Origin of the sequence: Rhodococcus sp. 14-2470-1b (assembly GCF_002259415.1) — a bacterium.
Lineage (GTDB): Bacteria > Actinomycetota > Actinomycetes > Mycobacteriales > Mycobacteriaceae > Rhodococcoides.
The window spans coordinates 1-115,343 of sequence record NZ_NPFY01000026.1 but is presented as its reverse complement, the minus strand read 5'-3'; the positions used below and the strand labels follow the sequence as shown (position 1 = coordinate 115,343).

At 63.9% G+C, this 115,343-nt stretch carries 105 protein-coding genes, 2 tRNA genes, 1 rRNA gene and 1 pseudogene (1 of these 109 running past the window's edge); 55 read left to right on the top strand and 54 right to left on the bottom strand.

Features of this window, described 5'->3' with window-relative positions:
* The 6 genes from CH293_RS19850 to CH293_RS19825 form a co-directional block, all read left to right on the top strand.
* Positions 1–1,525: the 3' portion of a flippase gene (locus tag CH293_RS19850; protein WP_094721262.1), read on the top strand. 26 nt of this gene lie to the left of the window's left edge; 1,525 of the gene's 1,551 nt are visible here — the last part of the coding sequence; its start codon lies off the left edge, out of view; the stop codon is at positions 1,523–1,525.
* Positions 1,522–2,610 (top strand): glycosyltransferase family 4 protein, encoded by a 1,089-nt coding sequence (locus tag CH293_RS19845; protein ID WP_094721261.1) that lies wholly within the window; start codon positions 1,522–1,524, stop codon positions 2,608–2,610. The genes CH293_RS19850 and CH293_RS19845 overlap by 4 nt, the downstream gene beginning before the upstream one ends.
* A 277-nt stretch (positions 2,611–2,887) precedes the next feature.
* Positions 2,888–4,168 (top strand): hypothetical protein, encoded by a 1,281-nt coding sequence (locus tag CH293_RS19840; RefSeq protein WP_255122930.1) that lies wholly within the window; start codon positions 2,888–2,890, stop codon positions 4,166–4,168.
* On the top strand, positions 4,158–5,267 hold the full coding sequence (locus CH293_RS19835; protein WP_094721260.1) for a glycosyltransferase: 1,110 nt from the start codon (positions 4,158–4,160) through the stop codon (positions 5,265–5,267). Before CH293_RS19840 ends, CH293_RS19835 begins: the two co-directional genes overlap by 11 nt.
* A complete protein-coding gene (locus CH293_RS19830; protein WP_255122927.1) occupies positions 5,254–6,531 on the top strand; it encodes a hypothetical protein in 1,278 nt (425 codons plus the stop codon). The genes CH293_RS19835 and CH293_RS19830 overlap by 14 nt, the downstream gene beginning before the upstream one ends.
* Positions 6,532–6,537: 6 nt before the next feature.
* The gene (locus CH293_RS19825; protein WP_037109017.1) at positions 6,538–7,728 is read left to right on the top strand and encodes a lipase family protein; all 1,191 of its coding nucleotides are present in this window, start codon (positions 6,538–6,540) and stop codon (positions 7,726–7,728) included.
* 5 nt (positions 7,729–7,733) lie between these two features.
* On the opposite strand, the gene CH293_RS19820 is transcribed toward CH293_RS19825, so the two are convergent.
* A complete protein-coding gene (locus CH293_RS19820; protein ID WP_094653412.1) occupies positions 7,734–8,918 on the bottom strand; it encodes a PP2C family protein-serine/threonine phosphatase in 1,185 nt (394 codons plus the stop codon).
* Complete coding sequence (locus CH293_RS19815; protein WP_037106996.1) at positions 8,915–9,715, bottom strand: alpha/beta fold hydrolase; 801 nt, start codon at positions 9,713–9,715, stop codon at positions 8,915–8,917. Before CH293_RS19815 ends, CH293_RS19820 begins: the two co-directional genes overlap by 4 nt.
* A gap of 35 nt (positions 9,716–9,750) precedes the next feature.
* Between CH293_RS19815 and CH293_RS19810 the strand changes: the two genes are divergently transcribed.
* From CH293_RS19810 to CH293_RS19795, 4 genes are all read left to right on the top strand, one after another.
* Entirely contained in the window at positions 9,751–10,686 is a 936-nt protein-coding gene (locus CH293_RS19810; protein ID WP_094721258.1) for an aldose 1-epimerase family protein, read from the top strand.
* Between the two features lie 7 nt (positions 10,687–10,693).
* A complete protein-coding gene (locus CH293_RS19805; RefSeq protein WP_037106991.1) occupies positions 10,694–11,713 on the top strand; it encodes an LLM class flavin-dependent oxidoreductase in 1,020 nt (339 codons plus the stop codon).
* Positions 11,714–11,880: 167 nt separating this feature from the next.
* Positions 11,881–12,978 (top strand): ferredoxin reductase, encoded by a 1,098-nt coding sequence (locus tag CH293_RS19800; protein WP_170945297.1) that lies wholly within the window; start codon positions 11,881–11,883, stop codon positions 12,976–12,978.
* 20 nt (positions 12,979–12,998) lie between these two features.
* Positions 12,999–14,438 (top strand): acyl-CoA desaturase, encoded by a 1,440-nt coding sequence (locus CH293_RS19795; RefSeq protein WP_037106986.1) that lies wholly within the window; start codon positions 12,999–13,001, stop codon positions 14,436–14,438.
* Between the two features lie 83 nt (positions 14,439–14,521).
* Here CH293_RS19795 and CH293_RS19790 read toward each other — a convergent pair whose 3' ends face one another.
* Positions 14,522–15,703, bottom strand: coding sequence for a phytanoyl-CoA dioxygenase family protein (locus tag CH293_RS19790; RefSeq protein ID WP_094721257.1), 1,182 nt, complete (start codon positions 15,701–15,703; stop codon positions 14,522–14,524).
* A gap of 140 nt (positions 15,704–15,843) precedes the next feature.
* On the opposite strand from CH293_RS19790, the gene CH293_RS19785 reads away from it, so the two are divergent.
* Positions 15,844–16,770 carry a sugar phosphate isomerase/epimerase gene (locus tag CH293_RS19785; RefSeq protein ID WP_255122926.1) on the top strand — a complete coding sequence of 309 codons (927 nt, stop codon included), beginning with the start codon at positions 15,844–15,846 and terminating at the stop codon, positions 16,768–16,770.
* On the opposite strand, the gene CH293_RS19780 is transcribed toward CH293_RS19785, so the two are convergent.
* Positions 16,771–17,799, bottom strand: a complete 1,029-nt coding sequence (locus CH293_RS19780) for a LacI family DNA-binding transcriptional regulator (protein WP_176460064.1) — start codon at positions 17,797–17,799, stop codon at positions 16,771–16,773.
* A gap of 267 nt (positions 17,800–18,066) precedes the next feature.
* On the opposite strand from CH293_RS19780, the gene CH293_RS19775 reads away from it, so the two are divergent.
* The 6 genes from CH293_RS19775 to CH293_RS19755 all read left to right on the top strand — a co-directional run bounded on the left by CH293_RS19775 (position 18,067) and on the right by CH293_RS19755 (position 20,473).
* The gene (locus tag CH293_RS19775) at positions 18,067–18,237 is read left to right on the top strand and encodes a CsbD family protein (protein ID WP_019664848.1); all 171 of its coding nucleotides are present in this window, start codon (positions 18,067–18,069) and stop codon (positions 18,235–18,237) included.
* Positions 18,238–18,368: 131 nt separating this feature from the next.
* Positions 18,369–18,635, top strand: coding sequence for a lipopolysaccharide assembly protein LapA domain-containing protein (locus tag CH293_RS19770; protein WP_094721255.1), 267 nt, complete (start codon positions 18,369–18,371; stop codon positions 18,633–18,635).
* A 3-nt stretch (positions 18,636–18,638) separates the two neighbouring features.
* On the top strand, positions 18,639–18,845 hold the full coding sequence (locus CH293_RS19765) for a hypothetical protein (protein ID WP_037106975.1): 207 nt from the start codon (positions 18,639–18,641) through the stop codon (positions 18,843–18,845).
* Positions 18,846–18,912: 67 nt separating this feature from the next.
* Positions 18,913–19,599, top strand: a complete 687-nt coding sequence (locus CH293_RS19760) for a DsbA family protein (protein WP_037106972.1) — start codon at positions 18,913–18,915, stop codon at positions 19,597–19,599.
* On the top strand, positions 19,592–19,762 hold the full coding sequence (locus CH293_RS28245) for a hypothetical protein (protein ID WP_176460063.1): 171 nt from the start codon (positions 19,592–19,594) through the stop codon (positions 19,760–19,762). Before CH293_RS19760 ends, CH293_RS28245 begins: the two co-directional genes overlap by 8 nt.
* Before the next feature lie 63 nt (positions 19,763–19,825).
* On the top strand, positions 19,826–20,473 hold the full coding sequence (locus CH293_RS19755) for a TetR/AcrR family transcriptional regulator (protein WP_037106967.1): 648 nt from the start codon (positions 19,826–19,828) through the stop codon (positions 20,471–20,473).
* A gap of 60 nt (positions 20,474–20,533) precedes the next feature.
* Here CH293_RS19755 and CH293_RS19750 read toward each other — a convergent pair whose 3' ends face one another.
* Positions 20,534–21,436 carry an oxygenase MpaB family protein gene (locus tag CH293_RS19750; protein WP_094721254.1) on the bottom strand — a complete coding sequence of 301 codons (903 nt, stop codon included), beginning with the start codon at positions 21,434–21,436 and terminating at the stop codon, positions 20,534–20,536.
* Positions 21,437–21,603: 167 nt separating this feature from the next.
* A complete protein-coding gene (locus tag CH293_RS19745) occupies positions 21,604–22,086 on the bottom strand; it encodes a DUF6764 family protein (protein ID WP_094721253.1) in 483 nt (160 codons plus the stop codon).
* A 208-nt stretch (positions 22,087–22,294) separates the two neighbouring features.
* Between CH293_RS19745 and CH293_RS19740 the strand changes: the two genes are divergently transcribed.
* The gene (locus CH293_RS19740) at positions 22,295–23,284 is read left to right on the top strand and encodes an iron-containing redox enzyme family protein (RefSeq protein ID WP_094721252.1); all 990 of its coding nucleotides are present in this window, start codon (positions 22,295–22,297) and stop codon (positions 23,282–23,284) included.
* 59 nt (positions 23,285–23,343) lie between these two features.
* Here the strand turns inward: CH293_RS19740 and CH293_RS28645 are convergent, their stop codons facing one another.
* Positions 23,344–23,475, bottom strand: coding sequence for a CDGSH iron-sulfur domain-containing protein (locus tag CH293_RS28645; RefSeq protein ID WP_255122929.1), 132 nt, complete (start codon positions 23,473–23,475; stop codon positions 23,344–23,346).
* A 58-nt stretch (positions 23,476–23,533) separates the two neighbouring features.
* Positions 23,534–24,232, bottom strand: a complete 699-nt coding sequence (locus CH293_RS19730) for a HemK2/MTQ2 family protein methyltransferase (RefSeq protein ID WP_094721251.1) — start codon at positions 24,230–24,232, stop codon at positions 23,534–23,536.
* A 287-nt stretch (positions 24,233–24,519) separates the two neighbouring features.
* Here CH293_RS19730 and CH293_RS19725 point away from each other — a divergent pair, with 287 nt between their 5' ends.
* Complete coding sequence (locus tag CH293_RS19725) at positions 24,520–25,200, top strand: CDP-alcohol phosphatidyltransferase family protein (protein ID WP_255122925.1); 681 nt, start codon at positions 24,520–24,522, stop codon at positions 25,198–25,200.
* On the opposite strand, the gene CH293_RS19720 is transcribed toward CH293_RS19725, so the two are convergent.
* Positions 25,118–26,014: a YhjD/YihY/BrkB family envelope integrity protein gene (locus CH293_RS19720; protein WP_094721249.1), complete on the bottom strand. Its 897-nt coding sequence runs from the start codon at positions 26,012–26,014 to the stop codon at positions 25,118–25,120. The genes CH293_RS19725 and CH293_RS19720 overlap by 83 nt on opposite strands.
* 142 nt (positions 26,015–26,156) lie before the next feature.
* Here CH293_RS19720 and CH293_RS19715 point away from each other — a divergent pair, with 142 nt between their 5' ends.
* The 4 genes from CH293_RS19715 (at position 26,157) to CH293_RS19700 (ending at position 29,723) form a co-directional block, all read left to right on the top strand.
* A complete protein-coding gene (locus CH293_RS19715) occupies positions 26,157–27,341 on the top strand; it encodes an NAD(P)/FAD-dependent oxidoreductase (RefSeq protein ID WP_094721248.1) in 1,185 nt (394 codons plus the stop codon).
* Between the two features lie 65 nt (positions 27,342–27,406).
* Positions 27,407–27,799 carry an OsmC family protein gene (locus CH293_RS19710; RefSeq protein ID WP_037106941.1) on the top strand — a complete coding sequence of 131 codons (393 nt, stop codon included), beginning with the start codon at positions 27,407–27,409 and terminating at the stop codon, positions 27,797–27,799.
* A gap of 131 nt (positions 27,800–27,930) precedes the next feature.
* Positions 27,931–28,521 carry a hypothetical protein gene (locus CH293_RS19705; protein ID WP_141217191.1) on the top strand — a complete coding sequence of 197 codons (591 nt, stop codon included), beginning with the start codon at positions 27,931–27,933 and terminating at the stop codon, positions 28,519–28,521.
* Positions 28,518–29,723, top strand: coding sequence for a PrsW family intramembrane metalloprotease (locus tag CH293_RS19700; RefSeq protein ID WP_094721246.1), 1,206 nt, complete (start codon positions 28,518–28,520; stop codon positions 29,721–29,723). Before CH293_RS19705 ends, CH293_RS19700 begins: the two co-directional genes overlap by 4 nt.
* 15 nt (positions 29,724–29,738) lie before the next feature.
* On the opposite strand, the gene CH293_RS19695 is transcribed toward CH293_RS19700, so the two are convergent.
* The gene (locus CH293_RS19695) at positions 29,739–30,767 is read right to left on the bottom strand and encodes an LLM class flavin-dependent oxidoreductase (protein WP_037106936.1); all 1,029 of its coding nucleotides are present in this window, start codon (positions 30,765–30,767) and stop codon (positions 29,739–29,741) included.
* Positions 30,768–30,932: 165 nt separating this feature from the next.
* Between CH293_RS19695 and CH293_RS19690 the strand changes: the two genes are divergently transcribed.
* Positions 30,933–31,763 carry an oxidoreductase gene (locus CH293_RS19690; protein ID WP_094721245.1) on the top strand — a complete coding sequence of 277 codons (831 nt, stop codon included), beginning with the start codon at positions 30,933–30,935 and terminating at the stop codon, positions 31,761–31,763.
* A gap of 12 nt (positions 31,764–31,775) precedes the next feature.
* Here CH293_RS19690 and CH293_RS19685 read toward each other — a convergent pair whose 3' ends face one another.
* Positions 31,776–32,738: a YihY/virulence factor BrkB family protein gene (locus CH293_RS19685; protein WP_037106928.1), complete on the bottom strand. Its 963-nt coding sequence runs from the start codon at positions 32,736–32,738 to the stop codon at positions 31,776–31,778.
* Entirely contained in the window at positions 32,738–33,283 is a 546-nt protein-coding gene (locus tag CH293_RS19680) for a CsbD family protein (RefSeq protein WP_094721275.1), read from the bottom strand. Before CH293_RS19680 ends, CH293_RS19685 begins: the two co-directional genes overlap by 1 nt.
* Before the next feature lie 311 nt (positions 33,284–33,594).
* Here CH293_RS19680 and CH293_RS19675 point away from each other — a divergent pair, with 311 nt between their 5' ends.
* Entirely contained in the window at positions 33,595–34,299 is a 705-nt protein-coding gene (locus CH293_RS19675; protein ID WP_255122924.1) for a GAF and ANTAR domain-containing protein, read from the top strand.
* A 48-nt stretch (positions 34,300–34,347) separates the two neighbouring features.
* On the opposite strand, the gene CH293_RS19670 is transcribed toward CH293_RS19675, so the two are convergent.
* The 8 genes from CH293_RS19670 to CH293_RS19635 all read right to left on the bottom strand — a co-directional run bounded on the left by CH293_RS19670 (position 34,348) and on the right by CH293_RS19635 (position 43,101).
* A complete protein-coding gene (locus CH293_RS19670; RefSeq protein ID WP_094721244.1) occupies positions 34,348–35,544 on the bottom strand; it encodes an alpha/beta fold hydrolase in 1,197 nt (398 codons plus the stop codon).
* Positions 35,545–35,569: 25 nt separating this feature from the next.
* Entirely contained in the window at positions 35,570–36,868 is a 1,299-nt protein-coding gene (locus CH293_RS19665; protein WP_094721243.1) for a dicarboxylate/amino acid:cation symporter, read from the bottom strand.
* Between the two features lie 111 nt (positions 36,869–36,979).
* Positions 36,980–38,125: an NAD(P)/FAD-dependent oxidoreductase gene (locus tag CH293_RS19660; protein WP_094721242.1), complete on the bottom strand. Its 1,146-nt coding sequence runs from the start codon at positions 38,123–38,125 to the stop codon at positions 36,980–36,982.
* Positions 38,122–38,319, bottom strand: a complete 198-nt coding sequence (locus CH293_RS19655) for a ferredoxin (RefSeq protein WP_019664872.1) — start codon at positions 38,317–38,319, stop codon at positions 38,122–38,124. Before CH293_RS19655 ends, CH293_RS19660 begins: the two co-directional genes overlap by 4 nt.
* Positions 38,316–39,518 carry a cytochrome P450 gene (locus CH293_RS19650; protein WP_094721241.1) on the bottom strand — a complete coding sequence of 401 codons (1,203 nt, stop codon included), beginning with the start codon at positions 39,516–39,518 and terminating at the stop codon, positions 38,316–38,318. Before CH293_RS19650 ends, CH293_RS19655 begins: the two co-directional genes overlap by 4 nt.
* Complete coding sequence (locus CH293_RS19645) at positions 39,508–41,052, bottom strand: bifunctional 3-(3-hydroxy-phenyl)propionate/3-hydroxycinnamic acid hydroxylase (RefSeq protein WP_094721240.1); 1,545 nt, start codon at positions 41,050–41,052, stop codon at positions 39,508–39,510. Before CH293_RS19645 ends, CH293_RS19650 begins: the two co-directional genes overlap by 11 nt.
* Positions 41,045–41,980 (bottom strand): fumarylacetoacetate hydrolase family protein, encoded by a 936-nt coding sequence (locus CH293_RS19640; protein ID WP_176460061.1) that lies wholly within the window; start codon positions 41,978–41,980, stop codon positions 41,045–41,047. Before CH293_RS19640 ends, CH293_RS19645 begins: the two co-directional genes overlap by 8 nt.
* Complete coding sequence (locus CH293_RS19635) at positions 41,977–43,101, bottom strand: VOC family protein (RefSeq protein ID WP_094721239.1); 1,125 nt, start codon at positions 43,099–43,101, stop codon at positions 41,977–41,979. Before CH293_RS19635 ends, CH293_RS19640 begins: the two co-directional genes overlap by 4 nt.
* 145 nt (positions 43,102–43,246) lie before the next feature.
* On the opposite strand from CH293_RS19635, the gene CH293_RS19630 reads away from it, so the two are divergent.
* The 7 genes from CH293_RS19630 (at position 43,247) to CH293_RS19595 (ending at position 52,164) form a co-directional block, all read left to right on the top strand.
* Positions 43,247–43,888: a TetR/AcrR family transcriptional regulator gene (locus CH293_RS19630; protein ID WP_037142036.1), complete on the top strand. Its 642-nt coding sequence runs from the start codon at positions 43,247–43,249 to the stop codon at positions 43,886–43,888.
* Between the two features lie 695 nt (positions 43,889–44,583).
* Entirely contained in the window at positions 44,584–45,924 is a 1,341-nt protein-coding gene (locus tag CH293_RS19620; RefSeq protein WP_094721237.1) for an MFS transporter, read from the top strand.
* A 280-nt stretch (positions 45,925–46,204) separates the two neighbouring features.
* Entirely contained in the window at positions 46,205–47,353 is a 1,149-nt protein-coding gene (locus CH293_RS19615) for an amidohydrolase family protein (RefSeq protein ID WP_255122923.1), read from the top strand.
* The gene (locus tag CH293_RS19610; RefSeq protein WP_094721235.1) at positions 47,350–48,222 is read left to right on the top strand and encodes an alpha/beta hydrolase; all 873 of its coding nucleotides are present in this window, start codon (positions 47,350–47,352) and stop codon (positions 48,220–48,222) included. Before CH293_RS19615 ends, CH293_RS19610 begins: the two co-directional genes overlap by 4 nt.
* A 72-nt stretch (positions 48,223–48,294) precedes the next feature.
* Positions 48,295–49,521: a CdaR family transcriptional regulator gene (locus CH293_RS19605; RefSeq protein ID WP_094721234.1), complete on the top strand. Its 1,227-nt coding sequence runs from the start codon at positions 48,295–48,297 to the stop codon at positions 49,519–49,521.
* 154 nt (positions 49,522–49,675) lie between these two features.
* Positions 49,676–50,983 carry an FAD-binding oxidoreductase gene (locus CH293_RS19600; RefSeq protein WP_094721233.1) on the top strand — a complete coding sequence of 436 codons (1,308 nt, stop codon included), beginning with the start codon at positions 49,676–49,678 and terminating at the stop codon, positions 50,981–50,983.
* Between the two features lie 83 nt (positions 50,984–51,066).
* Positions 51,067–52,164 carry a Glu/Leu/Phe/Val dehydrogenase gene (locus CH293_RS19595; RefSeq protein WP_033190389.1) on the top strand — a complete coding sequence of 366 codons (1,098 nt, stop codon included), beginning with the start codon at positions 51,067–51,069 and terminating at the stop codon, positions 52,162–52,164.
* 43 nt (positions 52,165–52,207) lie between these two features.
* Here CH293_RS19595 and CH293_RS19590 read toward each other — a convergent pair whose 3' ends face one another.
* Positions 52,208–52,996 carry a hypothetical protein gene (locus CH293_RS19590; RefSeq protein WP_255122922.1) on the bottom strand — a complete coding sequence of 263 codons (789 nt, stop codon included), beginning with the start codon at positions 52,994–52,996 and terminating at the stop codon, positions 52,208–52,210.
* Positions 52,997–53,199: 203 nt separating this feature from the next.
* Between CH293_RS19590 and CH293_RS19585 the strand changes: the two genes are divergently transcribed.
* A complete protein-coding gene (locus CH293_RS19585; protein WP_094721231.1) occupies positions 53,200–53,826 on the top strand; it encodes a TetR/AcrR family transcriptional regulator in 627 nt (208 codons plus the stop codon).
* Between the two features lie 185 nt (positions 53,827–54,011).
* On the opposite strand, the gene CH293_RS19580 is transcribed toward CH293_RS19585, so the two are convergent.
* The 6 genes and pseudogenes from CH293_RS19580 to CH293_RS19560 all read right to left on the bottom strand — a co-directional run bounded on the left by CH293_RS19580 (position 54,012) and on the right by CH293_RS19560 (position 57,875).
* Complete coding sequence (locus tag CH293_RS19580) at positions 54,012–54,896, bottom strand: LysR family transcriptional regulator (protein ID WP_094721230.1); 885 nt, start codon at positions 54,894–54,896, stop codon at positions 54,012–54,014.
* Between the two features lie 36 nt (positions 54,897–54,932).
* Positions 54,933–55,121, bottom strand: coding sequence for a hypothetical protein (locus tag CH293_RS19575; protein ID WP_019664883.1), 189 nt, complete (start codon positions 55,119–55,121; stop codon positions 54,933–54,935).
* A gap of 54 nt (positions 55,122–55,175) precedes the next feature.
* A complete protein-coding gene (locus CH293_RS19570; RefSeq protein WP_094721229.1) occupies positions 55,176–55,685 on the bottom strand; it encodes an ester cyclase in 510 nt (169 codons plus the stop codon).
* Positions 55,682–56,380, bottom strand: coding sequence for an SDR family oxidoreductase (locus CH293_RS19565; protein WP_369597571.1), 699 nt, complete (start codon positions 56,378–56,380; stop codon positions 55,682–55,684). Before CH293_RS19565 ends, CH293_RS19570 begins: the two co-directional genes overlap by 4 nt.
* Before the next feature lie 360 nt (positions 56,381–56,740).
* Positions 56,741–56,866: pseudogene (locus CH293_RS28640) on the bottom strand (hypothetical protein); the annotation flags it as partial.
* An 826-nt stretch (positions 56,867–57,692) separates the two neighbouring features.
* The gene (locus CH293_RS19560; protein ID WP_094721227.1) at positions 57,693–57,875 is read right to left on the bottom strand and encodes an antitoxin VbhA family protein; all 183 of its coding nucleotides are present in this window, start codon (positions 57,873–57,875) and stop codon (positions 57,693–57,695) included.
* Between the two features lie 496 nt (positions 57,876–58,371).
* On the opposite strand from CH293_RS19560, the gene CH293_RS28240 reads away from it, so the two are divergent.
* On the top strand, positions 58,372–58,509 hold the full coding sequence (locus CH293_RS28240; protein WP_176460060.1) for a hypothetical protein: 138 nt from the start codon (positions 58,372–58,374) through the stop codon (positions 58,507–58,509).
* 15 nt (positions 58,510–58,524) lie between these two features.
* Here the strand turns inward: CH293_RS28240 and CH293_RS19555 are convergent, their stop codons facing one another.
* Complete coding sequence (locus CH293_RS19555; protein WP_094721226.1) at positions 58,525–59,070, bottom strand: pyridoxamine 5'-phosphate oxidase family protein; 546 nt, start codon at positions 59,068–59,070, stop codon at positions 58,525–58,527.
* Between the two features lie 1,170 nt (positions 59,071–60,240).
* Between CH293_RS19555 and CH293_RS19545 the strand changes: the two genes are divergently transcribed.
* Entirely contained in the window at positions 60,241–60,510 is a 270-nt protein-coding gene (locus CH293_RS19545; protein WP_141217190.1) for an MFS transporter, read from the top strand.
* Positions 60,511–60,536: 26 nt separating this feature from the next.
* Positions 60,537–61,460: an MFS transporter gene (locus CH293_RS19540; protein WP_094721223.1), complete on the top strand. Its 924-nt coding sequence runs from the start codon at positions 60,537–60,539 to the stop codon at positions 61,458–61,460.
* Positions 61,461–61,826: 366 nt separating this feature from the next.
* Here the strand turns inward: CH293_RS19540 and CH293_RS19535 are convergent, their stop codons facing one another.
* Entirely contained in the window at positions 61,827–62,384 is a 558-nt protein-coding gene (locus tag CH293_RS19535; protein ID WP_094721222.1) for a hypothetical protein, read from the bottom strand.
* A 99-nt stretch (positions 62,385–62,483) separates the two neighbouring features.
* Between CH293_RS19535 and CH293_RS27940 the strand changes: the two genes are divergently transcribed.
* From CH293_RS27940 to CH293_RS19515, 3 genes are all read left to right on the top strand, one after another.
* Positions 62,484–62,741: a hypothetical protein gene (locus CH293_RS27940; RefSeq protein WP_141217189.1), complete on the top strand. Its 258-nt coding sequence runs from the start codon at positions 62,484–62,486 to the stop codon at positions 62,739–62,741.
* A gap of 244 nt (positions 62,742–62,985) precedes the next feature.
* Positions 62,986–63,912: an SMP-30/gluconolactonase/LRE family protein gene (locus CH293_RS19520; protein WP_255122920.1), complete on the top strand. Its 927-nt coding sequence runs from the start codon at positions 62,986–62,988 to the stop codon at positions 63,910–63,912.
* A gap of 875 nt (positions 63,913–64,787) precedes the next feature.
* The gene (locus CH293_RS19515; protein WP_176460059.1) at positions 64,788–65,981 is read left to right on the top strand and encodes a TnsA endonuclease N-terminal domain-containing protein; all 1,194 of its coding nucleotides are present in this window, start codon (positions 64,788–64,790) and stop codon (positions 65,979–65,981) included.
* A 72-nt stretch (positions 65,982–66,053) separates the two neighbouring features.
* On the opposite strand, the gene CH293_RS28235 is transcribed toward CH293_RS19515, so the two are convergent.
* From CH293_RS28235 to CH293_RS19505, 3 genes are all read right to left on the bottom strand, one after another.
* Positions 66,054–66,209 (bottom strand): hypothetical protein, encoded by a 156-nt coding sequence (locus tag CH293_RS28235; protein ID WP_176460058.1) that lies wholly within the window; start codon positions 66,207–66,209, stop codon positions 66,054–66,056.
* A gap of 171 nt (positions 66,210–66,380) precedes the next feature.
* A complete protein-coding gene (locus tag CH293_RS19510; RefSeq protein ID WP_094721218.1) occupies positions 66,381–68,312 on the bottom strand; it encodes an FtsX-like permease family protein in 1,932 nt (643 codons plus the stop codon).
* Entirely contained in the window at positions 68,309–69,055 is a 747-nt protein-coding gene (locus CH293_RS19505; RefSeq protein ID WP_094721217.1) for an ABC transporter ATP-binding protein, read from the bottom strand. Before CH293_RS19505 ends, CH293_RS19510 begins: the two co-directional genes overlap by 4 nt.
* Positions 69,056–69,258: 203 nt before the next feature.
* Here CH293_RS19505 and CH293_RS19500 point away from each other — a divergent pair, with 203 nt between their 5' ends.
* Positions 69,259–70,428 carry a sensor histidine kinase gene (locus CH293_RS19500; protein ID WP_141217188.1) on the top strand — a complete coding sequence of 390 codons (1,170 nt, stop codon included), beginning with the start codon at positions 69,259–69,261 and terminating at the stop codon, positions 70,426–70,428.
* Positions 70,425–71,111, top strand: a complete 687-nt coding sequence (locus CH293_RS19495; RefSeq protein ID WP_094721215.1) for a response regulator transcription factor — start codon at positions 70,425–70,427, stop codon at positions 71,109–71,111. Before CH293_RS19500 ends, CH293_RS19495 begins: the two co-directional genes overlap by 4 nt.
* Positions 71,112–72,547: 1,436 nt before the next feature.
* Here the strand turns inward: CH293_RS19495 and CH293_RS19485 are convergent.
* Positions 72,548–72,621, bottom strand: a tRNA-Lys gene (locus CH293_RS19485).
* Positions 72,622–72,710: 89 nt separating this feature from the next.
* Positions 72,711–72,932 carry a DUF3618 domain-containing protein gene (locus tag CH293_RS19480; RefSeq protein ID WP_020113319.1) on the bottom strand — a complete coding sequence of 74 codons (222 nt, stop codon included), beginning with the start codon at positions 72,930–72,932 and terminating at the stop codon, positions 72,711–72,713.
* Positions 72,933–73,022: 90 nt separating this feature from the next.
* On the opposite strand from CH293_RS19480, the gene bcp reads away from it, so the two are divergent.
* Positions 73,023–73,496 carry a thioredoxin-dependent thiol peroxidase gene (gene bcp / locus CH293_RS19475; protein ID WP_020113320.1) on the top strand — a complete coding sequence of 158 codons (474 nt, stop codon included), beginning with the start codon at positions 73,023–73,025 and terminating at the stop codon, positions 73,494–73,496.
* Here the strand turns inward: bcp and CH293_RS19470 are convergent.
* The gene (locus CH293_RS19470; protein ID WP_094721213.1) at positions 73,485–74,831 is read right to left on the bottom strand and encodes a dipeptidase; all 1,347 of its coding nucleotides are present in this window, start codon (positions 74,829–74,831) and stop codon (positions 73,485–73,487) included. The genes bcp and CH293_RS19470 overlap by 12 nt on opposite strands.
* Before the next feature lie 60 nt (positions 74,832–74,891).
* Positions 74,892–76,262: a hypothetical protein gene (locus tag CH293_RS19465; protein WP_094721212.1), complete on the bottom strand. Its 1,371-nt coding sequence runs from the start codon at positions 76,260–76,262 to the stop codon at positions 74,892–74,894.
* 307 nt (positions 76,263–76,569) lie between these two features.
* On the opposite strand from CH293_RS19465, the gene CH293_RS19460 reads away from it, so the two are divergent.
* On the top strand, positions 76,570–77,277 hold the full coding sequence (locus tag CH293_RS19460) for a TetR/AcrR family transcriptional regulator (protein WP_026347762.1): 708 nt from the start codon (positions 76,570–76,572) through the stop codon (positions 77,275–77,277).
* Between the two features lie 137 nt (positions 77,278–77,414).
* Here CH293_RS19460 and CH293_RS19455 read toward each other — a convergent pair whose 3' ends face one another.
* The gene (locus CH293_RS19455) at positions 77,415–77,807 is read right to left on the bottom strand and encodes a holo-ACP synthase (RefSeq protein WP_019664957.1); all 393 of its coding nucleotides are present in this window, start codon (positions 77,805–77,807) and stop codon (positions 77,415–77,417) included.
* Between the two features lie 2 nt (positions 77,808–77,809).
* Positions 77,810–87,094 (bottom strand): type I polyketide synthase, encoded by a 9,285-nt coding sequence (locus CH293_RS19450; RefSeq protein ID WP_094721211.1) that lies wholly within the window; start codon positions 87,092–87,094, stop codon positions 77,810–77,812.
* Between the two features lie 420 nt (positions 87,095–87,514).
* Here CH293_RS19450 and CH293_RS19445 point away from each other — a divergent pair, with 420 nt between their 5' ends.
* The gene (locus tag CH293_RS19445; protein ID WP_094721210.1) at positions 87,515–88,264 is read left to right on the top strand and encodes a hypothetical protein; all 750 of its coding nucleotides are present in this window, start codon (positions 87,515–87,517) and stop codon (positions 88,262–88,264) included.
* On the opposite strand, the gene CH293_RS19440 is transcribed toward CH293_RS19445, so the two are convergent.
* Entirely contained in the window at positions 88,261–89,019 is a 759-nt protein-coding gene (locus tag CH293_RS19440) for a TetR/AcrR family transcriptional regulator (RefSeq protein WP_094721209.1), read from the bottom strand. The two genes, CH293_RS19445 and CH293_RS19440, sit on opposite strands and share 4 nt — an antisense overlap.
* Positions 89,020–89,161: 142 nt before the next feature.
* Here CH293_RS19440 and CH293_RS19435 point away from each other — a divergent pair.
* The 3 genes from CH293_RS19435 (at position 89,162) to CH293_RS19425 (ending at position 90,070) form a co-directional block, all read left to right on the top strand.
* Positions 89,162–89,246 (top strand) — tRNA-Leu (locus CH293_RS19435).
* 67 nt (positions 89,247–89,313) lie between these two features.
* Entirely contained in the window at positions 89,314–89,703 is a 390-nt protein-coding gene (locus CH293_RS19430; protein ID WP_037106877.1) for a glucitol operon activator, read from the top strand.
* Positions 89,704–89,722: 19 nt separating this feature from the next.
* Entirely contained in the window at positions 89,723–90,070 is a 348-nt protein-coding gene (locus CH293_RS19425; RefSeq protein ID WP_037106874.1) for a DUF3817 domain-containing protein, read from the top strand.
* A 3-nt stretch (positions 90,071–90,073) separates the two neighbouring features.
* On the opposite strand, the gene CH293_RS19420 is transcribed toward CH293_RS19425, so the two are convergent.
* The 8 genes from CH293_RS19420 to clpS form a co-directional block, all read right to left on the bottom strand.
* On the bottom strand, positions 90,074–90,925 hold the full coding sequence (locus tag CH293_RS19420; protein WP_094721208.1) for a triacylglycerol lipase: 852 nt from the start codon (positions 90,923–90,925) through the stop codon (positions 90,074–90,076).
* 7 nt (positions 90,926–90,932) lie between these two features.
* Complete coding sequence (gene rdgB / locus CH293_RS19415; protein ID WP_094721207.1) at positions 90,933–91,544, bottom strand: RdgB/HAM1 family non-canonical purine NTP pyrophosphatase; 612 nt, start codon at positions 91,542–91,544, stop codon at positions 90,933–90,935.
* Complete coding sequence (gene rph / locus CH293_RS19410) at positions 91,537–92,325, bottom strand: ribonuclease PH (protein WP_019664965.1); 789 nt, start codon at positions 92,323–92,325, stop codon at positions 91,537–91,539. Before rph ends, rdgB begins: the two co-directional genes overlap by 8 nt.
* A 68-nt stretch (positions 92,326–92,393) precedes the next feature.
* Positions 92,394–93,152 (bottom strand): cyclic nucleotide-degrading phosphodiesterase, encoded by a 759-nt coding sequence (locus CH293_RS19405; RefSeq protein ID WP_176458402.1) that lies wholly within the window; start codon positions 93,150–93,152, stop codon positions 92,394–92,396.
* A gap of 95 nt (positions 93,153–93,247) precedes the next feature.
* Complete coding sequence (locus CH293_RS19400) at positions 93,248–93,877, bottom strand: rhomboid family intramembrane serine protease (RefSeq protein ID WP_037106862.1); 630 nt, start codon at positions 93,875–93,877, stop codon at positions 93,248–93,250.
* A gap of 50 nt (positions 93,878–93,927) precedes the next feature.
* On the bottom strand, positions 93,928–94,995 hold the full coding sequence (locus CH293_RS19395) for a P1 family peptidase (protein WP_037106859.1): 1,068 nt from the start codon (positions 94,993–94,995) through the stop codon (positions 93,928–93,930).
* Positions 94,996–95,006: 11 nt separating this feature from the next.
* Entirely contained in the window at positions 95,007–95,570 is a 564-nt protein-coding gene (locus CH293_RS19390; protein WP_019664969.1) for a DUF2017 domain-containing protein, read from the bottom strand.
* Positions 95,571–95,600: 30 nt separating this feature from the next.
* Positions 95,601–95,951, bottom strand: a complete 351-nt coding sequence (gene clpS / locus CH293_RS19385; protein WP_176460057.1) for an ATP-dependent Clp protease adapter ClpS — start codon at positions 95,949–95,951, stop codon at positions 95,601–95,603.
* Between clpS and CH293_RS19380 the strand changes: the two genes are divergently transcribed.
* Together CH293_RS19380 and CH293_RS19375 are read left to right on the top strand one after the other, a co-directional pair.
* Positions 95,917–97,353 (top strand): nicotinate phosphoribosyltransferase, encoded by a 1,437-nt coding sequence (locus tag CH293_RS19380; RefSeq protein WP_094721205.1) that lies wholly within the window; start codon positions 95,917–95,919, stop codon positions 97,351–97,353. The genes clpS and CH293_RS19380 overlap by 35 nt on opposite strands.
* A gap of 54 nt (positions 97,354–97,407) precedes the next feature.
* Complete coding sequence (locus tag CH293_RS19375; RefSeq protein WP_094721204.1) at positions 97,408–99,456, top strand: ATP-dependent DNA helicase; 2,049 nt, start codon at positions 97,408–97,410, stop codon at positions 99,454–99,456.
* Here CH293_RS19375 and glgP read toward each other — a convergent pair.
* Positions 99,453–102,035, bottom strand: a complete 2,583-nt coding sequence (gene glgP / locus CH293_RS19370) for an alpha-glucan family phosphorylase (protein WP_094721203.1) — start codon at positions 102,033–102,035, stop codon at positions 99,453–99,455. The genes CH293_RS19375 and glgP overlap by 4 nt on opposite strands.
* Positions 102,036–102,209: 174 nt before the next feature.
* Here glgP and CH293_RS19365 point away from each other — a divergent pair, with 174 nt between their 5' ends.
* The 3 genes from CH293_RS19365 to CH293_RS19355 are packed head-to-tail and all read left to right on the top strand — an operon-like array spanning position 102,210 to position 107,880.
* On the top strand, positions 102,210–104,219 hold the full coding sequence (locus CH293_RS19365; protein WP_094721202.1) for an alpha-1,4-glucan--maltose-1-phosphate maltosyltransferase: 2,010 nt from the start codon (positions 102,210–102,212) through the stop codon (positions 104,217–104,219).
* A 10-nt stretch (positions 104,220–104,229) separates the two neighbouring features.
* Positions 104,230–106,425 (top strand): 1,4-alpha-glucan branching protein GlgB, encoded by a 2,196-nt coding sequence (gene glgB / locus CH293_RS19360; RefSeq protein WP_094721201.1) that lies wholly within the window; start codon positions 104,230–104,232, stop codon positions 106,423–106,425.
* Complete coding sequence (locus CH293_RS19355) at positions 106,426–107,880, top strand: neutral zinc metallopeptidase (protein WP_094721200.1); 1,455 nt, start codon at positions 106,426–106,428, stop codon at positions 107,878–107,880. It abuts the gene before it with no gap.
* Between the two features lie 31 nt (positions 107,881–107,911).
* Here CH293_RS19355 and CH293_RS19350 read toward each other — a convergent pair whose 3' ends face one another.
* From CH293_RS19350 to CH293_RS19340, 3 genes are all read right to left on the bottom strand, one after another.
* Positions 107,912–108,799, bottom strand: a complete 888-nt coding sequence (locus tag CH293_RS19350; protein WP_176460065.1) for a tetratricopeptide repeat protein — start codon at positions 108,797–108,799, stop codon at positions 107,912–107,914.
* Between the two features lie 146 nt (positions 108,800–108,945).
* A complete protein-coding gene (locus CH293_RS19345; RefSeq protein ID WP_094721198.1) occupies positions 108,946–109,311 on the bottom strand; it encodes a DUF3817 domain-containing protein in 366 nt (121 codons plus the stop codon).
* A 100-nt stretch (positions 109,312–109,411) separates the two neighbouring features.
* Positions 109,412–110,602 carry an acetyl-CoA C-acetyltransferase gene (locus CH293_RS19340; RefSeq protein ID WP_176460056.1) on the bottom strand — a complete coding sequence of 397 codons (1,191 nt, stop codon included), beginning with the start codon at positions 110,600–110,602 and terminating at the stop codon, positions 109,412–109,414.
* Positions 110,603–110,696: 94 nt separating this feature from the next.
* Here CH293_RS19340 and mce point away from each other — a divergent pair, with 94 nt between their 5' ends.
* Positions 110,697–111,176, top strand: coding sequence for a methylmalonyl-CoA epimerase (gene mce / locus CH293_RS19335; RefSeq protein ID WP_037110959.1), 480 nt, complete (start codon positions 110,697–110,699; stop codon positions 111,174–111,176).
* 45 nt (positions 111,177–111,221) lie between these two features.
* Positions 111,222–112,160 carry a hypothetical protein gene (locus CH293_RS19330; RefSeq protein ID WP_037110961.1) on the top strand — a complete coding sequence of 313 codons (939 nt, stop codon included), beginning with the start codon at positions 111,222–111,224 and terminating at the stop codon, positions 112,158–112,160.
* A 19-nt stretch (positions 112,161–112,179) separates the two neighbouring features.
* Here CH293_RS19330 and CH293_RS28635 read toward each other — a convergent pair whose 3' ends face one another.
* Both CH293_RS28635 and nucS read right to left on the bottom strand, forming a co-directional pair.
* Positions 112,180–112,506: an ATP/GTP-binding protein gene (locus tag CH293_RS28635; RefSeq protein ID WP_255122919.1), complete on the bottom strand. Its 327-nt coding sequence runs from the start codon at positions 112,504–112,506 to the stop codon at positions 112,180–112,182.
* 23 nt (positions 112,507–112,529) lie between these two features.
* Entirely contained in the window at positions 112,530–113,201 is a 672-nt protein-coding gene (gene nucS / locus CH293_RS19320; protein ID WP_026347768.1) for an endonuclease NucS, read from the bottom strand.
* 42 nt (positions 113,202–113,243) lie between these two features.
* Between nucS and CH293_RS19315 the strand changes: the two genes are divergently transcribed.
* Positions 113,244–114,794 (top strand): adenylate/guanylate cyclase domain-containing protein, encoded by a 1,551-nt coding sequence (locus CH293_RS19315; protein ID WP_037110963.1) that lies wholly within the window; start codon positions 113,244–113,246, stop codon positions 114,792–114,794.
* A 453-nt stretch (positions 114,795–115,247) separates the two neighbouring features.
* Here the strand turns inward: CH293_RS19315 and rrf are convergent.
* Positions 115,248–115,343, bottom strand: a 5S ribosomal RNA gene (gene rrf, locus CH293_RS19310); the annotation flags it as partial.

The following is a 115,343-nucleotide window of genomic DNA, read 5'->3' as shown; positions in this document are numbered from 1 at the left end:
TACCGAGCAGCCGCCCGATTACCGGGCCATAGCCGCGGACCCGAAAGCAGCAGCAAGAGCCACCGCCGCCGTGTTGGTGAGCCGGGTCATCATCGCTGGACTGGGCTGGGTCGGCAGCGTCATCGTGGCCCGTTCGCTCAGCCCTGAGGGCTGGGGCCAGTTCAGCTTCGTGTTCGCGCTGTTGGGCTTGATGTCTGTCGTCACCGATCTCGGGGTCGGCCGGGTGGTGTTGGCACGCTTGATGGACGGCAGCCCGGAGGAGATTTCGCGAACCGCGTCGTCGTTCCTGGCTCTGCGCACCGCCTTGGGCCTCGTCGGGTACGTACTCGCCGTGGGGTACGTCCTCATCCTCCGATACCCCACCGAGGTGGTGCTGGCGACAGCGGTAGGCGGTCTCGTCGTCGTCTTCGCCACCCCGAGTCACGCACTGTCGGTTCTGTTCCAGAGCCGACACCGACTGCTGATGGTCGCTATCGCCGAGAGTCTCGGCCAGGCAATTCAACTGGCACTGACCATCCTCGCCGCCGTCTTCGCGCCGACTCTGCTCGTGTTCGTGCTACCTGCCGTCATCAACGAGATCTTCAAACTGGTGTCGAAATCGGTCGGAATCAGGCGACCGTCGCTGGGTTTGAAGCCGTCCCGGCACATCGATGTGCACCGGTGGGGTCCGTACCTACGCGAAGCGATACCGCTGGCAATCGGTTTCGCACTGACCATCGCGATGCTGAAGATCGATGTTCTGATGCTCAGCCTGCTCGACACATTCGACGCGGTCGGACTGTATTCGATCGGCTACAAGTTCTCGGACATGATGGACACCATCATTCTGGCTGCAGTTGCGCCCATCAGTACCCTTCTCATTGCCGCGTGGCCCGACGACCTCGCGACATTCCGCAAGCGAACACGGTCGGCAGCAACTCTGTTCGCGCTGTTCGGAGCCGCTGCGGTGGTCGCCTTCTGGCCGTCGGCCGATCATCTCATCGAGCTTCTCTACGGCGAGCGGTTCGTGGCAGGTGCGGATGCCGCACGACTACTGGTACTGGGTGCCGCCCTGATGTCGCTGATCCTCCTGGGAATCTTCCTCCTCGCCTCTGCAGGAATGCAGCGCCACTACCCGCTGGTCGCAGTGCTCGGACTTGCCCTGAACGTGGGGCTCAATCTCGTTCTCATTCCGCGGATGTCCTACGACGGAGCCGCCATTTCCACCGTCGCGACGCTGGGAACGACCGTCGTACTCCTGTGGATCGTCATTGCCCGAACGGTTCCGGTGTCGACGTTGCTACCTCTGGGTCCGATCGCGCTGATCGTGGTCCTTGCGGCTGCGCTGTCCTACGCCGGTTCGCTTGCCGTCTCGGCACTTCCATCCCTGTGGCTCGTGGTGTCCATCGTGTTCGCGCTGCTGCTGGTCGTCATCGTGTTCGGTGCTGCGAAGCTCGGACTCGTCGAATCACCACTGGGCAACGACACCACCCCCGGCGCGGCCACACCGCGGGCCGGGGGCCGACACCGAGCGGAGAAACGATGACCGACACTTCCACCGTTGTGTTCGTCGCCCACACCGGACAGGTGTCCGGAGCGGAGAAGATGCTGCTCGCGCTGGTCGATCAAGCGTCGGAAACGGGACACACCGTCGTGGTGGCCAGCCCGGCCGGCGCATTGGCAGAGGCCCTACCCGACAGCGTTCGTCACGTGCCGATCCCGGAACTGGGACTGGGCGGCCAACGCGGCGCAGCGCGGGTGATGGCGGCCGGCCAGATGCTCGCCCGCTGGTGGTCGGCGGGAAGAACCCTGCGCCCCCTGGTGCGAGGAGCAGGGACTGCGACCGTCGTCAATTCCCTCTTCGCTCTGCCGGCAACGCGCATCGCACGCCCACCTCGTGGTGCGTCGTGGCTTGTTCACGACGTGATGGCAAGCGGGCGACAGCGCGCAGTGACGAGGCTCGGCCGAGGTGTCGTACGCAGAGCAGTGGCGTGTACCGACGCGGCCGCTGCTCCGGTGCGCGCTGCCGGTATCGACGTCGAACTCGTCCCGTACGGCGTGCCCTGGCCCGTCGAGGATTTCGGCCGTAGCACTGTCCACACGCCGCCTGTCGTCGGAATGCTTGCGCTGCTGACCCCGTGGAAGGGACACCGGGTGCTCCTCGACGCGCTGGCGCTCACCCCCGGGGTGGATGTCGAACTCGCCGGCGGCAGTTTTCCCAGCGACGAGAGTTACGTCGCCGAACTGCACGAGCGGGCTAGCGAACCGGATCTGTCCGGCCGAGTCAGGTTTCTCGGCCACACGAAGCTCGACGATGCGCTTCGGCGATGGGACGTCGTGGTGTCCACGAGCGTTCTCCCGGAGGCCGGTCCGCTTGCCGTGTTGGAAGCGATGTCACACGGATTGCCCGTGATCGCAACCGATCACGGTGGGCCGACCGAATTTCTGCGCGACGGTGCAGGTGTTCTGGTTCCACCCGGCGACCCTGCGGCGTTGTCCCACGCGATCCAGGACGTGCTGGCGGACGGAGCGCGTCGCACCGCTCTGGGATCCTCCGCCCGCGCGAAAATCGTCGCCGAACACAACATCTCCATCACGATGCCCGCGTTGCTCGAGGCGCTGATCGGATGAGGCCACGGTCGGACGTCGATCTGCCACGGACTCACGAACCGGAGTCGGTCCGGTTCTCGCCGCTCGAAACCGCGTCACCGACTGCTTCCAGCTGTCCGAAAGAACTTCATTCCTGTTTCAAGGCAGCGATTTTCGCAACACCGGCACTCACGCGCCGTATCGGGCGTACCGAAGCACCGAGAGGCGGTTTGGGTATCATCACACCTGTCCGGTCTTCACGTTCGAGTGAAGGACTCTCTGCCCATGTAGGCGATCAAAGGAGCTTCGGTTGGCATCCGTGAACGATCCAGTGCACCGTAGCGACGTGCCGCCGCCGATCGACCTCGCCGGGCACATGAGAGAACTCGGCCGCGCTTTCCTTCCCGCGCTCGTCATCGGCTTGCTGGTGGGCGCTGCGGTGTTCTTCGCCCGAACCGAGTTGAGCGAGAAGCAGTATTCGGCATCGATCGTCACCGAGATCAAGCCCGCACAGGCATTGGTTCCCGGTGATGCGTTCATCGAGCAGATGCGAGCGCCCTTCATCGGGCTCGCGTCGGACAACGACGTGCTCGAGCAAGTGGTCTCGGAGGTGGACACCGACTGGACCGCGGGCACTCTCGCTTCCAACCTGGCACTCGAGCCCGGCACCTCGCCTGCTCTGCTGGTCTTCACCGTCACGGCGCCGTCGCCGGAGCTCGCCCTCGAGTTGGCCCAGTCGACGGTGTCTACTGTCGCGCAGGCGGCCAACGCCAACAGTGCTCGCGACACCCAGAGCCAGCTCGAACAGCTTCAGGCAGCGGTGGCCGCGGAAGAAGCACGGAACACCGCGCTTCCGGACGGGGATGCCAAGACTGCATCGAACGCCACTCTGAGCGATCTCCGAGGACAATTGGCGCAGGTACAGAGCGGCGGCGGCGATCAGCTCGTCGTATTGTCCACACCCGAACAGAGCGACACCCCGGTCTCCCCCAAGCCGTTCTCGGAGGCATCGGTTGCCGCGCTCGCCGCACTTGTCATCGCCGCAGAGCTGATCGTGTTGCTGCGCAGCAGAATCGGATCGAGGCCGACGCGGGCATGGGCCAGCCGAGTCGCCAAGAAGTACCGTGCCAGTTTCGATCCTCAGGGCGGAGATGCGCTGCCTCCGTCGGTGGTCGGCAGAATCGCTGCGCGTGAGCGCGGGGGGCCCCGCACATCGGGCTCGGCGCGGCATTCCGCGCCCGGACGTGACGGCTACGAGGCCGTCATCCTGATCGGCCAGGACGCCGAGTCCAACGCAGGCAGCACCACCCCGATCGCCGGATACGCCGTCGCCACAGCGGTCCCACCCCAGGACGGACGTGCGTTCATCGAGGGAGGTCTGGCCAGCGAGTGGTGGACGGTCGTCGATGTCGCAGACGTCGAGAGCGCCGTCGTGATCCTCTCGAAGGGCGGCAAGGATCGGAAAGCCGCCGAGCACGCCCTTCGTCGCCTGCACGAGTTCGGCGTACCCACGTATCTCGTGCTGCAACAAGCCAGTAGCACACGACGCAAGAAGTCTGCCGAGCCACAGAATGCGGAGGCCCCGAGCGATGACCACTGACCGGGTTGCAATCGTCCACGAGCGACTGACCGAGATCGCAGGGTCGGAACACGTCATCGAACAGCTTGCGCTGCAGTGGCCCGAGTCCCAGGTGTATGCCGCGGTGGCACGTGCACAGGGCATTCCGAAGGACCTGCCGCGGCCACCGAAGACGACGATCCTCAACACGGGATACAAGGCACTCGGCGAGCGCTCCTACGCCCCACTGCTCCCCCTGATGCCCACGGCGTTTCGGCACTTGAAACTCGGCGACATCGACGCTGCCATCGTCAGCCACCATGCGTTCGCCACGCAGGCGGTGTTCGCTACCGACGCACCCGTCGTTGCGTACGTGCACAGTCCGGCTCGATGGGCGTGGGATCCAGCGCTTCGTGCGGGCGAGGGCGGTGGCAAGGCAGGTGCCGCGATACTCACCGCCTTGTCCGCGGTCGCCCGCAAGTGCGAGATCGCTGCTGCTCCCAAGCTGCGTACGGTGGTGGCCAATTCTTCCGCGGTCGCCGATCGCATCTCCAACTGGTGGGGACGCGACGACGCGGTGGTCGTTCATCCCCCCGTCGACACCGAGGGATTCACCCCCGACGCGTCAGTCGAACGCGAGGATTTCTTTCTGCTGGCAGGGCGACTGGTGCCCTACAAACGGCCGGACATTGCGGTGAAGGCAGCCGCGGCCGCCAACATCAAACTGGTCGTTGCGGGTGACGGTCGAGCCATGAGCGCATGCCGTGAACTCGCTGGACCCAACACGACATTCCTCGGGCGTGTGTCGCACGAAGACCTGCTCGGGCTTCACCGACGCGCTCGTGGCCTGCTGATGCCCGGTGTGGAGGATTTCGGAATCGTGCCGGTGGAGACGATGGCAACCGGAACTCCGGTGATCGCACTCGGAGAAGGCGGCGCGCTCGACACCGTCGTACCCGGGGTGTCCGGCCAACTCGTCGCATCGGGTTCCGACGACGAAGTGGTCGACGGCTTCGCCTCCGCGATGTCGTCGTTCGATCCGTCGGCGTTCGACCGCAACGAGATCCGCGCTTGGGCGGAGGGTTTCTCCCGGGCCAACTTCCGAGCCAGGATGCAGGGGGTTCTCGATGACATCGTCTGACCGCACGACAACGTATCGATCCACCGCGATGGATCGCGTGTTTGCCGAAGCCCGCACCATTGCCGTCGTCGGCCCGTGCGTGAGCTTGGACGAGGACGCCATCCGCAAGGCCCTGACAGTAGCGGAGCAGAGCACGTCGACTCCTCGGCTCGCAGTGGAGCCGGACACTCACAACGTCGAGTGGCGCTACCGTCGGAATTTGGGCGAGCGGACCCCGATCGTTCACCTGCCCGCCGAGGACAGTCGCGACCTCGGCCATCTGATGGGCGTGATCCGGCGTCGCCCCGGCGTGCGGGAGCCGCTGGAGGTGGTCATCGCCGGTGACTACATCGCCGTGGACTATTCGCACGGCGTCGGTGACGGTCAGATGGGTGTGCTGCTGCTCGCCACCCTCGGCGGAAACATCGACTTCGACCGCGCCCCGGCTCTCGCCAAGGGACTGCCGAGCAACACCACGTGGACGGCGCTTCGCCACCATTACTTGTCACGTCCCGCGGCACTGCGCGATTTCTGGCGTTTGCGCAAGCAGAACAAGAAGCCGCCTCGCCTGGTAGCGGGTGCCACCAAGCGCATCGAGGACTGGGAAGCCGGTAAGACGTCGCGAGCCGATTTCATGGCCCCCGATCGTGTTGCGCAGCTGAAGAAGTGGGCGTCCAGTCAACCCGGAAAGGCCACGACCGCGTCGGTCACCATTGCGTTGTGGATTGCCGCGCTGGAGGCAGAGGGCGTCACCGTCGACGAGTCGGTGATGATTCTCTTCAACAGTCGTCGTTACCTGCCACCGAAGCTGCAGGACGGCCACGGCAACTTCGCCGTCGGTATCCCTGTCCGGATTCCCCCGTCGCCGAGCGCCGCCGACATCGCCGCACTGATGCGTCAGGTGATCGAATCGGGTTGGCCCATAGCCATTCTGGGGATGTCGCAGATCAAAGCCGCTCTGAAGCGCTCGGCACCGACAGCTCCCGCGCCGACCGAGTCGTCGATCGAGGTGAACGACCGCGTCCGCCTTGCAGTCAGCGATCTCGGCAAACTGACGATGTTCGACGACGGGCTGTGGATCCGTGACGAGCGGCCCCCGCGCCTGGCCGCGTTCTTGGAGCCGGACGGGCCCGACGGCGCCACACTGCTGGTGTCGGAGATCGACAACGGGCGCACGTTCACTGCGTCGTTCTGCGACAAGATGATCGACCCCGCCGTGATCGAATCCGCTCTGCGCCGGATGTGCGACGACCCCGTCGGGACCCTTCAGGCCGAACCGAAGTGATGACCGATGATCCGTGGAGCGCTCCGAGCACGAGGAATCGCTGCGGCACTCGTCGGCGTCCTTGCACTGGCGGGGTGTTCGAGTTCGTCCGGTGACGCAGCGAACGTCGACGCCGCGGCGACCGACGGGTCACCAGGCCGGCTGCTGGCCGAGCCGGTCGAGTTCCCGGGGTATCCCGCGCTGGCGGACCTCACCGGCACGTCGGTGTCGGTGCGCTATGCCTCGACGTCCGGTATCGACGGCTCCCCCACCGAAGTCACCGGAGTGGTGTTCGCGCCCAAGGGAACTCCGCCCGAGGGAGGGTGGCCGATAGCGTCGATCGGCCACGCGACGACCGGGGTGAACAGTCGATGCGCCCCGTCGACCCGCATCGGCCTGCTGGGCAGCCTCACGACGATCATTCCGTTCTTGTCCAACGGTTATGCCGTCACGATGACCGACTACCAGGGCCTCGGCACCTCGGAGGTGCACCCGTACCTGGAGCCGACGACGGCCGGATACAACATCATCGACGCGGTGCGCGCGGCGCGGGAGGTGCTGCCGGAGAGCTCCACCGACTGGGTGGGGTACGGGGTGTCCCAGGGAGGGCAGGCCGTGTGGTCGGCCAACGAACTGTCCGACGACTACGGCGAGGGCCTCCAATTGCTCGGCACGGTGAGCATGTCCCCCGCCACCGACCTGACCGGGTTGGTCGACGAGATGCAGAACGGCACCTTGACCACCGCCCAGATCGCCGCTCTGCCGTCCATCCTGAGCGGTATCGCGGCCAAACATCCCGAACTCGAGACGAGCGACTACCTGCACGGGGTGCTCGAACGCCGAAGCGACGCATTTCTCACGTGCGTCGGCGAGAATTCTGCCCTGCAGTCCACCCTGGCCGACTCTGTTGTTCCCGCCGACTACGCTCCGGTGTCCCCGCAGTCAGCGGACCGGTTACGAACGTGGCTCGCCGAGTACAGCATTCCGAAAGGACCGGCACCCCAGCCGATGTTCGTCGGTTACGGTGACCAGGATCAGCTCGTGGCACCGCAGTGGACGATCGATGCCGTCCGCCGGGGATGCGCCATGGGCGATGTCATCGACCTGCAGGTTGCAGCCAACCAGGGCCACGGCATCCTGAATCTCGGTGCACTACCGGCGCAATGGCTCGACGGACGCGCTGCAGGCACGCCGCCGCCGAACAACTGCGGCGGTTGATGTCGCTACGCCTGGGGCTGCAACGGCAGCCCGAAGGCCAGTATGGCGGTGTCGTCAGACAGCCCTTCACCGAAGCCCAGCAACAATTCTCGGAGATCGTCGACGAAGTCGACGGGCGATGCGGGCGATCGCGAGGCGGCGAACTCCAGCAGTGCGCCCTCGTCGTCGTACCGTTTCCGCCCTACTCCGGTCCGAGCCTCGGTCAGGCCGTCCGTGTACAGCACGAGCGTGTCCCCCGGTAGCAGCTGCACGTGGACGGACAGGAAACGCGGTGCGGGGAGGATGCCGACCAGCTGGCCGCCGGTGGTGTCGAGATAACTCGCTGTGCCGTCCACTCGCAGCAGCAGAGCCGGCGGGTGCCCGCCGCTGGCCAGTTCGACGTCGAGCCGGCCGTCGCGCACGGTCAGGACGCCGAAGATCACGGTGCAGAATCTCGAATCTTCGTGCCCGAACTCTTGGAGCAGAAGCGAATTGAGGTTGTGCAACACCTCGACCGGGTCCTGTGCGTACACTGCCGCCGTGCGTAGCGAGTACCGCGTCGCGGACGTCACGACGGCCGCGTCGGGCCCCTTCCCACATACGTCTCCGAGGAAGAATCCCCAGCGGTCGCCGGACAGTGGGAACAGATCGTAGAAATCTCCCCCGACGTCGTCCTGCGACGCGAAGTGGTAGTACGCGGCGGAGTCGACGCCTGCGGGTGGCGACAGTGCAGGCGGCAGCAGTGAGCGTTGCAGTGTGCGTGCGAGCACCTCGACGCGCTCGCGCTCGCGCTCGGCACGCCGTCGTTCGGCTACCAGTTCGCGCTCGTATGCTCGCCGCTCCCCGGCGTCGAGAGCGGTGATCCGAACCAGAGCAGGCAGCCCGTCGGGTCCGCGTCCGACGTTCGCCGTCACGAACATCGGGTGGCGCTCGCCGTCCCGGGCAACGAGGTCGAGCGCGACGCTGTCCACCGTTCCTCGGGTGAACAGCAGGGGCACGAAATGCGTCTCGTAGTGAATCCGCCCTCCCGCCGTCAGCAACTCGGTGAAGCGCAGACCGAGCAGTTCCTCGCGCTCGAATCCGAGCCAGTTCGTCAGCGTGGAATTGACCTTGGCAATGCGGCCGTCCGGCCACGTCGAGAGGTAACCGCACGGAGCGTTCTCGTACAGATCCTCCGCGGATTCGACCAGGAGCGGATCGACGTCGCTCACGTGCGGCCGACGAAGGACAGTATCGCGGCGGCCGTCAAGTCGGGATGACTCACGTGCGGACAGTGTCCACTGGCGTTCAACGTGATCAGCTCACTGCCGACGATGTTGTCGTGGACGTAGCGGCCGACCTCTCGCGGCGCCAACGCGTCGTGCTCGCACTCGATGACGAGCGTGGGGGTCACGACGCGACCGAGGTCGGTGCGGTTGTCGGAGAGGAACGTCGCGCGGGCGAACGACCGGGCACAGGATGGATCCGTCCGACAGAACGTGTCGGTGAGTTCGGCCGCCAGTTCGGGACGATCGGGGTTGTCCATGATCATCGGTGCGATCGCTGCCGACCATCCGAGGTAGTTCGCATCGAGCGATTCGAGTAGTTCGTCGATGTCGCCTCGGGTGAAACCGCCCTGGTAGTCCTCGTCGTCGATGTAGCGCGGTGACGGCGTGACCAAGACCAGCTTGTCGAAGAGTTCCGGGCGCTCGGATGCGGCGAGCACCCCGATCATCGACGCGACGGAGTGGCCGACGTAGGTGACGGGCCCGAAATCCAGATCGACGAGAAGATCGACGACGTCCGCTGCGTATGCATCGAGGCCGGAGTAGTCCTCTTCGTTCCAAGCAGCCAGGTCCGATCCGCCCGCACCGACGTGGTCGAACAGCACGATGCGGCAGGTCGACGCCAACAGCGCGGTGACGCCGCGCCACAGATGCTGGTCGCATCCGAATCCATGTGCGAGCACGACGGTCGGGCCGTCGGGAACCCCGGTGACCCTCACGTTGTTCTTCACACGCACATCCATCGGCACAGTCTCTCACCTGCTGCTACGTTCGGACGATGGTACCCACGACACCGGAGTCGCAGCCGCCTTCTTCCTCGGGTCCGCGCGGCGCGATACTGACCGGGGACGGCTGGACCGTGACCGTCGCGTCGGTGGGCGCGGAGTTGGTGTCCGCACGAACACCGTCAGGGCGAGAACTGCTGTGGGACGCAGGTCCGCAGTGGCGTCGGCACGCTCCGATCCTGTTTCCGTGCATCGGCAGATCGCCCGCCGACTCGGTCACCGTGGACGGGGTGGTGTATCCGATGCCGCAGCACGGGTTCGCACGGGACATGGCATTCACGCTGGTCGACACGTCCGACGACACGGCCGAGTTCGAGCTCGTCTCCGACGATCGCACACGCCGGCACTACCCGTTCGATTTCGCGCTGCGGGTTCGCCACCGTGTGCGTGGCAGCGACCTGACGTCCGACTACACCATGGTCAACACTGGTTCGCGGTCCATGCCCGCGTCCTTCGGGCTGCACACGGCGTTTCTGTGGCCGACCGAACCGGGTGCACGCAACTCCAGCACCGTCGTGTTCGCCGAGGATCAGGCCGACCGCGTCCACCGCGTCGTCGACGGTGTCCCGATGCCCGAGTCCCAGCCGTCTCCGCTGGCGGGGCGAACTCTGACACTCACCGACACACTGTTCGACGCAGGTGCCGTGGTCTTCGAGCGGGTCTCGGGGACCGAGGTCCGGTACCGGTCCGAGGCCACGGGATCCCTGACGCTGACATGGGCCGGTTTCGAGCAATTCGCGGTGTGGTCTCCGCCGTCGGGCGCGGGTTTCGTGTGCCTGGAACCGTGGGCGGGTCTGCCCGCTCTGGAGACGACGGACGGAGAGTTGGGTAGCAGACCGGCAAGTCTGGCAATACCGCCCGGGCAGGATCGTGCGTTCTCCTGCACCGTGAAGGTGGACGCGGAACAACCACGCCAGAGGAACGGTTGAAGCGACAATGAAGAAGATAGGGTTTCTTTCCTTCGGCCATTGGACGCCGTCGCCGCAGTCGCAGACACGCTCGGCCTCCGACGTTCTGCTGCAATCCATCGATTTGGCGGTCGCCGCCGAGGAATTGGGAGCTGACGGCGCGTACTACCGCGTCCATCACTTCGCCAACCAACTTTCGTCGCCGTTTCCGCTGCTCGCAGCCATCGGAGCGAAGACGAGCACCATCGAGATCGGTACCGGCGTCATCGATATGCGGTACGAGAACCCCTTCTACATGACGGAGGACGCAGGGTCGGCGGACCTGATCTCCGGAGGGAGACTGCAGCTCGGCATCAGCCGCGGATCGCCCGAGCAGGTCATCGAGGGATACAAGCACTTCGGGTACTCCCCGAAGGATGGATCCGACCACGCCGAGATGGCGCGCGAACACACTCGCGTCTTCCTCGAGCTGCTGGAAGGCAAAGGGTTCGCCCAGCCGAACCCGCGTCCGATGTTCCCGAACCCCCCGGGGCTGCTACGCCTCGAGCCGCATTCGGCAGGGCTACGCGAGCGGATCTGGTGGGGTGCGGGCAACCGCGACACTGCCGAGTGGACGGCACGGCAGGGCATGAACCTGATGAGTTCGACGCTGCTCACCGAGGACACGGGCATTCCGTTCCATCAGCTGCAGGCCGAACAGATCGAACGGTTCCGCAAGACCTGGGCCGACGTCGGTCATTCGCACCAGCCACGAGTTTCCGTCAGCCGCAGCATCTTTCCCATCGTCAGCGATCTCGACCGGGCCTACTTCGGACGTCAGGCGGACGGCCAGGATCAGGTCGGATACATCGACGGCGGCATCGCACGTTTCGGCAAGTCGTACGCAGGCGAGCCCGATCAGCTGATCGAGGAACTGGCGGGCGACGAGGCCATCGCGGCCGCCGACACTGTGTTGATCACCGTCCCGAACCAGCTGGGCGTGGACTACTGCGCACACGTCATGGAGGCTCTGCTCCGCGACGTCGCTCCTGCTCTGGGCTGGCGCTGACCGACGATGTTTGAGCCCCGGCCGGACCGGTTACTCGCGTAATCGGCTGCGGGGGCCCGGGCATTCGTATGCCGCCGAAATGAGCCAATCAATTTGAAATACAATTGATTTCGGCTCATTTCGCGGTTTCCCGACACAGACGCGGGTGTTGGCGTTACGTTTCAGGTGTGGCAGAGCGGGGGGCCAAGCCCCAGGTATCTTTTGTGCGAAGAACAGCGCTTCGCGCGGTTCGAATGCTGTTCAATCCATTGAGACCGGACGACTATCTTGCGTTGATCAACCCGCTGTGGACGACGCGGGAACTGCGTGGGCAGGTCGTTCGGGTCGCGCCGGAGGGCTCGGAGGCGGTATCCGTCTTCATCCGCCCCGGCTTCGAATGGGCTGGTCACATACCCGGACAGTACGTCCGGCTCGGTGTCCTCATCGACGGGCGCTACCACTGGCGGGCGTACTCGTTGACGTCCGACCCGGACCCCGTCGACGGACTGGTCAGCGTCAGTCCCAAGCTCGTACCCGAGGGGACTGTGTCGCCGTACCTCGTCGGCACCATCCGCACGGGCGACATCGTCCGTCTCAGCGAGGTCGAGGGCGAGTTCACCCTTCCCGACCCGCTGCCGGACAAGATGGTCTTCATCAGCGCAGGCAGCGGCATCACACCGATCATCAGCATGCTACGCAGCCTCGACCACCACGACCAGGTCCGAGACATCGTCGTGGTTCACTCGGTTCACACCCGCGAGCAGCTCATGTTCGCGGACACCCTCGACGAGCTGGAGGCCAAGCACGACGGCCTCAGCGTGAAGCTGCGCATCACCAGCGACGAAGGACGCATGAAGGCGACCGAACTGGACGAGCTGGTTCCCGACTGGCGAGAACGTGACGCATTCTGCTCCGGCCCGGGTGAGCATCTGGACGATCTGAAGTCCTACTGGAAAGACCAGGGCGATTACGACAGATTTCACCACGAGAGTTTTCAACCGGTCATCGGGGGGAACGCGGAGGAAGGTGAAGGTGGCGTGGTCGCGTTCACCAACAGCCAGAAGAAGGTCGAATGCGACGGTGGAACGACCATTCTCGCGGCCGGTGAGGACGCCGGTCTCGACCTCACCTTCGGGTGCAGGATCGGCATCTGCCACACCTGCGTGGGAACTCTGAAATCCGGACGGATACGGGACCTTCGAAACGGGGACGTCTCCGAACCGACCGGCCAAGCGGTACGCATCTGCGTGAACACAGCGGAAGGCGACATCGAAATCGAGCTTTGACATCTTCTGGGAGGACATAGATGACGATCGACGACGCAACCAGGACCGACCCGAGCAGGACCGAACCGGTCAATCCTCTGGCGCATCTGAGCGACGAGACCATAGCCGAGCTCGCCAAGGAGTTCGACGCCATTCACGACGAGGTGTACGCGAGCCTCGGCGCCAAGGACCGCAAGTACATCACGTCCGTCATCGCAGCTCAACGGCAGTTGTTGGTTGCCGGCAGAGTTCTGCTTCTGGGCTCGACGAGCAAGCCCGCCTGGGTTGCAGGTACCGCGTGCCTCGGGATCGCGAAGATTCTCGAGAACATGGAAATCGGCCACAACGTCATGCACGGTCAGTGGGACTGGATGAACGATCCGGAGATCCACTCGTCGGTGTGGGACTGGGACACCGCGTCGACGGCGCAGTCGTGGAAGCACTCGCACAACTACGTCCACCACACGTATACGAACATTCGTGGCAAGGACAAGGATCTCGGGTACGAGATCATGCGCATCGACCCCAACCAGAAGTGGCACCCCGTTTATCTGGCTCAGCCGTTCTACAACGTGTTGCTGATGGCGTTCTTCGAATGGGGAGTCGCGCTTCACGATCTGGACATCGAAGCGATCCGCCGGGGCGAAAAGCCCGTGAAGGAACTGGTCCGCGATCTCAAAGGAATCGCAGGTAAAGCGCGTAGGCAGTTCGTCAAGGACTACGTGGGTTGGCCGACCATCAGTGCCGGCGCGTTCGCTCTGGCGCAGCTGGCGAGCGGCGGCCGTCTACGCGAGAGCAAGAAGTCGAGACTCGCCGCGAAACTGCGTGGCTCCAGTCGCTTCGGAAAGTCGAAGAGGACGACCGGTTTCCTCGATTCCCGATTCAGCGGCGTCGAGAGCACATTCCTGGCCACCCTTGCCGCGAACTTCACCGCCAACATCATCAGGAACGTGTGGTCGCACGGCATCATCTTCTGCGGTCACTTCCCGGATCAGGCCTACACCTTCAGCCAGGAGGAAGTGGAGAACGAGACACGGGGCGGTTGGTACGTCCGTCAGCTGGTCGGCGCAGCGAACATCGACGGCGGGCCGCTGTTCCACCTGATGAGCGGCAACTTGAGTTACCAGGTCGAGCACCATCTGTACCCGGACATGCCGAGCACCAGGTACTCCGAGGTGTCGCCCAAGATCAAGGACATCTGCGAGCGGTACCAGCTCCCGTACAACAGTGGTCCGCTCATCCAGCAATGGACCATGGTCCACCGCACCATCGCGCGTCTTGCGCTTCCCGGCGGGAAGGCTCGGCCCAAGCCCGGACCGTACCGCCCGGAGGAGGCATGGCGCCGCAAGTTCGACGACGCCCCCTCCGAAAGCGAGGCCGCGCGGTCACGAAGCCGCGTTCCGGCAGGCCATCCGGACGCAGGTCCGGAGCACTCGTCCGGAGGCGTCGACGTCGAACCGCCGCCCCGCGGCGACGACTGACGGTCTCGGTTCACAGCACACCACGTCGGGCGTTCTCGGTTCATGGAACCGAGGACGCCCGACGATTTTCGTGCTGGGTGTGCTCAGGCCTCGTGGCGTGCGTACAGGGCCCGGGCGGCGGCGTCGAACTCGGCGGCACTCATCCGGCTGTCGACGGCACGCTTGACCAGTTCGGCATGAGTCTCGCCCGCCAACCCCGTCAACGGCTGGTCCAGATCGAGGTTCGACGGGAACGCGTACCCTTCGGCCGACGCAGCGATGACGTTCTCCACGTCACGGGTGCGGCCGCTCTCGGTCCACTCGAGCAACGTCGGGTACAGAGCCGATCCGATGGCTTCACGATCGACGCTGTCCAGTGCGCGGCCGAACGCCGAGGAGACCTGCAGCAGATTCGCCATGCGGTAGATGTCCGTCGACGTGTTGTGACCTGCCGCATGAAACAGCGCCGGGTTGAAGAAGACGGCGTCGCCCTCCTCCAACGGAAGCTGAATGTAGTTCTCCGCGAAGTACTCCCGGAACTCGGGCAAGTTGAACGCGATATACCCGGCCTCGAACTTCTGCGAGTAGGGAAGGTACATCGTCGGGCCGCTCTCGATCGGCATGTCGCAGTGAGCAACTGCACCCTGGAGGGTGAGGGCGGGCGACAGACGATGCACGTGCGCGCGGAACTTCGCGGCGGTGTCCGTCGACATGAAACCGAGATGGTAGTCGCGGTGCGGGTTCTGAGCCGCACCACCGGGATTGACGACGTTGATCGCCGAGGTGACCTGATACATCGGGCCGAGCCATGCCTCGGAGACGAGAGCGAGAATGTCGTTGGAGTAGTAGCGGACGTAGAGCTCCGGCTGGACCAAGGCCAGCTTCTGCAACGCAGACCAGATCCTGTCGTTGGCGCCCGGCTTGGCGAAGTGATCGCCGCCGACGACGCCGGTTGCGTGCTGCTGCTCGATGATTCGCCGGTACTCCGCCGTCGTCTCCGCAAGCGCGTTCTCCGACGTGAACGCCTTCTTGAACACCACGATGCCCGGACCGTTCAGCAAAGCGTCGGCGAGCTCGTCCTGGATGTCCGAGCGGGCGTCCGCATCTGCGGCGTGTGCCGTCAGCGCGGCGGCGTCGTAGATCAGGACGTTCGACGCGACGTCGGCCGCATGGGGGTAGTCCGCCAGTTCGGTGGCCTGCGCGACGAGTTCACGGAATCGGTCGATGTTGCAGTCCGATTCGCTGAGCCTGTCGGTCCGCGGGGTCTGCCGGATGTCATTGGTCATGATGAGGTTCCTCGAAGTTCGGGGGATCGTTCCTGGATGCAAGCTTGCCAAGACAGATGTGGCCGATCAACGAAAAAAACCATCAAGATCCCCTCGAGCAACGGACGCGCTTCTCGAGGGGAATTTGATGGATCGGCCCGTTGATCGAGACCAGCGTTCCCGGGGACGATGAGCAGATGATCTCCGATGAGCCGGTGAAGTCCACGGACAATGCGACCCGAGTCCCCGCCGACATGATCGCCGCGTGCTGGACGTCCGCAGGAAACGTGCGTCCCGACGCCTCCCCCGCGCTGAGCCCGATTCCCATCACCGAACGCATCGCCGCCATCGCGTCCGCGGGTTTCGCCGGGATGGGCATCGTGGCGGCGGATCTGGCCGCGATCGAGGCCGGCGTCGGATTGCGCACTCTCCGAGCGATGTTGGACGATTCGCCGCTGAAGTTCGTCGAGATCGAATTGCTGGAGAAATGGTGGATTCCGCGAGGCGAGGACGGCAACACCTTCGCCGTCCGTGACTTGCTGTTCCGCGCATCCGACGTGCTCGGTCCGACTCACATCAAGATCGGCTCGGAGAACGCAGAACCTCGCGACCTCGCTCCGTACACCGAACCGCTGCTGGAACTCACCCGCCAGGCCGCAGAACACGGAACGCGGATCGCGCTCGAACCGATGCCGTTCTCGATCGTCTCGACCATCCCTGCCGGGGCCGATCTCGCCCGATCCACCGGTCACCCCGATTGCGGGATCATCGTCGACGCGTGGCACGTGTTTCGGGCGGGCACGACGTTGGACGAACTGCGCGACTCGCTGACGTCGGATGTCGTCTTCGGAATCGAACTGGACGACGCCGATGCAGAGGTGGTGGGTACGTTGCTGTCCGACACGATGGACAATCGTCGGCTCTGCGGCGACGGCACGTTCGATCTCACCGGACTGGTCGGGGTCCTGCGCGACATCGGTTACACCGGTACGTGGGGTACGGAGATCCTCTCGACCGAATTTCGTTCCACTGCCCTCGATCTCGCCCTGAAACGAGCGATCGACACCGCACGCGCCTTCGTCGAATAGTCAGAACATGTTGAACGGGGTGAGTACGCGAATCGCCGACGACTTGGCGGACACCGGCGCCAGCGCGCCTTGCGCGTGCATCAGCATTCGGCATGCTCGATTGGCGTCCGCACGGAGGTCGTGATCGAGCACGACGGTGATGCGATGCCGGTACAGCAGTTCACGGTTGTCGGCGTCCAGGTCGTGGGCTACGAACACCGAACAGCCGCGGCCGAGTTTGTCGAACGCACGCACGATCGCGGAGTTGCCGCCGCCGCACGAGTAGACGGCCACGATGTTCGGATTACGTTCCAGCGCATCGAGAACCAAAGTCTCGACGCGTGAATCGAGCCCGTCGTTCTCCGCGATCTCCACCACCGACCGCGGACGGTTGTCCTCGATTCCGGAGATCCGGCGCATGGCGCTTCTGAATCCGATCTCTCGTTCTTCCTCACCGCGGTAGGAGTTGCTGCTCAGGGTGATCAGCACGTCCCCGGGTGTCTCGCCGAGCATTTTGGTGACCAGGTACGCGGCCGTCTCCCCTGCTGCCCGATTGTCGATCCCGACGTAGCCGACCCGTCGGCTCCCTGGCACGTCGGTGACGTGGGTGACGACGGGTATTCCAGCTGCGACGACCCGGTCGATCGCGTCGACGATGTCCGGAACTGCGGGCGCCTTCACGATGACTCCGTGGGACGACCCGGCTGCGATCCGGTCCAGCCGCTCGACGAGCAAGTCGACGGATCCGTGCTCCTGGAGGTGAAATCGAGCTCGGACCGACGCAGGTTCGAGAGCCGGTAGCTCGGCCTCGATCGCGCGCTTGACTGCGCCCGAGAACCGATGGGGCGCGGACATGACCACGTCGAACATGAACTTGCGCCCCGCGACTCGCAGCTGAGCGCGCTGATTGTCGAGATCTGCGATCGCTTTCTCGACCGCATCCTTGGTCGATTCACGAACGCCTGGACGCTTGTTCAACACTCGATCGACGGTGGCTTCGCTGAGTTCGGCCTGCTGGGCTATCTCGCGCACCCGGTATCGGTGGGGCATGGGTGCTCCTGATGGGATTTCGGCATCCGTACGGCGCGAAGGTCCATCACCGTACCCGCAGAGAATATCAGCGGCCGTGAACCGATTTGCCTGAATTCAGCATCTCGCAGGCCCCGCGAACCAGGAGCCTGCCCGGGCGTGCCTCCATACGAAACGATGCCGTCCGCCAGCCATGAATGTGATTCACATCACACCCGCGTTTGCTTTGCCCCTCGGGAACCGACTGAGTATCTGCAATTTTCAATCACACATAGAAGAGGTGCTCGGATGAGCTTCATCGACAAGGCCAAGAACGCAGCAGAAGACGCATTGGGCAAGGCCAAGGAGGTCGTGGGTGACGCGACGAACAACAAGGATCTCGAGGCAGAAGGCAAGAAGGACCAGGGATCCGCAGGCGTGAAGAAGGTCGGCGAGAACATCAAGGACACGTTCAAGTAGACCTGCCCTCGACAATCCAGGCCCCGGCAGGGTCCAAGGCAGCACCTGGACCCTGCGGCGCCCGGATTCCCAGCACGACAAGTCCGCCGAGTTCATTCAGCCCAGCTACATCTCAGCCCCGAGGAATCACCATGACCACCACCGACTCCACCTCCGTACGCCCCGCACCACGCCGCCGCGGAGGTATCACCTCCAAGCTCGCGCTGATAGTCGCCCTGCTCCTGGCCGTCGCGCTCGTCGTCTTCGTGCTGCAGAACACGGTGCACACGCAGATCAACTTCATCGGGTGGAACTTCGACCTCGCTCAGGGCGTGTCACTGTTGGGCGCCGCTGCAGTCGGCGCCGTCATCACCCTCGCGGTGGTTGCGGCACTCCGGCTTCGACGCGCGGTGCGTTGACCGATGCTTCCACTTCTGGCTCGAAAGTACTTGTACCGGTACCTGTTCGTCGCGATCGCACTTCCGATTCTCGCGCGAATCCTGATGCTGGCCGGTCTGGCCATCGAGAAGCGCTCCGGCAAGCCGAACATGATCTCCAAGGTGTTGACTAAAAGCGGGCGGTTCGCCGAGCGCCGAGCGGATAAGGCCTCCGGTAAGCACGCCGCATGACGACGTAGGCAGACACTCGTGTCGACGGCGATCGAAGTCGAACGTCGGGAACAATCGGTGACAGGCGATGGTTCTCTTCCTCATGGCTCCGATCACCGTCGACATCTGGTCCGATATCGCCTGCCCGTGGTGCTACATAGGTAAGCGCCGCTTCGAAGAAGGTCTCGCGGCTTCCGGCCAGGGCGGAAACGTCCACATCGTGTACCACAGCTTCGAGCTTGCACCGGACACCCCGGTGGACTTCGATGGCTCCGAGGTCGACTTCCTGTCGGGACACAAGGGAATCCCCGCCGATCAGGTTCAGCAGATGCTTGCGCACGTCGGAAGCATCGCCGCGTCCGTCGGGCTGGACTACGACTTCGACGCGCTACAGCACACCAAGACGCTGAAAGCGCACGAACTCCTTCATCATGCCAAAGCACACGACAAGCAGCTCGAGCTTGCCGAGCGCCTCTTCCTGGCCTATTTCACCGAGGGCAGGCACGTCGGACGGATATCCGATCTGGCCGACCTCGCCTCCGATATCGGACTCGACAGGGCGGACGCCGAAGCGGCACTGACGGAGGGCAGGTATTCGGATGCTGTCGCATCCGACATCGACCAAGCCCGCACCTTCGGTATCACCGGTGTCCCCTTCTTCGTGATCAACGGCAAGTACGGGGTCTCGGGTGCACAGGAACCCAGCGCGTTCGCTGACGTCCTGCGCACAGTCGCTGCAGAAACTACAGCCGACACCGCCGCGGCCGATGTCTGACCAGACGCCTGGGGACGGTCCGGGCATTCCGTTCCGGATGGTCGGTGAACCCGCCGAGGCATGCGCGGGCGGCGTGTGCGCGTGGCCCCCGGCCGATAAAGAAGCGCTCAACGACGCCCCCGATTCCACCAGCCATTTCGCTCGCGCGGCCGACCCGACGTAGACGAACCGGTGCTGCACCGCGTGGTGACTCGAGCGAGATCCCGTGGTCACTAGACTGACGGCCGTGTCCAGTATCGATCAGCCCCACTCGGATCGACCGTGGGCCGAGCCGTCCAGAACCGGCCGCCGCCAGCAGGACCGCAGCCGGGAGACCCAGGGCAAAATCCTGAGTGCCGCAGTCACCGTGCTGATCGAGCAGGGATATTCGGGGGCGTCGACTCTGCGGATCCAGCAGCAGGCCGGGGTGTCTCGCGGCCGATTGCTGCATCACTTTCCCTCGCGCGAGAAGTTGCTCAGTGCCGCAGTCCACCACTTGGCGCTCGAGCGCATCCGTGGTCTGCACATCAGCTCGGACATTCCACAGGAACCGAAAGCGCGGATCCGGGCAGCCATCGACGCGATGTGGTCGAACTACAGCCAGCCCTACTTCTGGGCATCGAACGAGCTGTGGAATGCCGCGCGCACCAATGACGAGTTGCGAGCCGAACTCCGGCCCGTGGAACAGCGAATGGGTCAGGTCATCCGTGATCGGACCGACGCTCTCTTCGGTTCGGAGTGCACGACCCGACCTGGCTACAAGCAGATGAGGGAACTTCTGCTGACAAGCATGCGCGGCACCGCCATGACCTACACGTTCGATCCGCACGATCCGACGACCGATCGCCACCTCAGCCAGTGGTACTCACACGCGGAAAGCGTTCTACTGCACTAGAAATGCACGTAGGCGAAGCGCCCGAAGCACGCCCGACCATGGATGCCTCTTGCCGCACGCTCACCGGTGAGAGCGTCGGTGCGTCGCACTCGGACCGTGGTCCACCGGGCATCCCGTGGGAAACGTCCCGAGTTCGGAGATCCGGTACCCAGAAGGATAGGAACGGACCGCCTTCTGATCACGGGCGCGGTATGCCGTCGTACGCGGAGGAAGGAGACGGACCACCCGTGCGCGCACCTTCACCATGGCTTCGGCAAGCGACCGTTCGAGCTTCGTCGGCTCCGGGTAATGGAAGGCGTCGAGCAGAGGCTTGTCCATCAGCGCGTATGCCATTCGCCGAAAAACCTTCTTCGGCAAGAATTTGTACGGCGCGAACGTGGACATGAGGTCGAGGGTGGCGTCGGCGACGGCGGTGCTGCCCACGTCGTAGGCGAAGTGCTGCTCCTCGTACTCGTCCATGTAACAGGCGAACTGGTCGTAGGTCTCGGGGATCTCCCTGATTCCCATGTGCCGCCCCAGAGTGCGGTAGTACATGACCATCGCGTCGCGCTCACTCACTCCGACCGGACGCCATCCGAACTTGTCGAGCCAGCGGACCGGCACGACCACGAACGTCGCGAGAACGTACAGAAAATCTTCGTTGGAGATGTCGTACGCACCGTGCATTCGATTCATCCGACGGATCGCCGTGCGGCCGTCGACGCTCCCGAACCCCGACTCGACGACCTGGTCGAGGATCAGATTGGTGTCGTCGTAGCGCTGCTGTACACGTTCGGTGAACTCGCCCGTCGCGGCCAGCAGGCTTCCGACGGTCGGGACTGCGTAGGTGCGGAACAACGCAAAGCTGAGGGCCTGAACCGTGTCCCACGGGAACTCGTAGGAGTAGTGCAGGCGGTATATCTCTTCGTAATCGGTAGTCGGGTCCAGAGACTCGATTCTCGTGGTCCACGGATCGTGAAACATGCGCACTCCGATGCAGTCACAGTGACCTCACTCGCTCACTGGTGAATGTAAGGGTTCACGCTTAATCAGTCAACAGTGACCGTTTATAGGCTCGGTCGACCCTGTGGCGCGCACGACAAAGCCGAGAACCAGGACATCCCCGACCCGGTTCTCGGCACAAAAACCGGCTAGCGCCCGATGCAGCCTTGAAGCGTCGTGAAGCTACCCGCGAGACTGAGACCGGTGCACACTGCACCTGTCGGCGTCAGCGTGACAGTTCCGCCAGGACCTGCCACCGCAATCGACAACCCCGGCCCCACCCCTTCGTTCACGGCCGAACTGCCCGGCCCGAACGAGATCGCTGCCGGGCCCGCACCGGCGGTGGCGTCGGACACCGCGGTGCCGCCGTTCAGACCGAGGGCGAGCGCTGCCGCCTGCTCGAGCGCCGCGGCAGAACCCCAGCCCTCGAATCCGTATCCCGCGGCCGCACTGGATCCGTCGGCGACGCTGTCGCACCTCGACTGGCCTTCCACCGATGCTTCCGGCGCTCCGCCGGGGGCCGTGGTACATCCGACGGGCGCAGCCGAGGCGGCGGCGGGAGCGAGAAAGGACATGCCTGCGGCCAGGCCGAGAGTTGCTGCACCACCGAAGAGCTTCGTGAACGTTCTCATCTTGACGCCTTCCTTGGAACGACTTGGAGATCGATTACCAGCCTCACGCTGCTCTGTGGACAGCACGACCGTCGATCGCGAATATCTCGAATCAGCATCGACCTGATCACGCCAAGGTAACACCGCTCTTCTGCCGGCGAGCCGGGAACGTCGAACACGCAGTGGGTCGGCCACGGTTGATCGGCTACCGCGCGGGTACACGATTCTCATGAGCGCACCAGCGCACGCCGCTGTATCACCCACCTTGCCCACACCGGACGGCGAATTGTCCGCGTCCATCGTCGACTATCTGTCCGGTGCGACCGCGTCGGTTGCCACCGTCCCCGACGTCGATCCCGTGGGCCGCGACGCCCAATTAGCGCTGTCCATCTGCTACGAACTTCACTATCGCGGATTTCATGACGTAGACGACGAATTCGAGTGGGACCCCGAGATTCTGACGTTTCGTAGGTCGATCGAACAGCCGTTCTTGGCGCACGTGCGCGATGCTGTCGAGGACGGCGACGACGCAGTTGCGGAAATGGACGCTCTGTCCGTCGAACCACGGAGCGGCAGCGGTCCGTCCTGGTTTCTGCGGGACGACGGAACCTGGGACCACATGCGCGAGTACTTCACGCACCGGTCCCTCTACCACCTGAAGGAAGCCGATCCGCACGCCTGGGCCATACCTCGGTTGATCGGGCAGGCGAAGGCGTCGTACGTCGCGGTCGAGTTCGACGAATACGGTGGTGGCCGCGGCGATCACGTCCACCAACAAATGTGGAGCGCGTTGATGGACGCAGCCGGGCTCGACTCGTCGTACCTGGGTTATCTGGACCGCGTACCTGCACAGACTTTGGTCTGGGTGAATCTGATGTCCTTGTTCGGCCTGCACCGGAGTCTGCGCGGAGCGACGGTCGGTCACTTGGCGGCAACGGAGATCACGTCGTCACCGGGTTCCCGACGGTTCGTCGACGGTCTGCGCAGACTCGGGGCGCCAGATGCGTGCGTGGCTTTCTACGCCGAACACGTCGAAGCCGACGCGGTTCACGAGCAGGTACTGCGCCACGATGTCGTCGGGGATCTTTTGCGCCGAGAGCCCGAACTGGAACGCGACGTGGTCTTCGGGATGCGCGCTCTGGCCTACGTCGAGGATGCTCTTGCCGATCACATCATGGCTGCGTGGCAGAAGAGCGAGTCGTCACTGATGCAGCGGTGACGTGACTACAGCGGTGACGTGACTACAGCAATGACGCGACTACGGCAGGTGACGCGACGTCATGCGGGCCGTTGCTTGCGTCGATGGCTCGTGTCGCACAGCGGATAGGTCTTGCTGCGCTTGCATGTACAAAGTGCGACCGCGAACCGGTCGGACGTAGTGTGGGTTCCGTCGTCCGTCTCGATGTCCACGGGACCGGACACGATGATCGGTCCGTTGGTGACGATCCGGATCGACGTTCGCCCGCCGTCATTGCTTGTCGGCACGGATGACCACCAATCGTTCCGTACGTTGACCGGTGCGCGCGATGCCCACGTTCTCGAGCCACTCCGCACGCGAGGACATAACCGGCCCGTAGCCGATCGTACGTGAATCGACGATCGCCGCGGACATACCTCTCGCCGTCAACATCGACAACGTGAGCTGTGGATCTGCGAACTCGGATTGGACCGCCAGCAGCGTCCCACCTGGCGACAACATGTCGAATACGTTGTTGCACAAGGTATCGAGTACGAGTCGGCCGGTGGGGCCCGCGTCCCAGGCCCGGGCCGGGCCGAGCTCGACGGGCACGTTGTCCGACGGCACGTACGGCGGATTGCACACCACCACGTCGAACGGCCCCGCGCGTCGGGCATCGTCGAACGATCCCAATCGCACGTTCACATCCAACTCGGCATTGCGCGCGTTCTTCTGGGCACACGACGCGGCGACGGGATCGATGTCGAACGCGTGCACGCGTCGAGCCCCCGACCGTGCGGCATGAACGGCGAGAACCCCCGAACCGGTGCACATGTCCACGACACGAGCACCGACGGCAATTCCCGACGCCGTGAGCGCCTCCGCCAGCAGCCACGAATCCTCCTGCGGTCGATACACACCCGGATCGACCGCCACGTCGAAGAACTTCTGCATATCGTGACCGGCACGGACTGCCGTCGAGTTCGCCATGGAGGTAGGTATGCCGCCTGGCGAAAGACCCAAACCTCGAGGATCCTCGCCACCCGAACCATGCGTCGTTCTCGCTCTCGGCTGACGTTTGAGTTGGCAGGTTCGGGGAATCCGTCCCGAAGCAGCGAGGGTCTTCGGTTGAGCGTGCAGCCGACAACTCTTCATTTTTCAGTCGAAATTTTCGTCCTGTCGATGCCGGTCGTGCCCGGAGCACTTGTATCCGGCCGTGATTCGCCTCCGTCGCGGCATACGCAGGCGTCGGGACGCGAGAACAGGTGATTGCCGTGATGGATCGTGACCGATACCGAGCGGAGTGGTCAACCCTGCACGGGGGTCTCGACGCGTCGTCTTCGCGTCTGATCGACGGCTGGCTCGGGATCATGTACCTCTGCGCTGCCCCCTTCGTGCGACGCCGTGTCTCCCCGACAACCGTGACGATCCTGGCGCTGGTCTGTGCGGCGATCGCGGTGGCGGCGAGTGGATTCGGCCGCTGGGGCGCACTGGCGGCAATGGTGTTGATTCTGATGTCGACCCTGCTGGACGGGGTCGACGGCGCGGTGGCCGTCATGTCCGACCGCGCATCCGCGTGGGGGTCGGTCCTCGATTCCACCGCTGATCGCGTCAGCGATCTGTGTTTCTACGCGTGTGCCGCCGTGGTGGGTGTGCCGCTGCCGCTGATCGCGACGATGGCAGTCTCGACGCTCGTCCACGAATCCGTTCGCGCCCGGGCGGCCGCAGTCGGCATGCCGGAGGCGGGCGTGCTCACCGTGTGGGAACGACCGTCTCGCGCTGTCACCGTGTTGCTGATACTCGGCGCGAACATGCTCTTCCCCGATCAGACGTGGACCTCCACCGCCGGCGGAGCCGTCGGAGCCGGATTGGCGCTCATCGGGCTGGTCCAACTCCTGGTGGTGGTGCATCGTCGGCTCGCGGTCCCTGCGCAACAACCTGCGCGGTCGCCTGGGTAAACGTCCAACCCGTGATGAGCAGGACATGGAGCACCCACATCCACAGACCGATCGCGATCGCGGCTCCCACAGAGGTCAGGCCTCCGAACGGCGCGCCGAGCGACACCGGAATCGCCAGAAACAGAACGAAGCCCTGAACGAAGCCTGCGATGAACGACGCTGTGACCGCGGCACACCACCAGACGACGGCAAACGGAATGTCCTCTGCCGCAACTATCGAATACGCACCCGCGACCAGGACGCCGAGCACGAGCCACACGATGACGAAGCCCAACCACACGCGTAGCACCAGGGCCGCTACTCCCCCGCCCGTCGTAGCATCGGCGAGCCATTCTGCCGACGCCAGTACGCCCAGAAGCAGAAGCGGCGCGACCACCGCCACCGGTACCAGGGCAAGCCGGCCTCGCCAACCGTCTAAGGATGTAGGGCGAGGTCGCCTCCGCGAGGTCAGGGCTCGGCGCAGGCCCTCGCCGTAGAACGTGGCAGGGAAGATCGCCAGTACACAGTGCAGCAGACTCAACTCGGCTCCCGCCGAAACCAGCTGCAGCACAACGCTCCGGGCCCCGAGCGCGTCGGGTAGCAACGATGCGACGTCGTCGCCTCGCGCTTCGACCCACGACGCCGACGTGACCAGAGCACAAGCTCGCAACGACAACAGCAGCAATGGCACCACCGCGATGGCGCCGTAGAACGTCAGCGTGGCGGCCAGAGCGCTCGAGTCTCGTGTAGCCGAGATTTCCTTGTATCGCGCGACCGTCGCCGACGCGCGTCGCCTGACGGATCCGAGGTTCCGAGTGCTGGGCAATATGTTCATGATCTGTTGCCAATTCCCCGCGGACCCGCCGATCAACCCCGACCCGGGTTTTCGCGCGACCTACCTGGGTATGCCTCACACAATGACATTCGACGGTACTCCCGCGCCCACTGCCTTTTCTGCGCCTCGTCATGGGCCGGAGGTGACCGACACCTTCGATGTTCTGATCATCGGAGGCGGCAACGCCGGAGTCAGCACTGCCGCTCGTCTGCTGCGAGAACACGTGACGGACAACGTTGCCATCATCGAGCCACAGCAGGTACACACGTACCGGCCGATGCTGTCCTACGTCGGATCCGGCCAGGCCCGCCTGGCCGACGCGCAGAAGACGCAGCGGTCGGTGACTCCCGATGGATGCAGGTGGATCGAGGACTCGGTGGTCTCGATCGACGCTGAGTCTCGAACGGTGCGCACCAGCTCGGGCCGCGAGTACAAGTACACAGACCTGATCATCGCGGCTGGTCTCGTGCCTGACCTGGACGAGCTTCCCAACGTGTTCGACGCCCTCGAGACTCCCGCTGTCGCCAGCAACTATCTCGATCGTGCGGAGAAGACTGCGACGCTCATCGACTCGATTGCTCTGCCCGGGCGGGCTGTGTTCACGCTCCCACGGCCACCGGTCAGCTGCAGCGGCACAACATTGAAGCCACTGTTCCTCGCCGCGTCGCAGTGGCAACGCGACGGCCGGCTGCCGAGAATCGACATCACACTCGTCGTCGACCGCTCGTATCTGGTCGGTGTTCCTGCCTTGGACGACATTCTGCGCCGTAGGCTCGACGAACTGGGTGTGCGAGTCCTGTTCGACACCAGCATTTCCGGGATCGAGGCGGACCACCAGCGCCTGCACATTCACGGCGGTGGCACCCGGAACCGGATCGACTACGACTTCCTCCACCTCGTCCCGCGGTTTCGCGGGCCCAGCTGGCTGGCGGACCTGGCCGATGACACACCTGCCCATCTCGTCGACATCGATCCGATGACCTTCAGGCACGTCCGCCACGACTCCATCTGGTCGCTCGGTGACATCGCGGCAACCGGCACCGACCCGTCGGGCGGAGCTCTGCGCAAGCAAGCTGCGACGCTCGTCGACAACATCGCGGCGGCCCGGAATTCACAGCCGTTGGCGACTTACGACGGTTACACCGTTGCACCTGTGGCGGTCGATTCGCATACCCTGATCGCCGGGGAGTTCGACCGAGATTTCGTGGTCTCGTCCTCCCTTCCGAGTTTCCTCGATCCGCTCAAACCGCGTAGGTCGGCATTCCTGTTCGACCGCTACGCCCTGCCGCAGGCCTACTGGCGCAGGATTCTCCGCGGACGTCTGTGACCGGTGCCGGCTGATCGTACGAGCCACGCGGTTTGGATGACCTTGTTTGTGGACACCCACACCACATGACCGCTGAGCTCTACACCGCCGTAGTCACCGCGACCGAGGCGGGCGTGACGTCCGACGACGGATTTCTGTCACTCGACGTCCACGAGCCCGAGAAGCTCGGCGGGCCAGGAGAAACCACCAACCCCGAACAGTTGATGGCCGCAGCCTTGGCCAGCTGTCTCGTGCAATCCCTGCGCATCGCCGTCGGAACGGTCGAGGGAAGCATGGACTCCGTCGCCGTCGAAGGCACAGTTGTTCTCACCGACTCCGACAGTTCTGGATACGACGCCAGGTTCTCGTTGAAAGTCCAGCTACCCGACGTCGAGGATCCCGATGCCGTACTTGCACAAGCTGTCTCGATCTGTCCATTTTTGAAGGTCATCGAGTCCGTCGACGTGAGTCTGGGCTGATTCGTTCTCGCCTCTCCCGACACGTCGTCGGGTAGCCCCCCGCCTCCGCGGACTCTGTGGGAAAGTATTCCCACCGACGACCGCGAGGGGAACCCGTGACACAGAACCATTCTGGACTGCACCGTCAACGGGTGCCAGCCGAGCACCGTGTGCTCGGCCTGGACCGAAGAACGCTCCCGCCAGCCCTTTTCGTCATCGCGGTCTTTCTGGTTCTCACCGTCGCTGTACCGCGCGTCGATGCGGCCATCGGCTGGAACGATCCCGTGCGTGCCGGTCAACAACTAGCGCTCACGGACACGATTGCCTTCACGCCGAGGACAGGCTGGGAGGTCGAGACCGGGTTTCGTGTGGGCGAAGAGGACCGGAGATCCGGCGACGCCACCGTATCCGGGGACGGCGTCACGTTTCAGGTGACGGCGGACTCGTTCGACGGGACACCGGACGATTTGGTGGACCAAGTGGAAAAGGTCACCTCGCGCACCACCGACCCGTCGTTCCGCGTCGACGGAGACCGGGCCACTCTGACCACAGCGGCGGGGCGAACCGGTGTCGTGCAGGCCTACAGCAGCGTCCGCGGAGACGGACTGGTCGCAGCGTTCGTTGTCGACGGCACCGGCCTGAAGATCACGGCCTACGGTCCGCCCACTCAGATGACCGCGGCGGCAACCGATATCAAGGACATGATCTCCAGCATCCAGACCGTCGACGGGAGCAACCGATGAGTGACGCCGTGACAGACACCGCGTCGTCCGAGGCCGAGCACCGTCGGCAGGAGGCGCTCGAGGTCTCCGGGTGGGGTGAACGCTTCGAATTCGTGCAACCCCACAACCTGTCGTTCTGGGTGTACATCGCGCTCACTGCAGTCGGAGCGTTTCAGGCTTGGGCGTTCTTCGCACCGGGAGCCGGGTTCTACGCCGAGGGATTCGCCGTGTCCGCGGTGCTGTGCACTCTGTGCGGACTCGCATGGTTCGCGTGGTTCCGTCACATCGACCGGTGGGAACGGCAGCCAGGCCGACTGGTCGCGGCAGCACTGCTGTGGGGCGCAATCCCCGCCACCTTCGCGTTCGCGATGACGGTCAATACTGCGATGCTCAGCATCTACCCGAAGCTGTTCGGCCAAGCGTGGAGCGCGAATTGGGCTGCAGGCGCGACTGCACCGATCACCGAGGAAGCGGCCAAGCTCTGCGGATTCATCCTGCTGATGAGCCTTGCCCCGCGGCTGATCCGAACGGCCAACGACGGTCTCATTCTGGGCGCCTTCATCGGACTCGGATTCGCAATGTTCGAGGACTTCCTCTACGCAGCCAACGCCACTGCCCGGACGTTCGGAACCGACCCGGTCGGAAATGCCGTCCACATGTCGCTCACGCGGATAGCCGTCAGTTTCGTCTCGCACCCTCTCTTCAGTGCGCTGGTGTGCGCAGGCGCGGTGTACCTCATCGGTACGAAAGCACAGGCACGCAAGGTCGGGCGTGGTCTTGCTTTCGTTGCGGCGGGAGTGTTTCTGCACTTCACCTGGGACGACGCCACCGGGCTCGGCGGAGGTAATCCTCTTCTGTTGTTCGGCGTCATGTGCGCCTCCGTCGTCATCGCATTCACGGTGCTGACGATCGCGTTCCGCAGAGCAGCACCACGCGAGTACCAATTCGTCCGCGACATTCTGGCTCCCGAGGTCGATGCAGGATTCCTCACCGACGCCGAGGTGGACGGCGTTCTCGACAGAAAGGCCAGAAAGGCATTCCGCGCGTCGTCGCCCAATCGGCGGGCCCGGAAAGCGCGTAAGCATCTTCGACGCGCGATCCTGGACCTCGCACACGACATCGCGAGCGCCAAGGGCGCGGACACCGAAGCGGTGCGGCACTCGCGTGCCGAGGTCGAACGTCTTCGCGCCGAGGACGGCATCCGGCAGCCACTCGACAGTTAGGTGATCGACGGCGAATTACGCCTTCGCCACGAGCGGTGCCACCTCGGTCCCCAGTAGTTCGATTCCTCGGAGCAGATCTCCGTGTGCCAGGCGAGGATTCGTCATCTGCAACGACAACCGATCGACACCGCCCAGCTGCTCACCGACGCGCAGAATCTTGTCGGCAACGGTCTTCGGATCGCCCATGAAGAATGCTCCGTTCGGACCTGAAGTCGCGTCGAACTGTTCGCGAGTAGGACGCGCGAACCCACGCTCACGCGAGATCTTGGCGAACATCTCGTGCCAGCCGGGATAGATTGTGTCTGCTGCCGCTTGTGTCGATTCGGCGACGAAGCCGAACACGTGCAGTCCGACCTGCAGCTTCTCGGGCGCGTGCCCGGCCTCGGCGCCTGCCCGTCGATAGAGATCCACGAGCGGCGCGAACTGGCGCGGCTCGCCGCCGATGATCGCGATCATCAACGGCAGTCCCAACAATCCGGCACGAACGAAGGACTCGGGGGAACCTCCGACACCGACCCAGATCGGCAGCGGATCCTGTACCGGACGGGGATAGATGCTCTGCTTGTTCAGCGCTGGTCGGTGCTGCCCGGACCACGTGACTTCCACGTTCTCGCGGATGTCGAGGAGCAGCTCGAGCTTCTCGGCGAAAAGCGAGTCGTAATCGCGTAGATCCAGACCGAAGAGTGGGAAGGACTCGGTGAACGATCCGCGGCCGACGACCAGGTCGATCCGGCCCTTCGAGATCAGGTCGAGCGTGGCGAACTCCTGGAACACTCGTACCGGATCGTCCGCGCTGAGCACTTTGACTGCACTGCCGAGCCGGATTCGCTCCGTGCGCGCAGCCGCGGCCGCCAGAATGATCGACGGCGCCGAGTCGTAGTACTCGCTCCGATGGTGTTCACCGATTCCGAACGAATACAACCCGACTTGATCGGCGAGCGCGATCTCCTCCAACAGATGCCCCATCCGCTCGGACGGGCCGATAACCCGTTCGTCGGTCGGGTCCGTCACGGAGGAAACGAAGCTGTCTACGCCCAGGTGCATTGTTCGACCTCTCGATTCGGGGCGGACAGGCCCACCCGTGTCGATTGTAGATTCAACCATCAGGTCCGACGGTCCCTGTCGGCCCCTCACCGGTTCCCCTAACCTTGACGTGATCGTCTCACTGTCCGTGCGCACCCACACGTTCAAGCCGACAAGGGAGAACCCATGACAACGTGGCTCATCACCGGATGCTCGACTGGCCTCGGACGGCATCTGGCCGAGACGGCATTGGCACGTGGTCATCACGTGGTGGTGACCGCGCGCGACGTATCGAAGGTCGCCGACATCGCTGCCCGCTACCCCGACACCTCACTCGCCATTGCCCTGGATGTCGCCGACGACACTCAGGTCTCTGCTGCCGTCGACGCTGCCACCGTCAGGTTCGGCACAGTCGACGTACTCGTCAACAATGCGGGCTACGGATATCGCTCCGCCGTCGAAGAGGGCGAGGACGGTCCGGTCCGCCGATTGTTCGACACCCATGTCTTCGGTACCGTGCGCACGATCAAGGCCGTTCTGCCGGGAATGCGCGGCCGTCGCTCCGGGACGATCGTCAACATCTCGTCGATCGGAGCGCGTCTTTCACCCGCCGGATCCGGGTATTACGCCGCGGTCAAAGCCGCCATCGAGGCGCTCACACTGTCGCTTCGTAGAGAGGTAGCCCCGCTGGGCATCCGCGCCCTCACGGTCGAACCCGGCGCGTTTCGCACGGACTTCGCGGGCAGATCCCTGACCCAGTCCGCCTCCCCCATCGCCGAGTACGCAGCCACGGCCGGTGCGCGCCGGATCGAGAACGACACAGCGCACGGCAACCAGCCAGGCGACCCGGTCAAGGCAGCACAGGCTGTCGTCGACGCAGTCGAATCCGAGGATCCCCCGTTCCTGCTGCTCCTCGGCAACGACGCGGTCGACGGATTCACCGGTGCGCTCGACGCCCTGCGCGCGGACGCCGAGTCATGGGAATCCGTTTCACGAAGCACAGATTTCGACTCCTGAACTGCACGCGATTCAGTCGTTCTGCGGGTTGTCGTCGTAGGTGACGGTGATTTCCTGGAACCCTTTGTTGCGTTGAGCTTCCGCTTGCCCGGTGTACGAGTTCTTGTCGCCCTCGGTGAGTTCGACATTGTCGGTGAACGGGGTCAGCAGCGCGCGCGGGTGAAGGTGATCGACTCGAACTGCGTTGATCTCGATACAGATCACGATCAGAACCGACGCTACGTACAGAAAACCCAACAGCCCCAGCACGATTGCGAACACACCGTTGCTTGTGCTGACGTTGCCGACGACGTAACGGATGTAGATACCGCCGAAGGATTGCAGAGCTTGCCAGATCACCGCGGCGGCTACGGCTCCGGGCAGCACGTCGCGGACACTCAGTGGCCGCGCGGTTCCGATGCGGAACGCGGCAGCGAAGACCGCGCTGTTGAGCGCGACGGCGCCCAGGATCGCCAACACACCACCGGCGAAGCCGAACAGACCGGACGACGCGACCACGTTCAGCACGGTCAAACCGATGATTGCGCTGCCGACGGTGCTGAGCAGCAGCAGCCCGCGCACTCGGGCGCGAATCGGGTCAGGCTGGTTGTTGCGTGGGACGGACCACGCCGTGTTCAACGCGTGTTGCACCGCCAGTGACACCCCGAGACCGCCGTACAACGAGCCGGCCACGCCGATCACGATTGCCGTGACGCCGCCACTGAGACGGTCGGGCTCGCCGAGCTGGTCTCCGATGACCGGGATCTGACTCATCGCCGAGTCGAGGATGCGTTCCTGCAGATCGGGATTGCCCGCCAGCACGATGCCGAGCAGGGTGGTGAACAGCAGCAGCAGCGGGAACAGCGACAGAAACGCGTAGTAGGCGATCAATGCCGCCAGGTATCCGCCGCGGTCGTCGAGGAATTTGTAGACGACCGCGAGCGGGAACCCTGCCGCCGGGTGCTTGCGCTGGAACCCGTCGATGCGAGAGACCATCAGCGGTCGAAGAGGGACTTCGATTCGATGCTCCGCGCCAGTGCCCGCACAGCGCGAGTCGGCGCGGCCTTCAGCTGACGTTGACGACGGTTTCTCCTGGCGATGACGAACGCGATCGTTCCGGCGCCGATCACAGCGGCCACGACGGCCACGGTTCGAGGAGATGTCGCCGTGTCCACGACGCTGTCGACGTCGACCTCGCGGACCGTGGACGCTGCATTGTCGGCCAAGTCAGTGACCGAAGCCTTGGCGTCAGCTGCGGTCGATGCCGCGGAGTCGGCGAGCGAGGAGGCTGCCTTGGTGGCCGAATCGGCCACGTCGGATACGACGTCTGCCGCCTCGTCAGCGACCTCCGACGCCTTGTCGCCCAGTTCCTCGGCGCCGTCGGACACGGTGTCGGCGAGTTGATGAGCATTGCCCTTGGCCTTCTGCGCCGCCCCGCTACCGCGGAGTTCGTCGTCGCCCGTGGCGTTGCCGACGCGCTCCTTCGCATCACCGGCGAGTTCGTCGGCCTTGTGTTGCGCTTTGTCGATGAAGTCGGACATCAGGTTCCTCCAGGTCGTTCGCGACGCGGCACGGCGTGTGCGGCGTTCAGGGTCGATCGGCCGGTCGAAACCGGCAGCATTAAGTCGGTTCGAACGGAGAAAAACAAACGCGGAGATACAAGTGATCTGCGCCACACTACCCAGAAGCGATCTCCTGCGCCGGCGGCCGCGAATTGATTGAAGGAAAAAGGTCCGACCAGTGTGTTTCATCTGCCATGCCACACGCCGACTCGGCGCAGGCCGTGCCAGAATCAGCTCCTCGATTCGACGTTCGATGCCGAATCCGAACAAACGCGGGAAGTAGGTCGTCTGTGGGCGCGAAGTCGATAGTCGAAAACGGGTCCGACATCAGACGGCCGACGAGGGGGTCCGACACCGACCGGACCTGCCAGAACATCGTCGACCTGGCCGTGGCGACCGTGGAATGCACGGGTGCGTCGATCACTGCGATGACCGACCGTGGCCGGCCCGCCATCGTCGCGGCCACCGATCCAGCGGTGATGCGCACAGCTCTGGAAGTCGCGTCGATCACCGGGTACTCGGCGACCGAGGCCGTCATCGACGGTCGGAGAGCCGTCGTGGTCGACGACATGGCCACCGAACCAGACCGGCCCGAGTACTCCCAGGAGATCCTGGCTCGTACCGGGGTGCGCTCGACAGCGAGCTTCCTACTGCTTCTCGACGACATCGAGCTGGGCGTGATGACGTTCTACTCGACGGAACCACGCACGTTCACACACGACGTCCTTGATCGGTGTGCACGTTTCGCGGACCAGTCGGCGCTTCGGTTGGCATACGCGAGCGCACGGGAGCGGGCAGACCAACTGGCCACCGCGTTGATACGTAGCCGTGAAATCGGCATCGCGATCGGCGTCGTCATGGCCACGGCCAAGGTGGATCGCGACGCTGCTTTCGACATGCTTCGTCGGGAGTCGTCGCTCACCAATCGCAAGCTGCACGAGATCGCGTCCGAGACCGCGAGAACAGGTGAAGTGCCGGGACTCCGCGTGCCGTGAATCGGTTGCCTGTCCGTCGGGCGCTGATCGATGTCGCGGAACGACCGACTATCGAGTCGCCCGCGATGTCTGCTCGACACGCGCGTCGATCCATCCGATCACCTCGGGGTAGGCGGCGACGTTCGCGCCGGGATGATCGAACGCGGGCACGAGATCGGTCCCGAAGTCGAACTCGCGGACGGTGATGTCGTGTGCACCAGCCGCGAGCCAACGATCTGCCAGGATTCTGCTCTGCTCGATGCTGACGGAGCGGTCGTTCACGCCCTGCACGATCATCACGGGCACGTCGGGGGCCACGAGCCCGATGGTGTTCGCAGCCGTGAGCGGACCCAGCACGGGCCCCGCCATGAGCTCACCCAACGTTGATCCGTCGGCGGTGAGATCCTCCGAGCGCAACGATCCGTAGGAGAGGGCGTCGACAGTGCAGAAGTTCTGCACCGCATCGAGAGCTGCGCGTCCGCGGTCGTTGAAGAGTCCACGAATTTCGTCGGCTCGGTCGGGGTGAGCGCCCATCGAGCCCACGATCGGATACAGCATCGTCGCGGCGAATGGGCTGCCCTCCAGGCCTTCCACGCGCAGCACGGGATCGGTCGGTGCGGCTCCGACGTACGCCCCGACCACGTCCAGATCCGGAGCGTAGGTGGAGGCGAGTTCCGCGGCGGCAGCCGACGCGGCGCCGCCGGCCGAGTACCCGTACAGCACGACGGGCGCGTCCGTCCCGTCTGCCGCGGCACGCGCCGCGTCCAGCACGGCACGGGCGACGGCGACGCGGCCGATGAATTCGTAGGCGCCCGGGGTTCCGAGCCCCTGGTAGTCCGTCGTGACCACCTGGTACCCGCGCGCCAACAAAGGCAACAGCGCAGGCATCGTCGTTGTCAGTCCCTGCCCGGATGAGCCCGCGCAGCGATCGGCGATCCCGTAACTGCCCGGGGCGTAGGCGATCACGGGCCGAGGCCCGGGACCATCCCACGTACTCCTCGGAGTGATGAGCAGTCCGGAGACCGCCACTGCAGAATCACGGGGATCGGCCGACCGGTACAGGATGCGCTCGGCGTGCGATCCCAGAAGGTCCAAGGCCGGCACCGGTTCTCGGCGCAGGATGGACCCGGGCGCGTATGCCTCGAGGTCGGCAACGGGAGCGGCATAGAAGTCGGCGCCGGTGGGGGCCGCCGCCACGGGCGCGGTGGACACGGCGGCTGCCCCGGTGAGGACGACGAGGGCGACGGCAGCAGAAAGGAGTCTCATGTCGAGAGTAATTATGACCCTGTGCTCAGTCGGCCTGATCCGCGCGTGCCATGACGCCCTGGTAGTCGTCCAGATCTATTTCCTCCGCAGTCACGGTCTTGGTCCCGTTGTAGACGTCGCGGTCGATCTCGTCGTCGGCGTTCGCAACGAGCATCGCCACGAACGTGTCACCGTTGACGTTGAGGAAGGTACGGAAGATTCCGGCGAACCAATCGACTGCGATCAGCAGACCGACGGCTTCGAACGGCAGGCCGAGCGAGGTGGCCAGGAACATCGCGACGACAGGGAATCCGCCCGGAACGGTGATGGTGCCCATGTTGAGGAGGATCGCCAATCCCATACCGAGAGCGATCTGTCCGATGCTCAGGTCGATGTTTCCGGCTTGCGCGAGGAACATCATCACGATCATGTAGTTCAGGACCGCGCCGTAGGAACCCATCGTCAAGCCGATGGACAGCGTGAAGTTGGCGACCTTCTGACTGACTCCTACCTTTTCGACAGTGTTCTTCAGCACCGTCGGGAAGGTGACGGCCGAACTCGTCGTCGTCACCGCGACGATGGTCTGCTCGGTGAGCTTGTTCGGCAGCTTCCACGGGCTGAGACGAGTTCGTGCTGCCACGACAGCGACGAACAGCGCGAACAGGACGATGACGCCGATGAGTGTCGTGCCCAGATACTTGAGCGCGGTCGAGACCACCGAGAAGCCGACATCTCCTGCGAGAGCTGCCAGTAGACAGAACACGCCGATCGGGGCGATCACCATGACGAGGCGAATCATGGTCAGGACGATCTGTTGAATCTGATCGAACAGCCTCAGGACGCCGGTGTCACCGGTCTTGTTCACGTGGATGCGCAGCGCGATTCCGAACAGCAGCGCGAAGACGATGATCGGCACCATCGTCGCGGTGGACATCGCGTCGAACACGTTGGTGGACACGAAGTTCAGCAGCGTGTCCTGCCATCCGAGTGCTTCCCCCGCCGATTCCTCCAGGCTCGGGTCCAACTCTTGCGTGAACACCATTCCCGACCCCGGCCGCACGAGACTGCTGAGCACCCAAGCCAAGACGGCCGCAACGAACGAGAACCCGATCATCCACTTGAACGTTCGGAACGCGATCTTTCCGGTACCGGTGCCCGACATGGATCCGGTGGCGACGATGACCGATGCCATCACCAACGGAACGATGGACATCTGGATCAGACGGATGAACAGGTCTCCGATGAACTTCAGGTTCGCCGCCCACTCACCGACGAGCAGACCGAACACAATGCCGCCGATCGCAGCCAGACCGATCTGTGCAGCGGGATGCCTCAAAGACTTCATGCCTCAAACTAGGACGAGCCCGCTACCAGGCCGTAACCGTCGTATTGCACTCGCATTACGGCCTCGAAGCGCGGCCGACTGCCGACGACGCGCCGGTCACGATTGCTGTCTTCATCCTTGCCCCTGTTCCGCCCGCGCGAGTGCGCGGAGCTTTCCCACCGACATGCGAAGCCCGTATGCCACCAGAGTCTTTTGACCGTCCGGGTGCGCCCAGCGCAGCAGGGCCGACGCGTCGTCCACCGAACCGGTGAGAATTTCCGGTTCACCGACGAGTGGTAGCGGACCTACCGCCTTGATGGACAACCCGAGCACCTCGGTCCAGAAGTAGTCGTCGACCGGAGCGCACCGAGCGGCTGCTCCGAGCGCGGATGCTGCAGCAACCCTGCCCTGAGCCACAGCGTTGGACCAGAACGGTCCGCGTCGGGGATATCTCGACGGCTCCCGGAAGTACGTGACGTCGCCGGCAGCGAACACGTCGGGTACCGACGTCGAGCAGTCCTCTCCTATCCCCACGCCGTCTCGATCCGCAACGCCGGTACCGTCGAGCCAGTCGGAGGCCGGCACCTCCCCCACACAACTGACAACGACATCGGCATGCAGCACAGTGCGATCCGGCAGGACGATCCCGTCCACGGGACTGCCGGACAGCGTCACCGGCCCCGCGGGGCGCAGCATACTTCCGCCGTTTTCCGCCAGGCGCTCTGCGATGGCCGCAGCAAGGAAGCGTCCGAGAACTCGCTCCAGAGGAGGATCCACGTCGACGACGGTTGTCTCGATAGTGCGTCGGACGCACGCCGAGGCGATTTCCATTCCGAGGAAGCCTGCGCCGACGATGATCGCCGACGATGCCGCGTCCAGCCGGGAACGCAGGACCCGTGCGTCGTCATGGGTTCTGACGACCAGTTCCCCCGCTTGGCCGACCCGAGCCAGGCGTCGAGCATCGGCCCCTGTCGCGACGACGAGTGTGCCGTACTCGACATCGGTTCCGTCTGCGAGAGCGACGATCTTGCTATCCGTATTCAATCGTGTTGCAGCAGAGTTAAGTTCGGTGATGCCGAAGTCGGACAGATCCCACCGGGACGACATGCCGTCGTCGGAGTCCAGCACGTGCTTGGAGAGCGGCGGTCGTGAGTACGATCCGTCCGGATCTGCACCGATCATGACGACTTCTTCGTCGTGACCGAGCGCTCGGAGCTCACGGACGGCCGCGCAACCGGCTGTCGACCGACCGACGACGACAATCGGAGCTGCGTTCATTTCTGTTCGCGTAGCGCGGCCACCGGGCAGGCGCCGATCGCGGACCGCACCGCAGCGACCTGCTCCTCGGGGACGTCCTGGTGGTCGTACGCGTAGTGCAGTTCGCCGTCGTCGTCGAGGCTGAACACCTCGTGTGCGGCCTCTTCGCACAGTCCGTGGCCTTCACAGCGATCCCAGTCGACGTCGATCCTCATGCTTGCTCTCCTCTACTCGGTACCAGCTCGAGCGGTAGCCGTTCGAGCCGGTGAATGATGTTGTTGACGGCCCACTTCGGCTCTCCGGTCAATTCGATTCGTTCGACCCGGCGCGCCAGCGCCTGCAGCATCGATCGTGTTTCCAACCGTGCCAAACCCTGGCCGGCGCACCCGTGCACGCCGGACCCGAAGCCGAGCTGCCGAGCGGCATCGCGGGTGATGTCGAACGAGTCGGGTCGATCCCATTCGGCAGCATCACGGTTGGCCGAGGCGTAGATCACCAACAGGCGGCTCCCACGCGGGATCGGAACTCCACCGACGTCGACGTCGCGCGCTGCCTTGCGAGAGAACGCGCGTAGCGGCGACTCGAACCGGACCACCTCGTTGACGGCGCCTGGGATGAGCGTGGGGTCGGCCCGCACCGCCTGCCACTGCTCCGGGTGCTGCGAGAACAGGTACAGCGCACTCGAGATGGCTCCGATGGTGGTGTCCAGAGATGGCGCCATGTAATCCACCATCAACGCAGGGCACGCCTTCGGGTCGATCGTGCCCTCGTCGGCGGCAGCGAGAACGTCGTGGCCCATACTTCCGTCCAGAACCGATCTGTTCTTCACGACGCGATGTGCGAACGTCATCATTTCCGCAACGGCCTTCGCGGCACCGACCGATCGGCAATTGATCGGCCCCATTGCGTCGAATGTCGCTCCGGCCCAGCGCAACAGATCGTCGCGCCCGTCCTCCGGCCATCCGACCAGATCGGGAACGACCGACAACGGAAGGGCCGTCGCCAAGTCCTCGACCCCATCGACGTCCAGCATCGACATCGCTCGAGCGACCACCCCGTCGGCGGCTTCCTCCACCGTCGTGGTCATCTTTCTCAGGGCTTTGGGGGTCATGCGGTGCGCCAGAACGGATCTTTTGGTCGCATGGTCGTCCGCGTCGCTGTTGAGCGTCGTGCCGCGCCCCAGGCGATTCGCGACGGGGTTGAGCGACACTCCGTCGCCGGAGACGAACGACTCGTCGTCGAGCAGCACCGCCTTGCAGTCCGCGTAACGCGATACGGCATAGACGCGTTGGTGCGGCAACCACACCACAGGACCCAATGCGCGCAGCCGCTGGTAGTGGGGATACGGGTCGACGATCGCGTCGACCTCGTAGATGTTCTGTCGGTATCGGGGGACCGACGAGTCAACGGTCACCGGAGCTCCTGACAATTCGATAGGCGCAACTCGGCAACCGAGTGTGCAGTGACGGCACCGACCGGCCTGCGGCCATCACGGTTCTGTCCGGCCGCACGATGGCAGCGTTGGCGCGGCGTCGATGCAGCCACATCCCGAGTTCCGAGGATTGCGGGACCTCCAGTGCGGTTGCGCCTCGGCGGACAACTTCCGTGTTCTGCTCGCGGGTGAGCGGTGTGGTGGAGACGAACAGGAAGCACCCTGGGGCAACGTCGTCGACCCTCATCCCGCGATCGACGACGGCGTTGGGACACAGCGATCCGGCAAGCCCACGCGACAATGCCTTTCGCGTAACGAAATTGGACGGGGACAGGCACGGCGAGGCACTGTCGGTCACCTGCGCTCCGATCAGGGGTAGGTGTCCGAGGACGGGCGCGACGGACTTGCGTACGGCGTCGGTGATCGCTCCCCCACCGGTCATTGCCCTCCCGATTGCCACGGCCAATCGAATCGACGACGTCACGTGAGGTTTGCGCTCCGCTTCGTAGGAGTCGAGGGTGTCGTCGGCGAAGGATCCGTTCATGACGCCCACCAGTTTCCAGACCAGGTTCATCGCGTCGCGCACACCCGCGCCCATGCCCTGCCCGATGAACGGCGGCGTCAGATGCGCTGCGTCGCCGAGCACGAAGATGCGGCGATCGCGCCACCGGTCGACCACTCGGGCACGGAAGGTGTACTCGGTGGATCTGATCAGGTGCAGTGTGTCCCGATCCGCAGTACCGAGCCACGGCGTCAGCAGAGGGCGGATGCTGTCGAGATCACCGAAATCGTCGGCAGTTTCGGTGTCGCGGAGCCGGAATTCCCACCGATGACGGGTGTGGCCGATACGCATGTAGGTTGCGGCGCGTTCGGTGTCGCACACCTGGTGAACACCCTCCCACAAATCGAGCTCGGACTCGGTGGCGATGTCGATCACCAGCCATCGTTGCTCGAAGCCGAGGTCGAGCATTCTCGATCCGATCGATGACCGCACGGTGCTGTTCGCTCCGTCGCATCCGAGTACATAGTCCGCGGTGACGGCACAGCGTTCTCCGGTGCGTGTATCGAGGTATGTCACGACGCAGTGGTCCCGCCTGTTCGCGACGTCGACGACGGTGCAGCCGCCTGCCATGTGGACGCCGGCGAGCGAGGACAGCCGCGACCGCATGAGATGCTCGAGGTCGGGTTGATCGAACATGTTGGCCTGCGGAAAGCCGTGCGGCCTGCGGTCGGGGTCTCGATCGAACACTGCGAGCGTCGTGAGGCGTCGGTCGACCAACTGCAACCCGCGGGCCGGTCTGGAGATCGCCGCGAACTCTTCGGCCAACCCGAGGCCACCGAGTATTCGGCAGACCTCGTCGTCCATGTGCACCGCCCGAGGCTGCGGGTACACACTCTCCCAGCGGTCCATGATGGAACAGCTGATTCCGTACTGCGCCAACAACAGTGCGGCCGTCATCCCGGTGGGACCGGAGCCGATGATCACGACCGGGTGGTGATCGACGGACTCAGGCATACCGCACCCTGGTCCGTTGAACACCGAGATCGAGTGCCCCATCGGGTGTCGACACCGCAAGTTCCACCACATCGCCGTCCTGCAGATACGACGGGTTGGACGACTGTTTCTTGAAGAAGATCTTCCATTTGAGTGCGGGAGGGAGGAGCGAGCCGATGATCTCGATCGGTTTGGCGGGCGCTGTCAGCGCTGTCCCGCCTGGAGTGCCCGTCAGCAAGAGATCACCCGGGTCCATACGCTGAAATCGTGTCAATGTTCGCAACGTGTCCAACGGGTGGTAGATCATGTCCGCGACCGTGCTGTTCTGCCGTACTTCACCGTTCACCCGCAGGGTGAGGCTCAGATCGGTGAAGCGGCTGAAGTCGCCCGCCTCGAGGAGCAGCAACACCGGTCCGACGGGCGTGAACGTGGGGTACGACTTTCCCTCGTAGAACTGAGTTTTGGGCAGTTGTACGTCGCGAGCGGACACATCGTTGGTGATGACGAGAGCTGCAATGTAGTCCGCTATGTTGTTCTCGTCGAGTGCCGTGCCCACGGTCATCGATGCGCCGAAGACGAGCCCGATCTCGATCTCGTAATCGAGCAGTTGCACATGCGCGGGCTTGACGATGTCGTCTGCCGGACCACTGATGGACCCCGATGCCTTGCGGAAGAACGTCAGCGGCACCGTCTCCGGGTTCATCCCCGAATCCTTCACGTGCGTCGCATAATTGGTCATCTGCGCGACGACCCTGCACGGCGCGGTCACCGGTGAGACCAGCGCCAGACCCTCCACCGACGCGGTCGCCGAACCGCGGCGTGCGGCGTCGATCGCCGCCCGGTCGGCAAGGAGCTCGGCCGTCGTCACCGCGTCGGTGTCGACTCGGACGGCGCCGCCCGGCGTGTGCACCCACCAGGCGTCGACGGTACGGAGAATCGAAACAGTCATGAGTTGGCTACTTTCAGCAGGCCCCGCAAGCGCTGGGCGTCGAATTCGTTGTCGTGTCGTAGCGACGAGATGATCGACCGCAGTTCCCCCAACGATTGCCGTCCGGGCGCGATGCCGAGGAAATCTCGTGTTGCCGGCGGTCCCCATTGGGCGAGGCCCGACGCCGTCATCGGGGCCCAACCGGGTTCGAGCGAGCTGTCGAACAGGTCGCCGTCGCTGAAATGCTCGACCAGGAAACCGTCGGGATCGCGCCAGTAGTCGAAGATCTGACTTCCCTGAATGTGTCGGCCGATCCCCCACGAGTGGCGGTAGCCGCGTTCGGTCAGGAACTCGCTTCCCGCGGCGATAGCGTCGAGATCGCACACCTGGTAGGCCGAGTGCACGTATCGATCCGAGGGTCCCAGTGTCATCGCCACGGTGTGGTGGTCGGTCGGGGTGTCGCCGCGATCGCAGCGGATGAAGCTCATCACCGGCCCACGTTCGCGCTGATTCTCGTAGAAGAGAAAGTCACTCACGATGAGCCCGAGGTGTTCCAGGTACCAGTTCAGGTTTTCGAGATATCGAGTGCGCGAGAGGACGACGTGACCGATGCGCTCGACGAGCGCTGGTTCATGGGGAGTTCGCCACGTCGCGTTGACGCGAGTACTGCTCCCGCCGTCGTTGTGGGGGTGGATGCGCTGGCCGGTCAGCGCAGGAAGAGCCCGGGTGCCGGCGACCACGCGTACCGGTTGTCCGCTCGGATCGTGGAGAGTGACCCCGATACCGCCGATGCTCTCGTGCAGGCGATCGACCCGACGTCCGGTTGCCTTGCCCAGCCGAAGTACGTCGGACTCGTCGACGGCCTGGAACGCCGCGCCGACGAAGCGGGTTCGCGTGCCACTCCGGATGACGACGCACGGCGAACCGCCTTGCGTGCCCCGAAGGTGAAGCTCCTGGGACGAACGATGGGTCACGGTGAACCCGAATGCCGACGCGAATGCCTCGGCACGGAGAAGGTTCGGTTTGCAGAACTCCAGCCACGCGATGTCGTGAACTTTGACGATCGGATTCTTTGCCCGCCCCGGGTGCTCCCCTGGCAGCGCGCCCTGGTCGACGTGCATGTCCTTGTGCGCGTCCGCCATCGTCGTTCCCTCCCCTCGTCAACTTTCTGACGATATCGTCACCTATGAGCGAGTCGTCAGTCAAGGGTTCTGACTAAATCGTCAGCTATGAGGGTGGTCTAATGTGGCGACGGACATTCACGCGAAGAGGGGTGCGACCAGCAGAATGACCACTGCAGGAAACCGGCTCGAACGCCGCAAGGCTCGTACCCGCTCCGCACTGATCACGGCGGCGCAGCGGTTCATCGCCGACGGTAAACCCAACGCGCCGATCCTGGAGATAACGCAAGCCGCCGACGTGGGAATGGGCTCGTTCTACAACCACTTCGACAGCAGAGACGAATTGTTCGCTGCCGCAGTCGAGAGCGCACTGGAGTCTCTCGGGGACTACCTGGATTCACTCACCGTCGAACTCAGCGACCCAGCGGAGATATTTGCACAGTCCTTCCGCATCACAGGACGGCTCTTTCGCCTACAACCCGAGCTGAGCCGGGTTCTCGTCAACTCAGGTCCATCCCTCATCACCTCGACGAAGGGTCTGGCTCCGCGGGCTGCACGCGACATCGCCGCAGCTACCGAAGCCGGCAGATTCGTCGCCCCTGATACGGACCTCGCCATGGCATTGGTCGCCGGATCCCTCCTCGGCCTCGGGCAACTACTACTGCAGCAACCCGACCGCGACGACGCAGCGGCCGCCGACGCCATGACGGCTGGAATCCTTGTCTCACTCGGACTTTCACGCGCCGAGGCCGACGAACTGTGCAGCCGGCCCATACCATTGGGCGCTGCCGATCTCGACCAGCCCTGACCGTCGCAGTCTCGGGGGTGCGGGGACGCGACTCAGCCTCCCTGAACGTACGTCTCCACGTGAGCGCCGGTGACCACTCCGACATTCGGCACAAGTGCACCCCACCCCGAGCTGCACGTACCTGACGCCTGACCTGTCGGCCCGAACGAGCTTGTCGACGCGGTGTACGGCCCGACCGCGTAGAACGGAAAGGCATTGGGGATGCCATGAAAACCCCAGCATTCGATGCTGAGGAAATACTCTCTCCGGGGCGGAGCTCCGGTGTCGTGACAGGTTACCGATGCGCTGAAAGAGTCGTGCACGACGGCACAGTCCTGCGGGCCGGCAGACGCCACCCCGGAAGTCGAGATCGAAGCGGTGGCCAGACCGCACATGACGACGCTAACTCGTGCGGCTGCAATAAGTTTGCTTCTCATAGGTAGTAATTCGCCGGCGCGTGACACGCCGTTACGTCCCGAAGCAAGTAGTCAGCCCGCTGCACTTCTCGTCGTTCTCGACAAATGCAGGCAGTTCTCGCCCACATTGTGAACATATGGCAGTGATGCAGCCTACATCGCCGGCCATAGGCTTTCGTCACGCCGAAAAGCGGGGGAAAGTTTCGGACCCCGACGTTCTTTGATCGGCGTTCTCGAAAGAATTCGGCGCCCACGCCGCCGTCGATGAAACGTCTACAGTCCCGCTTCGAGAGGAATCCCATGACCGGTGCAGCCGACGCTCGTATAGAGAGCCTGGAAAGAACTTCAACCGAGCGGGCGCGCACACGTCGAAAGGCGCTGATCGCAGGCGCAACGGGGAACATCGTCGAGTGGTTCGATTTCACAATTTACGGCTTCAGCGCCGCAGTTCTCGCCACAGTGTTCTTCCCTGCCGAGTTCGGCAGCGGCGCTCTGCTCGCCACCTTCGCACTCTACGGTGTCGCGTTCCTCGCCAGGCCCGCAGGCGGCGTGGTTTTCGGCAGGCTGGGCGACCGGTTCGGCCGCCGAGGATCCCTGTCCTTGGCAATTACGCTCATGGGCTGCTCGACAGCGGCTATCGGGCTTCTGCCGACCTACGCCTCCATCGGCGCTGCTGCCCCACTACTCCTGCTGGTCTGCAGATTGGTTCAGGGTTTCTCGGCCGGCGGCGAATACACCGGAGCAGCCACCTTCGTCGTCGAACACGCGCCATACCACCGTCGGGGACTTTACGCCGGAATCATTGCCGGTTCGTCCTTCGTCGGCAGCATTCTCGCGACAATCACGGTACTGACGTTCAATTCGGTTGGCACAGAGTACTTCCTGGACGGTGGGTGGCGTTGGCCGTTCATCATCGGAGGGGTTGTCGCAATTGCCGGCCTGTTCATGAGGCTTGCGGTCGACGAAACACCGGCTTTCACCGAGATGAAAGAAAAAGAAGCTCTTCTCACTCGCCCCCTGGCCGACCTGTTACGCAATCACTGGCGGTCTCTGGTCACTGCGTTCGTCTACTTCGCGTCGCTCGGCGTCGCTACTCATATGCTCATCGGTTACATGCCGACATTCCTGACACACGCTGCAGGAGTGTCGAGCACAGCTGCATTGATGCTGACGTCCGGTGCCCTGGTGCTCGCGGTTCCTCTGTACATCGCCTTCGGCGCAACTGTCGACCGGATAGGCAGGCGCCCCCTGGTCAGAATCGGAATGGTTGCATCGGTTCTTGTCGCGGTTCCCAGCTACGTTCTGATCGGCACGGGAAACATCGTCGCAATCGCAGGTGCGTTGATCGTCTTGGTTATCGTGCAATCCTTGCTTGCCTCAGCTCTTCTCGCGGTCCTCGAGATGATGCCGACGAATGCTCGATTCACGGGTACCGCACTGCCGTACAACCTTGCGTACGCGCTCTTTGCCGGTACCGCGCCTTTGGTATGCGAGACGCTGGTCAACTCCACGGGCAGCAACCTGTCGCCGGCGTTCTATGCGACCGCGGTCGCTTCGCTTGCGCTTCCGGTCCTCTGGCGGGGCATACCGGAATCGAGAATCGCAGGGACGGACCGCCCTTTGCACAGCCGAGAAACCTAACGATGCAGTGGCACCTCCCGAAGCAATCGATCGAACCGGGACTCGACATATGTCGATGGTCCCGTGCCCAAGTCGCAACGCGCGGCCACTGTCCGTTCCGGTGGTCACGCACCATGATGGGACCTGGGCGAAAGCACATGAAAGACATGCGTCATCGTTGCCATTACGGAGGAGACATCCGAAGAGGCGAAGACCGGGAGGTTGTGTGACGGAAACGTGGTACGCAGGAGGTAGAGTCGCGGACGGATCCGGTGTAGAACCATCCGCGGTGGATGTCTGCGTGAGCAACGGGATCATCACCGCCCTCGGCGATGCACCAGCAGGCGCGACAACGGTGGATCTGGATGGCAGGCTGGTCACCCCCGGACTTATCGACGCGCACGTTCACCTCGGTCTGTCCAGTCCCATCAGAGCACAGTTCGGATTCGAACTGTCTGCCGCCGAGATCGCGGCCGATATATTCGCCTCGGCAGGCTTAGCCCTCGATGCCGGCTTCACGACCGTTCGCGACACCGGTGGCATAGACCGCGGTGTCGTCGACGTCATCGCCAAGGGCAAGGTGCGGGGTCCGCACGTCCTGTCCTGTGGCCCTGTCCAATGCCAGGTCGGCGGGCACGGATACTACGGCGCCGATTGGGAACCCACAGAATTGTGGACACAGCATCACATGCCCGGGCTGTGTGCGCTGTCGCTGATGTCCGGCAACGCCGACGAACTCAGGAAGAACGTGCGTGAGTCGTTTCGCCGGGGTGCCACGTTTCTGAAGTTGTGCGTTACCGGTGGAGTCGTGGGCGGGCACGACCGCCTCGCGGACACCCAGTTCACCGTCGAGGAAATCGCGGTCGCTGTGCAGGAAGCCGCAGCACGAGGCACGTACGTCACAGTGCATGCGCACGGTAAGGAAGGGATTCGCAACGCAGTACAGGCGGGGGTGCGCTGCGTAGAACACGGCACCGATATCGACGAGCAGACAGCGGCTCTGATGCTCGAGCACGACGTCGCTATGGTGCCCACCTTCTCCGTGATCGACCAACTGTTGAACGACGGGGTGGCGGATGTCGATCCCGCGACTGTCGAACGAGTAGCAGGAGTTCGAGAGCGGATGGCGGCCGCTCTCGAGGTTGCCCGCGCGTCCAGCCTGCGCATCGGCCTCGGTTCCGACCTCATCGGTCCGAATCAGCAACGGCGCGGCGACGAGTTGCGCGTGCGTTCGGAGTTGGAATCGCCGATGCAGGCCTTGGTGTCCGCAACGAGCGTCAATGCAAACATCCTCGGCGTGGGCGACACCGTGGGCATGGTGCGGGTTGGAATGCGAGCAGACCTGACCGTCTGGCAGGAAGACCCTCTCGAAGACCCCGATGTCTTCGCCGATCCCGAGATGGCCGTTCTCGTAGTCAAGAGCGGCACGACAGCAAAGGACATTCGTTGAGCGCGATATTGCATGGTTGCCTTCAGGACACCGAGTACCTCGAAGTGGAGTCACGCTCAGGCAACCGGTACGGAATCTGGATCACCACACCTCCCGGATACGAAGAATCCAGCGAATCAGTGCCACTGGTCTACGTGTTGGACGGCAACTGGACCGTGGGTTTCACCGCACCACTCATCGTCACGCAACGCGATCCGTATCTGAGCATTGCGCCCTACATTCAAGTCACCGTCGGCTACGCCGGAGACGAGGCATCGGACTGGGCGCGGCTTCGCAACCGTGACCTCGTGCCACCCGGGGAACCTATCGGCGATGACGTAGTGGCTGCATTGGAGTCCGCACGCGAAACCGGGGCGATGAGTCAAGGGGACATCGACGCCTACATCGAGCAACACTCGGACTGCAATGCGGATACGTTTCTGGACTTTCTGACCGACGAACTGCACCCTCGTCTGCACTCTCACCTTCGCGTCAGCGACACCGGTCACGGGCTGTTCGGGTTCTCGTACGGTGGGCTTTTCGCGTTGTACGCGTGGCTTCGCGGCGGAACTCCCTTCTCGACGGTCGGCGCGGGAACACCGGGGATCAGCAGCGCAGACAGCCAACTGTTCGACATGATCGGAAACCTTCCGGAAGCGAGCGACGACGGCCCAGGCGCCGGACGTCTCCACGTCACTCTGAACAAGGTAGAACTCTGGGGCGATGTCCCCGTGTATCGCGGCTTGGCCCGAAATGTCCTCAGAGCGCTCGAGGGACTGCGCGCACAAGGTCGTTCGGAGCTCCTGTCGACTTCGATGCTCGACGAGACGCACGTCACCGGAGTACAGGCATCCTTCTTGAGCTATCTGAAGGAATGTCATGTCCGGTGATCGAGCGAGGTGGTCTCGGACCGCGCTGCACTAGCATCAAGGTGCCTGTCGAGAGTTGCGAGGAGAGTCCACATGTCCATCGACGAACTGCAGCTCCTCGTCGACGACCTGGCCGGGCGACTCCGCCGTTCTGTGGCCATCGACGACCCGTCCATCCGACTCCTTGCGTCCAGTCGACACTTCGGCGACGAAGACTCCCTGCGCGTCGCATCGATTCTGAATCGAGCGGTACCCGAGGAGGTTTCGCGGCCACTTCTCGCTCTCGGCATCGGCACCTGGATCAAACCGGGTAGCGCGCGGCCCGATGTGCCGGGGAGCGAGAAGCGACTCTGTGTACCTGTGCGGTGCAAGAGTCTGCTTCTCGGTTTCCTCTGGCTGATCGACAGTGAAGAGAACCCTCTGACCGAGTCCGACGTCGAAATGGCTGAGGACACTGCCTCGCGCGCGGGCATTGTGCTGTACGAACGACTTCTGCGTCATGAGCGTTCGAATGCTCATCGCGAATCGATTCTCCGCAACCTCGTCAGCTCAACTCCAGAGGTCAGGACGCAGGCCGTCGAGGATGTAGTCACCGACCAGCTGTTCGCCCCGCGACCGATGCTTTATCAGGTCATCGCAGCGCAACGCGACACTGCACACTCGGTAGAAGCATCGGACGACATAGCGGTACAGGTCGCGATGCAGGAAGCGCTGGACACTCTTCCGACCGGCGCCGGTCTGATGGTGGCAGACAAGTCCCGCGCGTGGATCCTTCTTGCATTCGAGAATATTCCGACGCCACAACAATTGAAGCGCGTCACCGAACGCGCGGATTATCGCTTTCGCCAACTGAGTGGTCGGGACAGTCGATTCGTCCTCGGCGTCGGCGACACCGTGAACGAGCTCAGCGCGGTATACCGCGCCTATCGCAGCGCGACGGCCGCAGTTCGCGCTGCACTGCTCGTCCCCTCGCTCGGCGACGTGGCGAGATGGGGCCACCTGGGTCCCTACGACGTCCTACTGCGACTGTCCCGTGACGAAATCATCGGAGCTACACAGGTTTCACCTGTGAAGGCACTCGAAGCCGCGGACAAGCAACAGGTACTGACGACTACCCTCGGCGCATTCTTCGACAATGCGTGCGATATTCGACGCACCGCGGAACTGCTGCGAATTCACCGTGCGACGCTCTACCAGCGACTCAAACGCATCGAGCAGATCACCGGTTGCAGTTTCGACAACGGCGACGACCGACTCTCTCTGCACCTCGGCTTGAAGATGAAGTCCATAGCCGAAGCACACGACTCGTCGATCGGCTGACTGTTCCGTACGGGCGCCGTACGCGACAAATTCTGTTCGTAGTCAACCGAAGTATCCACAAATGGAGATAGCGTCGCCCTCCGGTCTAGGCAAAACTTGTGGTTGTAGCGGTTCGCTTCGTGTACACCGTCGCAACAACAAATCTGGAGGAACGATGCCCCGATCGACCGATGCGATAGTTGTGGGAGCCGGGGTGATCGGCAACTCCATCGCTTACGAACTTGCTGCTCGTGGTTACGAAGTCCTGGTCCTCGACAAGGAGGGAGGTTCCGGGTTCGGTTCCACCAGCGCCTCCAGCGCGGTCATACGCTACAACTATTCGACGTACGACGGGATGGCTGCAGCATGGGAGGCCGCGCACTGTTGGAAGAGCTGGCGCGAACATCTGGACGACTCCGCCCGCGGACCAATTGCCCAGTTCCACGAATGTGGAATGGTATTCCTCGATGTGGACCTCGCCCCACGTGAACGTACGGTTCGACTCTTCGACAAGATCGGGGTGAGGTACGAGCTGTGGGACTCGAAAACGTTGGGCGATCGGATCCCAGGAATCGATGTCGGGTCTTACTACCCTCCCAAACCTGTTGACAGCGAGGAATTCTATGCCGACACCCACACCTCGCTCGGAGCGGTGTTCACACCTGAAGCCGGCTTCGTCGACGACCCCCAGCTTGCGGCGGCCAACTTGGGCGCTGCCGCGGCAGCGAAAGGCGCGATCCATTCGTTCCGCACAACAGTGATCGGCATCGAACAAACTGCCTCGCGGCAGTGGGCCCTTCGACTGGACAACGGCGACACCGTCGAAACCTCGGTCGTGGTCAACGCTGCTGGGCCGTGGTCGAATGCGCTGAACGCAATGGCAGGAGTGGGATCGGATTTCACCGTCACCGTTCGCCCCCTCAGGCAGGAGGTTCATCATGTCTCGGCGCCGAAAGGCTACAACCACCATGCGCGACTCGGGCCGATGATCGCCGATCTCGATCTGGGAACCTATATGCGACCAGAACACGGCGGTGGCTTTCTGATAGGTGGTACCGAGCCCGAGTGCGATCCATTGGAATGGATCGACGACCCCGACACCGCAAACCCGAACCGCACTGCCGCTCGTTTTCAGGCGCAGGTCCTCAGAGCAGCTCGGCGTCTTCCACATTTGCCGGTACCGTCCCAGCCCAAAGGAATTGCCGGCGTGTACGACGCTGCCTCGGACTGGACCCCGATCTATGACAAGACCGATCGACCGGGCTACTACGTAGCGATGGGCACCAGCGGTAATCAATTCAAGAACGCACCTGTCGTCGGCCGAATGCTGGCTACTCTGATCGAGAAAGTCGAGGCGGGGCACGACCACGATCTCGATCCAGTTGTCTACACGGGTCCGCACACCGGTGTGCAGATACATCTCGGATCCTTCTCCAGGCGCAGGGAATTCAATACCGAGTCCACCGGAACTGTCCTGGGTTAGGCAATGCATCTGGACCACATCGGTCGACCACCGCACCAACACCTGAACTCATGCACGATGATTCTTCGGAAGGGCTTTCGAACATGACACTCAGCACGCAATCCGTCGCGGGCGCCGCAGACACAACAGTCTTCGACCGGACCGATGCACTCGAGGGATTGCCACACGAGCAGGTCGTCTTCTGCGAGGATCACGCCACGGGCCTGCAGTCGATAATCGCGATCCATTCGACCACCCTGGGTCCCGCCCTGGGTGGCACCCGGTTCTACCCCTACTCGGACCAGGGGGCCGCTTTGACGGACGTACTCCGCTTGTCACGTGGGATGACCTACAAAGCGGCAATCGCAGGCGTTCCACTCGGTGGCGGCAAAGCCGTGATCATCGGCGATCCGCGGGACATCAAGACCCGGGCTTTGCTCCGGTCGTACGGACGCTTCATCGACACTCTCGGCGGCCGATACATCTCGGCGGGCGACGTCGGCACCGGCGCAGACGATCTCGACGTCATCGGAGAACGGACTGCCCACGTGGTCGGACGGTCGGCGGCCGCGGGCGGTTCCGGCAACAGCGGTCCGATGACTGCTCTCGGCGTCTACCAATCCTTGCGTGCCGCGGCCACCTCGACCTGGGGCACGCCCGATCTCACGAATCGTGTGATCGGGGTCGAAGGCGTGGGAAAGGTCGGCTCCGAGCTGATCGCCTTGCTGGTGCGAGCAGGGGCGAACGTCATCGCGACGGACGTCGACGTCGAGGCAGTGCGCGCTGTTGCAGCCCGCTTCCCTTCGATCGTCGTCTGCGACGATGTTCTCGACGCCGAGTTGGACGTGTATGCCCCCTGCGCGCTGGGTGCGACCGTCACCGTCGCTTCCACCGACAGGATGACCGCATCTATCGTGTGCGGCGCAGCAAACAACCAACTCCGAACTGCGGACGTCGGCCAGTATCTGCACAGCAAGGGTGTGCTGTGGGTGCCCGACTACGTTGCCAACGCCGGCGGACTCATCCAGGTTGCGGGGGAAAAGGACGGTGTCGACGCGCAGTGGGTCCGCCACCGCGTAGAGAGGATCTACGACACGGTGTTGTCGATTCTCGACCGCTCCCGCTCCGACAGTGTTCCCCCAGGCGAGGCTGCCGACCGAATCGCTGGCGCCCGCCTCCGGCTCGAACGGAACGGGGTGTGACCGGTCTCCGCGCTAAAGCACGCCAGTCGAGACCCGGGTTGTCTCAGGTTGCTACAGACCGGTGGGCCGCTTCGATCCAGTTGCTGAATTCGCAGGCGAGATGCCACTGATGTTCTGCGATCAGTCTTGCCGGTGTCGTGCCAGGAAACTGCACCGTCAGCACAGCGTCGAGGTTTCCGTTGACATTGCGAAATTGATGTCGCACACCGCCGATGACCAAACCGTCATCGAGAACAGCCGATCCGGCGACCTGGATGGGATAGTCGTGATCGATCTCGATCGTCAACGACGCCGTTCGGGTGTAGTCGACCAAGAAGCGGCTTGCCGCAGGCGATCCGCCCGTCGTCTCGATGACCTCCTGGCGCCCGTCGGGTAGCCCCCGCAGAAGGTAGTGATCGGGACACGCGTCGAGCATGTCGGTTTCTGCATTGGTGATGGTCAAGTTGTCGAACCACTCCACGGAGCGTTCAGCGTCCACACCTGGGACCTGCAGCCGTGTCACGGCATGTCGGGTGCGGCCGCGACTGGCGGCAACACCGATACGCGTGAGGCGCTCCGATACTGCCATCTCGCGTCGGAGCGCAGCGTAGATCCCGGCATGTCCGAGTTCGTATTTCAATCGCGTCAATGCAGACCGTTGCTCGGCGAGGTTGGTCGACAGGAGCTGTTGGACCGACCGATTCGGCGACAGCTCGCGCATCGCCCGCTCCCCCAGCTTGGCCGCGAATGTGGTGAGCACTTTCGTTGCGCGGGCGGACTCCCACTCGAGCACACGCTGCCGAGACACCGTTCTCGCCCCGATGGTGGCCCGAATGTCCAGCGACTCTTTCATCTTCATTCCCCATCTCAGACGCGTGATCGAGCTACTCCGGTGGTAGGCGACCGAAGATGAGCGACTTAACGCCAGCAATTATTGCGTTAAGGATCCATTACCGCAAGAGGGCAGGAACTCGGGTTCGTCGAACGGTTCCTCTCAACCGCCCCGAACAGGGTGTAAGTGGATCCTGGCAGGCATCTAGCGTAGAAACAGAGCCCATGGACCGGGCCACACACGACATCCCTGAATCCGCGGCGGGTGACGGCGAGGTGCGTAGGAGAACCGGCGGCAGATCGGCACGTGTGCGCGAGGCGGTGCTCACCGCAACGCTGGACCAAGCCCGCGAACACGGCATCGAAGGATTGACCATCGGCGACATCGCCGCACGCGCCGGCGTCGCCGAAACGACCGTCTATCGCCGGTGGGGTACTCGAACCGCGTTGATCGCCGACGCTGTCACGGATCTTGCAGCTACCCATAATCCTGTCCCGGACACGGGAACCCTGCGCGAAGACCTGATGGTGGTTGCCGACCAGATAGCGCAGCTGATCTCGCGGCCAGGCATCACGCGTTTGATCGGCACGACCATCGCCCTGTCCGCCGATCCGGACGTCAGCGCCGCACGAAACCGGTTCTGGACCGAGAGATTCGAACAGAGTTCCCACGTGATCACCCGAGCCCTCGAACGGGGAGAGTTGCCCTCGAACACCGATCCCCGTTCGCTACTCGAAACACTCTGCGCACCGATGTATTTCAGACTGCTCGTCATCGACGAGACCCTGGACCGCGCTTTCATCGAGCAGTGCATCGACCACACCTTGGTCCTGTACGGTGCAACTTCCTGAGCGGTGCCCCCGCTGCGACAACGACAGTCACCGCACCGTCGAGTGGTGTCGACGATGTGAGGGGACGTCGTGATGAGCCGGTAGCCGCACGTCTTTTTCGCCGTCATCCGGTGCCCTGTCTGTGTGCTCGATCGGGGTGTGCAGCGCTTGGGTTCTGCCGGCCGGGGAACCTAGGCGGGCGCCGATCAGCTGCGCCGCGCTCCCATTCCCCGCGCCAGCAGGTCGTCGACGAATCGGCGGGTCAGTGCGTCCGTGCGCGTTCCGACCATCGCGACGACCGCGCGTTGTAGCGGTGGCCGCATCGGGGTGACGATGCCGGCGAACCGCGCGGGGAGTGCGGTGGTCGGAACGAGCGCGATTCCGAGGCCCGCGTGGGCGAGTTGTGCTGCTGTGGTGGCGTTCCGGGAATGGGCGACAGCATCGAGCTCGACGCCGTGGGTTGTCGCGACGGAGTCGAACCACCCGCGTAGACCGTTCGACGGGTGGTAGTGCACGATCGGTCTTCCGGCGAGATCGGTCCACGAGATGGCGGGCTCGTCGGCGAGATCGAGCCCCTCCGGAATCACCGCGACGATGTCTTCCGTCCCGATCACGTGGGTGACGCCGGTGAACTGCGTCGAAGCCGGACCGACTGCGAGGTCGATGTCGCCGTACGAGAGTGCGTCCGCCATCGCATCCGCGCTGGCGAACTCGGTCAGGTCCAGTCCGATGTGCGGATACTTTCTCGTCCATTTTCGTAGCGTGGGCGCGAGGACTGGGACAGTCATGCTTTCGGCGCACCCTAGCCGTAACCGGCCTTCGCGTCCCTCAGCCGACGCTCGTCCGATCCGGACGATTCGGTCGGCAGCTGAGAGTGCGGCCCGCGCATCGTCGAGCAATGCGCGGCCGGTCGGGGTCGTCCGAACCCCGCGCGGGAGCCGTTCCAGCAGCGGGGTGCCGATTTCCGTTTCCAACGACGCCAACTGATGAGACAGCGCAGGCTGGGAGAGATTCAACTTCGCTGCCCCGGCGGTCACAGAACCGGCGTCCACCACGGCGACAAAGCATTCGAGGGCTCGCAGAGTCGGCATCGGTCGAGCGTATTCTACGGCGACAGTCCGACGCCGCTAGCTTGAATCCCTCTTCAGGTAGCGGCTTGTCGTCTGAACGAGCATCGTGCTGAAGAAGATGCCGATCAGCGTGAGGATTACGCCGGACCGAATGTCTCCGTCGATGAAGTTCGTGACGGCGACGACGTAGGAGATCACGGCCATGACGATGCCTGCGGCCATTCTGATCCTCGGGTCGACGTTCATGTGTGTCAGCTCCTGTCGCAAGTAATGGTGTGCGCTGGTGGCGGCTCGGTTCGGTCAGCCGACCGCGACGAGTCCGGCTTGCCGGAGGAAGGTGAGGTTGTCTTCGAGGTGCCAGTCCGAGTCGATGCGAGCATCACCGACATGCTGGATGTCGATCGCACCGAATTCGATCGGTTGTCCGGTGCCGATGCGACCGTCGTACGTGCCGGTGAAATGACCCCGGAAGATCAACCGTGCGGTGAAGGTGTCCGACGCCGCGACGGGTCCCGCTGGGCCTTGCGGGCGTCCTGGCGGCAGTGTGTTGTCGACAAAGCCGGGGTCCACCGCTCGGTGGAGATATTCCGTATCACTGGTGTTCCAGAATGTGTACAGCGTCTGCGCGATACGGACGACCTCGCGGGTTCGGTCCGTAACCGGTGCATCGCCGACGTTCACCGTCCCCGGTGCGACCAGGTCGACCGCAGAATCCACCAGAGGCCGGTCGGTGGTTGTCGCACGGGCGGAACACGCCATCAGTGGCAGCGTCACGGCCACCAGGGCAGCCATTGCCGTGAGGAGTTTCATGCCAACCGCCCTCCCCCGTCGACGTGCAGGGTGACGCCGGTGACGAAGGTGTTCGTCAGCAACGACAGTGCAGCGGCCGCGACGTCGGACGGTCGACCGACTCTGCGGACGGGGTTGGTGCGCGCCGTATCCGCGAACAGTTTGTCCTTCCCCGGTCCCATAGAGTCCCAGGCCCCCGAATCCACGATCCCAGGTGACAGGGCATTGACGCGGACGGGTGCAAGTTCGACTGCGAGCGCATCGGTCAGGAACGCCACCGCCCCGTTCGTCGTCGCCATTACCGACAGGCCGGGCGCAGGTCTCCACGCAGCGACACCGGAGAAGAACAGGAACGAACCCCCCTCTCGCACCTGCGGCGAAAAGTGCTTCGCCAGAAGAATCGGTCCGATCACTTTGGCGTCGAATGCGTTTCGGACTGCGGTGCCGTCAAGATCGGCGATGGGTCCGTTCGCATGCTCGGCGGCGAGGCTGATGACGTGGTCGACCGAGCCCACCGACGAGACTGCTTGCGCGATGGAGGACTCGTCCGCGATATCCATCACCAACGCACTCGCTCCCGGACCCAACAGAGCGACTGCTGCGTCGAGAGACTCACGGCGTCGGCCGGCGAGGACCACCTCACCGCCGCCGTCGAGAACAGACGACGCAATGGACCGGGCGATTCCCGACGCTCCGCCGACCAGAAGTACTCGCATTCGAATGACCCTTTCGTTGTGAATGTGTGCCATTCGAGTGAAGCAAGAGAGCGACCGTCGAACAATCGATACTTTCGCTCATTGCCATCGAACATTTCGATACCGGCTATCCTGGCCGCATCCACGAATCGATCGAACTCATCGCCGCCGACTGATGCGGTGGCCGAAGCAGCGTCGCGCAGTGGTCTGTCGCCGGCCTGAGCCCGGGTGCGCGGTAGCCGCGGCCTCCTCGTACCCGATCACGGGGAACAGTGCGGCGGTGTCGCAGTTCAAATCGTTTCCGTTGAAACAGGATTCGATTGACTTGATACATATGTCGCCGAGAATCGTTGCCGAGCAACGCTGCCCATCGAATCGCTCTCACCCGACACCGTGGGAACCGAATGTCGACCGTAGTCGCTCACCGGCCGGAATCCCGGACGCCACCAGCGCGGCACCGTCGGACCGCATGATGACGTCACGCGGTGCGACCTCGGTGTGACTCGTCGGGTTCGTGGTGGGTCATGCACAAGCACGCGCAGCAACGCTTCCAGGAACTGTTTAGAGAGATGACCGAGCCCGACATGAGGCTGCGCGACGGAGGTGCCAATGGGGTAGGGACCTGTCCGAACTTGGCGCGTGGGGACGCACTCCGACGACGACATCCGTCGGTGTAAGCGTCGTCAGATATCGACGCCGACGGGATTTAGCGGGGGACGCAGGGCGGCGCGTATGCGGAAGGCCGCCCAGAACCTCCACTCTCGTGGCGGTTCGGAGGTCGATTTCCGACTGCTTCCCATCTTGCGCTAAATTCTGCCCAGAGCGCTCCCTGACTTCCTGGCCCTGACCAACTGGGCGTGAAGCTAAACGGACTGAGGCCGACTCTTACAGTCGACACGGCTTAAACCAGGTGTGACCAGCAGCTGCTGTGCTACTCATCACTTCGAGCTCAAAGTGATGAGTAGGGCTGAAGTCTGCAGAAAGCAGAACACCCCGCCTCCAGCTTTACGCTGGTGACGGGGTGTTTCTGGGTGCGCCATCAGGGACTCGAACCCCGGACCCGCTGTACAAGTGGTAACAATTCAAGTGGATGCACTCGCGTCCATCACAGGCCAGCTGAGCTGGGTGTTTGGGAAGTCGAGTGACCACCGGCGTCCGTGTGAATCCATCCGCATTCGCCCCAAAGTGATGAGTAAAAGATGACCAACGGCGAGCTGCTCCCGGTCCACCAGGGTCCCGCGTGGTCCGCTACCGTCTAAACGGACCGCCATGGCCACTCGACTCCACCTCATTTCAAAGTGATGAGCTCCCTCGTGCTCAAACGCGACCCGAATCAGGAGACGCCGTACCGGCTACGCACCCGATGCCCGAGCTCAGCGATATTAATCTCTCCGCGAACATACGCATCCTGGTCCGCGCGGGTCGCCTCGGTACTGCGAGCAGCCTCGAGAGCACTGTTGATACGAGCAGCATCGATAGCCCGTACACGATCCACAGACGGTCGTCCTATCGACAATCGACACCTCCTCAACTCCAACCCAGACTACTGCTCCATAGGCCAGCGGAGGCGCTACCCAAACTCGAAAAAGCGAGCCGACCTCACGAATCTGAGGGGGTGAGCGAACATATCAACTGTCACACTGGACGTGCCGGGCCCCGACATCGTCCATGTGATCGCTGAACAGAACGCCTTCGTCGAATCAACCACTGACCACGTAGTGCGGAAACGGCAGTTTCCGCACCGTCATTAAGTCCTGGAGGCGAGTACCGCGCCACCGAGTAGAGGTGGACTGCCGATAAGACGGATAATGTCAGGTAAAGTGCTGCATATGCTGTGGCGCAGTCACTTTCAGGAATATGCAAAGCCGCAGGGATGGCTACTGACCCAGGCAATTTGTGGCGTTGAACGGCGTCGAAGGTGATGGGTCAGCGCGCATCGATGGTCGCGGGCAATGCTTCTGTCGTGGTGACAGTGGGGTAGCCGCGGGTTGGGCCTCAAGCGGACATCCCTCGTGGTGCTGCTGGTGGTCACGCTGACCGGCATCACGATGACGGTGCTCAGAGACGACCACGGTACCGGCGTCCTGATCGGTCCCGCGTTCGGAATGCTTGCGGAGGTGCACCGTCACCGTTCGACCTCGGAGCGGTAGTCCGGCGCGGTCGGATCACATTGGGAAACCCGGCAGACCGTCGATACTGACTGCGTTACGCTCGGCGCGATATGTCACCATGCCGTCGACGCCCTTCTTCTCGGCATGCCGACGAAAAAGATCGTGCTCGCCGGCCATCTCCATCATCGGCACACCCCACCCACACGAATCGCTGATTCTGGTCACATCGACCGACACAACCGCTCGGGTGCTCGGGTTCGCCGGGTGGCGTGTGACCACGTCGTGGAACATGGCATCGCCGGGTAGCCACACCGACCCCGTTCCGTGGAGCCGCGCTATTCGCGGTCGACTGTCGAACGAGGCGAACATCAAGCAGACTCGGCCGTTGTCTCGAATGTGCGCGATCGTTTCCACTCCACTCCCCGTGTAGTCGACCCACGCAACTCTGCGCTCCCCCAGTACGGAGAACGAATCATGCCCTCTGGGTGAGACATTGACATGTCCGTCACTCTGCAGCGGTGCCGTCCCGACGAACCACATCGGCTGCGCCTGGATCCACGTCTTCAGCGAGTCGTCAATACGCTCGAATACCTTCCCCACAGAAGAACCTTAACCTTGTCGACGCGATAATTTCCACGGAGGACCCGGTCCGGACCGGCGGGAGTTACCTTGACGTTGCCGATAAAAGGTTTGGCCTTCGAGAAGATTCTTGACGATAGTCATCTTCCACGATCCCCCAGCACCGCAATACTCACCTCGACCGGCAGTCCCGAACGTGAGCAACTGGTCGACCAATTGGTTGGGCTTCTGCTCGGCCCTTTCAGAGGGTCGTGTTGGTGAACGCGTTTAGGCAAGTTCTCGCGCGAATGACAGATTCACTCAACGGATTCACGAGGCCACCATTACGGGGCCAGAGGGTGAACGACTGCGCTTCTCTATTGATCGAGATGATGGACTCCGAGGCTCCGGCGGCCGCAGTACCCACGGTCCCACCTCGTGGACCGGACCCATTCATACCCAACTCCCAGACACCCTCGTGCATCGACCCGTCGGTAGTGGAGAACTGCATGGCAATGACGTAATAGTGCTCGTACGCCCTCGCCGCGCCCTGCGGCGCAACCTCTTCAGCTACCGACACGAAGGTTTCAAGTGGGCCAATCGATGGCCGACTCAGAAGCAGCTCGCTCAGACTCGAATCGACCGTCAAACACCCACGGTCCTCGACTTCACCCGGTCTCGTAGCCAGCCCGATGATCAGCGCCAGAGCCGCCACGGCGACGACGGCCACTAACCACCGAAGTCGTACTGTTCGCGCTCTGCCCATGATGTATGACTTCCTAGCGCGTCAGATTGTTGAACGGAGGCCGTGTTAGGCCAAGGCTCACCAGGGACATGCTCCGGCGCGCCCGACTCTATCGGAACAAGTCGCTGGGTGGACCTGGGCCGGCAGGACTCCGACTTCGTGACCGCGACGTCAAGGCGCATGCCATGTGTCTTGACCGCCAGCGAGGTAATGAAGTAATACGACCATTCTCGATATGCAGTGTTACCAGTAGAGCTCCGCATCCGCTGTGCGGCAGTGTGTTTCGCTCACACGCCGCCGACGACTCGTCAGCGATTTCGATGGAGCCTATCCAAGCGACAAGCGCTACAAGGTTGACGCGTATGCAACGACGTGGTGTGCTTTCGGCGTTCACACTGATGCCGCAGCATTCCTGCCCGTCCGGGGATGTAGGCACCTGATACCGACAGGGCGACCGTGAGGCCGTCATGTCGTCTTCTGTTCGTACCCGTCGCTCGACGGTGGCGTTGTGGATCGTATTCTTCGTCAACGGTGCCGTTCTGGCGAGCTGGGCCCCGCGCATCCCGCAGGTCAAGTCCGAACTGTCGCTCACCGACGGACAGATGGGCTGGGCGCTGCTCGGGGTGGCCGCCGGATCGGTCCCGCGCTCACAGGCACCGCCCGCATCCTGCGGTCGGTATCTGCGCGGTCGGTATGCATTACTTCCTCTATCGCCTTCGCCGCCGCACTCCCCCTGATTGGCCTGGCATCGAACGGATGGCTGTTGGGTCTCGCGTTGGCCGTCCTGGGGGCGGCCAGTGGGTGCCTCGACGTCGCGATGAACACAGCGGCAATCAGCTATCAGAACCGCGCTGGGGCGCGGATCCTCTCGCGTCTGCATGGCGGCTACAGTTTGGGTGTCCTTGCTGGCGCATCGTCCGGAGCTCTGGCCTCGAAGTTCGACTTCACAGTGCTCGAACACTTCTCGGCTGTCAGCGTCAGCTTGTTGCTGTTGGCCCTTATAACGTCGGCATCCCTACCGAGAGCGACTCGCCCGCCCGCGTCGAATCCTTTTGCGCCGCTGAAGAGTAGCGCCGGCGTCGAATACCTTCACTCTTCTCCGAACACCCGGTTCGGGCGGGTGCTCGCGATCCCCGCTCCTGTGGGGGCGATGGCTGTTGCGGCGTTACTGGTCGAGGGCATGGTCACCGATTGGTCCGCGCTACTGGTTTCTCGCGACTTCGGTGGCGGCGCAACGGTCGGCGCGACGGCGGTCGTGGTGTTCAGCTGCGCGATGTTTCTCTCCCGCTCGTTCGGCGACCTGATCATCGACCTGCTGGGGCCGCGATGGACGTTGGTATCCGCGGCGGTAGTGGTGGCCTCGGCAACGCTTATGGGATTGCTCCTTATGCACAACCCATGGGGCGTGGTGGTGGCGATGGCGTTCATCGGACTCGCCCTTGGGCCTCTGTTTCCGCTCCTGATCACCGAAGCGGGACATCGCAGTCATGCGGGAGTGGCGGTTGCCACCGCTCGCGTCAGCGCAGTCGGCTACGGCGCATATCTCGCAGGCCCCCCGCTCATGGGCTTCCTTGCCGACCACACGGGCCTGACATGCGCCTTCGCCATGGTGGCCTGTACCTGTGCGATTGCGTTGTCGTATTTTTCGAAGACGCTGCCTGGTAGTGCATCTGACGGCATCACCTAGCAGAACAGTCCGTGGACAGGGTAAGTTCACTCGGGCCGGACGTTGAGGCTCCAAGTGGAGGGCAGTCCCGACCTTGGGTTGAGGCTGACTGCGGCGACTGGCGCTCGTTTTTGGCACCCGAGACGATGGGCGTCCAGTTCTTTTCGTCCAAATTCGTTCCAGGGCGACCTCCTCGAACTGTACGAGTCGTCGTGGTTGTCCAGGCGACGGTTATCAGTCAGTTCGGAAGATCAGCTGTGTGTTGCGAAGCTGCGAAGAGAGTAAAGGATGCAGAAACATTTTCACACAGGGTATTTCGAGCTTTCGTGGCTCGGGCTCGCACGTAGCGCCTCTCAATGCTTCACACGGCTGCGGAGTTGCCTGCGATCATGATGATCCTGTTGCGAGCATGACGCTTCCGTCCGAGAACGCCCGTCGACCTGGGCGCAAAATGTCGACGAGCGCGAGCTCTGCGATCAACGTTTTTCCTTGGTACTGAGCAAATTTGGTGGCCAGTCCGTATTCGGTGCTGTATTCGACGTGTGCTGATTTTCCGGGTTCGCGAGTGTGCAGGAGCGCAATGGTGTAGCCGAAGTTCGTAGAGTCCGCGTGGTCGATTGCCCAGTCGTCATCCATACGGCCCCAGATCGGTAGATCGAGCGGGAAACACAACCGGACGGCGATCGGCGCGATGCTCGACTGCGTGTGACGGGTGCCGTCTGTAGCGATTTGACGGCTTCGTTCCTTGTCATCGATGGAGGTTTCGGTGACGCCGTTGGAGTCGGTGATGACCCAGGACCGATCGCGAGTGTGTGTACTGACGTGCCATTCACTGGTCCGGCCGTCGCTTCGAACACGGCGCGACGTTGCTTCGATGCGGCCGACGTTGTAGACGTCGAGGACGTGAGAAATCGCGTCCAACGTAGTCCTGAGAGCGTCCACCATGATTGCCTCCGATCGTTGTGATTCGGCACCCTGAAGTGCGAATTCTGGCGCGCCACGTCGCAAAGCTGCTGCAACAGCAGTGTGCGGAAGAGCATCTCAGTGCGTGTCGAGTCCGAGCTCCTGGCGAAGCTGGTCACGTTCTTCCTTGAGGTAGGCCTGTTGTTTGCGCGTCATATGACTGACGGACAGCGACATCACGAAATTGCACTGACCGTCATCGAACTGGTGAAGCCGCTTCAACGACCCCTGCAGCTCGTCCCTATCCGCGCATTGCACAGCGAGTTCTTGCAGCTCGACCCGGTGCTCGATCGCCCACAACAGGCACTCGACGCCGGCCAGTCTCGCCCGGGCATTTGATGGCGGCAACAGATGGTCCTCCCTTCTTTTGTCTCAGCTTACGAAGTAAAGATTCCACTGGTCGACGATCTCGACGGGTCGGTCCTCGATGACAAGCGCCGTGACCATGTGGGCGCCCCGGAGGTGTGTGTCTGGTAGGTGCACCTTTTCGTCTGTATAGCTGGACATCTGCGTCAAGGTATCTTGACGACGGCTCTGTTGTATGAACTTCTCAGACCGTACGGTCTGCATTAGGGTTCGCGCTATGTCTCGGATTCCACGTGGGCTTCGACCACGCCTGATCGTCAGTGCACTCGTTGCTTTGACGACGATGTCATCGATACCTGCTCACGCCGGGGCACCCGAGTCTGACGCCTCGCCTATGGCGTGCGCGGGGTGGTCGGTCGAGACTGTGGCGAGTGGCCTCGACGAACCGGAGAACCTGGAACCCGACGGTGCAGGTGGGTTCTACGTATCGGGGGCCTTGAGTATCGTCCACGTGGACGCAGACGGCCGAGTCGAGCCTGTACTCGACGACCTCTCAGCTCCGCGAGGGTTGCAGTTGCACGACGGCATCCTCTACTTCGTTGTCGGTCCAGGGCTTTCCCAATTCGATAGCCGGACCGGCGAGGTCAGCAAGGTGACCGACATGGCGGGCCACGGACTTCTCCGGCTACCGGACGGGGACTTCCTCACCACCGACGTCGGCACCGACATCGGCTCGCCCTCGAGGATACTGACTCGATACGACCCGGATACCGACTCCGCGGAAGTGAATTGGTCACCCGTTCCTCGATCCGAGGGATTGGCGCTCAGTCCCGATCACAGCCGGGTGTACACCGACGATCTGTTCACCGGCCAAGTCATCGAGGTACCACTCGACGCCCCGGACAACTGGTCGGTCGTGGCCACAGTGCCGGGAATCTTCCCCGGTCTCGACGACCTGACCATGTCCGACGCCGGCGTACTGTACGCCGCCGCCCACGCCGAAGGCGCGGTGTACAGCATCGACCCGCTGACGGGCGCGACCTGCGTCATTGCGGCAGGTATGTCGCCCGGATGGACGGGACCCAGCTCGGTGCGCATCGGACCGTCCTCCGACGGGTGGGCGCTGTATGCCACTGTTTTCGATGGAACTCTTCGTCGCCTGACTCCCCCGCCGGGAGTAGATATCGAACCGGTAAGGCCATGACACGGTCGCCGAACACGAGGGGCGGCAGCGCATTCGAGCTGCGGCGCTAGCGCCGAAGCTACTGAAAGCGCCGCTTCTTGCGCGGCACAGACATAGCGTAAGGGCCCCGAAGGGCATTGCAGCTCGAAGGGTATGGATTAATACGGCAAGTCTTGATAGGCAGGGTTGCCAGCAAACCTCTGCTTATATTGTGTCGCAGTATGTTTCGCTCGTACACTGTCGCTCATGCCTGCGGTCGGCAATGCGCGAGGCCGGGCGCGAACGGGTCCAAGTGCGAACGTGAGCGGCGAGACAGCGACTTCGAGGCCGAAGCGCATAGCCGCTGACGAACGTCAGCAACTGGTCGACCCGCGGGACCCAGCGAAGTCCACCAGCGTGTCGCCTGGCTCCTGTCCGGCCATCGACCAGCCTCCGCCCATTGCATGCGAGGTGGGCACACGGCTGCCTTGCGTTTCAGCGGTCTACTCCCTGTCAGACGTGCGCGCTAGTTTATGGCCGTGTCCTCAAAACGCTGCCGAGAGTCCGGTGAGACAGTGCGCTCTATCGCGCGGACCCGCTTTGGTCTGGAGCTGCCCGACAAGCTCCTAGCACGGTTTGAGGAACCAGGTTGGTACTACGACTCAGAGGTAACTGCACGCTGCGTGTGTGGCGAATTTCAGCTGCACTGTCTGCGCCGTCCGTATGTCAGTGCGGGAAAGGAGTATCGATACGTCGGGTGCGTGTGCACATCCTGTTGTCGCGTCCACACCCTTGCCGATCTGGGAATCGGAACGTACGCCGCCCTGCTTGGCGGTGTCGCGTCCGGGCGCGGAAGAGCCGACGTGAGTTCGTCAAATAGGAAAGATCCCAATCTGGGGATCACTACCGCGAAAGAAATGGACACCACGAACGATGCCGCGGATGTCGCGCTCGCTCCGTCACACATGAACGTAGATGCGTTTCAATTCGAATTAATCGAACTTGAGGACGCGGTAAGCGCTGCAATTGCTTCTCTTCCCGATAAGCGTGACCAACAGATCTTGAGTTCTGGCCTGGGCCTTTCAGGTCATGGGACGATGAACATGTCCGAGCTTGGGGTCGTGCTAGAAATCTCGCGCGAACGCGTTCGGCAACTGCGGAACAGGGCCGTGAACCGTCTCAATCGAGCAATCCGATCCAACAACGGTGAAGCATGGCGCACGCAGCTCATGAAGGCTATGTGCTTGTCGACTCCAATCAACTATCTGAAGACCGCCGACAGGCTACAGCCGTGGGTCGAAAACCTCACTCCTGACGCTGCGTACCGGCAGGTGCACACCGTCGCCCGGATCGCAGGTGTGGACGAAGCAGACGCTGATGCGATTGCACAGATCATCAAGACTGACCGGCAGATGGTCTATGCGCGGGCCCGGCGCGAACGCGGGGCTATCCGACGTGCCGATCTTGTGGAGCGCCGTATTGTACGTTGGCTGGATTGCGTGGAGTGGCCGGAGAGACCGGCACTTTCGACTACGCTGGTCGACCACCGACAGCCGACGAGAGACGTCCGGGGTGGGGAGTCGGTGTTTCTTGAGACGTTCAATAAGGAGATTCAATACGAGTCAGGCCTAGAGAGGCTCTTCCTGCAGTACGTCGACGAAAGTCCTCTCGTAATCGACATCGCTTCTCAGCCATGCCGAGTGCCCTACTCAGACCTTCACCAGAGTTCTCGGACCTATCATCCAGACTTTTTGATCCGACTCAGAGACGGCGAGGTGATTCTCGTCGAAATCAAGGGCACGTTGGACTTCGTCGACGCGCAGAATCTCGTTAAGTACTCCGTCGGTCGAGCTTATGCGCACCAGCGAGGTTGGGGCTGGTTGGTTCTATGCCCGCACACCAACATCACGATCCAGCAGTTACGAGCAAGGCCGGTGCCGAACGCCATCAGAACTGCATTTCAGGAACTCCTGGCGGCGGGACCCCTCAGCCTCGCTGACTTCCGGTGTCTGTATGCACAGCAGCCGTTCTCGCAGGCTGACCTTCTGGCGCTGATCCTGACATCCGGTTGGAAGCTCCAGCATGCACCGTTTCGTCTGTCATCGGACTGACGGCAACTGTTGCGAAATGAGTGAGAGGGTGGGTCGTCTCAGGCGGAGAATGGCAACGAGACCAGGCACCGTTCATGCATACCCGAACAGCGCCACGTCAATGACAATTACCGGTAACGTGACGGGTCGGATGGTGACCAATTTTGCCTCGGCCTCCTGCCGCCGCGCATGCGTGGATGACATGGCGGAGAGCTGAGGCGGCAGCAGATGCGGCGTGGTTGTGATCATGCGTCAGGTTGCATAGTACGTCGACCCGAGCAACCTCTGCATATTGTTCTGTTGCAATGCTTTTCGTCCATTGCAACTTGAGGAGGTAGTGCTGCCACTAGTGATGACGCCCGAACCTGAAACAGCTGCGGTCGGTGCCCTCAGCTGATCGAGGACACCGACCGCATAGAGTTATTCAGCGGCTCCAACCGCGCTGACAGCATTTCCACGCAATGTCGAGCGTGTGGCGACGGCCGCAGTCGCTGCAGTCAGTGCCAGTGTTGCTAACGTGATCGCCGCCAGGAGAGCCCAGGGAATTGCAATCACCGGGGTGCCATAGGCGCGGAGCGTTGCGATCCACAGCCCCACCATCGACGTGATCGCGGCGACCGCGCCGAGTACCAGCCCGATGAGCGTGGCGGACAATGTCTCTGCAATCACAGCGCCCTGGACCTGCCGCTTCGTCATTCCGGACAGTCTCAACGTGGCCAACTCTGAGCGCCGCTGCCCGATAGAAATTGCCACGGTGCTCAAGACGCTGATCAACGCATACAGGCTTCCTAGGCCAACAATCGCCCCCATCACCGCGCGATTCTCGCCATCTTTTGTCGATGCATCTTCTCGCACCAGAGTCGACGGCGTGTCGATCCGCGTTGCGCCAAGTCCAGCTAACTGGGATCGCACCTTGTCAACGTCTGCACCGGGCTCGAGCTGCACGAGGACGGACGTGATCCGCTCTGCGAGCATTGAGGCAGGCAGGATCGACCGGTCGATATAGAAGCCATCTGATCCAGCCAGGGTTTCCGGCAGGCGAGCAGCTTGGCGAAGTGGTACTGCTGTCCCATCTAGCTGCAACGAGATGTTGTCGTACTGACCGTTAACGGTCAGACTGTCCAGCCCACTACCGAAAACAATTGTTTGGGAGTTGAAGTCATCGAGATCCCCAGATGCAGGTTTCTGCTGCCTGATCTGTCGGAATCGATCCGGATCGACGGCGACAACCGTTCCCGGTCCATCGAGGGTGATGTTGTCCCGGGTGAGCCAAACTGAGAGCGGTACTACAGTCTCAGGAGCGGCGATTCTGACTCCGCCGATCTGTTCTGCTCGATCTACATCGAAGTCCTGTCCAGAGACGACGAGATCGGCGCGTATAAGGGTCTGCTCCGTTTCTCCTGCTGCAGTCTGGGTGTCGAGGATTCCTTGAAGACCCATCACGATGCTCACCAGCACGATCATCGGTGCAGCGCAGGAAGCGGTGCGACCTACCGAATCACGCAGATTGGCAACGGCTACCGATGGCACTGGCCGTCTCGGCGCAATCATCGCGACCATACGCGCGATCGCTGGCACGAGCAGGGGAGCTAGCCGACTCATCGCCACTGACGCGGTGATGATGATGCCCAGGCCCAATAGCAATGGGATGAGCATGCCTCCGCTCGTAGCGGAGAAGAACACCTGAACTCCTGTGAGCACAAGCGCAATCACCGCGACCACCCATCTGCGCAATCCCATGACTCGCCGTTCGAGCGGGGTGCGGCGAAGTGCGTCTAGCGGCCGGACCCGGGTCGCCCGTCGAGCACTCCCCCATGCTCCCCAAACACTCACCACCACCGCTACAACGAAGTCCAGGATGAGCACGGCAGGCGCTACAGGGGTGTCGATCTCGGAAGGCAGTACACCCAAACCGCTGAGGATTGCGCCCTGGACACTAGTGAGTACGAATCCCAACACAGCCCCGATGAGTGCCCCGACTATCGAGACCAGCAATGCCTCACCAAGCAGCAGCCGACGGATTTGTCCAGCAGTGACGCCCGCGATTCGTAATGTTGCGAGGTCATGGCGACGTTGGTCCGCGGCGAAACCGATCGTTGATGCGACTACGAATACCGTCAGGAATGCACCAAGCATGACTGTCATTCCGGTGAGGGTGTTCGCACCACTGGCTGCTTGACGGAACGCTTCGGCTTCGGCGGGCGTCGCATCGAGCGGCGGCTGTGAGTTTTCAACCCCGAGAATGATAGTCATCCCGGCGTGAACGATTCCCACTCCGAGGGCGACCGCGATAATCGAGCCAACGAACAGAGACCAACGATCGAAGAAGGTGCGGGCCGCCAATGAGATCACGGTGCGAGCTCCAAATCAGCCAGGGCGGAGGCGATCTGCGCTGCGTCGGCACCGTCCAGAGTGCGTACAAGACGACCATCACGAAGGAACGCAACGTGGTCGGCGCGGGAAGCCGCCTGCGGATCGTGCGTGACCATTAGGATGGTCTGCCCACGGTCAACAAGCTCACGAAGGAGTCTCAATACGACCGCTGCCGCGGCGCTGTCGAGAGCACCAGTAGGTTCGTCGGCGAACACTATGCTGGGCTGTGTCGCCAGCGCACGCGCAATCGCTACACGCTGCTGCTGACCACCCGATAGTTCCCGAGGCTTCTGCCCGATGTGTTCGGCCAAGCCCAGTACCCCCAGCGCATCTCGTGCAGTTGAGTCCGCGTTTGAGTCACCGGCCAGTCGGAGCGGGAGGCTGACATTTTGCAATGCTGTCAAGGCCCCGACCAAGTTGAACTGTTGGAATACGAAGCCGATGTCGCTGCGCCGTAGCCGAGTCAGGTTGTCGTCGCTCAATGTGCTGATATCGGAACCGTTCAAGAAGACGCGGCCAGCGTCCGGGCTATCGAGTCCGGCGGCGCAACTCATAAGTGTCGACTTCCCTGAGCCCGACGGACCCATTATTGCTGTCCAAGACCCCCGCCGACAACCAAGGGTGACGCGGTCAAGTGCGACGAAGGCATTTGTTCCAGAGCCGAAAGTGCGTGTGACTTCCTGGAGCTGCAGGATGGTATTAGACGGTTCCGGTGGGATCATTCCTACACTTCACAGCACTGCGACACTCAAGTCAGTCGGCCTGAACAGTGGGTCACGGTAGAGCTGGCTATACCGCGTGATGGAAATCAAGAGTCTAAAATAGACGAGTGAGCCAATTGCCGACAGCCTCTGGGCCGGAAACTCTCGCGCGTTGGCGTGCGGCATCATACGTAACCGCGGTCGCCGCGCGAACGCTTCTTGCTGTGGCCGCAGCAGCGTTGCTTTCTGCGCCGATCCTGATTGCCGCTACTGACCGAACGGTCGATGCAGAACGAACAGGCGCGCTTGCGACCACCGGGCTGGCCTTGCTAGGAGTCGGCTTACCGATTGTTTCATCATTGTTGGCGCAGATCGATTGGGCCAGTGCGACAGCGCTGCGATACGGAGTTATGCCGAGTCGGCCCGAAACTCGGCTGCGCGAGCCGAAGACGCTGGTGCGCCCGCTAGCGTACAGCGTTGTAATGCTGACGCTTGGCGGTGCAATAGCAGTGTCAGGATTGTTGGTTGTAGTCGGATCGATGGTCGCACTATTCAGCCCGTACCTTGCGCTCACCGGGGACACCGCAGTCATCGGGCCGATCACCGTGACGACAGTGGTCCAAAGTCTCGTTGCGGCAATCGTCGGTGCTGTCTTGCTTTCTCTGCTGGTATGGGCGTCGCCTCTGCTTGCCCGCGCTCACGTCCGACTCGTGCAGCAGGTATTGACCCGCCCGGAGCAATGGCTCCGACACGATCTCACCGCGACGGAGCAATCGCGCGCTCGCTTAGTTCGTTCTTTCGATGTCGAGCGCCGCCGGATCGAACGTGACCTCCATGACGCGGTCCAACCGCAGCTACTGTCTGTGAGCATGACGTTGGGCCTCGCGCTCGCCGCAATCCCAGAGGGTGTCCCTGGCCGCGACGATATCGTGCGAGCTCAACAACAAGCTCGGAAGACGCTCGATGACCTTCGGAGGGTGGTGCGAAACATACATCCTCAGGTGCTGATCGACCACGGTCTGGGTTCTGCCGTCCGCGAGATCGGGGACAATTTCTCCATCCCTGTCATGGTGGACGACAGGCTCGTCCCCCGTTTGCCGGCTGATGTAGAGACCAACCTCTACTTCTGTGTATCCGAACTGCTGTCGAATGTCGTTAAGCACAGCGCCGCTACCCGAGCAGATGTCATACTGCACCGTCCCACACCGAATCAAGTTCGGATATGCGTTCACGACAACGGCTGCGGCGGGGCAGGTGCGCGGAGCCGTGAGTATGGGGGGTTGAGCGGAATATCCGACCGGCTCGCATCCCTGGACGGCACGCTCACAGTCGACTCACCATTCGGGGGGCCCACATGTATCACCGTCGCGATTCCGAACACGAGAATGGTATGACAGACACGAGTTCTACTTACACAGTGGCATTAAGAGTCGTGCTCGCAGAGGACAACATTCTGTTGCGCGAAGGGCTTCAGATGTTGTTGGAACGCAACGGTTTCGTCACGGTCGCGGCAGTTGGGTCGGCGCAGGAGCTGCTCACGGCATGCAGACAGCATGACCCCGACCTGGTCATAACGGATGTCCGAATGCCACCCGACTTCAACTCAGAAGGCCTCGCCGCGGCCTCACAACTCAGACGGGAAAATCCGAATCTACCAATTGTGGTCCTCAGTCAGTACATCGAACAGAGCTATGTAGCCGAGTTGCTCGACGGGGCCGCGGGGGCGGGCATCGGATATCTTCTGAAAGATCGAGTCAGCGACGTTCGAGACTTCGCAGATACCCTGCGCCGAGTTCAGTCCGGTAGCACTGCAATCGATCCTGCTGTGATCACCCAGATGATCAGCCGACGGCGCGACCCTCTGCAGCAACTGACACCGCGTGAACACGACGTCCTTGTTGTTGTTGCAGAGGGCCATTCCAATGCTGCCATCGCCCGAATGCTGTTCATCAGCGAGGCCGCCGTCGTCAAGCACATCGGAAACATAATGATGAAGCTTGGAATACCACCCAACAATGACCAAAACCGCAGAGTTGCAGCAGTTCTCAAATTCCTCCGGATGAAGGAACGAGATTAACTAGCGTGTTGTCGCAGGTACCCCATTGACGTAAACCTCAGTGCCAGTTGGCACAACGATCGAGTAGCTGCCCTCGCAGTATCCGATGATCCCCTGATCGCACGGAGTTCCCAGGTGCAGACTGGTGCCTTCGAGCGACCAGGCTGGCGTGTTCGCACTTTTGACCAAAGCCTCGGTCTGGACCGTGACGACCACCTCCCGGCTGTCAGCCTGCTCCGAGGCCGTCACCGGCATGTTCGCGTTCGAGTTCACAACGTCCAGACGAGGTGCACTGAACTCGAAGGATTCCGTCCGTTGTTCCGTATTGGCCGAACATCCGGCCAATAAGAGTGCTCCCACCAATAACGTTCCTGCCGCGCTCGATCGAAAGTAAGTTTTCATAGTTTTATTTCACTAGAACCACGAAAGCAGTGGTATAGGCCAGACCCGCGTATCCGGGGTAGACCCAGCCCCACCATGGCTTTCGCCGAGTTATATCCGCACTGGCAAACGAGCCAAAGCACAGCGGAGCCGTGTCGTCAGACATGGACGCATGCGCACCCATCACCCGCAGCCCTGCGGTGTCACAGATCTCGATCGACATCCGTCGGTCAGGGTCGCACCCTAGGCGCAGGCAAGCGGTCCAACAGACGGTGATCGCCCCGGAAAGGACAACCTGGTCCCTGATTCGACATGCCCGTCCTCGACACAGCTCCTGACGGCAAAGCCACCGATAACGCATCACTCATCGCATTCGCACCGACCCGGGTCGCCCACGGCACATCGCCGCTCGCGAAGTCCCCACCCCGCCGAACGGGAAAATGATGCGCTCCTGCTCGTAGAGCTGAACAACCTCCGCACATCCACCGATGGCGACATCGCCGGGCTGCGGGACTGCTGTCGCACCCGCGACCTAGATCCCCGCTGCGACGACCACCGCCACAACTGCGACATCGGTTCGCATGCCACCTCTACGCAAGGCCGAAAGCATGTGAGAAACGTACCCGCCGCACAGTTGCGCCTTCGACCACAGGCAAACGATCAGCGCGATAGTTGCCTGCGCGATCCGGCGACTAGACGGCACCCAGACACATCTGCACCAAGGCCATTGACTCGAGACAGCTCACGCGACTGCCGCAGAATGCCCACGGAAACTGGCCGCGTGCGATTGTGAGGGCTCAAAAAGATGAGTAAGTGATGACTCAAGCGTCCACAGGCGTCCATCGGCTACCCGGCGGGGCGAATCCGGCACACAAATCGCAGGTCAGCAGCGTGGCAGCTCGAACCTGACTCCCAGTATTTGCAATTGGGAGTCAAATCTCCGAAATGCCCTACGCCGCTTGAAAACCCGCAGGTCAGAAAGTTGCCCATCTTTGCGATGCTAGCCGACGCACAGAATACCCGGACAACAAAAAGTGCCCCTGAACAGCGAATATGCTGTTCAGGGGCACTTGTCGTGCGCCATCAGGGACTCGAACCCCGGACCCGCTGATTAAGAGTCAGCTGCTCTAACCAACTGAGCTAATGGCGCCGATCCGCACCGCGTGTTCTCTGCGGTGCGGGAGAAACATTAACAGGAGAAACTGCCAGTTGTGAAATCGCCTGGTCAGAGGGCCTGTGTCAGCTGAAGATCTTGCGCACGACGAGTACGGCGACTACTGCGCCGACACCGATGAGCGTGAACTTCACCGGCGGCTCGTTCAGCTTGGCAACGATGCTCTGCTTGGTGTTCTCTGCGATTCGCTTGGGGCTGGCCCGCACGCTGAGCTCGTCCAGGGTGCTGGCGAGCTGGTTCCGAGCTGCCTCGATCTCGCGCTCGATTCTGTCGGTGTCCCTGGCCACGTGTCCTCCAACTTGTTGCAAATCCTGGCTGTCACTGTCGAGCCTAAAGCACTGCGTGTCTTGGACCGGCTCGGTGGTTAGTCTCGTCTGGTGACCGACACCAAGAAGCTCGAGGCCGGCGACCCGGCGCCCGCGTTCACTTTGCCCGATGCAGACGGTAACGACGTCTCCCTCGCGGACTACGCGGGCAAGAAAGTCATCGTCTACTTCTACCCCGCTGCCAGTACGCCGGGCTGCACCAAGCAGGCCTGCGACTTCCGTGACAGCCTCACCGAACTCAACGGCGAAGGCCTCGAAGTCATCGGCATCTCCCCGGACAAGCCCGCGAAGCTCGCCAAGTTCCGAGACAAGGAAGGCCTGAACTTCCCGCTACTGTCCGACGAGGAGAAGACGACGCTGAAGGCGTGGGGCGCCTTCGGTGAGAAGAAGAACTACGGCAAGGTCTACGAAGGCGTCATCCGCTCGACGTTCCTGGTCGACGAGGACGGCAAGATCGAGGTTGCTCAGTACAACGTTCGAGCCACCGGCCACGTCGCCAAGCTCCGCCGCGACCTATCGGTCTGACGCACCCAACTTCTGCAGGAACAGAGCCTCGGCCCCCGCGAGATTTTCGATCTCCCGGGGGTCGACGCTTTCGTTCGGCGCGTGGATTCTCGCCAGCGGCTCCTCCACTCCCATCAGAATGATCTCGGCCTTCGGAAACGTTTCTGCGAGAACGTTGCACAGCGGAATGGATCCGCCCTGTCCCGCTGCAGCCACCGGCTGACCGAACGCCTCGGCCAATGCATCGCCCAGCGCTGCATATCCCGGACCGTCGGTCCTCGCCTCGAACGGCGATCCCACTGCCTCGGGTTCGACGGTGATCCGCGCGTTCCAGGGCACGTGAGCTTTCAGATGAGCGGTCAGTGCATCCTGCGCCTGCTGCGCATCGATTCCGGGCGGCACACGCAGATTCAGGCGGGCTGACGCCGTCGGCGAGATTGCCGCCGCCGACCCGACAACCGGCGGGCAATCGATTCCCAACACCGTGAGCGCCGGCCGAGCCCACACCGCGTCGGCGACCGACGACGAGCCCGCCAGCCCCACACCGTCGAGCACCCCGGCGTCGGCGCGGAACCGACCTGCTTCGTAGGCGATGCCGTCCCACGTCTGGTCCGTCGTCAACCCATCGACGACGGTGTTGCCGTGCGCGTCACGCAACGTGGACAAAAGTTGAATGAGGGCGGCCAAGGCGTCGGGCGCCGGTCCCCCGTACATCCCGGAATGGACTTCGCCCTCGAGCGTGTCGATACGCACGACGACGTTCGCGATCCCGCGGAGTGTCGTCGTCACCGTCGGTTGTCCGACGGCGGCGTTGCCGGTGTCCGCCACGACGATGATGTCCGACGCGAACAGCTCGGGCCGTTCGAGGACCAGATGCTCCAGTCCCCCGGTCCCCATTTCCTCGGAACCCTCGGAGACGACGGTGATCCCGACGCCCAGTTCGTCGCCCAACGCCCGTAGCGCGAGCAGATGCATCACGACGTTGCCCTTGCAGTCCGCCGCACCGCGGCCGTACCAGCGGCCGTCACGCTCGGTCAGCTCGAAAGGCGCACTGGACCAGAGCTTGTCGTCACCGGGAGGCTGAACGTCGTAGTGCGAGTACAGCAGAACGGTCGGCGCACCTTCGGGAGCAGCGCGGTGCCCGACGACCGCGAGCGAGCCGTCGACGGTCTCGATCAGCTCCGCGGTCTCGAGCCCGGCGTCGACGAACGCGTCGCGCACCCACTCCGCCGCTCCGACGCATTCTTCGCGAGGAAACTGGCGCTCGTCGGCGACCGACCGAAACTTGACCAGCTCCGCGAGTTCGCGCCACGCGCGCGGCATGTCCGCAGCGATCCGTGCTCGTACATCCGACATCAGGACTCCTGACAGCTCGACCGATTCTCTCCGGTCATTCTGTCACCGCGGCCCGACACGTCAGTTGCCGGTGATCTCCTGCTGCAACCACTCTGCGGTGTGCGCCCAGTGGCGATCCCATGCTTCCTGCTCGAGCTGCTCCTGAGACTTGCCGGGCTCGGGAACGATCGTCGGAACAGCGAACTCCGGCGGCGCGACCGTCGTCTTCGGCACCACTGCCGCTGCGGGCGGAATCGCTGCTGCGGGAATCGGAGTGAGCGCCTCGGCGGGCACTGCTGCGCCCGTCGTCGGATCGATCGTCCACTGCTGAGTCGTCGGATCCACCACGATCGGTTGTTGCGTGACCGGATCGATGACAACCGGGGCCGGAGCCGGCACCGCAGGCGGCGCAGGCGGCGTCACCTCGACGGACTGCGTTGCGCCGACCAAGCTGGTGTCGAGGCCGTCGACCTCGGGAACCGTCGCAGGACTCGCCTCATTGGCGACAGGCGCGTTCGCGGGCAGCGTCGACGCCAGCGCGACACCACCGGACAGCACTCCGGCCAGAAGAGCGGCCGTCAGCACGAACTTCTTTCGCGGAATGGACCCCGTCGACGAGGACGCGGGTTCGATCCGCCGCACCGCGACGTTCGGAGCAACAGCCGACAGCAGCGGAGCCGGGGCAACGGTGGATCGAACGGCGACGCGCTCGGCCTGAACGGCGATATCGGCGGGTGCCTCGGCGGTGGTCTCGGCGACGGACTCAGGGGTCTCCGACGCCTCGGAGTCGACTGCGAGCGAGGCTTCGGGCTCCACGACCACCGGGAGCACCGCGTCGGCGTCGCCCGCGACAGCAAGGCTCGCGCCACACGCGGCGATCTGATCCGAGTCGCCGACGTGCACCACCGGGACTCCGAGGCCCAGGCTCAGGATGTCGACGAGATCCTTGTTCTCGGACCGATCACCGAACAGCGCGACGGCGTCGGGCTTACGGCCCGCCTCGTCGAGCACCTCCCATGCCAGCGGGACGGTGCTGCCGATGCGCTCGGGCGTCAGAGAATCAAGGGTTGCAGTCTTCGGCGTGGACAGGCTGGCGTCGGAGGCATCGGCCAGAGAGATCGACACACCCTTCGCACCGAGGTAGTAGAGGAGCACGCACTGGGCGGCGTCGAACTCCGACGACCGTGCAAGCCAACCGAGAAATGCGGTCGACGCCGACACGAGCTGGATTCCGTCGAGGTCGTTCTCATCGATCGCACGGGCGAACGCGTCACGTTCGTCGGCGGATCCGTAGACCAACCCCACGGCATCGACGTCGATCTGCCGTCGTGCGGCGACAGCCTTCATCGCCTCCACTGCGGTGGGCAGCGAGGTCGATGCACCGCCCTTCAGCGAGGTCACCTGGCTCGCTACAACCGCGTCCGCTTCGATATCGAAGAGGACAGCATTCATCGCACCTGACTCGACTGAAAGACCAATGGTCGCCACGTATGTTCTCCTGTGCCTTTGGGTGAGGCTCCCGACATGAGCGCCCCCGATACGCGATCGGCGACGCACACCCTGCACGAAAACGTAACTATTGGTGTGAACCATACCCAACGATTGTTTTCTTGACCAGAAAACAACCTATTACCTGTCACAAGCCGATTACAAGGGGGCATGTTGCGGTTGACAACCAGATCGCCGACCAACGGTGTCCGTCGATACCTGTTACCGCGCGTTGTGGAGTTCAGGCACGTCAGGCCGCTAGCCTGGGTGGGTGGAGTCCTCTGCTAGCGCCCAAACCGCGAGACGTCTCGACGCTGCGCTCGAATCGAACGCACAGACGCAGGAGCTGATGCCACGTCGTCGCCCCACGCAGGAACGCAGTCAACGCAAGTTCGACGCCCTGCTGGCCGCATCCAGGGATCTCCTCAGCGACGTCGGATTCGAGTCCTTCACCTGCGAGGAAGTAGCGGCCCGGGCCGAACTGCCCATCGGCACGCTCTACCAGTTCTTCGCCAACAAGTACGTCATCGTCTGCGAGCTGAACAGGCAGGACCTCGTCGGCGTACAGCAGGAGCTCGCGGAGTTCAACGGCGAAGTTCCCTCCCTCGACTGGCTCCGATTCCTCAACAAGTTCGTCGACCACATGGCCGGCATGTGGATGTCGGACCCGTCGCGACGCGAAGTCTGGCTGGCCATGCAATCGACACCGTCGACCCGCGCCACCGGCGTCATCCACGAACGCGAATTCGCCGACCAGGTCGCCAAGATGCTCGGACCACTGACCCCGCGCACTCCCCGAGCCAAACGCAACCTCATGGCCCAGGTTCTGGTGCACGTCGTCTACTCGATGCTCAACTTCTCCGTCCAGGACGGCCAGAGCCACGAGGACGCCGTCGCCGAACTCAAACAAATCATGACGGCCTACCTCCTCGTCGCCGAGAAACAATCCCGGCGCTCCGGCGCTGCCGCCGTCGACTGACCCCCTGTTTTCGGGACCGAACGTGACGTTCGGTCACTTGGAGTGACCGAACGGTTCATTCGGTCACCACGAAGGAGGCCCAGACGCCGAAACGCCGGCCCATCGGAGATGGACCGGCGTCGGGCTGAACTACTGACTCATTCCTCCAGAATTGCCACGGCAGCGGCGATGTCGCCGTCGTGGGTCAGGGAGAGGTGGATCTTCACTGTCGGCAGGAATTCGAGCGCCATGCCGTGCAGTTTGATCGAAGGTCGACCCCAGGCGTCGTTGACGACTTCGATCAAGGGGTACGGGTTGTCTCCGATCTGCGGGGGCCGAGCGAAGCGCGAGGTTGCCCAGGCCTTCAGTACGGCTTCCTTGGCGGCCCACCGTGCTGCGTAGTGGCGGGCCGGGTCGGAACTCTTCGTCGCCGCGTGCCGACGCTCACCCGCGGTGAAGCTGTCGCGGATCATCGTCGTGCCTGCCTTCTCCATCTGCTCGGCGAAGTCGGACACGGTCACCAGGTCGAAACCTACTCCCAGGATTGCCATTTCTACTTGCACCCCGGCAGACCCGAGCGGTAGACGTCGTCGTCGCCGAGACGTGCGTCGTCGGTGAGCAGGACGTCGGCTTCGAGCTCGCGGGACTGGGCCGACGGTGTTCCGTCGTGCCCGAGTCTGCGGTCGTCGGGACGCTCGTACAGGGCGTCGCCTCCGACCATCGCGGAGATGAGCCTGCGCTGACCGGCGATACGACGCTCGTTGGATCGAGCGACGTACTCGTCGCGGCGCTCCGCCGGAACGGCCTCGATGAACGCCTGCGGGTGAACCACTGCGATCAGCCCGGACACGTGTCCGAAGCCGAGCGAGGTCAGCAGTCCGGCCTTCAGCGGCACCGAGTCACCGAAGCGAAGCGGTTCACGTGCCCAGACGAGGTGTTCGAACTTCGTCATCTTGTCGTCGACGCAGTCGAGGCTGCGGTTCGGCGGGATGACACCGTTCGCCAGGACCTGGCACAGACCGATCAGCTGGAACGCTGCGGCTCCACCCTTCGAGTGTCCGGTGAGGCTCTTCTGCGAGACGACGAACAGCGGCGCTCCGTCGCTGCGGCCGATGGCCTTGGCGAGGCGGGTGTGCAGCTCCGCCTCGTTCGGGTCGTTGGCCGCCGTCGAGGTGTCGTGCTTGGAGATCACGGCGACCTCGTCGGCAGTGACACCGAGTGCGTTCAGAGACAACGCGAACGTCGAATCCTTGCCGCCGCGACCGGCACTGAGCGCACCGAGCCCCGGAGCCGGGATGGAGGTGTGCACACCGTCGCCGAACGACTGTGCGTACGCGACCACACCGAGAACGGGCAAGCCCATCTCGAGCGCCAGGTCACCGCGAGCCAGCAGGATGGTTCCGCCGCCCTGCGACTCGACGAATCCGCCGCGCCTGCGGTCGTTGGCCCGCGAGAACCGTCGATCGCTGATTCCCTTGGCCGACATCGCTGCCGAGTCCGCGGTGGCCGACATGTCGCCGAAGCCGATGATGCCTTCGGTGCTCAGGTCGTCGAAGCCGCCGGCCACGACGAGCTGCGCCTTGCCCAGCTTGATCTTGTCGACGCCTTCCTCGACGGAGACCGCCGCGGTGGCGCAGGCTGCGACGGGGTGAACCATCGCACCGTAGCTACCGACGTACGACTGAACCACGTGCGCCGCAACGACGTTCGGCAGTGCTTCCTGCAAGATGTCGTTCGCACGAGCGTCGCCGAGCAGCGTGTCGATGTACAGCGAGCGCATCGACTCCATGCCGCCCATACCGGTGCCCTGAGTGTTGGCGACCAGCGTCGGGTGGGTCCACCGCATCAGTTCCGACGGGTTGAAGCCCGAGGAGATGAACGCGTCGACCGTGCAGACGATGTTCCACAGGGCAACTCGATCGATCGAGCTGGCCATGTCGGCCGAGATTCCCCACTTGGTGGGATCGAATCCGGTCGGAATCTGTCCACCCACGGTGCGGGTGAGCTTCATCTTCCGCGGAACGCGAATCTCGGTGCCGGCCTTGCGCGTCACCTGCCAGTCGCTCGAGTCGGCGACGGGCGTGATCAGCGTGTGCTCCGGATCGGCAGCGGCGAACGACCGTGCGTCGAGCTCGGTTCCCACGACGAACGTGAGGTCGTTGTCGAGGAAGATCGACGTCATCAGCGGTGCGGTGTTACCGACCATCGCGCCGTCGTCACCGTAGGTACGGATACCGCACTTCTCGACGACGATGTCGTGGTACTTGTCGGCGATGTCCTCCTCGGGGACGAAATCTCCGGACTCGATGTCGTACCAGCCGGGCTTGGGATCGTTCTCCCACGCGATGAGGCCGGTGTTCCACGCGAGTTCGAGAACGCCTGCCGCGGAAAGCTGCTCGTCGACCTCCATCTCGAAGCGGGTGCGGGCCGAGCCGTACGGTCCGAGCTCACCGGCGCCGACGATGACGACCAGGTCCTTCGGGTCGACGTCGAGCGCGGGCCATGCCGGAGCAGTCGTCGCGGAGAGACGCGGCGGTGCGGGCAGTGCGGCGATGACCGAGCTGTCGGCTTCCTCCGTGACCTTGTCCGACGCAGCGGCTGCCGCCTCACGAGCGAGCTCGACGAGGTTGAGCTTGGTGTTGGCCAACCCACCGGTGAGGTCCGCGAGCAGCGGAGCCTCCGCGGCCCGACGACGTGCCGACGGCTCGCTGAGCTTCAGCAGCTCGGTGGCCATCTCGTCGGTCGACCAGGTACGGACGCCTTCGGCCTCGACGGCTTCGACGATCGGATCGTTTCCGCCCATGAGGCCGGTTCCACGAACCCACCCGATATGAGCGTGGGCGATGGACACGCGCTCGGCCCAGTTCTTCTCCGATCCCCACTTCGCCGCGATGGCGTCGAGCGCGGCCTTCGACTCGCCGTACGCGCCGTCGCCACCGAACATTCCGCGGTTCGGGGAACCGGGCAGCACGACGTGCAGGTGAGTGTCGATGTCGCTGTCGTAGCCGATCTTCGACAGTCCACCGATGAGACGTTCGACCGACCACAGGAGCACACGCATCTCCATCTCGGCGCGGCCGCCGGCGTCGGTGAGTTCCCCGACGACGCGAGGTGCGGCGAACGGGAACAGCAGCGTCGGTGTGATGCCTGCCTTGACCAGGGTCTTCGCTCCACCGGCGTTGTCGACCTGATCGCTGCCGATCCACTCGATGAGCGCGTCGACGTCGGTGTACGACGCGATGTTCGCGGGCACGACCCACAGCGTCGCTCCGGCGCGAGCGTTGTCGCGGTAGAGGGCGCGGTAGAAGCCGAGGCGCTCGTCGTCCAGACGTGAGGTGGTGACGAAGACCGTCGCTCCCCCGCCGAGCAGCTTGGCTGCGACGGATGCCGCGATGGATCCCTTGCTGCCTCCGGTGATCACTGCGACCTCGTCGGACCAGACGCCCTTCTCCTCGGAGTCGAGCGCGATCGTCGCGATGCGGCCGTAGGTCTCGGCGAGAACAGCCTTCGCTTCGTTCTCCGCCTTGGCCTTCCACCACTGTGCCTGTGCAGCAACAGCTTTTCCTGCGCCGGCAAAGGACTCCACGGCAAGCTCACCTGCAGTACCGAGCCACAGACGGGCCAGGTCCTCACGGGCGGTTGCCCAACGGTCGTCAATCAGCACCGCTCGGCGAGCGTCGAACGCCGGTGCGACGAGTCGAGGCCAGTCCGAACCGAGCTCTGCGGCAACCAGATCCACCAGAGCGGCGTCCGGGTTCTCCTCCGCGAGCGCGTTCGGTGCATCGGTGAGACCGAGCTGTTCTAGTACGAGGCGGGCTGCCGAGGCAAGCACACCGTCGCGTCCGGTGATGTGCTCGGTGAACTCGCCCAGTGCTGCTGCGTCGACGGTTCCGCCGCCTCCGCCGCCAGCGGCAGGCAGTGACACCGCGACTCCGCGACGTGCCGCCACCGAAGCGACTGCGGCGTCGATGACCGCGTCGACGGCACCGCCGTCGGCGAGAGGTCCGTCAGCAAGTCCGCCGAGCGCTCCGCCGCGAACCGAAGCGCCGTCACGGGTGCCGAGGGCGACCTCGGCGGTGACGTGGTTGGCCCAGCCGTCGCCCAGTTCCCAGGTCTTCTTGACGCGGTCCGCGATGGACGCGGGGCGTCGTCCCGAGGGACCGAAGACCTTGCGCAGGTGGTCGTTGATCGAGTCGCTCAGCACGGGGCCGAACGGCTTGTAGGTACGGGCCAGCTTGTTGACCGTGCCGGAGAGCGCACCCATGTCGGCATCGGCGGCACCGTCGATGGCACCGAGCGACAGCTCCGAACCGAGGTCGACGAGCAGCTGGTTACGACGCGAGGAGACGCCGTCGCACAGTGCCTCGATGGTGTCGGCGGGGCCGATCTGATCGAGCTGCAGCTTGGTCCACAGACCGATGAGAATCTTGGTGGCATCCGCTGCACTGAAACCGATGTCGTCGGGCCGCGGGCCACCGGACGGCGCCGCAGCGGGTGCGGCGGCCGGAGCTGCGGCTGCCGCAGTCGGAGCAGCAGGCGCTGCCGTCTCGGCAGGTGCCTCCTCTTCCTCCACCGGAGCGGGGTCGGTGTCCGTGCCGTAGACGATTGCAGCTTCGCGCTCGACATTGAGGACCTCGACGGGGAATCCGAAGCGGCCCGGCAACTTCAGCGTCTGCGACGCGAGGTTGGCGACGGTCGGTGTTGCGCTCAGCCCGATCTCGACGAAACGCTCGACGCCCAGTCCGCCGTCGGCCTCGTCGGCGAACAGCAGGTCCTGCGTCTCGATCCAGCGAACGGGGCTGGCGAACTGCCACGCGAGCAGCTCGGTGAGCACCACGCGGCACAGATCGTGCGAACGCTCGGCCCAGGAATCGAAGTCCGCGAGGACGTCGTTCAACGGCTCGGACGGTACGAGGTCTGCGATCTCCTGGATGAACGAGCGTTCGAGGCTGAACGGCCTCGGCACCAGGTTCGGCACGTAGCGGCCGATCAGGATCTCCGGGTCGAGATCCTCGGGCAGCAACGCCTGCAAGCGATTACGGAAGTCGTCGACTCCCCCGCGCAGCACCGTCGAGTGGAACGGCACGTCGATGCCGGGAACCATGATGTAGGCGGCCTTGCCACCGAATTCCTCACGGCGCACGGCGATCTTCTTCTCCAGCGCGTTCAATCCGTCGACCGTGCCGGCGATCGCGTACTGCGAGCCGCGCAGGTTGAGGTTGACGATCTGGAGGAATTCGCCTGTCTCCTCGGCCACACCGGCCACGAACGCCTGAACGTCGTCGTCGGCCAGACCGATCTGCGACGGACGGATGGCGGCCATGCGGTAGTTGCTTCGTCCCGCCGCATCGCGAGGAACGAGTGCATGCATGGCGGAGCCACGCTGGAAGACGACCTCGAGGACGGCTTCGAGCGGGAGAACGCCGGCGACGGCGGCGAGAGCGTTGTACTCACCGACCGAGTGCCCGGCGAGGATCGAGTTCTCCACGAACACACCGGCTTCACGAAGTTCGGCAACCTGTGCAACACCGAGGACCGCCATGGCGACCTGGGTGAACTGCGTCAGGTGCAGGACACCGTCGGGGTGCTTGTGCGTGACGCCGCGGGCCTTGAGAGACGTCGGGTTGTCCCGCACCACAGCGAGAATCGAGAATCCGAGTGCCTGACGGGTGTGCTTGTCGGCACGCTCCCAGACCTCACGTGCGGCCTTGGACCGAGCGCGAGCGTCGAGACCCATGCCCTGACGCTGGATGCCCTGGCCGGGGAACGCGTAGACCGTCTTCGGTGCTGCCGTACGAGCGGTCGCGACCATGACGAGCTCGCCGTCGACGCGGCAGCCGACCTCGATGAGCTCGGCGCCCTGATCGAATCCGGTGCGGTCGACCCGCACGTCGATTTCGGCGCCGGGGCGCACCATTCCGAGGAACCGTGCAGTCCATGCGGTCAAGCGACGCGGCGGGGTCTTGGTGTCTGCGTAGTCGATCGCGGTGACAGCTTGCTGGGCGGCAGCGGAGAGCCACATGCCGTGCACGATCGGGCTGCCGAGGCCGGCGAGAAGTGCCGCCGGATCGGAGGTGTGAATCGGATTGTGATCGCCCGAAACCTGAGCGAACGCAGCCATGTTGCGTGGTGCGACGATCGTGGCCTGACGACGACGGCGACGCGGAGTGTCCTTGGCGTCGGCCGAGACCGAACCGCCGGCACGAGCCGGGTCGGACAGCTCGCCCTTGCCGGTGCGTCCGCGAATCGCGAAGCGCTCCACCAGAGTCGCGACGGCCGGTGCTTCGGTACCTTCGCCGAGCGCAGCGCCGATCTCGACGGTGACCTCGACGACTCGGCCGAGGTCGGTGTCGAGCACCTCTCCGGCTTCGGCCTTGACGACGAGGATCGACGGGTCGGTGGGGAGCGTTCCGACGAGATTGACCGAGTGGTCGAGGTGGACCAGGTCGAGCATTCCCTCGATCACGTCTGTTCCAGACGCGGTGCGCGTGGCACCGAGAACGGCGAATACGGCAGGCCAGCATGCGCCGACGAGCACGTCGGGCACAGCCTTTCCGCTGACGGTCAGCGACTCGGGCAGACCGGAACCGGTGACGCCTGCGTGATCGGCGACCATGTCCGGAATCCAGGCGAGGCTGATGCGAGCGGCACCGCCCTTGACCTTCGGGAGTTCCTGGCCTGCCGCCACTCCGAGGAGCGCGGACATGGCCTTCTGCGCGTCCTCGGCGGTGACGACGGGTGCGCCTCCGTCGATCGTCGATGCGGGAACCGTCAGGCGGATCCGAACCTCTTTACCGGGCGCGAGAGGAACCGTCAGCTCGACGTGCTCCGAGTCCTGCACTGTAAGAGTCGATCCGGTCTGTGGATGGGTTGCGACAGACTCGGAGTCGACGACCCATTCTGTGACGTCACCGAGACGTGCGACGGGGTTCTGCGTGGTCCGCGACGCCCAGTTGACGTCCGGCGCTGCGAGAACGATTCCGAGGAGGCCTGGGGCGACGTCGGAGTTACGACGGCTCGACACTGATTCGGCAGCGATGCCGTCGGCGAGGAGCTCGTCGGCGGTCGCCTTCTCGAAGCGATCGAGAAGTTCTCCGACAGGCTCGTCGACGCGGGTGATGCCGGCAACGGCGACCGTGCCGGGAATGATGCAGACCTGGTCGGCGGAGTACCGAGCATCGTGTGCCTGCCACAGAGAGTCGCTGCGCCACCAGCGTCGAACGTCACCGTCGACGACGGGAACGAAGTTGACCGGCTTGCCGGGCATCCGGCACAGCGCGGTGAAGAACGTGATGTCGGCGGGATGCAGTACCACCTCGGACGCGTCGGGGAACTGCGCGACGAGCGAGCGAAGCGCGGCCCGCGGGCGTTCGAGGGTGTCGACGTCGGCGAACAGCGTCGGGATGGGGCCGCGATCGACCGGGTGCAGACGAGCTTCGGCGCGCTGCAACATCTCGAGGAAGCGAGTACGCCAGGTGACGTCGAGCCACACGGATTCACGTGCCTCGGAGACTGCGTCGGTGAACTCACCGCCGCAATCGAACTCCTTGTGGACGTCCGCGCCGACGGCCAAGTCCAGGTAACGGGTCAGCCACTGCAGGTACGTCATATCCGCGACGTCACCGAAGTACGGCTTCGCGGTGCCGTCGAGGGCGGCGATGATCTCGTCGCGACGCTTCGCAACGGCGTCGGAGTCTCCGGCTACGTCGTCGAGCAGACGGCCGCAGCGCGAGGCCGCGTTGTCGATCTCGTGAATATCGGCACCGAGCTGGCTTCGGCCCGAGGCCATTCCGCCGCCCGCGGTGCCTGCACCGACCCAGTCGGGAGTGCCGGGGGTCTCGGCGAGAAGCCGCTTGACGTCGGCCGACGTCGTGGCTTCGAGTGTCGCCATCGCTGCGGTTCCGACCAGGATGCCGTCGAGCGGCATCTTCGGGTAACCCGCTGCGAGCGACCAACGTCCGGTGAGGTATTCGGCCGCCTTCTCAGGCGTACCGATGCCGCCGCCGACGCAGATGACGAGGTTCGGCCGTGCGCGGAGCTCGGCGTAGGTGGAGAGAAGAAGATCGTCGAGGTCTTCCCACGAGTGGTGGCCACCTGCACGGCCGCCCTCGATGTGGGCGATGACGGGGAACGTCGGGACTTCGCTGGCGATGCGGATGACCGCGCGGATCTGCGCGACGGTTCCCGGCTTGAACGCGACGTAACTGAAGCCGGCCTCGACCAGGTCCTCGATGATCGTGACGGCTTCGTCGAGCTCGGGAATACCTGCGGTGACGACGACACCGTCGAACGCGGCGCCTGCTGCACGCGCACGCGGGACGAGACGCTTGCCACCCACGTGGAGCTTCCACAGGTACGGATCGAGGAACATCGAGTTGAACTGCACGGCGCGGCCCGGTTCGAGCAGCCCACCGAGCCTGTCGACGTGATCGGCGAAGATCTGTTCGGTGACCTGACCGCCGCCGGCGAGCTCGGCCCAGTGGCCTGCGTTGGCGGCAGCGGCGACGATCGCGGGGTCGACCGTCGTCGGCGTCATGCCGGCGAGCAGCATCGGCGAGCGCCCGGTGAGCTTGGTGAACGAGGTCTCGACGACGACGCGGCCGTTCGGCAACGTGACCGGCTTCGGCGCGAACTCGGACCACGACGGCTGCACCTCGGGTGCTGCGCCCGGGGTCAGCAGGTTGCGATGCCCACCGCGAGTGGAGGCGGCGATGATCCCGACGCCCTGGCCGCGCAGAGCGGGCACTGTCATCCGGGTGAGGATGTCGCTCGGTCCGAGGTCGAGGATCCAGTCGGCACCGGCGGCGATGACGCTGTCGATTTCCGCGACCCAGTCGACGGGATCGACGAGGATCCGCTGGGCCAGACTGCGTGCGACGTCGACGTCCAGGCCGGCGCGAGCCGCCCACGACGCGACGAGATCGACTGCATCGGCCAGTGCGGGGTGATGGAACCCGACCTCGACCGACAGGAGTTCGAAGACCGGCGAGAACACAGCGCCGCCGCGCTTCTTCGCGTCGCGCTCCCGCTCTTCCTGCGCGGCGATCTGCTCGGCGCGTTCCTGAACGCGCGCGAGCTGCGCGGGAGGACCTGCCAGGACGACGCGTCGGCGGCCGTTGCGGATGGCCAGCACTGCGGAACGCTCGGGAGCACCGTCGACGGCGAGTTCGTCGACGATCGCCTGGAGACGCTCGGGTTCGACGTTGGACACGGACACCATGGGTGCGCGGTCGGCAGCGCCGAGGATGCCGCGACGACGGCCGACGAGGCCTGCTGCGGCGCCGATGAGCTGCGCGACGGCCAGAAGGCGTGCATCCTCGCGGCCTGCGGACTTGACCGACTCCGCGGCGATGAGGCCCTGTGAGTGACCGACGACGGCCACCGGTGCGGCGTCCTCCGGGTCCAGTCCCTGCAGCTTCAGCGCGCGGAGTGCCGCGACCTGCGTGAGAAAGACACCGGGCAGAGACACTGCAGCGGACGTGAGAGCGGCCTCGGAGGGACCGAAGGAGCCTGCGCTCGAGGGGTCGTCGGCGAGATCCTGCTCGAGCATCCAGCCGATCGGGTCGAACCCTACGGAACGCACGACGAGCAAGTCGTCGGCGACCGGCGCCAGGATGGCCGCTGCTTCGTTGACCAAGTCGGTCAGCTCGGGCTCGAGCGCCGAGTCGCGAGCGAGTTCCTCGAGGGAACTGAGCCATGGCGATCCCTGGCCGCCGAACGCCAGAGCGTAGGGCTCACCGGCCGCAAAACGGTCTGCGAGGGTACGAGAACCGCCACCGCTCTGGGGAGATCTGCCCTTGCCCTGTCCGTGTGATGGTGTGCTCTCGTTGATCGTCAAGTGCTCTGATTCCTCTCGTGAGCAACTCCGGGGGGCCAGGGCTGCTTCGTTCGTTGGCATTCGTCGTCGGTGCCGTAGGAGCGGAATCGAGGAGCGCATCCGTCGTTGGCTTTCGACGTGGCTCTATCCGCGTGAGAACAAGGTTGACACAAAATCATGAGGAAATCCTCACGTTTCGTATGACGTCCTACTGCTACCCGCCAGTAAGCAGCTGAACTGCAGTTTTCATACCGATCGCCCAACTCGCGAGTAACAAACATCGGTGCAGGCAGCGCGCCGATATGCACCGAGAAAACATGAGGAAATCCTCATATCAATCGTTATCATTCCGTTATGTGAGCCTGGGCACACGCCTCGCTGCATCCGAAATTGTCGGAGCCGCCATGTACCTTCCCCGCCACGCAACCAACAGGGGGGTTCATGTATTCACCAGTTACACATATCCATTCACGCGGCACCGCCGACAGCCCTGTCGCGCGGGAAGCACTCGGCGAACACCGAGAAGAAGTCACTGCCCTCGTCGCCGCCATCGGCACGACGATGCACCGGGATGCGTCGCCGTTCTGGTTCCCGGGCTGGGAGGGTGAAATCGAGGCCGCTTTGCTCGACGCCGTGTTCGCAGCCCGGGCGAGTTACGGCGGAGAGGGCAGCGGAGTCCGTCGCGTCATCGCTCGGTGGCGTACGCACCGAGGCGACGGCCCGCTCGACGATCTCTCGTTCCTCGCGTCGTTCGTCGACAGAGTCGACGAACTGGACGAGCTGCTCGGCAACCGGCAGCGCGTGGCCGGAAACTCGACCACCAAGGCGGAGGCTGCCGCGAAGGCCGCCGCAACTCTGATCGGGGTCGGAGTCACCGGTTCGAAGGACCTCGTGGGCGCGGACGACGACGGCCACCGGCACCTGGCCCAGGCCGACGCTTTCACGTCCGTCACCGGCATAGGCTTCAAGACCTGGCGGAGCCTGGTGTACCTCGTCGGCGTTCGAGACTCCGAGGACTCGCTGCTCGTGCAGTTCGTGTCGAATGCCATCGGCGAACAGGTCGACGAGTGCGGAATGCTCGAGTTGACGACATGCGCCGCCGAAGAACTCGGTACGGATTCACAGACACTCCGACACGCCCTCTGGCGTGAACTCCGTCGCGCTTCGTCGTCGAAAAAGACTGCTGTCTAACCATTTTCGATCAGCACGGCCACACCGTCGAGAATTCTCTCGACACCGAAACGGTACTCGTGGACGGGATCGCTCGCAGCCTCGTAATGCGTCGCTGCGGCGGTCCCGACCCGCGACGACACCGCGTATCGGGATGGATCCATCACCGATTCCAGAACCGGAGCAGTCGCAGACCACCACTGTTCGTCCGTCATCCCGGAGTCCTCGCGCACACGGTCGACCTGAGCGAGCGCCCGTGCGCTACCCGCAACATGATCGAGCACCAACGTCAGCACCGAGTCCATCTGCACGTCCGTGAGACCGATACCGTCGAGCACCCGAAGCTCGGCCTCGTACTTGTCACTGACGTTGGGGCCCAATACTGCCCGACCACCCTGAGCATCGAGCATCCACCGATGCCGCCGAATCAGCTTCCAGTTCCGCTCGGCAACGAACCGCAGCCCGGAGCGCCAATCCCCTGATGACGCAGCCTCGTCGAGAGTCGAGTACAGGCCCTTCTGTGCCTGGTCGATCATCAGCTCCACCAGGTCATCTCGACCGGGGACGTGGGTGTACAGCGACATCGTCCCGACACCGAGCCGATCCGCGATCCTCCGCATCGACACCGCGTCGAGGCTCTCGGAATCGGCGATCGAGACCGCTGCGTCGACGATCGAGTCGATCGTCAGGCCTGTCCTGCTCTTCTTTTCGCCCACCCGCCACAGCAGGCCGAGTGTGCGTGCGGGATCGAACCCCGACTCGTTCTTTCCGGCCACCCGTCGAACAGTACGCTGTACGCCCTGGTTTCCCGGCCCTCGATCGCATGAGTGCGCCATCGGAGCGCCCAGACGGCATGAATGGCGCGGTCATGCGCTTGCGGGTACCCCAACCACCGCGTTGTAGACTTGCCGAGCACTCGCGCGAGTGGCGGAATTGGCAGACGCGCTGGATTTAGGTTCCAGTGTCTCAGGACGTGGGGGTTCAAGTCCCCCCTCGCGCACCAACATCTCCCGGTCGATCAGCAGATCCCTAACTACCTCCAGTAGTAGAGCCTCGGGTAACGTCGTGGTGTGGCAAAATCTCGCTCTCACCATCGACCGGCGCTCATAGCGCTGGTCCTCGTGTCAGCGGTCGCGTGCCTGGCCCTCGGATGGTGGCAGTGGGAACGCTTCGAATCCGTCGGTGGTGACGGCCAGAACCTCGGCTATGCGTTCCAGTGGCCCTTGTTCGCAGCGTTCGTGATCTACGCCTACCGCAAGTTCGTCCAGCTCGAAGGCGATGCAGAGGCCGCCGAGGACGAGGACCGCGTGGGACCCACCGAGGACGTCGTTCGCGAGATACCCGCGGACCTACTCCCCCAGCGCCCCACCTACACCGAGGATGACATCGACGACGTCGAGGCTCGGCAACTTCTCGAATACAACACCTATCTCGCCGAGCTGGACCGCTCCCGCGAGTGAAGACAGGAGCACGACGACTGTGAGCCAGGCAGCACCGAAGCCCGTTACCGCCGACAAGAAGAAGATCGCGTCGGCTCTGCTGCGCTACCGCGTACTGGCGTACGTCACCGGCATCTGGTTGCTGGTACTCACCGGAGAAATGGTCGCCAAGTACATCTTCAAGGTCGAGAACGTGCCCAGCTGGATCGCAGTCGTGCACGGCTGGGTGTATCTGATCTACCTGATCCTCACGGTCGACCTGGCCATCAAGGTTCGCTGGCCGGCAGGCCGGACCATCGGCACTCTGCTCGCCGGCACCATCCCGTTCCTGTCCTTCTACGTCGAGCACATCAGGACGAAGCAGGTCAAGACGACTTTCGCCATCTGATTTTCAGCACGTCACTCTTCGCGGATCGGTACCGGCAAGCGCGCCCAGAACCACCTGCTGCGCCACCGGGTCGTACGAGATTCCCGTGTGCTCGACGACGTTGGCCGGACACAGGTCCTGCAGTACCACGTTGCGGGCGCCTTCGCCCTGCAGCAATGACGCCGCATAAGGAACGACCTGGTCGTATCGAGTCACGACGACGGTGTACTCCACTCCCGGCACGGTGTCGCTCGGGGTGTTGATCCGCGCGAGGGCGTCGTCGACCGGTGGGCCGAATGCCGGAATGCCCACCTGACCGGAACCACCGGAGATGTCGTCGTTCCGCGGAGTCGATTCCCGATTGGGCGGGGACAGCGCGACGATCTTCGACGTGCGCTCTGCCCCGCCGAGGAAACGCACGTAGTACCGCGGAACCGTTCCGCCTTTGGAGTGTCCGACGATCGCGACTTTCTGCGCACCGGTGGCGGCCAGGACCTCGTCCACGAACGCGGAGAGTTCCACGGCACTGTCCTGGATCGAGTCGAACCCGCCGATGGGAATGCCCTCTCGCGCACCGTAGTTCAACGCGAACACACAGTATCCGTCCGCGACGAGACGTGGCGCAAGGGACGCCCAGTTGGCGAACGAGTTCTCCAGGAAGCCGTGGACCAGCACCACCGGTTCCGGATGCGACGACGACGGGACGCACGAGAAATCGTTGACCGCGGGCAGCGACGCCTCCGGATGAACCACCGAGAACTGCAACGCCTCGGAGAACGAGTCGGACGGCGCCGCAGACGCGGCGCCGCCCGACGAGGCCACGCACAGCGCAGCAACCGACATCAAGACAGTCACGACCGTGCGCTTCACGGCCATCAGTGTCCTACGAGCCGAGCTGCTGTAGTGCCGGAATCAACAAAGCCAGAGCCCGCCCGCGATGCGATGCCGCATCCTTCTCCTCCGGACTCAGTTCGGCTGCCGAGCGGCCGTCACCCTCCGGCACGAACACGGGATCGTAACCGAAACCGTTCTCCCCCAGCGGACTTCGTGCGATCAGACCACGCCACTCACCCCGGACGACGGACTCGGAACCGCCAGGAACGACAAGAGCGCACGCCGACACGAAGCCCGCTCCCCTGCGTTCGTCGGGAACGTCGGCAAGCTGCGCGAGCAACAACGCGGTGTTGGCGTCGTCCTGACCGTGCACACCCGACCATCGCGCCGACAGAACGCCCGGCATCCCGTTCAACGCATCGACCTCGATACCCGAATCGTCTGCGACACAAGGCAATCCCGTTGCCGCAGCGCCGTCCCGCGCTTTGGCAAGCGCATTCTCCTCGAAGGTTGCGCCGGTCTCGGGTGCCTCCGGAAACTCCGGTACCTCGTCCAGACCGACCAACTCGACCCCCGAGACGCCTGCCGCATCGAGTACCCGACGCAGCTCGCGCAGCTTCTTCGCGTTGCGGCTGGCGACCAGCAGTGTCGACTCAGCCACCGAACTTCTTCTTCGGCGCGTCGGTGACGGCGGGCTCCGGCAGCTCACCCGGGTACGGTTCGGCGAGCGCGGCCTTCTGCACTTCGAACAACTTCTCGATGCCGTCCAACGCCGAATCCAACAACTTGTCCAGCGTCGAACGAGGGAACGTTGCACCCTCGCCCGTCCCCTGAATCTCCACCAACGTCCCCGTATCGGTGGCGACGACGTTCATGTCGACCTCGGCACGCGAATCCTCCTCGTACGGCAGATCGAGCCGAACCCGGCCGTCGACGACGCCGACGCTGACCGCTGCGATCGCACACGAAATGGGCTGCGGATCAGCCAGACGCCCCGCAGCACGCAAGTAGGTGACCGCATCCGACAACGCCACGAACGCGCCCGTGATCGCCGCGGTTCTCGTGCCACCGTCCGCCTGAAGCACATCGCAATCCAAGGCAATGGTGTTCTCGCCGATCGCGGCAAGATCGATGCACGCGCGCAACGACCGACCGACCAGCCGAGAAATCTCCTGGGTCCGACCGCCGACCTTGCCCTTCACGGACTCACGGCCACTGCGAGTGTGCGTCGCAGCCGGAAGCATCGCGTACTCCGCCGTCAACCACCCGAGCCCGGAGCCCTTGCGCCAGCGCGGAACACCTTCCTCGACACTGGCCGTACACATCACCCGCGTGTTACCGAACTCCACCAGCACCGAACCCGCAGGATTGCTCGTGAACCCCCGCGTGATCTTGATGGTACGAAGCTCGTCGTCAGCTCTTCCGTCTTCTCGTCTCGACACACAGCCAGACTAGTTGGGTCATTCCGCAGGCTCCACTCCCGGCATAACCGATCAGCCTGAGAAGCGCGTCAAACGGTGAATACATCTCCCGGTGAGACGGCATGCACGGGCCCGCTGAATTCGGCTTTCGCCTCGGCGATCACGTCTTCGCGAGACGTCCAGGGTGGGATGTGAGTCAACAGCAGTTCGCCGACGCCTGCCTCGCGGGCGAGTTGGCCTGCCTCGGTTCCCGAAAGGTGAACTCCGACCGGACGGTCCGGGCTGTGCGTCCACGATGCCTCCGACAACAGCACATCCGCGCCCTGAGCGATGTCGCGCACTGCCTGACACATTCCGGTGTCTCCGGTGTACGCGAAGATCTTGCCCGCGCCGGTGGTGATGCGCATTCCGTAGGACTCCGGCGGGTGGTAGACCAGCCGGGTCGTCACCGACAGTTGCCCGTGACGAATGGTGCGCCCGTCGGCCCAGCGGCGGAGGTCGAGGGTGTCGGACATGTCGTCGATCTGTCCTCCGCATTCGGCAGAGGCGACCCCCAGACGGAACGCTGTGTCCTTGGGTCCGTAGACGACAGCGCGCCCCTCGGGCGGGTTGGGGTGATAGCGCCTCCACACCAGCAAACCGGGTACGTCGAGGCAGTGGTCGGCATGCAGGTGCGACAGAAACACGCTGACGTCGCCCGGGTCTGCGTACCGCTGCAATGCGCCGAGTACGCCGGGGCCGAAGTCCAGGACGACGGGCGACGTGTCCGGTTCATCGAGGAGGTAACCCGACGCGGGGGAATCGGGTCCGGACACACTGCCCGAACATCCCAGCACGGTAATACGCATGATTGTCATGCTGCCACGTCGGCGCCCGTGGCAGAAACGCATCGGCGGTTTTCACTGACGAGACCGGAAAGGTCGTCGGTCACAGTTGTCGGAGTTCACTGACGGGAAGTGCCGACCGACCTCTGCTTGCGCGCGTTGCGGGCGTCCGCGGACAGAAGCCATGCAGCGACGACTCCGCCGACGGCCCCGAACAGGTGCCCCTGCCAGGACACACCGGGTGTGCTGGGCAGAACACCCCACAGAGCGCTGCCGTACAGAACGAACACGACGACGCCGATCGCGAGCTGACCCAGATTCCGGGTGAAGAATCCGCGAACGAGCAGGTAGGCCAGGAAGCCGAAGACCAGGCTGGATGCCCCGATGTGATTGGAGTTGCTGCCCCCGATCAACCATGTCCCGACGCCGGCGATCACCCAGATCACGCCCGTCGCCGCCAGTCCCCTGCCGATTCCGGACAGCAGAACGAGGAAGCCGAGCACCGCGATCGGAACCGTGTTGGCGATCAGATGCGCCCAGTCGTCGTGCAGCACAGGCGCGAACAGAACTCCCCACAGACCATCGCTGGTGCGCGGGTTGATCCCGGCGGTCTCCACACGACTGCCCGACAGAACGTCGACTACTTCCACCACCCACAGCAACAGTACGAATCCACCGGTGTACATCGCCGCCGACTGCCACAACGGGCGCTTCGGGGTCGGAGCCGGCAGGTACGGGTTCGTGCTCATCGCTGGCGCCTTTCGCGGGAGGTATGTCGCTTTTTCGAGCGTACCGCCGGTCAGGACTCGAATGCCGACGGAAAGATCTGACGGTAGGTGGGAATGCCCGCCACCGACGTGGCGTCGAGCAGCGCACGCACGATCGCCCGCTCGACGACCTCGGCCGCGACCGAGGACACCGCGTCGAGCACCGGCAGATCCCGGTTGAACGCCGTGGGCAGCGACGATTCGGTGACGACTGATCGTGTGCCCGTGGACAGCGCGAAGATCGTGTCGCCGTCGAGAGGCGAATGGGCAGGACGAATCGCCCTCGCCAAACCGTCGTGGCCTGCGACAGCAACCCGCTTGCAGGAGCCGGCGGACAACTCGACGTCGGTCGCGACGACACCGATGGTGGTGTTCAACGCGGTCCCCTTCGGTGCAAGCGCATTCGCGTTCCACAGCTCGTGCACGTCGGGTTTGCGCATACGGAAGGCCTGCTGTCCCAGCGAGCCGACGCCCCACGGCAGCCCGGTGCGTGGGTCGAACACCGATCCGACCGGGTTGGTGACGATCAACGCGGCCACCGTGACTCCGTCGGCAGGCCCTCCCTCGATGACGGTGCTGGCGGTACCGACGCCGCCTTTGAGCACTCCGGCCCGCGCTCCGACGCCTGCACCGACCGACCCCGTCTCGAAGTCGGTTGCCGCGGCTGCGGCCGCTCGGTACCCGAAATCGGCGGTAGGCCTGCTCGACCAGTCACCGACGGGCAGATCGAAGATGACGGCGGCCGGAACGATGGGGACCACCTGATCGGGGGTGCCCATCGAGATTCCGTGGCCGTGTTCTTCCAGCCATCGCATCACTCCGTCCGCTGCGGCGAGACCGTAGGCACTGCCACCGGTCAGGAGCACCGAATTGACTTGTTGGACGGAATGACTCGGGTCCAGGAGATCCGTCTCCCTGGTCCCTGGCCCGCCGCCGCGGACGTCGACCGCGGCGACGGCACCACCGAGGGTTCGGACGACGGTGCAGCCGGTGGCCGCACCCGTTCCGAGAGTGGCGTCGGGATCGAGTTCGTGATGGTGACCGACGAGCAGTCCCGAGACATCGGTGAGAGAGTCACGAGGACCGGGGGAACCAGGCACGCCGAGCGCTCCTACGGGGTGAGGACCTGCACCAGGGAATCCTGCATCCAGGTCAACCAGTGGTAGACGTCGAGGTGTGGAGCTCGTGGATCGCCCTCGTCGAGAACCTCCGGGGTGTCCGCGTCGATACCCAGTGTGGTTCCGAGCGCCAACCTTACGTCGTTGAGGCCCATCAACCACGCATCCGCTTGCTCCGGGGTCAGAAGAATCTTTCCACCCGACGCGGGGAGAGTGTCGAGAATGACGTTGCTCGAGCGCAGCTTCTCGTCGATGATCTCCGGCTCGTGCAGGCCGCGCAGAGCACTGTTGAGATTGGTCGAGCCGGACGGGTCGGTGTCGTCCCGATGGAAGTCCGGGAGCAGACGTGCCAGCGCCGCATCCTCCGGCGGGGTGCTGTGCCCGGTACGCAATCCGGTCAGGGCAGCGAGTTCGTCGGTCGGCGCAGCAGCCGCACGATCACCCAGCAGCCCGACGACAGATCCCACGAGCGACCGCAGAACCGTCGCCTCCCGCGGGTCCATCTCGGAGCGAATCTTGACACCGGAGAGTGTGTTCTTCCTGCTCCACGTACGCACTTGGTCAGAGGTCCTTGTCGTAGAAGCCGGTCACTTGTCCTGCTGCATGGTGGCCCACAACCCGGCGGCGTGCAGCCTGCGGACGTCGGCCTCCATCTTGTCGCGCTCGCCGCTGGACACCACTGCCTTGCCCTCGGAGTGCACCTGCATCATCAGCTCGGTCGCCTTGGCTTTGCTGTAACCGAAGAGCTTCTGGAAGATGAACGTCACGTAGTGCATCAGGTTCACCGGGTCGTCCCACACGATGGTCACCCACGGAACGTCCTGAGCCTCGTCCGTCGACCGGGCTGCAGTTTCGGCGGGCACGGCCTGAGGTGAGGCTGCCAGCGTCGGCACCTCGTCGACAATGCCCACGAATTCTTCAGCCGTCGATGAAGCCATGCCAACAGACTACGACGACGGGGGCAACCTGCACACCGTCGCCCCCGCGCCTCGTAAAGTTGTCCGGGTGCCTACCGCATCGAATCACGGCCCGGACATAACGGACAGCGTCCGCAGCGCCGCACTCTTCACCGACAAGTACGAGTTCACCATGCTGTCGGCCGCGCTCGCCGACGGCACCGCCGACATTCCGTGCAGCTTCGAAGTGTTCGCTCGCCGTCTTCCGGGCGGAAGACGCTACGGCGTCGTCGCCGGTACCGCCCGCTTCCTCGGCGCGCTCACGCGGTTCCGATTCGGCGAGGAGGAGCTGGAGGTGCTCGGCACGTTCCTCGACGCTTCCACATTGGAATGGCTGCGCAACTACCGATTCACCGGCGACGTCGACGGCTACCGCGAGGGCGACCTCTACTTTCCGGGTTCACCGATACTGTCGGTGCGCGGCACCTTCGCCGAATGCGTGATCCTGGAAACTCTGGCTCTGTCGATCCTGAACCACGACAGTGCCATCGCCTCCGCCGCTGCGCGCATGGTCAGTTCCGCGGGATCGCGTCACATGATCGAGATGGGATCACGGCGCACTCACGAGGAGGCAGCGGTGGCGTCGTCGCGCGCCGCGTACATCGCAGGTTTCGCGGCGACGTCGAATCTCGAAGCGGTCCGACGTCACGGCATTCCCGGAGCTGGTACGTCCGCGCACGCGTTCACCTTGCTCTACAACAACGAGAACGGACCGGACGAGAAGGCAGCGTTCGCTGCACAGGTGCGGGCGCTGGGAGTCTCCACCACCCTGCTCGTCGACACCTACGACATCACCCAGGGCGTAGCCAACGCCATCGAGGTCGCCGGACCCGAGTTGGGCGGAGTCCGCATCGACTCCGGTGACCTCGGCGTGCTCGCCCGGCAAGTGCGCCAGCAACTCGACGACCTCGGCGCGAGGAACACCAAGATCGTCGTCTCCGGCGATCTCGACGAATACGCCATCGCCGCCCTGCGTGCAGAACCCGTGGACTCCTACGGCGTCGGAACCTCACTGGTCACCGGATCCGGCGCACCGACTGCAGGCATGGTCTACAAACTCGTGACCGTCGACGGCCGCCCCGTCGCGAAACGCAGCAGCCACAAGGAGTCGCGCGGCGGCGCCAAGTCCGCGGTCCGCACCTCTCGAACCACCGGCACGGCCGTCGAGGAGATCGTGTTCCTGCAGGGCACCACGCCGCCGATCGAGGACGGCCTGGTCGCGACCGAGCTCAGCATTCCGCTGGTGCGCGGCGGCGAGCAGGTGGAGGGACTGGGCAACCTGAACGACGCTCGTGCACTGCTCGCGCAACGACTCGTCAGCCTGCCGTGGGAAGGACTCAAGCTGTCGCAGGGCGAGCCCGCGCTGCCGACGCGTTTCCTCTGACTCACATGGGCGCGGCACGCGGGAGCTGTCGGAGGCAGGCAGTAGTCTTCTTCGGTGCCGAAGACCGAACTCCCCACCGTGCCCGCCCTGTTGAAGGTCGCGGTGCACGCTCTCGGGGGCAAGGAAAGAAGCAACCAGCTCACCATGGCGTCGGCTGTGGCGCATTCCATCGACACCGGTCAGCATCTCGCCGTTCAGGCCGGCACCGGCACCGGTAAGTCGCTCGCGTACCTGGTTCCGAGTATCAGGCACGCTGTCGAGTCGGGCCGCACAGTCGTGGTGTCCACGGCAACCATCGCTCTGCAACGTCAGCTCGTGGATCGAGACCTGCCGCGCCTCGCCGACGCACTGGCCGGTGCTATCGGCCGACGGCCGAAGTTCGCGATTCTCAAGGGCCGCAACAACTACCTGTGCATGAACAAGATCCACTCCGGTGCGTCGGAGGAGGCGCCGGAAGCCGAACTGTTCGACGCTTTCGCCGTGTCCCGGCTCGGCCGCGAGGTCGTGCGTCTGACCAAGTGGTCGTCGGACACCGAGACCGGTGACCGCGACGACGTCGTACCCGGAGTCAGTGATCAGGCGTGGCGGCAGGTCAGTGTCACCGCCCGCGAATGCCTCGGCAAGTCGCGCTGTCCCGTCGGTGAGGACTGTTTTGCCGAACGGGCTCGCGCGGAAGCCGCGCAGGTGGACGTCGTCGTCACCAATCACGCACTCCTTGCGATCGACGCCATCACCGGTATCCAGATCCTCCCCGAGCACGATGTAGTGGTGATCGACGAGGCTCACGAGCTCGTGGACCGCGTCACCGGCGTTGCCACATCGGAGTTGTCGGCGGCGACGGTCACCGCAGCTGCCCGACGCTGCAGCAAGTTGATCGAAGAGGAGATCGTCGACGCACTCGACGGCGCGGCCGAAAACTGGGGTGCGGTGCTGGACGACCTACCTCCTGGCAGGTGGGCGGCACTTCCCGACGACGTGGCCCCGGCGCTGGCGTCGATCAGGGATTCCGCGTGGGCGGTGCGCACGGCAATCGGACCCCAGAAACCCGGGATGGCGGCAACCGATCCAGAGGCGGCAGCTGCACGCAATGCGGCGCTCGTCGCGGTCGACGAGGTTCACGACAGTGCCGTGCGGGTTCTCGAGGCATTCGACGAGCCCGATCCCGCCAAGCGAAAAGACGTCGTCTGGCATGCCGTCGACGACTTCCGGGGGAACGTCAAACGCACGGTCCGGATGGCACCGCTGTCGGTCGGCGGCCTGTTGCGTTCCCGGCTGTTCGCAGAGTCGACCGTCGTCCTCACGTCGGCGACGCTGACGGTCGGCGGATCCTTCGACGGCCTGGCCGTGAACTGGGGTCTGCCCGCCGAGAACGCGGGTCGAAGCGACACCGCCACCGCGTCCGGCATCGAGCCTCCGTCGGATACAGCGTCGTTCCACTGGAATTCGCTCGACGTCGGATCACCGTTCGACCACGCCAGATCAGGCATTCTCTACGTGGCCGAGCATCTTCCGGCGCCGGGACGCGACGGACTGTCTCCGCTGTACCTCGACGAGATCGAGAAGTTGGTCAGTGCAGCGGGAGGCCGGACGCTCGGCCTGTTCTCCTCGATGCGTGCGGCGAAGGCCGCAGCCGAGGCTATGCGTGAACGGCTGGACACTCCGATCCTGTGTCAGGGTGACGACGCGACCGGGGCTCTGGTGGACAAGTTCGCGGCCGACGAGGCCACGTCACTGTTCGGCACTCTGTCTCTGTGGCAGGGCGTCGACGTGCCGGGCCCGTCGCTGAGCTTGGTCATTCTGGATCGAATCCCGTTTCCGCGGCCCGACGATCCCCTTCTCGTCGCGAGGCAACAGGCCGTTCAATCGCGTGGAGGAAACGGGTTCCTCGCGGTTGCGGCCAATCACGCCGCCCTTCTGCTGGCGCAGGGTGTCGGCCGATTGCTCCGCAGCGTCGACGACCGCGGCGTCGTCGCCATGCTCGATTCGCGGCTGGCGACGGCGCGCTACGGCGGCTACCTGCGTGCCTCACTGCCTCCGTTCTGGGAGACGTCGGATCCGGAGGTCGTGCGCAAAGCTCTCACCCGTCTTGCGGGGAAGAGCTAGGACACCGGCATCTTGACGAGGCCGAGCTCGGCGTCGCTCGCGAACAGATCGTGGTGCGGTAGCACTCGAACCGTGTAGCCGACGGCTCCGCTGACCGGTAGCGCGGTGTCGGTCACGAAAACCTCACCGAGCGAGTCGGTTCCGGCATGGCTCATCGCGACGGTTCTGGTGTCGGTCAGGTTCTCGTTCTCGTCGACCCGACCGAGCACCGCTTGAACCGACACGTCACCGGCGGACAGACCGCCCAGCCGAACGTAGGCACGCAACGTGAGCTTGGCGCCGATGACGGGGGTATCCGGCAAGCCTTCGCTGTCGACCTGCACGACTTCCACCGACTGCCACGCTGATTCGACGCGATTCCGGTAGGCCGCGACATCCTTGGCCCCGGCGTACTCCCCCGCGTCGACTGCACGCGCCGCCTCGGCCGCGGGTGCGTACAGACCGAGGGTGTAATCGCGAACCATGCGCGACGCCAGCACCTTCGGACCCAGATGTTCGAGGGTGTGCCGGACCATCTCGATCCACCGCGTCGGGACCCCGTCGGTGCGATCGTAGAACTTCGGCAGCACGGCTTGTTCCAGCAGTTCGTACAGTGCAGCAGCTTCCAGATCGTCACGACGGCTCTCGTCGGCCATCCCGTCCGCCGTCGGGATCGCCCATCCGTTCTCGCCGTCGTACATCTCGTCCCACCATCCGTCTCGGATGGACAGGTTCAGTCCACCGTTGAGGGCGGACTTCATGCCGGACGTACCGCATGCTTCGAGGGGACGCAGTGGATTGTTCAGCCACACATCGCATCCCCAGTACAGGTAGCGCGCCATCGACATGTCGTAGTCGGGGAGGAACACGATGCGATGCCGCACGTCGGCTTCGTCGGCGAATCGGACGATCTGCTGAATCAGTGCCTTGCCGCCGTCGTCGGCGGGATGGGACTTGCCTGCGACCACCAACTGGACGGGACGCTCGGGATCGAGGAGCAGACGCTTGAGACGCTCCGGTTCCCGGAGCATCAACGTCAAGCGCTTGTAGGTCGGTACCCGTCGCGCGAAGCCGACAGTGAGCACATCGGGATCGAACACCGTTGCAGTCCAACCCAGTTCGGCTTCGGTCGATCCACGCTCTAGAGCCGAGCGCCGCACCCGCCGTCGGACCTCGTCGACCAACCGGCCGCGCAGTTCGTTTCTCGTCGACCACAGTCTCGCCGACGGGACGGTGTGCAACTGTTCCCAGCCGCGCGCCTCCTCCAACGCTTCTGCTCCGACGACCTCGTGTGCCAGATCGAGCCACTCGCGCGCCGCCCAGGTCGGGGCGTGCACACCGTTGGTGACCGAACCGATCGGCACTTCGGCGCTGCCGAATCCGCGCCACAGGTCGCTGAACATCTCGCGGCTGACGATGCCGTGCAGTTTCGAGACGCCGTTGGCGCGTTGCCCGAGACGCAGCCCCATGTGGGCCATGTTGAACACGGACCTGTCGTTCTCCGCGCCCAACGCCAGAATGCGCTCCAGCGGAAGACCAGGGAGCAGCGAGGAGTCGGACGAGCCGTCCTGGGCACCGAAGTAGTGGCGGACCAGGTCGGCTGGAAAGCGGTCGATGCCTGCAGGGACCGGGGTGTGGGTGGTGAACACGGTTCCCGAACGCACCGATGCCAACGCGGAATCGAAGTCCAGTCCCTTCGAGGTGACGAGTTCTCGAATGCGCTCGGCGCCGAGGAAGCCGGCGTGCCCCTCATTCATGTGGAACACTTCCGGGTCCGGCAGGCCGTATTCGTGGGTGTACGCGCGGACGGCTCGAACCCCGCCGATTCCAGCAAGAATCTCCTGTTTGATTCGGTGGTCCTGGTCGCCGCCGTAGAGCCTGTCGGTCACGCCGCGAAGCTCAGGATCGTTGTCCGGGATGTCGGAGTCGAGCAGCAACAGCGGCACCCGTCCGACCTGCGCGATCCACACCCGCGCCCGCAACACCCGCGATCCGGGCATCGCGACGTGGATGAGGACGGGAACGCCCGACGCGTCGGCGAGAATGCGAAGCGGAAGCCCCTGCGGATCGAGCGAGGGATACCTCTCTGCCTGCCAACCGTCTGCGGTCAGAGACTGACGAAAGTAGCCGGAGCGGTAGAGCAGACCGACGCCGATCAACGGCAGACCCAGATCCGACGCCGCCTTGAGGTGGTCGCCGGCGAGGATGCCGAGACCGCCGGAGTAGTTGGGAAGGACCTCGCTGACGCCGAACTCCATCGAGAAATACGCAATTCCCGACGGCAGTGACCGTCCAGCCTCCGTGTTCTTCTGATACCAGAGCGGGCGGGCCAGGTATCCGCGAAGATCGGCTGCCAGGTTGTCCAGCTTTCGAGTGAACTCGTCGCTCCCGGCCAGTTCCTCCAGCCGCGACGGCGCGACGGCACCGAGCAACGCGATCGGGTCTCGCTCCGTGCTGGCCCACAGTTGCGGATCGATTTCCTCGAACAGCTCCTGGGTGGGCGCGTGCCACGACCAGCGGAGGTTTGTCGAGAGTTCCTCGAGGGCATGCAGACGCTCGGGAAGGTGGGCTCGGACAGTGAACCGACGCAAAGCTTTCACGAGCGAAACCCTACCCACCGTCGACCGCGTGGTGCACCGACTTGCCGATCTGTCTCCGACACCGGCGCAGCCAGCGCGACTGCACTACGGTTGACACCGAGCACGCCGACAGCGAAGTGACCCGGGCTCTCGCCTCACCGCGAGGAGTCCTCGAAGCGAAGAACGGAGCGTGAAGTGACAGGTCGACTCGGTATCGACAATGTCCTTCCAGACACATCTACCGGGAAGTATCCCGCGAAAGCGGTGGTGGGCGAGGCTTTTCCGGTGTCGGCCGACGTGTGGCGCGAAGGCCATGACGCCGTCGCGGCGACGCTGGCCGTGCGTGGTCCTGGACTGCGTACACCGCTGCGCATCACCATGACGCCCGGGCGCGAACCCGACACGTTCGACGCGATCTTCACTCCTACTGCTCCCGGGTACTGGATCTGCAGGATCGAGGCGTGGAGCGACCCGGTCGCGACCTGGCGCCACGCGGTCGAGGCCAAACTCGGAGTCGGGCAGAGCGCCGCGGAACTCGCGAACGATCTCGAGATCGGCGCCCGGTTGTTCGAACGCGCTGCCGACGGTGTCCCCGCCGAGGATCGCGCTCTGCTGAAGGACGTCGTCGTCGCCCTGCGGGACACCGATCGCCAGTTGCCCGCTCGCGTGTCCCCGGCGTTCGCGTCCGCTGTCTCCGCGTTGCTGCACGAACATCCGCTGCGTGAACTGGTGACTCGGTCCAACGGCATCAACATCTGGGTCGATCGAGCGCGCGCGTTGAACGGCGCCTGGTACGAGTTCTTCCCGCGGTCGACTGGTGGATGGAACGACGACGGCAGTCCGCGTCACGGCACGTTCGCCACATCGACCGAGCAGCTCCCCCGCGTCGCCCGGATGGGCTTCGACGTGGTGTACCTGCCCCCGATCCATCCGATCGGAACGATCAACCGCAAGGGCCCGAACAACACTCTGACCCCGGGGCCGGACGACGTGGGCTCGCCGTGGGCGATCGGCTCGAAGGACGGCGGACACGACGCCATCCATCCGGAGCTGGGCACGGAAGCCGATTTTCGCGCCTTCGTCGACGCCGCCCATGCGCTCGATCTGGAGATAGCACTCGATCTGGCTCTGCAAGCCGCCCCGGATCATCCGTGGGCGCAGAACCACCCGGAGTGGTTCACCGTCCTTCCCGACGGCACCATCGCGTACGCAGAGAATCCCCCGAAGAAGTACCAGGACATCTATCCGGTCAACTTCGACAACGACCGACGAGGAATCTACGACGAGGTCCTTCGGGTCGTTCGATACTGGGTGTCGTTGGGAGTCAAGATCTTCCGGGTCGACAATCCGCACACCAAGCCACCGGACTTCTGGGAATGGCTGATCGCGGAAGTCAAGAAGACGCACCCCGAGGTCCTCTTTCTGGCCGAGGCCTTCACCCGTCCCGCACGCATGTACGGGTTGGCGATGCGCGGGTTCACGCAGTCCTACACGTATTTCACGTGGCGAACAGCCAAGTGGGAGCTCACCGAATTCGCCGAGGAGCATGCTCGTCGGGCCGACGATGCGCGTCCCAACCTGTTCGTCAACACCCCGGACATCCTGCACGAGAGTCTGCAGCACGGCGGTCCCGGAGTGTTCGCGCTTCGCGCGGCTCTGGCCGCGACGATGTCTCCGACGTGGGGCGTGTACTCGGGATACGAACTGTACGAGCATCAGGCGGTACGGCCGGGAAGCGAGGAATACCTCGATTCCGAGAAGTATCAGCTTCGTCCACGCGACTTCGACGGTGCGTTGGCGCGCGGCGAGTCCCTCGAACCGTGGCTCGCCACGCTCAACTCCATCCGACGCGCACATCCCGCTCTGCAGCAGTTGCGCAACATTCACTTCCACAACGTGGACAACGACGCACTCATCGCGTACTCGAAGTTCGATCCGGGCACCGGGGATTCGGTGCTCGTGGTGATCAATCTCGACCCGTTCGGATCGGAGGAGGGCACGATCTGGCTGGACATGCCGCAGATCGGGCTCGACTGGCACGACACGCTGACGGTCACCGACGAGGTGACCGGTCAGCAGTTCCATTGGGGTCAGGCCAATTTCGTGAAGTTGGAGCCGTGGAAGGCAGTCGCGCACGTCCTTGCGCTTCCGCCCATTCCGTATCCGGCGCGTCTCGACTTGGCCTACCGCGGCAACCGGAAGTGAGTCGAACACCTTGAGCGAGAACCAGAGCACCACCGACACGGCAGCACCCAGCGCCAACGACCTGGAGTTGTTGGCGAAGGGCACGCACTACAACCCACACTCGGTGCTCGGAGCGCACCCCGCACCGGGCGGGACCGCGATCCGCGCTCTGAAGCCGAACGCGGATTCCGTCGTCGCGCGGATCGGTGGTACCGACTACCCGCTGACACACGTCGCGCACGGCGTGTTCTCGGGCCTGGTCCCGTTCGAGGATCTGATGGACTACCGGCTGGTCACGACGTGGCCGGGCGGGCATGTCTCGGTGGCCGCCGACGGTTATCGGTTCCTGCCGACCCTGGGCGAACTGGATCTGCATCTGTTCGGCGAGGGACGGCACGAAAGGCTCTGGGACATCCTGGGAGCCCATCGACAGAATTACACCACTCCCGACGGCGACGTCAGTGGTGTGTCGTTTGCGGTGTGGGCCCCTGCCGCGTCCGGGGTCACCGTCATCGGCGACTTCGACGGCTGGAGCGGTCGCAGCTTTCCGATGCGCGCTCTCGGGTCCACCGGCGTCTGGGAACTGTTCGTCCCGGATCTGCAGCCGGGTGCGATCTACAAGTACCGCATCCACGGCTCGGACGGAGTCACCCGGGACAAGGCCGACCCGATGGCGTTCGCCACCGAGATTCCGCCTGCCACCGCGTCGGTCGTCTCGAGCTCGGAGTTCGAGTGGACGGACGACGCCTGGCTCGATACCCGTGCCGGGATCGAGCCCACCGCCGCACCGATGAGTGTCTACGAAGTGCACCTGGCGTCGTGGCGTCAGGGCCTCGGTTATCGCGAAGTCGCGCATCAGCTCGCGGACTACGTCATCGAGACCGGCTTCACGCACGTCGAGCTGCTTCCCGTGGCGGAACATCCGTTCGGTGGGTCGTGGGGTTACCAGGTCACGTCGTACTACGCCCCGACGTCCCGTTTCGGCAGCCCCGACGATTTCCGCTACTTCGTCGATCACCTGCACGAGCGAGGCATCGGCGTCATCGTCGACTGGGTGCCCGCGCATTTCCCCAAGGACGAATGGGCGCTGGCGCGGTTCGACGGGGGTCCGCTGTACGAGCACGGCGACCCCAAGCGCGGTGAGCAGCTCGACTGGGGCACATTGGTTTTCGATTTCGGCCGACGCGAGGTCCGCAACTTCCTCGTCGCGAACGCCTTGTTCTGGCTCGACGAGTTCCACATCGACGGACTCCGCGTCGACGCCGTCGCGTCGATGCTCTACCTGGACTACTCGCGCCCCGAGGGCGGGTGGACCCCCAACATTCACGGTGGCCGCGAGAATCTCGAAGCCGTCTCGTTCCTGCAGGAGATGAACGCGACCGTACACAAGAAGTTCCAGGGGGTCGTGACCGTCGCCGAGGAGTCGACGGCCTGGCCGGGCGTCACTCGTCCGACGAATGTCGGCGGCCTGGGCTTCAACATGAAGTGGAACATGGGGTGGATGCACGACACGCTCGGTTTCCTCGGGCGTGATCCGATCCATCGGACGTACCACCACCACGAGATCACGTTCTCTCTCGTCTATGCGTGGAGCGAGAACTACCTGCTGCCGATCAGCCACGACGAAGTGGTGCACGGCAAAGGCACGTTGTGGACGCGTATGCCCGGCGACGATCACGCGAAGGCGGCCGGTCTGCGCGGAATGCTGGCCTACATGTGGGCGCACCCGGGCAAGCAACTGCTTTTCATGGGTCAGGAGTTCGGCCAGATTCGTGAATGGTCGGAGGAACGTGGACTCGACTGGTTCCACCTCGACGACGACGGTCTCCACCGTGGAGTCCTCAACCTGGTCACCGACCTGAACGCAACGTATCGGCAGCACTCGGCGCTGTGGACCTTGGACACCTCCCCCAGCGGCTACTCCTGGATCGACGCGAACGACACCGAGAACAACGTGTTGAGTTTTCTGCGTTACGGATCCGACGGGTCGGTGGTGGCGTGCATCTTCAACTTCTCAGGAGTCGTACGCGGCGACTATCGTGTCGGACTACCGGAACTGGGACGTTGGAGCGAGATCCTCAACACGGATGCCACCTCGTACGGCGGAAGCGGTGTCGGCAATCTCGGAGAAGTGACGGCAACTTCGCACTCATGGCATGGCCGACCCGCGTCCGCGCAGGTCGCGCTCCCCGCCAATGGAGCGATCTGGATCAAACTGGAGCGATAGATGAGTCGCGGTCGTACCCGACGCACACTGTGGATGACCGCACTGATCGCAGCGTCGGCTCTGCTCGCGTCGTGCGCGCAGAGCGTCGACGGCCGCGCCGTGTCGATCTACGACAACCCGTTCACCGTGGCGGGTCTTCCTGTCACCGACGGTCCCAGTGGTCCGCGCCCCGGCATGACGAACTCGACTCTGCAGGTGACGGGCTCGGAGGGTACCGACTCCGACGTCATCGCGACCAACGCGATCGAGGACATCCAGCGGTACTGGACGCAGACGTACCCCGAGTTGTTCAAGACGCAGTTCACTCCCGTGTCGGAGCTGATCTCGTGGGATGCGAGCGAGGAGGAAGGTCAGGGAGCACGTTTCTGTGGTTTCCGGACCGGCGGTATCCCCAACGCTGCGTATTGCATGAAAGACGACACGATCGGCTGGGACAGAACGATCCTGTTGCCTGCGCTGATCGACGCCTTCGGCCCCATGGCCGTGGTCATGGTCATCGCCCACGAATACGGCCATTCGATTCAGCACCAGTCCGGTCTGGTCGGAGAGGACACTCCGACCATCGTTGCCGAGCAGCAGGCCGACTGTTTCGCGGGTGCATTCATCCGGCATGTCGCCGAGGACGAGTCGCCGCACTTCACCATCAACACCTCCGACGGGCTCAACGGCGTGCTCGCGGCGACGGTCGCAGTGCGCGACGTCGACCCCAACGACCCGGATTCGGTGCACGGTTCGGCGTTCGAGCGAGTCACTGCTGTACAGCTCGGTTTCACCGACGGCGCGTCTGCGTGCGTCGCCATCGACGAGGCGGAGATCGATTCGCGCCGAGCGGATCTGCCACAGAAATTCTCCGACGCCGACGACGACGGTGAACTGCCGGTGACCGAGGAAACGCTGCAAGCTTTCGTGCGGTCCTTCGAAAGCCTTCTTGCACTTTCGAATCCCCCCACGGTGTCCTACGACGGCACCGACACCGGCTGCCCGGAAGGAACGTCGACCGAGCCGGTGTCGTACTGCGCATCGAGCAACACCATCGGCGTGGACGTTCCAGCGCTCGCAGAGCTCGGAACCGCCGAGCGGCCACAGCGCGGTGACGTCATCCCTCTGAACGTCTCCGGCGATTACAGCGCCTATGTGCTCTTCGCTTCCCGCTACACGCTCGCGGTCCAGAACGCGGCAGGCCAGCCGCTCGACAACCCCCAGACCGCGCTGCGCTCGGCATGCCTGTCCGGAGTGATCACCGCCGGGTTGAGTTCGGAGAACCCGGAGGCCACCGACCTCGAAGTGTGGTTGTCCCCCGGCGACCTCGACGAGGCCGTGTCCGGTCTCCTCAGTGACGGATTGACGGCAAGCGACATCAACGGCGTCACCCTCCCGAGCGGCTTCTCGCGTGTCGACGCGTTCCGCTCGGGAGTTCTCTACGGCCAGGACACCTGCAACGCCCGCTACCGCTGAGGCTGAAACAGCCCAGTTCAGGACGATCCGGTCAGTACAGCGCGGACGCAAGCTTCCTGCGCGCGGCGACAACAACGGGGTCGGCGGCGTCGAACAGCTCGAACAGTTCGAGCAACCGGGTCCGCAACTGCGTTCTCTCGTCACCCGCGGTCCGCTTGATGCCGTCGATGAGACGACCGAACGCTGCCTCTGGATTCTGCTGCGACAGTTCGACGTCGGCAGCTTCGATCCGCGCCGCAACATCGGCAGGATCGGCGTCGGCCCTCGCAACAGCATCGGCGTCGACGTTCTGCACCCGCGCCAGGAACTTGACCTGCCGCAGCGCAGCTTTGGCGTCGGCGTTCGCAGGCTCGGCGGCGATGATGTCCTCGTACGCCGCGATGGCCGTGTCGAAATCGCCGTCGTCGAGGGCCTCTTCGGCCGCCACGAGCCTCGGGTCTTCCGGCTCCGGCTCGTCCTCGATCGGCTCTGCTCCAGGAGGCCCCGTGAGCTTTCCTGCCGTGGCCTGTTCGATCGCTTCGATCCACTTCCGAAGCTGATCCTCCGGCTGCGATCCCTGGAAGTCAGCGAGGGGCTGGCCACCCGCGACAGCAACGACGGTGGGGATCGCCTGCACCCCGAATGCCTGCGCGATCTGCGGGTTGGTATCCACGTCGACGCGGGCATGGATCCACCGGCCGCCGGCCTCCAGAGCCAACTGCCCGAGCAGACGCGTGAGCGAAACAGACTGCGGCGACCGCGCAGAACCCAGGTCGACGACGACCGGCACCTGAGACGACCGGCGTAGAACCTCGTCTTCGAAAGTGGCGGTCGTCACGTCGACGATCGGAGGCAAGCCACCTTCGGCGACCTCACCAGCCGCCGCAGGTGGCGGCGCCGGACGGTCTTTCAGGGCGGACAGATCCACTGCACCGGCGATGGATGCCGGAACAGCTGCTGGCGGACGGGCTGACGAGCGAGAACCGGGACGAGTCACGCTCTACAGTTTGTCATCTCATCCGCCCGCCCACTACCGCGAAGGTGCGTCACCCCCGACCAGCCCCGGTCATTCCGCAGGCTCCACTCCTACGCGACGGTCGAGCCCTTACCGAGACCGACGCCCGGTCCACTGAGCTCTGCAAGCTTTCCTGTGCGCGCGGCCCAGATCTCGAAGACGACCGTGCCGAACGGCGGGATGCTGGCCAGGGCAGCCAGGAGGGTCGTGACGACGTTCCACCGCAGCTTCACCGCAGTGACGACCGTGACGACCAGGTAGAGGACGAAAACAGCGCCATGAATCGGTCCGAAGATCTTGACGCCGATCTCGTTGCCGTCGGCCGGGATGTACTTGAACGCCATTCCGATCAGCAGACCGAGCCACGTGAGGGCCTCCAGGACTGCAACGAAACGGAAGCGCTTGGCGGTCGTGCTCAGGTCGAAGAAGTTCACCATGGAAGACCATTGTGCCCGAACTACTACGACACAGCGTAGTGGCTCTGATCTCACCCGTAAGTCTTGACCAGAGCCACCATGCTGTGGGCTTACTTTCTCTTTACTTCTTCGGCACCCGAATGATCAGCGCGTCGCCTTGTCCGCCTCCGCCGCACAGTGCAGCTGCGCCGACACCACCGCCGCGACGCTGCAGTTCCAGAGCGAGGTGCAGAGCGATACGCGCACCGGACATCCCCAGAGGATGCCCGATGGAGATAGCACCACCGTTGACGTTGACCTTGCTCTCGTCGATCCCCAGTTCACGCGTCGAGGCGATACCGACCGCCGCGAACGCCTCGTTGATCTCGATCAGATCCAGATCCTTCGGATCGATCCCTTCCTTCGCGCAGGCTTTGACGATCGCCCGCGCCGGCTGCGACTGCAGCGACGAATCCGGCCCGGCAACCACACCGTGCGCACCGATCTCCGCGATCCACTCCAGCCCCAAGCTCTCGGCCTTGGCCTTGCTCATCACGATCACCGCGGCAGCACCGTCGTTGATCGTCGAGGCATTACCTGCGGTGATGGTGCCGGTCTTCGAGAACGCCGGCCGCAGCTTGGCCAGAGTGTCGGCGGTGGTGTCGGCACGGATGCCCTCGTCCTGGGAGAACACGATCGGATCACCCTTGCGCTGCGGGATCTCCACCGGCACGACCTCGTCGTCGAACACGCCGTTCTTCCACGCCGTCGCCGCACGCTGATGCGACGCCGCCGCGAACGCGTCCTGCTCCTCCCGGGTGGACGCGACCGCACCCTCGTTACGCGATTCGGTGAGCCCGCCCATCGCCTGATCGGTGAAGATGTCGTACAACCCGTCGTAGGCGAGGTGATCCTTCATCGTCACATCGCCGTACTTGAACCCCGCACGCGACTTCTCGAGCATGTGCGGTGCCTGCGTCATCGACTCCTGACCACCGGCGACGACGACCTCGAACTCCCCCGCCCGGATCAGCTGATCGGCCAACGCGATCGCATCGACACCCGACAGGCACACCTTGTTGATCGTCAACGCCGGAACATCCATCGGAATCCCCGCCGCGACCGCAGCCTGCCGAGCCGGGATCTGACCCGCACCGGCCGTGAGAACCTGCCCCATGATGACGTACTCGACAAGCTCGGGAGCGACACCCGACTTCTCCAGCGCACCCTTGATCGCGATCCCGCCGAGATCCGAACCCGAGAAATCCTTCAGTGCTCCGGACAACCGACCAACCGGGGTCCTGGCCCCAGCGACGATGACGGACGTGGTCACGATGTTCCTCCAACCGTATGCGACGAAGTTAGTCGCCATTTACTTTGACAGCCCCGGTGAGCGTTGCCAAGCAACCACCGCTACCGTCGACTCTATGACCACCGACACTCGACCGTCCACGGGACTCCCACTTCCATCAGACCTCGTCACGGCAATCGACCACGTCGGTATCGCCGTCCCCGATCTCGATGCAGCCATCGCCTGGTACGCAGAGCATCTCGGCATGGTCTCGACCCACGAAGAGGTCAACGAAAGCCAGGGAGTTCGCGAAGCGATGTTGTCTTTCCCCGGCGCCTCGGACGGGTCGACGGCGTTGCAGCTCCTCGCGCCGCTCGACGAGAACTCGACGATCGCCAAGTTCATCGATCGCAACGGCCCGGGCTTACAGCAGCTCGCTTACCGCGTCACGGACATCGGCCGGATCTCGACGGAGTTGCGTGCGCGCGGCGTCCGACTGCTCTACGACGAGCCGCGCCGAGGAACTGCGGACTCGAAAATCAACTTCGTTCATCCCAAAGATGCAGGCGGAGTCCTCATCGAACTCGTAGAACCGACCCAAAGTCCGATTCATTGACCCATCGTCTGGCTCTCGACCCTACGCACCGGTAAATTGACCGCCATGGCCACAGAGCAAGAGCGCACCGGTGTGCAACTTCCCTTCTCCCTCGTCCGAAAGGGATTCGACCGCGACGAAGTCACGAACTATTTCGAAAGGTTCGACGCCGAACTGCGGCTGACGACCGCTGATCGTGATGCCGCGGCTGCACAGGCCCGCGACCTGGCCAAGCAACTCGACGACGCCCGAGACGAGATCGACGAACTCCGCAAGGACATCGATCGCCTGTCGGTACCGCCGACCACCGCTGAAGGTATGAGCGACCGCATCTCTCGCATGCTTCGTCTTGCTTCGGACGAGGCCTCGGAGGTCAGGGCCAAGGCACATGCCGAAGCGGAGGAAATGGTCTCGGTCGCCGAACAGGAGAGCGCTCGTCTTCGTGGCCGTCACGAGTCGCTGGTAGCCGAGCTCGAAGAACGTAGGTCCGCACTCGAGACCGAGCACGAACAAACGATGGCTCAGGCTCGAACGGAGGCAGCGCGAGTCGTCGAAGCCGCGCAGGCCGAGCGCGACCAGCTCGCTGCGGAGTCCGAAGCCAAGCGCGCCAAGGTGCAGGAGGACTTCGAGATCACGATGGCGGACCGCCGCACGAAGATCCTCGCCGCACTGGAGGATCTCGAAAGCTCCAGCAAGGCCGATGCTGCGCATCGCATCGAAGAGGCTACGACGGAAGCCACGCGTCGACTCCAGGCCGCCACCGAGCAGAGCGAACGACGCATTGCGCATTCGAAGGAACTCGCCGAGGAACTGCGCGTCCTCCGGAGCCGAGTTCTGGCTCAGCTCTTGGGCATTCGCGGACAACTCGATTCGGTCCCCGCGATGCTCGCGTCCGTCAACCGCGAAAGCGAGCTTCTGGACTCCCCCGAGGCGATCGCACTCGGCAAGGACGACGAGTCGTCCGACAAGTCCGACGACAAGGACAAAGCCGAAGCCTCTTCCTGACGGATGAGTGCGGCGCTGGTTACGACCAGCGCCGCGTCAAGCCGCGAGTCGCCCTCCCCGACCAGCAGCCGGAATGCCAGTGCCGCCGATTGTCCGGGCCGCCGAGCTCGGCAGCCGGCCACGCCACGACGTGTGACACCCCAGGTCTGATCTCGTGATCGCAGCCCGGGCATCGGTAGGTCTTCGTCGCCCGATTTCCGGGGACGGTGCGCGTCGTGAACTCCTCGTCGGACCACCCCGACGGACCACTCTCGATCCGGGCGCCACCCATCAGCGAATCGGGACGCGACTCACGCGAACCGTTGGTTTTACGGTTCGCTTTCCTGTCGTGATTACGCCGAGGCACGGTCTCGATTGTAGAAGAAGCCGTCAGAACAGCCGAAACTCCGTGCTTTCGGTTCCACGGAGAACGTCGTAGTCCAGGGTCAGGCAACGGATTCCGCGATCTGTCGCCAACGTCCGTGCCTGCGGTTTGATGATCTGCGCGGCGAAAACTCCACTGACCGGCGCCAGCACCGGATCACGGTTCAGCAGCTCGAGGTAGCGGGTGAGCTGTTCGACGCCGTCGATTTCACCGCGGCGCTTGATCTCGACCGCAACCGTTCCACCGTCGGCGTTGCGACACAGCAGATCCACTGGGCCGATGGCCGTCATGTACTCGCGGCGAACCAACGTGTAACCCTCACCGAGAGTCTCCACGTGTTCAGCCAACAGTTCCTGAAGATGCGACTCGACGCCATCCTTGACGAGACCGGGATCGACGCCGAGCTCGTGGCTCGAATCGAGTTCGACGTCCTCGATCGTGATGCGCAGTTCCTCGCCGGCCTTGTTCGTCACGACCCACTTGATGGTGTCGTCCTCGGTGGATTCGACAGTCCAGCACGGTGGGCTCATCCAGTTCAACGGCTTGTACGCGCGGTCATCGGCGTGAATACTCACGGACCCGTCGGACTTGACGAGAAGTAGCCTCCTAGCAGGAGGAAGATGAGCGGTAAGACGACCGACGTAGTCCACTTGGCACCGAGCAATTACGAGACGCACTTGCCCACCCTAAGCCAAACCGAACGCTAGTCTGTGACCACCATGCCGCAATTCAGACGATCCGCCGCACCGCTCGGATCACGCCTACTCGGCGACACGTCCGAGTCCCCCAGACGCCGACGCGTCCGCGTCCAGATACTGCTGACGATTTTCCTGCTGGGGTCCAATCTCATCGGTGCCGTCATCGTGGGTGCACTGGTGAGTGTCGTGGTGCCGGGGCCTGATGTTCTGGTTCCGAAGTACTGGTGGGTCAATTACATCGTCATCCCGGTATACGTCGGTTTGGCGTTCATCGTCGGTGTTCTCTGGGGTACTACGCGCGCCGTACGGGCGTTGCGGTGGGCCATCGAGGACCGGAAGCCGACGCGTAAGGAACAGGTCAACACCCTGTCCATGCCGTGGCAGCTCACCCGCGTTCAGATCCTGTTGTGGACAGTTGGGCTCGTCCTGATCACCACGATCGACGGCATCATCGATCCTCAGTCGATTCCCAAGGTGGCGTTCACGATCGGTGCCGGTGGAACCGTAGTCTGTGCGTTCAGTTATCTCCTCAGCGAGTTCGCACTGCGCCCAGCAGCGGCACGCGCGCTCGAGGCCGGCGATCCACGACGCATTCGGATCGCCGGTGTGATGGGACGGTCGATTCTGTCCTGGATCCTGGGGACAGGCGTACCTGTCGCTGGCCTCATGATCATTGCAATCTTCAGCTTCATTCGGCCGTACCAGACGGACGCGGACAGAATGGCTGTCGCGATTCTGGCGCTCGGCGGCATCACCCTGGTCTTCGGTTTCTTCCTGACTCTCTTGGGTGGTTTCGCCACCACCGCACCCATCAGCAATGTGAGATCGGGAATGGCGGAGCTCGAGCGCGGCAACTCGGACGTACACCTTGCCGTGTACGACGGCACCGAGCTCGGCGAACTTCAGAGCGGCTTCAATCGCATGGCCGACGGCATCCGCGAACGAGAGAAAATTCGGGATCTGTTCGGCCGCCACGTCGGACACGAAGTTGCCGAGGCTGCACTGAGCAAGAATCCAGAACTCGGCGGCGAAGAACGAGACATTGCTGTCTTCTTCATCGATCTGGTCGGTTCCACGGAGATCGCGTCGTCGCGTCCGCCCGCCGAAGTCGTCGCTCTACTCAATCGTTTCTTCGCCGTGGTGGTCGACGAGGTCGACGAGCACGGCGGCTTCATCAACAAGTTCGAGGGTGACGCCGCCTTGGCCATCTTCGGAGCTCCCGGCGATATGGAAGACCACTGTGGCGCTGCCCTTGCCGCCGCACGGAAGATCAGTACACGGCTCCGCGACGAGGTACCCGAGTGCAGCGCAGCCGTCGGCGTCGCCTCCGGACGCGCGGTCGCCGGCAACGTCGGTGCGAAGTCACGCTTCGAGTACACAGTCATCGGCGATCCGGTCAACGAAGCCGCCCGCCTGTCGGACCTGGCCAAGAACGCACCCGGCGCCATCCTTGCCTCGAAGATCACGGTAGAGGGCGCATCCGATCCCGAAAGCTCGTGCTGGAAGTTCGGAGACAGCGTCACCCTCCGCGGCCGATCCGCAGAAACCGTCCTCGCCTCCCCCACCGCCTGACGTCCAGCCCCGGGTACAGGGGCAGGGGGCAGGGGCAACCCAGGCCAACCAACGGGTGCGCGGGTAAGTCCTGGCGCAGATGCTCGCCGTTGTGTCAGGTGCACGGCCAGGTGCTAGCACCTGGGTGAGCGTCTGGCACATGGGTGTGCGTCTGTGTCTCTGACTGGCGGAGGGGGGTGGATTCACCCTCGTGTTGTGCGTGTGGAGGGGGTGTGAGCGCATATTCGGGGGGTGTTTTCGTGGGTGTGGTCCGTTGCTCGGTGATGGATGCTCACCGTTGTGCCAGATGCACGGCCAGGTGCTAGCACCTGGGTGAGCGTCCGGCTCGTAGGCGAGCGTTCGACTCTTTGGTGTGCCCGACGGGTGTCCGAGGGGGATGCACGGTGGAGTGTTTTTGTTCGGGAATGCAGAACACCCCCGAACCGTGTGGTTCGGGGGTGTTCTGGAAAATGTGTTCGGCGGTGTCCTACTCTCCCACACCCTGTCGGGTGCAGTACCATCGGCGCTGGAGGGCTTAGCTTCCGGGTTCGGAATGGGACCGGGCGTTTC

Excerpts from the sequence above, each read along its gene's own strand:
- CH293_RS19655 (WP_019664872.1), bottom strand. The coding sequence starts at position 38,319 with ATGAGGATCGACGTCGACTGGGATCGCTGTGAAGGCCACGGACTGTGC.
- CH293_RS19545 (WP_141217190.1), top strand. The coding sequence starts at position 60,241 with ATGTCGTCTTCTGTTCGTACCCGTCGCTCGACGGTGGCGTTGTGGATC.
- CH293_RS19660 (WP_094721242.1), bottom strand. The coding sequence starts at position 38,125 with ATGAACGCAGCTCCGATTGTCGTCGTCGGTCGGTCGACAGCCGGTTGC.
- clpS (WP_176460057.1), bottom strand. The coding sequence starts at position 95,951 with ATGGCTTCATCGACGGCTGAAGAATTCGTGGGCATTGTCGACGAGGTG.
- CH293_RS19690 (WP_094721245.1), top strand. The coding sequence starts at position 30,933 with ATGACAACGTGGCTCATCACCGGATGCTCGACTGGCCTCGGACGGCAT.
- CH293_RS19635 (WP_094721239.1), bottom strand. The coding sequence starts at position 43,101 with ATGGCGGACGCGCACAAGGACATGCACGTCGACCAGGGCGCGCTGCCA.
- CH293_RS19835 (WP_094721260.1), top strand. The coding sequence starts at position 4,158 with ATGACCACTGACCGGGTTGCAATCGTCCACGAGCGACTGACCGAGATC.
- CH293_RS19595 (WP_033190389.1), top strand. The coding sequence starts at position 51,067 with ATGACACTCAGCACGCAATCCGTCGCGGGCGCCGCAGACACAACAGTC.
- CH293_RS19790 (WP_094721257.1), bottom strand. The coding sequence starts at position 15,703 with ATGACCAATGACATCCGGCAGACCCCGCGGACCGACAGGCTCAGCGAA.
- CH293_RS19770 (WP_094721255.1), top strand. The coding sequence starts at position 18,369 with ATGACCACCACCGACTCCACCTCCGTACGCCCCGCACCACGCCGCCGC.
- CH293_RS19630 (WP_037142036.1), top strand. The coding sequence starts at position 43,247 with ATGACCACTGCAGGAAACCGGCTCGAACGCCGCAAGGCTCGTACCCGC.
- CH293_RS19810 (WP_094721258.1), top strand. The coding sequence starts at position 9,751 with ATGGTACCCACGACACCGGAGTCGCAGCCGCCTTCTTCCTCGGGTCCG.
- CH293_RS19465 (WP_094721212.1), bottom strand. The coding sequence starts at position 76,262 with ATGAATGCTGTCCTCTTCGATATCGAAGCGGACGCGGTTGTAGCGAGC.
- CH293_RS19330 (WP_037110961.1), top strand. The coding sequence starts at position 111,222 with ATGGCCACAGAGCAAGAGCGCACCGGTGTGCAACTTCCCTTCTCCCTC.
- CH293_RS19495 (WP_094721215.1), top strand. The coding sequence starts at position 70,425 with ATGACAGACACGAGTTCTACTTACACAGTGGCATTAAGAGTCGTGCTC.
- CH293_RS19445 (WP_094721210.1), top strand. The coding sequence starts at position 87,515 with ATGTATTCACCAGTTACACATATCCATTCACGCGGCACCGCCGACAGC.
- CH293_RS19745 (WP_094721253.1), bottom strand. The coding sequence starts at position 22,086 with ATGAGAACGTTCACGAAGCTCTTCGGTGGTGCAGCAACTCTCGGCCTG.
- CH293_RS19775 (WP_019664848.1), top strand. The coding sequence starts at position 18,067 with ATGAGCTTCATCGACAAGGCCAAGAACGCAGCAGAAGACGCATTGGGC.
- CH293_RS19830 (WP_255122927.1), top strand. The coding sequence starts at position 5,254 with ATGACATCGTCTGACCGCACGACAACGTATCGATCCACCGCGATGGAT.
- CH293_RS19420 (WP_094721208.1), bottom strand. The coding sequence starts at position 90,925 with ATGGCCGTGAAGCGCACGGTCGTGACTGTCTTGATGTCGGTTGCTGCG.
- CH293_RS19740 (WP_094721252.1), top strand. The coding sequence starts at position 22,295 with ATGAGCGCACCAGCGCACGCCGCTGTATCACCCACCTTGCCCACACCG.
- CH293_RS19590 (WP_255122922.1), bottom strand. The coding sequence starts at position 52,996 with ATGAAAGAGTCGCTGGACATTCGGGCCACCATCGGGGCGAGAACGGTG.
- CH293_RS19815 (WP_037106996.1), bottom strand. The coding sequence starts at position 9,715 with ATGGATGTGCGTGTGAAGAACAACGTGAGGGTCACCGGGGTTCCCGAC.
- CH293_RS19600 (WP_094721233.1), top strand. The coding sequence starts at position 49,676 with ATGCCCCGATCGACCGATGCGATAGTTGTGGGAGCCGGGGTGATCGGC.
- CH293_RS19315 (WP_037110963.1), top strand. The coding sequence starts at position 113,244 with ATGCCGCAATTCAGACGATCCGCCGCACCGCTCGGATCACGCCTACTC.
- CH293_RS19355 (WP_094721200.1), top strand. The coding sequence starts at position 106,426 with ATGAGTCGCGGTCGTACCCGACGCACACTGTGGATGACCGCACTGATC.
- CH293_RS19670 (WP_094721244.1), bottom strand. The coding sequence starts at position 35,544 with ATGAGACTCCTTTCTGCTGCCGTCGCCCTCGTCGTCCTCACCGGGGCA.
- CH293_RS19580 (WP_094721230.1), bottom strand. The coding sequence starts at position 54,896 with ATGCCGACTCTGCGAGCCCTCGAATGCTTTGTCGCCGTGGTGGACGCC.
- CH293_RS19750 (WP_094721254.1), bottom strand. The coding sequence starts at position 21,436 with ATGTTTCACGATCCGTGGACCACGAGAATCGAGTCTCTGGACCCGACT.
- CH293_RS19620 (WP_094721237.1), top strand. The coding sequence starts at position 44,584 with ATGACCGGTGCAGCCGACGCTCGTATAGAGAGCCTGGAAAGAACTTCA.
- CH293_RS28245 (WP_176460063.1), top strand. The coding sequence starts at position 19,592 with ATGTCTGACCAGACGCCTGGGGACGGTCCGGGCATTCCGTTCCGGATG.
- CH293_RS19405 (WP_176458402.1), bottom strand. The coding sequence starts at position 93,152 with ATGCGTATTACCGTGCTGGGATGTTCGGGCAGTGTGTCCGGACCCGAT.
- CH293_RS19585 (WP_094721231.1), top strand. The coding sequence starts at position 53,200 with ATGGACCGGGCCACACACGACATCCCTGAATCCGCGGCGGGTGACGGC.
- CH293_RS19515 (WP_176460059.1), top strand. The coding sequence starts at position 64,788 with ATGGACACCACGAACGATGCCGCGGATGTCGCGCTCGCTCCGTCACAC.
- CH293_RS19730 (WP_094721251.1), bottom strand. The coding sequence starts at position 24,232 with ATGGCGAACTCGACGGCAGTCCGTGCCGGTCACGATATGCAGAAGTTC.
- CH293_RS19565 (WP_369597571.1), bottom strand. The coding sequence starts at position 56,380 with ATGCGAGTACTTCTGGTCGGCGGAGCGTCGGGAATCGCCCGGTCCATT.
- CH293_RS19725 (WP_255122925.1), top strand. The coding sequence starts at position 24,520 with ATGGATCGTGACCGATACCGAGCGGAGTGGTCAACCCTGCACGGGGGT.
- CH293_RS19380 (WP_094721205.1), top strand. The coding sequence starts at position 95,917 with ATGCCCACGAATTCTTCAGCCGTCGATGAAGCCATGCCAACAGACTAC.
- CH293_RS19695 (WP_037106936.1), bottom strand. The coding sequence starts at position 30,767 with ATGCACCTGGGCGTAGACAGCTTCGTTTCCTCCGTGACGGACCCGACC.
- CH293_RS19470 (WP_094721213.1), bottom strand. The coding sequence starts at position 74,831 with ATGTCGGATGTACGAGCACGGATCGCTGCGGACATGCCGCGCGCGTGG.
- CH293_RS19680 (WP_094721275.1), bottom strand. The coding sequence starts at position 33,283 with ATGTCCGACTTCATCGACAAAGCGCAACACAAGGCCGACGAACTCGCC.
- CH293_RS19605 (WP_094721234.1), top strand. The coding sequence starts at position 48,295 with ATGTCCATCGACGAACTGCAGCTCCTCGTCGACGACCTGGCCGGGCGA.
- CH293_RS19345 (WP_094721198.1), bottom strand. The coding sequence starts at position 109,311 with ATGGTGAACTTCTTCGACCTGAGCACGACCGCCAAGCGCTTCCGTTTC.
- CH293_RS19400 (WP_037106862.1), bottom strand. The coding sequence starts at position 93,877 with ATGAGCACGAACCCGTACCTGCCGGCTCCGACCCCGAAGCGCCCGTTG.
- CH293_RS19760 (WP_037106972.1), top strand. The coding sequence starts at position 18,913 with ATGGTTCTCTTCCTCATGGCTCCGATCACCGTCGACATCTGGTCCGAT.
- CH293_RS19575 (WP_019664883.1), bottom strand. The coding sequence starts at position 55,121 with ATGAACGTCGACCCGAGGATCAGAATGGCCGCAGGCATCGTCATGGCC.
- CH293_RS19710 (WP_037106941.1), top strand. The coding sequence starts at position 27,407 with ATGACCGCTGAGCTCTACACCGCCGTAGTCACCGCGACCGAGGCGGGC.
- CH293_RS19765 (WP_037106975.1), top strand. The coding sequence starts at position 18,639 with ATGCTTCCACTTCTGGCTCGAAAGTACTTGTACCGGTACCTGTTCGTC.
- CH293_RS19570 (WP_094721229.1), bottom strand. The coding sequence starts at position 55,685 with ATGAAACTCCTCACGGCAATGGCTGCCCTGGTGGCCGTGACGCTGCCA.
- CH293_RS19645 (WP_094721240.1), bottom strand. The coding sequence starts at position 41,052 with ATGCCTGAGTCCGTCGATCACCACCCGGTCGTGATCATCGGCTCCGGT.
- CH293_RS19455 (WP_019664957.1), bottom strand. The coding sequence starts at position 77,807 with ATGGCAATCCTGGGAGTAGGTTTCGACCTGGTGACCGTGTCCGACTTC.
- CH293_RS19520 (WP_255122920.1), top strand. The coding sequence starts at position 62,986 with ATGTCTCGGATTCCACGTGGGCTTCGACCACGCCTGATCGTCAGTGCA.
- CH293_RS19665 (WP_094721243.1), bottom strand. The coding sequence starts at position 36,868 with ATGAAGTCTTTGAGGCATCCCGCTGCACAGATCGGTCTGGCTGCGATC.
- CH293_RS19845 (WP_094721261.1), top strand. The coding sequence starts at position 1,522 with ATGACCGACACTTCCACCGTTGTGTTCGTCGCCCACACCGGACAGGTG.
- CH293_RS19535 (WP_094721222.1), bottom strand. The coding sequence starts at position 62,384 with ATGGTGGACGCTCTCAGGACTACGTTGGACGCGATTTCTCACGTCCTC.
- CH293_RS19720 (WP_094721249.1), bottom strand. The coding sequence starts at position 26,014 with ATGAACATATTGCCCAGCACTCGGAACCTCGGATCCGTCAGGCGACGC.
- mce (WP_037110959.1), top strand. The coding sequence starts at position 110,697 with ATGACCACCGACACTCGACCGTCCACGGGACTCCCACTTCCATCAGAC.
- CH293_RS19685 (WP_037106928.1), bottom strand. The coding sequence starts at position 32,738 with ATGGTCTCTCGCATCGACGGGTTCCAGCGCAAGCACCCGGCGGCAGGG.
- CH293_RS19780 (WP_176460064.1), bottom strand. The coding sequence starts at position 17,799 with ATGCCCCACCGATACCGGGTGCGCGAGATAGCCCAGCAGGCCGAACTC.
- CH293_RS19700 (WP_094721246.1), top strand. The coding sequence starts at position 28,518 with ATGAGTGACGCCGTGACAGACACCGCGTCGTCCGAGGCCGAGCACCGT.
- CH293_RS19825 (WP_037109017.1), top strand. The coding sequence starts at position 6,538 with ATGATCCGTGGAGCGCTCCGAGCACGAGGAATCGCTGCGGCACTCGTC.
- CH293_RS19505 (WP_094721217.1), bottom strand. The coding sequence starts at position 69,055 with ATGATCCCACCGGAACCGTCTAATACCATCCTGCAGCTCCAGGAAGTC.
- CH293_RS28235 (WP_176460058.1), bottom strand. The coding sequence starts at position 66,209 with ATGATCACAACCACGCCGCATCTGCTGCCGCCTCAGCTCTCCGCCATG.
- CH293_RS19795 (WP_037106986.1), top strand. The coding sequence starts at position 12,999 with ATGACGATCGACGACGCAACCAGGACCGACCCGAGCAGGACCGAACCG.
- CH293_RS19805 (WP_037106991.1), top strand. The coding sequence starts at position 10,694 with ATGAAGAAGATAGGGTTTCTTTCCTTCGGCCATTGGACGCCGTCGCCG.
- CH293_RS19640 (WP_176460061.1), bottom strand. The coding sequence starts at position 41,980 with ATGACTGTTTCGATTCTCCGTACCGTCGACGCCTGGTGGGTGCACACG.